Below are 108131 nucleotides of genomic sequence, written 5' to 3'. Positions count from 1 at the left end.
TAGGCACGCCGCCAGCGTTCGTCCTGAGCCAGGATCAAACTCTCCATAAAAGATGGAAGGTTCCTGCCACCCGAAGGCGGTAGGTTTTCCATTTAAAAGTGTTTGTTTAGCTCATTTTGAATCCGACGAGATCGGAGCGAATTTCAAATCGACATGGATTTGAAATTCGTCCCCAATGTATCTCATTTATTTCTCACTCGTTGTTCAGTTTTCAAAGATCAAACTTTTCATTTCGTTGCCGTTTTCATTCTCAGCAGCAACTCTTATATCTTATCACTCTATCAGCTATTTGGCAAGCACTTTTTTTCGAAAAAAGTTTTTGAGGTTTATCTTCTTCATTAAACTTTCCTTATTAGAAGAAGCTTTCAAACGCTGCCAATCCTGCTTGTCGCAATCAGTTGCTTCAAGCGGCTGGAATAAGAATATATCATGATTCCAGGCCGCTTGACAACCCACATAATTTTCCAAATGAAGCGCCGCAGCCAGACCCTGAGTCATCCCAAGCAGCGTCAATGCAATGCTCCTACTGGATAGAGGAACCGAAGTTACGCCGATCACCATGCTGGTCGGAAATACCATCGCCGCTCCCAAACTTTGCAGCGCTCTGGAGAGGATAAACGAAAGGCTGTCTTGAGACAGACCACATAAGAAAGAACCGACGCAAATAAGCCAAGACCGAGCAGATAAACTTTATTACACCCGAAAATTTCGGCCAGCCTGCCGAGCGGGATCGAACATACGGCAAACAGAATCGTGTAAATATTAAGGGCCCAGGAAATGCTCTCCAGCGAAATCCCCATATCCGTCTGAATGACCGGAATCGTGATGTTCATGATGGTGGTGTCCAGCATGGTCATGGAAATACCGATACACATGAGTCCGACGATTTCTAAGGAACCGTTATTGTTCTGAATTGTTGTCATCTGAACCGCCCTTTTGAACAAAACGCGTGGCACGGAGCACTTTGATCTGGGCTTCATAATTGGCAATGCCCAAGTCGTAAGAAAGCTGCTGTGCTTCTGATAGATGCTTTTTCCAATACTCGTAATCGTGTTGAAGCTGTTCGATCATGGCCTCTTTGCGGGTTATCTCTTCTTCAATCCAAGCCTCAAGCTGTTCGTCCGGAACATGCTCACCAAAATAAGCCTCATCAAAAAATCCGACTGGAGCGTATCCGGCTGGACCTCCGATTCCAGATAGGCCTGAAATTCCTTGGCACCGCTCGGCGTAATCGATACAGAGGCAAACGCGAATTAAGATGATCTCGTTATTTGCCGTGCCTTAACTCTTGATTTCTTCATACATTGGCAAAAACAGGAGGTGTGCCGGAAATGGTTGAACAGGCTTATTACAACTGCCTCAGAAATAAAAATAAAAAGGTCAGAATTTTGACGGTCGACGGTAAGGAATACCGAGGGACGATCGTGGATGTGGACCGGCAAAACGTTTATTTGCGGCCCGAACGCGGACAAGTGAACACTTCAGCCTTTTACCCGTACGGTTTCGGCAATGATATTTTGACCTTAAGTTTATTTACGCTGCTGGCAATCGCCTTGATTTAAAAAGAAATAGAAGCGCGAGACCGCAGTAAATCCCATGTCCCGCCATGGGCCGGCATTTGCTCCTCTGCGGAAAAAGCCCCCGGCTGTTGCCGGGGGCTCGTTCATTTTTCAAGTTTGGTTTAATTGGGTTTTGATTGTGATTTCGATTTTATGAAGTTTCTGAAGCGGCCTGTCTGGCAGTTAGAACCTGATCAATAAGTGCATTCACCTTATCTCCCCAGATCTGATAGCCGTCCCCGTTGATATGAATGCCGTCAATAGAATAATTCGAAAGCAGGTAACCGTTCGGAGCCAGGATCTTATTCAAGTCGATGTACGGAATGCTGTGCGCACCCGCGTAGCTCTTCAGATAACCGTTTAGTTTCTGGACCCTTTGGTTAACCGCCTTATAATTTTTGACCTCTTTGCCTACATACAGCGTTAAGGTAATAGCGGGAGATATCTCCTCCTCCTCCAGCCGGTTTAAAATGCGGGTATAGTTATTAAATGCTTCCTCGGGCGTCACCCCGCCGGTGTTCAAATCATTAATGCCCGCCATGATGAACACCATATACGGCGTCAAATCCGTCACATAATCCAGCCGGTTCAGCATGCCTGACGTAAAATCCCCGCCGATCCCGCGATTGGCAACGTTCCGGCCCAGCAGTTCGTTCCACTGGACATTAAACGTGATCGAATCCCCCAGCATGACGATATCCGCATGTTTCACTTTGTAGTGGGATTGATTGGCCACCTGCATAACATAAGTTTTGTTTTTCATGTAGACCGGAACCTCGGAGGTTGCTCCGATCACCGGGATGGAGACCAGGGCAGCCAAAACGATAAAGAAAACGAGTTTGCGGCTCAGCTTTTTCATATAATCCTCTTCATCCTTTTCCCCGAATATGGTTAGTAATTATATTTTCGGCCGAAGTTCTAAAATTATGTAGACCAAGCCAGTGAGCAAATTTAGGCAGGGAAAAGAAAAAGCGCCCTGTGCATGGATCAGCATGCGCAGGGCGCTTTTTAGCAAATATTCAATGACTGACTATCAAGGAGCCGGGGTGACGGTAAAAGCTTCCCAGGCTCCGCCGACGCTGTCCCGGCTGGCAATAAGCACCGGCGTCGCGGCATTCAGATCGCAGGTCACAAATTTATTGTTGGCTACGGCCTGGAAGGAAACCGTGCCGTCCGCGTTTGTCGTTTTGCGGAATTTCTCCCAGGCAGCGATGCCCTGTGCCCTTGCGACCAGTTTTCCGTTCTGGTTCAGATCCGCGGTTACGTATTTGTTATTCGCCATGGACAGGAAAGAAACGGTCCCGTCCGCATTCGTGATCATAATGAATTTCTCCCACGCATCCACCGCATCGCGGTTGGCGACGAGCGGATCGCTGCCGTAGTTTTCGGCCGACACGAATTTGCCGTTGGCTACCGCTTTGATGCTGGATGGCGCGCTCAGCACGGCGTAGGCTTTTACGATATTTTGGAGAGAGGTATTTTTCTGATGGAAGCTGGTTGCAAACTTGGCCAGCTTGCTTTTGATGGTGTCCACGCTGTCGCTGTTGATATTCGGGAACGGGTTGCCATTGTTGTTGTACAGGCCCCAGTTGCCGCCGCTCGTAATTTTATAAGTCCAGTTCGTCCAGGAGACGTTCAGCGCGTCAAGACCGGACAGGTATTTTTCCCATAAGTCGTTGAACTCGAACAAAGTGAACTCTCCGGCAAATACCGGGACATTCCAGCTCTGCTGGTGGGAAGCGATGTCCGCAAACCATTGGTTGATGCTGTTGCTCTGACTGTTGTAATCGGAACTGTTCCAATCATAGTTATGCAGCTCATAAACAGTGTTGGTCCAGCCGAAAGTGGAAGGAGACGCAATGTTGTTCCAGTAGCCGAAGGCTTCAACGACGATGATATGATCTTGATCGATGGCCCGAACGGCTTTATACAATCTGTCGTACATTTGGCTGATCGAAAGACTGGAATTGTTGCTTACCGGCTCGTTAAGCAGATCGTAACCGGCGATCACCGGGTTGCCTTTGTAATGGTTCGCCAGCCGCTGCCAGATTTTAACCGTCCAATCCTGATAAGTCGGGTTGCTCCACAATTCGTTGGCGCCTTCGCGGCCCCCGCTCTGCCAGCCGTTCATGTTTCCCGGCACGCCATGCAGGTCCAGCATGACATAGATGCCGCGCGCTCCCGCCTCGGATACCAGCCAATCCAATTTCCGGAAAGAAACGTCGTCTGATTTCATGGAGCCGTCCCGGTTCATCAGGTTTTCCCAATAAATCGGAACGCGCACCAGGTTTAAGCCCAGGTTTTTAATATTGTCCAGATCGCTTGCCTGAATCCATGTATCCTGGTAGGCGGCAAAAATGCTGTCGGTTGCGGCTGCGCCGAACCGGTTAAGCAGCGTGGAACGGACCGTCCATTCATCCGTGCCGCCGAGCGGCGACATCCAGTTTTCGCCCAGGAGCCAGCCGCCCAGATTGGTGCCGTGAAGGCTGACCACGCTACCTCCTCCGTAATTATTTTTAATGAGTGTACCGCTTGTCTTCAAAAAGTCGCTTGCTCCGATCGCTGCCGCTTCGGCTTTAGGCTGGTTGCCAAACTGCACTAAGCCGAAAATCAAGGTAAAGGCGAAGATGAACGAAAAGGCTTTTTTGATTTTCAAGACCAGTTCCTCCTTAAAATGAAATAAAAACCTCAAATAATAAAGCGCTTTCATTTACGATAAGATTATAGTTATTTTATGGCAAAAATGTCAATGGAATTTCGGAAGTCAGGCATGAAAAAAGCACGCATTTCTGCGCACTTTATATTTTTTATAGGATATTCAATTTGAAAATGCTACTAAGGGGTACGGGTACGATTACGCTTCAATTCAACCAGCGCCTCCACGTTCCGGGTCGTAATGGACGCCACTCCCAGGTCGGCATAAAACTCCATGAGCGGCGTTTCGTTTACCGTCCAGGCGTAAACGGGCAGCCCCAAGGCTTCCGCTTTTCCCATCAGCATAGGAGTAACGAATTCATGATAAAGGTTAATCCCGAAGCAGGAGGTTTCCAGGGCGTCCTGGCAGGTTTGAATGACCGCCTGTTCGTGCGACAGCGCCATAAAAAGTTTGGCATTCGCATTCAGCAGTTTTTTAAGCTGCGGATGGCGCTGCTGGGCAAGCCTGGCCCGATCCGCTTCGCATCCGGATAAAAAAACCTGATCCAGCAGATCCATCCGCTCCACCAGTTCGGCGGCTGCGTCAATCGCTTGATCGGTTTTCAAATCGAGATTGGCCGTTTTACCGGTCATTTTAATGATCTCCAGCATGTCCTCCAGCGGACGGAGGGTGATAATCCCCTTTTTCCCCGCGTGATCCGCCACGACCTCCAGCTCTCGAAGCTCGGCAAAATTCATTTGGGAAATGCGGATCTCCCCGCCGCCCGCCGTGTTCCAAAGATCGTCATGCGCCAAAACGGCTACGCCGTCTTTCGTTACCCGGACATCCTCTTCAATTACATCTGCGCCAAGTTCAATGCCTCTGCGCACGGATTCAAGCGTGTTGTCCAAGGTCTCCATACAGCCGGTGTGGGCCGTGATTAAAGGAAATGCAAGTTTGGCGGCATTTACTTCCATTCCGGATCCCTCCTTTTTTAATCAATTATTAGTCAAAATAAACGGCATTCGTAAACGCGATCAAGGTTCTGACGCCGCGGATGATGCCCCATAGCTCGGCGCGCAGCCACAATAAACCTTCAGTAGGAATCTCAGCCGTCAACTGCGGTTTGTCCCTCAGCAGCTGTCCTTCGAACAATACGCCTGAACTGCTCTCCAGCTTCAGCACATAAATTTGCTCCGGCAGTTCCCAAAGCCCGCTTCTAACCGAAAAATCGGCTGTGACCAGCACTTGGGCAAAGGAAGGCTGGAAACCGGAGAGCTGAACTCCGGAAACTTGCTCCTGATCAATGATTTGTCCGTTCTCGGTACGACCGGGTACGACGTCGCCTATTACGTAAGTTTTTCCTTCCCGGCTGATTTCAAGATCAAGCCGCGGTCCCAGCGTTACGGAGGCTCTTCCCGACGACAAGGCGCGGATCGCCCGGTCTCTCAGGGGAGCATCGCTGTCTTCCAGACGCAGGTAGGTAACGGACAACGGGTCGTCCGTAGGCTCCTGATGATGCCAGTCCCGGCCGGAAGTGGCGGCCAAACGATGCCCTTCGTTCAGTTTATCCGTCCAGAACCGGTAGGCTCTGGCGTTGTTATTTTTAAGCGGTGCAAAAGTCGTCGACCAGACTTCGATATAATCGATATCGTTCCAGTCGCTGACCTCGAATTCCCAATAACAGCCCGTGCACATCGGACTTCCCGGACGAAAAGGATGCGCCATGCCGGCAATCCCGCCTTGGGCATGAACCTTGGCGAGTCCTGCATGAAGGTCTCCCGGACCCACCGGCCGCCAATCGACGTACCGGTCAAGCCCGATCGTCACCATATGCCCAAAAAACGTCGTCCACTCCATCCCCGGAATAATGGAAATCCCGGTTTCCCGTTCGACTTCCTCTTTGCCCGCGAGCCCCGTCATGGTGTTGTGATCCGTCAGGGCAATGCAGTCAAAACCAAGCGATTTGGCGCCTGCGGCAAGCTCCTGCAAGGATTGTTTTCCGTCGCTGTGAAACGTATGCGTATGCAGCTCGCAAGCCAGCCAGTTCATCGGGCAACCTCCTCTTCCTGCCAAATTTGCAGCGAATAGGCACACCATTCGGTGATGATGGCATGCAAACTTAAAGTCACTTCCCACATTCCCTGCCTTAACTCTCCACGTTCCAGCCCCGGCGACGCCTCATCCCGGCTTAAAAACAAATGCTGCTCCGGATCATGGCGGTGAGCGGCCCCGCGGTGCCCATCAGGCGCGTCCACGGAAACGGTGATCAGGTTTTTGAGCGGCAGATACGATTCCCAGCGGGCTTTCGCCTGCTCCTGAAGCTCCTCTTCCACGTATTTCCCTAAACTTTCCTCAATCAAAGCTTTGGCTGTCTCCGGGTCCTCCAGATTTTTGGGGCTATAGGCAAAATCCAGATGCAGCTTTCCCCCCGGACGGGGAAGGAAAAAGCGGTAAGCGATATGCGATTTGCTGCAGCACGGAGCCGCTTTGCCCTGCACGTCCATCAATAAAGTTCTCATGACTGGCGCATCCCTTCTTCCTTGATCATCGACCGGATGTAGAAATAACCGATAAACGAACAAAGCAGGAAGGTGAAAAAGGCCATGGCCGCCGCAAGCTGGCGGTCCTGAAAGACGCCGAAGACCTGCTCCATCGAAACCCCGAGCATTTGCGGCGCATTGGGTCCTACCAGGAAAGGGGCCGTAAACGAGCCGATGACGCCCATGAATACAAAGGTTACGGCTACAAGCAGCGTTTTGTAGGTCAGCGGGATAATCAGCTTGAAAAAGATCCGCAGTTTGCCTGCCCCTACGTCTTTTGCGCTTTCGATCACGGCATCGGGAACTCCGGACAGCGCGGAGCCTAGCAGCATTGTCGTAAACGGAATGTTGAACCACAAATTGGCGATAATGATGCCTTTCATATCAAAAATAATCCGCGGAAAACTTTCGTCCCCCATATGGTACAAAATGCGGGCGGCCCAGCCGTGATTGCCCAGCAGCTGAATCATGCCGTAGGTAGCGATCACCGCCGGGATAAAAATCGGGATCATGTACATGCTGCGGATCCAGCGTACGGCCAAACCGTCATTAAATCTCATGTAGACGGCGAGCGCGTAACTGATCAGCAGGACAAGCACCGAAGAAAGAATCGTCACTTCCAGCGTAAAAATAATGTTGGAACGCATCAGCTTGTCGGTAAACAAATACCGGTAATTCGAAAAATCATATCCGCCGTCTTTATTCGTCAGGCTTTCTTTCAGGGAACCAAGGATAGGCAATACGACGATAAACACCAATATTAGAAAGGAAGGGAGCACCAGGGCTAACCCCAGCATCCCCCTTTTGACTTGTTTACTCATTGGGCCGCAACTTCACTTTGCCATCTTTTGTTGATCTCCGTGCCCAGATCGCCAAGGCTGAAAGTCCGGAAACCGTCGGCTACGCCATTAAAGGAATCCTGAATGTCTTGAGACATGCTGGAAAGCTTGATGCCCGGGAAGCCATGCATTTTGTTAACTACTACTTCTTGAGCTTCCGGTGACAAAACGAAGTCCAGGAATTTGTAGACGGCGTCTTTCTTGGCGGACTCTTTAGGGACCATCAGGTAAGTCGGGCCACCGTTAAAGCCAGGCGTAACCTGCTGCATTTTTGTGCTTGCAGGCAGCTGCCCTTTGTCGAGCTGATCGAGCACCATATCGGACCAAGCCGGGATCAGGTCCACTTCGCCGCTGGCGAGCAGGTCAAGCGTGCCCTGATTTTTCTTTGGATAGATGCCTTTGCCGTAAACATATTTGCCGAGGTCTTTCAAAAGCTCAAACCCTTGCGTCCATTGGCTTTCAATGCTTGGATCGGAATTGTGGATCGCGTCCTCCGGCAGGAATTTATAGATGGCCGTCGTTACAAAAGCGCTGCCCGCTCCGCCTGTAGAAGGATCGTTATAAGCGAATTTCTCCGGATTGCTGCGGATCCAGTCATACAGCTCGTCCAATGTTTTTGGCGGATTTTTGACCTTGTCGCTGTTATAAGCCAGGATAACCGCGGAAGAACGATACGGGATAGCCAGATTGGAAACGTCCTGCAGCGTTTGCTGGTCGACATTGTTCAGGTTAGCGATTTGATCGGCGCCGAGGGTATCCCACAGATCGTCTTTTTGGCCTTTAGTTACGTCATCAATCCCGCTTTCATACAGGTCAACATCGCCGGAACCTTTGCCTGCCTGCTTGGCGGCCAAAATTTTATCGTAGGTAGGCTGGGCCGCCGTTCCTGAAGCGACGTAAACGGGTTTTACTTTAATGTCCGGATTTTTCTCTTCAAACATCGGAATCAGCGTTTTCCACAGATCGTCTACGTTTTGCGAGCCGGTATAATAGAAGGTAAAGTCGGAAGACGGGGCTGCCGATGTTCCGGCATTGGCGCTTGCGCTGCCAGCCGGGGCCGATTCGGCCGTTTTATTGTCGCCGCAGCCCGCAAGCAGGGAACTGGCCAGTACCAGACTCGACAGCAGCGTAAAAGCGGTTTTCTTTTTGAACATAAATAAATACCTCCTCATAATTGGGAAAAATAAATTTGAAATTGAGATGAGAACTGCATTTAAGCTTCGGGATAAGCCAGAATTTTGGAATACTTAACGGAAACCTCCTGGCCGGGAAGCAGCTCTTTGACGTCGTCGCGCGCCAGAAACGCCCGGATTGTACCCTGTTCCCGGACATCAACGGAAACCTCGGCATAATGTCCAAGCACCATAATCTGTTTGATGATCCCTCTAAGCCCAAGCCCGTTATCATCCGAAGCCTCCAGCACCACATCCTCCGGCCGGATAGCAACGGTCACTGGACCTGAAAGCGAATGAGGATTGGGAAAACTTAATGTACCTGCCGTAATTGCGCCTCCGGCGACCACCCCCTTAACAAAGTTCATTTTCCCTATAAATTGAGCCACGTAAAGCGACTTGGGAACATCGTAAATTTCCTGCGGCGTAGCGATTTGCTCGATATGGCCATGGTTCATGACCACGATCCGGTCGGAAATGGACAAGGCCTCTTCCTGGTCGTGGGTGACAAAAACCATCGTCAGCCCCAGCTCGGCCTGAATCTCGCGGAGCTCCTCTCGCATTTCGTGGCGGAGTTTGGCATCCAATGCGGAGAAAGGCTCATCGAGCAGCAGCACGGACGGCTTGAGCAGGAGCGACCGCGCGACGGCAATCCGCTGCTGCTGACCGCCGGACAGCTGGGCCGGGTATTTATTCCCCGCTCCCGGCAGACGAACCAGCTCCAGCACCTCGGAGATCGCTTTATCACGTTCCGCTTTTTTGACCTTGCGGATTTTCAGGCCGAAAGCAAGGTTGTCATAAACCGTCATGTGGGGCCAAAGGTTATAACCTTGGAAAACCATGGACGTAGGACGTTTTTCCGGCGGAGCGGTCAGCACGCTTTTGCCCTCGATCAAAATGTCGCCGGAGTCCGGATCCAGAAACCCGCCGATGCTGCGCAGCACCGTTGTTTTTCCGCAGCCGGAGGGACCAAGCAGCGTAATCATCTCGCCTTTGGCCACATCCAGCGAAATATCGGACACCCCGTCGCCGGTTTTATAACGTTTCGTCAATTTCTGTATCGATAGTTGAGCCTGCATAATGACCTCCCAATTTATTGAATAAAATGGCACGCGTTAACCCTTCCTAAGGTCTTACTTGATTTGGAATCCGCTGGATAATACATCCGCGCTTACGAATTTTTGCGCGGCAAACAGCAGGATAATGGTCGGAGCGGTCAGGATAATCGAAAATACAGCGCCCGCGTAAGCCGGGTAATCGGTAATAATGCCGTACATGACGACGGGCATCGTTCTAAAATTTGGTACGCCGACCAGATAGGTCCCCTGCGCTTCATCCAGAGAGTTCAGGAAAGTGAAAATCGAAGCGACGATAATGCCCGGCATGGCCATCGGAAGCGTAATGCTGCGAAACACGCGGAACGGTCCGGCTCCGACATCCCTCGCCGATTCCTCTTGGGCGGTATGCACGTTCCGGAAGGAAGAGGTCGGAATCCAGGTCATAAACATCAGGACGTTAATGATATGAATCAGCACCACGCCAGCCAGCGTGTTCATCAGCCCGACCTTGTAGAACAGCACGGCGATCGAAACGTAAAGCCCCATTTTCGGGAACGCGTGCGTCAGCAAAAACGAAAACAGGAAAAATCTGCTGAGCGGAAACCGGATCCTCGCAAACGCGTAAGCGGCCGGGATACATAAAACGATAGACAGAGCGGTTACGATGGCAGCAATGCCGAAGGATAGGCCAATCGACTTGGCGATTCCATCCTGTGAAAGCACGAAACTCCACCATTTGAGGGACCATTCCCTCGGAAGCATGTCCGGATAATTCCATTTGCCCGTAAACGCCAGAATCGCCAGGTTTAATAACGGACCCATGAAGAAAATGACGAATACGACCAACAGCAGAAACTCGATGATTTTTTTGGGCCCTACCGCTTTCAAATACCACCTCATTAAAAAAGCTCTCCTTTCGTTATAAGCTGTTTTCTATGTGGAAGACCGGATCACCAGCTTCGGCGCAAGTTCAACGGCCGTTTCTCTTATCGGTTCCTGCCGAATCAGCCTGTCCAGCATCAAGCAGGCGAGCCGCCCCATTTTTTCGGTGTCGACTTTAACCGTGGTCAAGGATGGCGTTAAGAGGGAAGCCGCATCGATATCGTCGAAGCCCATGACGGCCACCTGCCCGGGAACCTGAACGGAGCGTTCCATCAAAAACTTCATGGCGCCAAGCGCTATCATGTCGTTGGTGCCGAATACGGCCGTGTAATTCCCTCTCTGAAAATGCTCCCAGTTCTCCTCCATTTTGCGGTAGCCTTCCTCAAAGGTAGACGCTTCAGGATAAGCGACCGAGGCTTCCGAACACTCCAGGTGCCGCTCGCTCAGGTAAGTCCTGAAACCGTCGAGCCGCAAATGATGGCTTCGGTGAGACTGCGGGCCGGCAAGCATAAAGATTCGTCTGTGGCCCAAGCCGGTCAAATGCCGGGCGGCTTCCCGCCCTCCGTCCTGGTCCCGGTTGACGATATGAATGACGCCGGGGACGTCGGTGGAGCCGTTGACCATAATGTAAGGCACGCCGAACTTGCCGATGTGGTCGATGACGTTTTGTTCCAGCCGGCTGATCAGAATAAGTCCATCCACTCTTTTCTCCAGCATAAAATCCGCGGATCTTAGCGACATTTCCTGATCGGTCGTCACAAAAATCGAATAATTCATCTGCGCCGAAGCGGCCAGGATGGCATCTAGTATTTTCCCGTAAAAGGGATGGGACACCACCGGATAATGACTCCGGTAAATGAGAATCCCGATGTTGTTCGTCCGCTGCGAAACCATGGCGCGCGCTACCGCGTTTGGTTTGTACTGCAGCTCCTGAATCACTTTCAGGACTTTGTCCCTGGCTTCCTGGCTCGTATAGCCGCGTCCCGATATCACTCTCGAAACCGTAGATTTTGATACGCCCGACAAGTGGGCGATTTCCTTAATGTTGCTCACACACCTAACCTCTCTTTCTTATGAGACCGTTCCCACGTGAGACCGTTCCCACATCAAACAGAATACCTTTCGAATGTAAGTTTCGTATTAATCCGGTTAAGCAAAAATGTAAATAATCGTTCGACTGAATTCGAGGGTTTACGAAGTTTTTTTCGTTTAGACAGAGAAATAGCCGCGGAAAACGCTGTTATGTTAAGCGCGTGTTAACACTGTTTCCTTCATGTAAATCACAAGCGGATTCGCGGCAGTGTGTTTTTAAGGAATGAGTTGCGGATACCCTCTATATAAAAGAGCTGCGGGCAGGCTCGGCTTTACGGTTATGAAGTTCTTTCATTTCGTCCATACTACTTCTACAAAGTTTCTTTTTTTGCCGACAAAGGAGGTTGTTTGGACATGAGCCCGCAGAACACCCCGGTACCGCACAACTCTGTGCCTATCACATTCGATCAAAGCTGGTACGAGAATTTGCAGAGCCGTCTCGACAAAGGAGGGCCATGGGACGATTACAGACTCTTGCGTCTTTCGCTGCAGGCGGAGCAAGCCGGCCTTGTCACCCATTTCGAAGAATTGCAATGCCTCAAACATCTTTCGGCCGTGCAGCCGATGCCGCATCAGGTCGACACGGCGCAGAAGGTTCTGTTCGAAATGCGCGGACGGGCCATTTTGGCGGATGAAGTCGGTCTGGGGAAAACGATTGAAGCCGGTCTTATTTTGAAAGAATATTTAATCCGCGGGCTGGTCCGCAAAGTGCTGATCCTGGTCCCCGCTTCCCTTGTGCTGCAGTGGGTCCGGGAGCTTAACCAAAAATTCGGCATCCCGGCGATTGCCCAAAAGAAAGAACATTCCTGGCAGTCCGACATCGTCGTTGCTTCCATGGACACGGCCAAACGGGATCCGCACAAGGATATTTTGCATGGGAGCGTTTATGATCTGGTCATCGTGGACGAGGCTCATAAGCTGAAGAACAAAAAAACGACCAATTACCAGTTCATGCAGGGGCTCCGGAAAAAATACTGCCTGCTGCTGACCGCTACGCCCGTCCAGAACAATCTGGACGAGCTGTTTAATCTCATCACGCTGCTGAAGCCGGGACAGCTGGGCAAACAAAATGAATTTGCGGCCAACTTTGTGGTCGATAAAAGAAAGCCGAAAAACGAAGACGCCCTGCGCGGCGAGTTGTCCAAGGTCATGATCCGCAATCGCCGCAGCGACGGCCAGCTGGATTTCACCAAACGGATCGTCCGCAACGTGCCCCTGGAGCTGTCCGCCGAGGAAAAAGCCTTGTACGACGGCGTCACCACTTTTGTCAAAGAGCAATACACGGCGGCCGGGGGCGATTTAAACAGCCTGTTTTCGCTGATCACGCTGCAGCGGGAGGTGTGCAGCAGCCGGGATGCGGTGTTTGTCACCCTGGTCAACCTGTCGAAAAAGCTGGCTCCCGATTCGCCGCTGCGCGATAAAATCTGGGAGCTTGTCCATACGATCAAAGCCATCAAAGCGAACACCAAAGCCGAAAAAACCTTTGAGCTGATTCAAAGCATCGATCCCGGCGAGAAGGTCATTATTTTTACCGAATACCGGGCGACCCAGGAATCGCTGCTGAAATATTTCCGCGACCGCGGCATGATCGCCGTTCCTTACAGCGGAAACATGAACCGGGGCAAAAAAGACTGGATGATGGACCTCTTCCGCGGCCGCGCCCAGGTCATGATCGCGACCGAAGCCGGCGGCGAAGGCATCAACCTGCAGTTCTGCCATCACATGATCAATTTCGATCTGCCGTGGAACCCGATGCGGGTGGAGCAGCGGATCGGGCGGGTTCACCGCCTGGGGCAAAAAAACGACGTAAAAATCTACAATTTATCTACGCGGGGGACGATCGAGGAGCATATCCTGAATCTGCTGCATGAGAAAATCAACATGTTTGAGATGGTTATCGGAGGGCTGGACGTCATCCTGGAGCGGCTTGAGAAGCAGGGTTCCCTGGAGAAAAGCCTTTATAAAATTATGCTGGAAGCGGATAGCGACGAGCAGATTAAACAAGGCGTGGAGTCCTTGGCCTCCTCCATGATCGCCATCAAACAAGAGCTGGAGGCGGATGAAGATGAAAACCGCGCCATATCGCCGGTGCAGGAAATGCTTGGAGGTTCTTAAACCATGACCATGACAGCCCATCAGATCCGCGACTATGTCCGGGCTTATTTGGACGCGACGGAATGCGAAATCCGCGAGGAATCGCCGCATCACGTAACGGTAAAGTTATCCCCGCAGGCGGACCGGGAGCTGACGAACCGGCCTTATTACTGGGCCTATGTCGACCGCTGCCAAATTGAACCCGAAACGATGTCCTATACGTTTGTGTTTGACTCCGATCGATACGATACGGCTTACCCGGCAGCGGCTCCTGAAGTCGATTCGGTCATGAGCCGCCATTTTGGCGCGGTCCGGCCGCTGCCGATCCTGGGGCCGGGGCGGATCCAGCGGGAGGATTTGTCCTTTGGCAGCCCGCGGCTCCAGCAGCTGTTTGAAGCAGCGAAACGCGGGGGGAGTTTTGTTTACGTATTTGAGGATCCAGGGCATCTGCAGCGGCGGACTCTGCTCCCTGCCGCCTATGAACCGTGGCTGGGCGTTTGCTTTAAAGCCGAGTTCGCCTGCGACATGAAACGTGAAGAGCTGCATTATTACGGCATATCACTGACCTCAGGGATAATCGATACCCGGTTTGGCGAAAGAGTGTCCCGCATTCCGCTCCTGAACCGTATCCCGGAAAATATCAGCATTGTGCCTACCTCCCTGTCGCTCAAAGAAGGCAAAAATCTGCTGGAGGAAATGCTGCAAAACTATTTGACGGAGCTCGACGATAGCTGGGCCGTCCAGGCCCGCGCAAGGCTGGAGGAAGAGCTGGCGATTCTTGACGGTTACTACAGTCACCTGCTGGAGGATGAAAACGAAGAAACCCGTTTAGGCGCCAAGCAGCAGTATGAAGCAAGACGCGAGGAAATTTGCTGGCAGTTTGAACCCCGGATCCAGATTTCCGCCATAAACTGCGGCGTCTTTCACCTTCGTTCCGGCCCTGTGCCGAGAACCTGACTTCTGTCGCTAAAAGACTGCAAAAATAGAAGCTGCTTCGCAAAACGGTCCCCGACAGGGAACAACACTCTTTTTCGGACAGCCTGTCTACAATTAAAGAAAACCTAATAAAATACAAGTCTCACCATTCCCGTAAAGCGCAGGTGATGAATGATGATCAAAGGTTTCGCCTTATCGAAAACGATATCGTTCCTTCTGTTAGGGGCCGTCCTTCTGGCCCCCGCCGCTTTGGAACAAGCGGCTCTCCCCGAAGCGTCGGCCGCCGAACCTTCAGCCGTATTTTTTATGGAGGAAACAGGCGGTGTACAGCAGGCCGCTCCCAAAGAGGTTCAGCTCTTTGCCCGCGAAGCCGTCGAAAGTTTTGCCGGACAGGAAGCGTTTAAGGCATGGATTGGAAGCACAGCGGCTATTCATCCGCTGGGTCCTGGCACCCACGGCTGGCTGGTCAGCCTGATCTCCCCGGACCGGACGCCGGTCGGTTATCTGATCATTGCCGCAAAACCCGAAGGCGGACTCGCGCTGGTTGAATACGGGACAGGCCCCGACCCTTTATATAATCCGGCACGGCTGCCCGTTGGCAGCAGCGTCAAATTAGAGCCGCTTTACGGCGGCCCTACCCTTACCCAATGGAAAATTTCAAATCAAGAGGGACTGACTCAAACCGTTTATTATGAGGCCGCAGGCGGCGAACCGCTTCCCGATACCGATGCCGACTGGTCCAAACGGGAGTCCCTCCTCCCCTTTCAAGGATTAAATGAAGCGGTTGGAACAAGTACCGCCGATCCAGGCGGCGTACAATCAGCACAGCTGCCCGTTCCGCAAAAACCGGTTCAAAACACGGCATTATTCCAGCCGAACGATAATCTGCTGTGGCTGACCGGCAAAACGGTCAAACTTTCAGCGGCACAATTTCAAAATACGGCTGTCCAGCCCGGCAAATGGGTCTTTTTCTCCTCAGGAGCTTCCCGCACTTATGCGCAATCCCTCCCCGTTTCCGGTTACCAGCTGTGGGTGAAACCAACCGCCAGCCTTAAAGAGGCCGGTCAGCCGGTTGTTTATTTAATCAGCCGGACCGAAAACCGGACACGCTACATTTTATTTGACGCCTTGGCCGGAGCAGGAGAATTTAAAGCCTGGACAGGGCGGTAAACGGCCAAGACTAGAAAAGCGATACTCCGAATCCCATACTTTTTCCCCTAAAAAAAGAGCTGCTCTCCGCTCAGGTTTCCCTGATGCGAAAAGCAGCTCTGCCGCGTTTATATCCTTTTTCAGCGGGTACGCCGTTTTCTCTTAAACAGATTCTGTCCCCACATTGACAAGGAAGCGGGAACCATGCCGAACCACTTGCTGCTCCAAGGTTCTTTGACCTGCCTGCGCTGTTCCTTCCGGATTTCCTTCGGCGTCTCCACGTAATGGACAACTCTTTCCGTAATATAGCGGACCAGTTCGTCGCCCTTAGCCATTTTGGCTTCCTCCTGACTAGCTTAGATTTCAGAGTTTTTGCTCTGATCGTTTCCGTCCCTGCCCTTATTTCTAGTGTGTTCAAACAGGAGCCGTTTTAACCCGGTTCATGCATAAGCCGGCAGCGGATTGTTTACTCTATAGGCAAATCCATCCTTTCAAAAGAGGTGCGGTATGCATACAGGTAACAAAAACAAGTTTATCCTGGTGATCTCGGCGCTTTCCATCTGCTTCGGGCTCTTCGCTCTGCCCGTACAGGCAGATGAAAAAACGGACGACAAACCGGCGCATCACGCTTTTCCAAAGCCGGTCATCCTCATAGATGCGGGGCATGGAGGCATCGACGGAGGAACCTCGCACGGGGATCTTCTGGAGAAAAATATCAACCTGGAGATCGCTCAGCGTCTCTATTTGCTGCTTCGTAGTGAGGGATACAGAGCCATTTTGAACCGAAACGGCGATTATGCGCTGAGCGATGAAAACCGCTGGCACGGCAGCCGTTCCCGGCATATGCGGGACTTGACGCAAAGAGAACGGATCAGCGAAGATGTCAAAACCTCAATCGTGGTCAGCCTGCATGTAAACTGGTCCAAAAACGCAACAAGAAAAGGCCCTATCGTCCTCCATCAGGATGAAGGACGCAGCGCCTTGCTTGCTGCCTGCATTCAGGAAACCTTAAACGACTTGTACCACAGCCATTGGAAATCTGAGCTCGGCAAACCTTTTTATTTGCTGAACCATACCGAAGTGCCGGCGGTCATTGTGGAGACCGGTTTTATCAGCAATGAAGAAGACCGTAATTTCCTTCGTTCATCCCGGGGACAAACGCAAGTCGCTCAGGCTCTTGTAGCGGGAATCGCCCGGTATTTTCTTGAATCATAGCAAGGGAGAGGTTAGGCATTCCTCAGGGGATCAAACCCGGCAGGCCGATTCCTCCGCCGCATTGCTCGCGGACAAGCTGGCTTAAGGTCACATATTCAACATCCGCCGGCATTTGTTTAATGGAGCTGCGGATGACGCCTGCCGTTTTGGTTCCGGGAACGCCCACATGGCCGATAATAATGCAGCTATCATGGTCTTTCATCCACTCCAGCACCTTATGCATCTGCCCGGCAATATGTCGCTGGTTGTATTGGTCGTCCAGAAAAAACTGGTTGCCGATATCCGGCATCCCTTTCTCCTTGCATAGTTTGCCGACGACGGTTTTATAATTCGTCCGGCTGTCCAGGAAAAACAAGCCACGTTCCCGGCATACGTCCAAAACGATGGACATAATTCGCGGATCCGCGGTTATTTTAGAGCCCATATGGTTATTGATGCCCACTGCGTAAGGCACATTGTCGATCGCCTGCTCCACCTTTTTTCGGACCTCGTCATCGCTTAAAGAACTCATGATGGCTCCCGGCCCCAACCACTCCGGCTTGCCGTGATTAGGCTCCATCGGCAGATGCACCAGCACGTCGAATCCGCGTTCATGGGCCATCCGCGCATCCCGCTCCGTTGTACGCAAAAAGGGCATAACCGCAACCGTCAGCTTGATCGGCATCTCCATGATCTCCTTAGTCCCTTCCATGTCATTGCCGAGATCGTCGATGACGATAGCCAATTGTTTGGCACCGGCTGCAGACAGAGGCACAGACGGCGCAGGCTGCGAAGAAACCGGCGGCAGCAGGACCGTTTGCTCCAGTTTCACGCCGCCTGCTGAGGCCTGCCCCGGCGGAATCAGCAAAAGGAATGCCGTTACCAGAACAACTGCCCGGATAACGGCCTGTTTTATGGAAATGTTATCGTTTTTGCCCATCCTGATCTTCCTCCAATCGTACTTCATGGTAAGTACATTGTTTGAGGATCAGGGTGTTATTAGTACAGGAAATTGAAGCCTTAACGCACAAGACCAGCCATTTTTAATCGATCAGCTTGTGTTGATACCATTTGTTTCCGGCAAAACGCCGGTAGAAAATCACGCCGCGGATGCCCCATTCCAGCTCCATGGCCAGCCAAACCCCCAGGATGCCGAGCGGCGAATGCACGCCCAGGATATACCCGAGCACCACCCTGAACAGCCACATCGACAGCATGGAGACCATGGACGTATATTTGGAATCGCCCGCCGCGCGCAGCGCGGAAGGGGTGATGAAACTAATCGACCACAAAGGAATCTGAAGGATGGTGTTCACCAGCATCACGATGAAAATATCCCTTATGATTTCCTTAGGCGGATGGAACATCGAAACTAGCGGGTTAAACAAGGACATCACAATGATACCGGTAATGACAAACGACAAGGAGGACAGCCACAGGAAAGATTTCGTGAACTTTCTGGCATCGTCGATATTTTTGCTGCCTATACACTGTCCGACCACGGTGATGACCGTCAGGGACAGCGCATTAGCGGGAATTTGCACCACGTTTGCCAAGGTAGCGGAAATCGCGTTAGTGGCAATCGCGTTGGTGCCCAGGCCAACGATAAAGATTTGAGTCAGAATTTTTCCCCCGTTAAAAAACATCTGCTCAGCTGCAAACGGCAGGCCGATAAACATGATTTTCTTGAACATCGCCCAATTGACCTTGACCATGTCTTTGATTTTGAGCTGCAGATTTGTATCCACCCTAACCAGATAAAGAATGGCGCAGGCAGCAGCCAAATAACGGGAGACATTAAGGGCAACGGACAAACCCATAACTCCCATATTCAGAAAATTAATAAATACGATATTCAAAACTACATAAGACAAATTCATGATAAGCGACAAAAAAAGGGACGCACGGCTCCGGCCAATCCCCCGCAATGCTCCGCAAACCGCCTCCACAATCCCGATCCCGAGATAGGAAACGCTGCTGCCGATCAGATAAACGCGGGCATTGTCAAAGACGTCAGACGCAGCGGAACCAAACAATATATTAAGCGCCGGCATATGGAATACGCCAAGCAGCAGACCGATCCCGATCGACAGCACGGACACGGAGGAAATGGTGCCGGCCGTTGATTTGGAGACCATCTCCAAATTGCCGCTGCCCTTATATTGGGCGACGACCACCGTACCGCCGGTAGCTACGGCCACAAACACGCTGATCAGGAAAATGTTCAGGGAATCCACCATGTTGACCGCGCTGACTGCGGCAACCCCCGATGAACTGATCATCGCCGTGTTGATTAAATTGAGCCCGACGATAAAAGCCTGATCGACAAGCAGCGGAATAAACAAAGCGATCATCTGCGGATAACTGATCGAGTTGCCGGAGAAATATTTCGTTAGCAAAGCGGCGGGTTTCATTTTGACAAGAGCCTGGGACATGAGATCACATCTTTTACTAGTTAGATTTGCCGAAGGCACCTCCGGCACAACTCCCGACCTTTTCATTCAGGTTACATTATGCTCCTATACCGCAGGCTGGTCAATACAAAACGGCACAACCCCGGCGGTAAACACTTTCGGGGTTGTGCCGTTTTCAATTAACGAAGCAAAGATACAAGCGTGGGACTAGTCGCGTGTTATGTAGAGAGAACCGTCGCTATCCCTTTCCACATGCGCCTGCAGCCCTTCGGCAAGCGTGCGCAGCGGGGCGTACGCTCTGCCGTACTTATCGATAAATACGGGCTGAGGCATTTTGACGGCCGCTCCATGCACTACGGCGTAAGAAGAGCCTGGCGTAAAGATCAGCTGGCCGCCGCTCAGATCGTCCGTCACGATGATTTTACCGTTTTGGCTCTTAACGGAAGCATCCAGATATTCGGCCAAATAACGGAGCGGGATCATCGTTGTATTTTGCTTGATCACCACGTCGTCGTACTCCGGATCAACCGGAATATATTTTTGCGTGATGCCCAAATCATTTTTGAAAATGCCGTAAATATCGGACTGCGGATCCAGGTTTCGGAGGATCGTTCCCGGGGTCAGCGTCTGATCCGTTACGTTAAGAGCATTATCCGTGTCAAGCAGATCGGCTTTCACCGGCCCGTTGACATTCCATTGTTCGCTTTCCAGTTTGAGACTGAAGCTCGAAACCGGCAGTTCTTCGCCCGTGTCGGGCAAAGCTATCGCAAATTCGAGCGCCTGCTTGCGCAGCTTGTAGCTGTCGTCCACGTAAATATCCGCCGTGAGCTTAGTGTCTTTGCTGAACACCGCGGAGGCTTCAGGCGTTTCCTCAAATGCCTGCTTAACCGCATCATCGTAACTAAGCAGGACAAGATCCAGCGCCTTTTGAATTTGGGTGTAGGTTTCGGTAACCACGCCTTCTTTATCGTCCAGGGAAACATCGGGCAGTCCCATTTGAAGGTCCTGGAGATTCGTAAATCCTTGTTCTTTCAGCGCTGGCAGCAAGCTGTCGTAAACTCCGCCTAACACGGCTTTTAATCCTTCATGATCATCGGAGATGGCCTGAAGGAACGTTTTCAGCAGCCCGGTCAGTTCGTCCCCGGAAATTTCGGCATGGAGTTTGGTCAGGTTAAGCTGTTCTCCATGAACCGTTTCGTTCACTTTGGAAGCATTAATCACCTCAGGGTTGGGGAGATGTTTAATGATAAAGGATTGAATTTCCTTGCCGAGAGCCCGGGATTTCTCCGGATCCAGCCCGCTTATGCCGCCGGCGGTCAGCTCTTCCGTCAGAGGCAGGTAAAAAGCTTCCTTGGCTCCCTCCACCTTCACGGCCACGCCCTCTTTGTTCAAAGAGAGCTGAAACGGCAGCTTCAGCTTGCTGCTGGTCAGGAGACCGTTAGCCGACAGAGTTGTGCTGTCTTCCATTTTAATGTCATCCAGCTGGAACGAAAACGAATTGATAAGATCGATAATCTCTTGATCTTCTGCGGTTGCGGCCGCACTTGGCTCAGCGTGAACGGACAGGCTCAAGCTGGACTCGGCCGACTTCACGTCCGCATTTCCCAGCAGCGCTTTGTCCACGTCCAGTCCGCCTACCGGCTGACACCCGGCCAACACCAGCAGCAGGGCCGCCGCGGGGAGCAGCCATTTCAAACTGCGTTTCCATCTCTTCATCAGTGCTATCCCTCCTAAGTTCAATAAGCACCTTATTATCGCATCCCTATCAAACTTTGTAAATTATTCCTCTCATACCAAATTTATTTTGCGGAAAGCGCCTGGCATAATAGGGAGGTATAAGCAGCAGCCCCGTTGGGCTTAAGATGGACGCCGTCTTTTTCAAAATAAGAGGTTTGGCCTTCGCTGGCCTGATACCAGTCCACAAGTTGAATCCGGTCATCTGCATCCGCGATTTTTTCGAGCGATTGGTTGACGTCGGACTCCCAGGGTCTCGGCACGCGCGTATTGACCAGATAAATACGTTTGGCGTCCTTCAGCTCCGCAAGAACCTTCTGCATTTGTTTTTGAGAAAAAGCCCCGTTGGTGCCGAGTTCTATAATTACCGTATCTCGTAATTTTCCTTCCTGCTTCAGCTCCTGCAAAACGGCCGGGGCATCCCCCATCTGACGGCCGATTTTCCCGTCAATGACGGCATCGGGATAAACCTCCTGCAAATCGTCATGGATATCCAGCATCACGGAATCCCCGATGGCTGTCATGTTTTTGCCCGTGCCGGAGGGTTTCCCCTTCGGAGGTTCTGCCGGATCACCCGTCTGCTTCGGGGGCGGCGAAGGAACCGGCTGGCCGGAAGCGCCTCCGTGCGGCTGGCCGGGGACACCCGAATGCTGATGCCCGGTGGCCCCGGCAGACTGCTGCCCGGGTGCATTTGACGGCGGTATCCCAGGTTCCCCCTGCTGAGCGGCTCCCTTGCTCCCTGCACTCTGCTGCCCGGGTTGACCAGCTCCATCCCCCTGATGGCCGCCTGATGCTCCGGACTGATTCTGGAAAACGGGCATTACCCCGGTTGAAGAACCAGCCTCTTCCGCTGCTCCTGTTCCTGTTAAACCGAAAGTGAAGGAGGGTACGTACAGATGAACGAAGCTGAAGAGAATCCCTAAGCCAATGATGGCAGCTGAGGCAGCCGGCACCCGCTTCCCTTTCCCGGAAGGCGAAAAAACGGCGGACATGGCTGCCAGCCAGCCCCGGAACCCGTATTTGCGGATCGGGTTCTCAATAAAACGGTAAGACGCAGCAGCCAGCAAACAGGTCGCCAGCAGCTGTAAAACCATTCTAAGCCCATGGCTTCCGCCGGTATCCGCCTGCGGAGTTGTCATCGTAATGACCGGATAATGCCAGAGATATAAGCCATAAGCCCGTTTTCCCGCCCATACCAGAGGTCTGGCGGAAAACCAGGCCGCAATCCGGCTTCCCGGATGGGCCAAAACGGCAATTAAAACAGCGGTTACAAACGCGATGCCGAACAAACCGCCTCTGTATAAAAAGCTATCGTATTCATCCAGGTTATAAGTCCAGTAAGCGAGCAGCACCAGGCTTATCATTCCGGCGGAGTCCAGCAGCATGCCGGCCAGCCTGGATACCTTCTTCTTCAGTTTTCCGCTGGGCCAGACCAGCGCCAGCGCGGCACCCATCAGCAGGGCAAAACCACGGGTATCCGTCCCGTAATAAACGCGGCTTGGATCGATTCCCGGCATGTACAGCAGAGCCATCAGCAGGGCCGAGCCGGCTGCCAGCCCCACTGTCCAACCGGCAAGCCAAATCCGTTTGCGAACCCACTTGAATCCCGCCGCCAGCAGAAACGGCCATAAAAGATAAAACTGCTCTTCCACCGCCAGCGACCATAAATGCCCTAGCGGAGAAGGCGGGCCAAAGGACTCGAAATAGGAAACCTTGTGAAAAATAAACCACCAGTTGCTTATGTAGAAAAGAGCCGCAGGCACATCGCCGCGAAGCGTGGATCCTTCGGACATCCCTCCGAACCAGGACGCAATCGCAACGGCTGACATGACCGTCAGCAGCCCTGGCAAAAGCCGCCTCCCACGGCGTATCCAAAATTCTTTTAATTGTAAAGGGAAGCTGCCATGACCACGGTCGCCACCGCCAACACTGTCTGCAAAGCGGCCGTTCGCCAGAATATCCGTAATCAAATAACCCGACAAGGTGAAAAATACCGCCACCCCAAGAAATCCCCCGGGAAGCCACTCTTGCCGAAGATGATAAAAAATGACGGCCAAAACAGCCAGTGCCCTTAGTCCGTCAAGTCCTGCCATATACCGCCGAGGCTGCGGTACGAAACGATCGGAGCCTCCATCCTGCGCTTTTAACTCTTCTGTCCTTTTCAATGCCCTCGATCCTTTCTCCACTTCATACCGTTAGCCCGATATCCTGTATGTAAAATATGCTGTGAATTCATTATATAAAAGCTTCCAGCTCCATCGATTTCAATAAAGTTAAAAAGGAATGACAAGATTTTTATTAAGAAGGACAAAGATAAAGGGCTACCGATTTCGACTTTGAAGAAACTGTCATATTTATGTTAATTCTTCCACGGCGAATGATATGCTTAAAATTTAAAATTAAAACAAGCCGGCTCACGCCGGCTTGTTCGTTTCTCTATTCCAAATCAGCCGTAAGCCTGCTGATCTTTCCCTCCGTAAGCTCAAAACGGTAAAGGCCACCGATTTCCTTTCCTGCGAAATCCCCTCTGAACAGGACCTTCATGTCAACGACGCCATCCTCGGCCGTGTAATCCACAATTTCAGTACCCATCTCCTCTTCAGCTCATCCAGCCATTCGTTAAATGGAAAAAGGGTATGGATCGTATAAGAACCGTCTTTGTTGACGGTGATGGCCTCATCGGGAAATTCGTCGTATACCCGGTAAGCGCCGCGCGCTGAAACCCGCAGGGTTGCGGGAATCATCTCGCTTCCGATTTGCTCTTCCGCCTGGTCGATCACCGGGACCGGAGGTCTCGGCTCAAAGGCTTGCTCCTTAACCTCGATGTCCCGCATGCGGCTGATCTTAAACAGGCGGTCGCCTTCGGATGTTAAGCAATAGCTGGATAAATACCAGGCATTTGCTTTAAAAATAAGCTGGACAGCTTGTCCAGCAGACTCCCGGTTTCGGACAAAGGCGCAAGCTTTAAGGTTTGCAGCCCCATCAGAATTTCGTTTTGTTCTTCGGCGGACAGCAGCGAAGCGTTAAAAGAATAGCCCTCCAGCAGGGAAATGCCCCCGCCTTTTCCTTTACTACTGTATACGGGAATCCCGGCGGCGCTTAAAAGGTCAATATCCCGGTATATCGTTCTCGTCGATACTTAAAAACGTTTGGCCAGTTCACCTGCGGTGACCGTCCATGCAGCCTCCCCAGCTCTCCCGGCCTGCCGGATGCCCTCGAACCCGTCTCGTGGCGGAACCCGGCCGCTATCCTCATCTTTTCGTTAGGTCGGCTGAACCGTAGGTCTGACGATCATTTCATTGATGCTGGTCTCTTCCGGTTCGTTGATGGCAAAAACAATCACTCTGGCTATGCTGTCCGGCGAAATCGCGACATGGCTCATTTGGTCCACCCAGCCTTTTACTTCCTCGCTCGTAATGGAATCGTTTAATTCTGTAGCTATGAGTCCGAGGGAGATAACCGTCGTGCGGAGGCCGGAGGCCGGGGATTCCTCCTGACGCAGCCCTACAGTAATCGCTCTGACCGCAAATTTGGTGCCGCAGTACACGGCAGCTGTCGGGTCCACCCGGTAGCCGGAAACGGAAGACAGGTTTACGATATGACCGGACTTTTGTTCCCTCATGATTGGCAGCACAGCGGCAATACCGTACAATACGCCTTTCAGGTTTACGTCGATCATATGGTCCCATTCGTCCACTCTAAGGCCGCTCAGCGGTGACAGCGGCATGATTCCCGCATTGTTGACCAGGACGTCCACACGTCCGAAGCTGCTTATCGCTAGCTGCGCAAGTTTATGCAGGTCTTCTGCTGAAGCAACGTTAACTTTCTGATAAACGGCCGTTCCGCCGCCGCGCCGAATTTCCTCCGCCAGCTCCTCCAGACGTTCCTCGCGTCTGGCCCCCAGCACCCCTTGGCTCCGTGACGGGCCAGCCTTATGGCGGTTGCTTTTCCTATGCCGCTTGAAGCTCCCGTGATGATGACCACTTTGTTCTGCACCTTTTCCATCGTAATCCTAACCTCTCCCTGCTCCTGATTTATCTTGCGCAGTTAAAGTAACACCCTTAATAGGACAACAGCTTGTCATATTTAATTTTTGATCTGCAAAAAAAAGAAAACTCCCAAAGCGGCAAAAGGCCGCTCGGGAGCTCGATTCCTTCCATGATCAGGAAGGATTATTCGTTATTTTGCATCCATTGAAAATGGAAGCTGCCCGGCTGGTCCACCCGTTCAAACGTGTGGGCGCCGAAATAATCACGCTGCGCCTGCAGCAGGTTGGCCGGCAGCTTTTCCGTCCGGTAGCTGTCAAAGTAAGCCAAAGCCGACGAGAAAGCCGGAACCGGAATGCCCCGGGTTACCGCAGTCGCTATCACTTTGCGCCATGCGCCCTGGTATTTCTCGATCACGCCGCCAAAATATTCGTCCAGGAACAGGTTGTTCAGCGCCGGGTCGCGGTCGTAGGCGTCTTTGATGTTTTGCAGGAAGCGGGCGCGGATGATGCAGCCGCCGCGGAAAATCATCGCGATATTGCCATAATTCAAATGCCAGCCGAAATGCTCGGAGGCAGCTTTCATTTGGGCGAAACCTTGCGCGTAAGATGCGATTTTGCTCGCATAAAGCGCCTGGCGCACGGCTTCGATAAACTCGGCGCGGTCTCCTTCATAGGCCTGCTCTGCCGGTCCGTTCAGCTTTTTGCTGGCCGCGACGCGTTCCTCTTTCATCACCGAGATAAACCGGGAGAAAACGGACTCCGTAATAATGGAGAGCGGAACGCCGAGATCCAAGGCGCTTTCGCTGGTCCATTTGCCGGTTCCTTTTTGGCCGGCGGAATCCAGGATCACGTCAACCATCGGTTTGCCGGTGGCCGGGTCTTTTTTCGAGAAAATATCAGCCGTAATCTCAATGAGATAGCTGTCCAGTTCGCCGTTGTTCCATTCGCTGAAAATATGATGCAGTTCGTCCATGCTGACGTTCAGCACATCCCTCAAGAGATGGTAGGCTTCGCCGATCAGCTGCATGTCGCCGTATTCGATGCCGTTATGCACCATTTTCACATAATGTCCGGCACCGCCTTCCCCGATATAAGTCGAACAAGGATCGCCGTTGACTTTAGCGGAGATAGCCGTCAGGATCGGCTCCACCAGCTCATAGGCGTCACGCTGCCCGCCCGGCATGATCGCAGGGCCTTTAAGCGCGCCTTCTTCACCGCCGGATACGCCGGCCCCGATGAAACGGATGCCCTTGGCTTCCAGCTCTTGGTTTCTGCGCTGCGTATCCGGAAAATGGGCATTGCCCCCGTCAATCAAAATGTCGCCTTTGCTCAAAAATGGAACCAGCTGATTGATGGTATCATCCGTCGGCGCTCCCGCCTTGACCATGATCAGGATTTTGCGGGGAGTCTCCAGGGACTGCACAAATTCTTCGATGCTGTAGGTGCCCACGAAATTTTTGCCGGGCGCTTCGGCCAGCAGTTCTTTGGTTTTCTCAGGGGAACGGTTAAATAACGCTACAGAAAATCCTTTGCTTTCAATGTTCAGGGCCAAATTTTTGCCCATAACGGCCAAGCCGGCCACGCCAATTTGTTGTTTGCTCACTTTTCCTATCCTCCAATTTTGATCTCTTTATTGATTATCCTGTTGCTGAACTGCTCTTTATTGGTTTACGCTTTGCGCGTATTCCCGCTCTTCCTTAACGTTCTTTGGCAGCTGCTCGGGTTCTTCGTCCAGCCACCAGTGGTTGCCGTCTTCAGCCAACAGCTCGTCGGCCATCAGCGGGCCGTAGGAACCGGCTGCATACGTATGCAGCGGAATCAGGTTTTCCTCGAAAGCCTCCAGGACAGGCTGCACCCATTTCCAGGACAGCTCCACCTCTTCCCAATGCGCAAAATAGGTGGAATCCCCGTTCATCGCGTCGTGGATCAGATTTTCGTAAGCTTCCGGAAGACCGGTTTGGCTTGGCTGAAGCTCTACCTGCACCGGCTGGATTTCCCCTTTGTGCGCAAGGTCCATCATATTGAGCTGCAGGGTGATGCGCTCTTTGGGTCCCAGCTCGAGAATCAGCAGGTTGGCTGCGGCTTTGTCATTGCGTTCGCTTGCAGGCTGGGCCAGTGGTTCCTTAAACTCGATAACGATCCGGGTCGCTTTCTCTTTCATCCGTTTGCCTGTGCGAATATAGAAAGGAACGCCGCGCCAGAAGAAATCATTGATCAAAAGCCGCACGGCCACAAAGGTTTCATTGGTTGAACCGGCCGGAATATTCGGTTCGGCTTTATAGCCTGGAACCGGGAGGCCTTGAAGGCTTCCGGCAGCGTATTGCCCCCTGACTACGTTGTCGCTGACGTCCTGCTTGCGAAGCGGCTCGAGAGCTTCCATGACCAGCTTTTTCTTCAAGCTGACCTGATCAGGCGTGCTTTTTCCGGCCAGTTGGGTAGCGGTCATCATCATCAGCTGCAGCAAATGGTTCTGGAACATATCCCTCAAGGCGCCTACGTGGTCGTAATACCCCGCTCTTTCCTCAACGCCGACGGTTTCGCTGGCCGTAATCTGCACATTCGAAATGTATTGTTTCTTCAGTAACCCCTGGATGGCCGGATTGGACTGCCAGAGCGTTTCAAGGCCCTGCACCATCGGTTTGCCCAGGTAATGATCGATTCGGTAGATTTCCTCTTCCGTGAAAAAGCGGCTTAGATATTCGTTCAGCTCTCTGGCCGACTGCAGGTCGTGGCCGAAAGGTTTTTCGATCACCAGCCGTTTCCAGCCGGCAGCGGAGCCAAGGCCGCTCTGATGAATGTTGGCTGCGATGGTCTGGAAAAACTCCGGACCCACCGACAGGTAGAACAACCGGTTTGGCGCCGCGTTTAACGCCTGCTCCCGTTCTTCAACCACAGACAGCAGCTTTGCATAATCTTCCGTACGGTCTATGTTCAAAACGCTGTATCGGAACGACCGCAAAAAAGACTGCAGGCCGTCGTTGTCCTTTACGTCGCGTCTGGAGAATTCGCGCAGGGATTGCTCGACATTTTTCCGGAACGACAGATCGTTCAGCTCTCTTCTTCCGAGGCCTACCAGGGAAAAAGAACGCGGCAGCTTATGATCCAAATATAAATTATACAAAGCGGGATAAATTTTTCTTTTGGCCAAATCGCCGGTGGCCCCAAATAAAACGATGGTTACAGGCTCCATGTTCCTTCTCCTTTCAAGTTCCAAGCAGAGCTGGCTTGACACTCTCCATGATGACGGTATATTGAATGATGAGCTTGGAGTTCGTCAGACCGGATTCCTCCATGCGGCTCTGGTTTCTTGTTTGTAGCTCCACTATAATACTTTTAGATGCCATATAAGTAATTAATATATTTCACAGGAGATATAGATCGTGTCTATGACCAATAACTATGAGTTGTACAAGGTTTTTTATTGGGCCGCCAAGACGGGCAGTTTGACACAGGCTGCAAAAGCGCTGTTTCTGACCCAGCCAAGCGTCAGCCATGCCATTAAACAGCTGGAGGACAGCTTCGGCATCTCCCTGTTTCACCGGAACGCCAAAGGGGTGGTCCTGACGCAGGAAGGCGCCATGCTGTACTCATATATCGAGCAGTCCCAGATCCTTATTTCGCTGGCGGAAGAGAAAATGGCCGCCCTGAAAAACCTGGAGAGCGGAGAACTGCGGATCGGCGGCAGCGATTCCTTGTTTAAGCATTACCTGCTGCCTTATCTGGAAAAATTCCACCGCATGTATCCCAACGTCAGACTGCATTTGAATCACGGAACCACGCCTGAAATCATTTCCGTGCTGAAAGAAGGCAAAATCGATTTCGGCGTCGTGCGGATGCCTATTGTGGATCCGCAGCTGGAAGTGAAGGAAAGCTTTGAGCTTAACGACTGTTTTGTAGCCGGGGAGCAATACGCGGAGCTGAAGGGTAAAAAATTGAGCATTGATGAGCTGCTGCAGCATCCGATCATTTTATTTTCCCGGAACAGCCGGGTCCGCATGGCCATTACGGAACTGTTCGAGCGGTACGGCTACAGCATCAGGCCGGAGATCGAGGTCGGCAGCGTCGATTTGCTTATTGAATTTGCGCGCAGGGGGCTGGGCATCTCTTATGTCACCCGGGAATTTATCGCTAAAGAGCTTGCCGAAGGTTCCTTGTTTGAAGTCAAGCTTGACGTGGAGATGCCTCCTTCCCAGGTCGGGATCATGATCAAGCAAAGCCTGCCGCTCTCCAATGCCGCTTCCCGGTTTATCGAATTGATCTCTTAACCGATGCGAAGTGCAGCAGTAGTAAAAATTACCGAGTTCCATGCCAAAAAACACCTTCAGGCAGACCGCCACCGCTTGCCGCATGGCGTCCTTTCCCGAAGGTGTTTTTTAATGGTCTCGAAGACAAGTGAAGAAAGGTCTCCCTAACGGGAGGGTGAAACGATCCGAAGCAGATCCCGCAGCATCTGACGAAGCTCGTCCGAGCTTCTCGCCACCGTTTTAAATCCGCGTAATGCCCCTGTCATCAAATGGGCCGCCCGCAGCGGCGGAATGCCCGGCTCCGTCCATCGCTCTTCGAGCTGGCCGGCCAGCAGAACGGCCAATTTATGATAACTCTCGTCCAGCGCTTCTCTCGCAAATTGGTAGGAACTGTCCGTTATTTCCTTATATTCCTCGGAATGCAGCGAGGCGTCGAAGTTTCGGACCGACCACACCTCAAAAGCAAACATCATTTTATCCTCTGCCGTTTCCAGAGGCGGCAGCCCTTTCTCGATTTCCTCGATAAGAATGTCTCCATGATAAACAATAGCCGCGTTAAAAATGTCTTCCTTTCTCTTAAAATACAAATAAAGCCCCGCACGGGAAATGCCGGCAGCTTCCGCTATATCGTTCATGGATACCCGTTTGTACCCGTATTTGAAAAATACCTCTAATGCAGTTCCAACAATATTCCGTTTCTTGTTATCATCCATACCTCCATTATTGTACACTTTACAAAAAATGTCCACTTGTATATGATAGACATATAGACAAATGAACTAATATCGTCTAATTGTATAATCCATTCCAAAAAGGAGACATAAAACAATGAAAACTGAACAGAAACCCCTGCAAACCGGTTTTGGGCCTGAAACGACCGCCCAGGAAGTGATCGAGGGACAGAATCTCCGCGGCAAGGTAGCTATTGTCACAGGAGGTCACGGCGGGATTGGACTGGAAACGACTCGCGCGCTTGCATCGGCCGGAGCCACCGTCATTGTCGGGGCTCGTGATATTAAGAAAGCACAGGAAACCCTTGCTCCGCTGAACCAGGTAGAAGTCGTCCGTCTCGATCTTGCCGATCCCTCCTCTATCGATGAATTTGCGGCTGTATTTCAGCAGTCGAATCGTTCCCTTGATCTACTGATTCTCAACGCAGGGGTAGCTTTTCCTCCGGCAATCCGGGACGAGCGAGGCTTTGATTCCCATTTTGCCATCAATTATCTGGGCCATTTCCAGCTGACGGCTCGTCTCTGGGATTCGCTTAAACGCTCGGGCAATGCCCGCGTCATTGCGCTTTCTTCGATCGGTCATCTCACCGGTCCGCTCGATCTGGAGGATCTTCATTTCAACAAGAAGCCTTACGATAAAGCCGTTTCCTACGGGGCGTCAAAAACGGCCTGCTCGCTCTTCGCCGTCGAGCTGGACAGACTTGGCCAGGCGCATGGCATCCGCGCTTTCTCGCTTCATCCCGGCGCTATTTTGAGCGGTCTTGCCCGCTATATGAGCGATGAGGAGCTGGCCGCGGCTGGCGCCAAACGGAATGAAGACGGCACTTATTCGTCTTCCGGAGGATTTAAAACGCCCCAGCAAGGTGCGGCCACAACCGTCTGGTGTGCGGTCAGCCCGCTGCTGGACGGCAAAGGCGGCGTCTATTGCGAGGACTGCGACATTGCGGAGCTGCTGCCGGATGAAAGTCCGCTGCAGAAGGGTGTCCGCCCGTGGGCCGTGGACCCGGCGGCGGCCCGGAAGCTGCGGAGCATCAGCGAGGAGCTCCTTCACCTTCCTGAAGGAACGTTTAGCTGATTGCCCCCTTCGGATTTTTTACATTTTCGAAAGAACCGTCCCTTCATAAACTCGTGAACAAAGGTATGCGACGCAGACAAGATCAATAAGTATAATAAAAGCAGGAAATAGACAAGACGATTAAGCCGAAGGGACGGTTCCACATGAAAACTTCTGAGCTGTTAGGTTATTCTTCCCATGAACGTCTGCTTTTGATCAATGCGGACGATTTCGGAATGTGCCAGGCGACCAACGCCGGAATTCTAAGTCTGGTACGCAGCGGCATGCCGGTTTCGACCAGCCTCATGGTGAACTGCCCGTGGGCGTTTGACGCCTCCAGGCATGGAAGGCAGTTCCCCCATATCGATGCAGGCGTTCATTTAACCCTGACCAGCGAGTGGGAAACCTACAAGTGGGGGCCGGTTATCGATCCATCCAAATCCGCCTCCTTACGCACCAAAGACGGATATTTCCCCGCTGACTGCAAAACCTTTGAGGAACAAGCGGAGCCGGATGAAGTGCAGGCCGAGATTAATGCCCAGATCGAAAAAGCTATGGCATGGGGCATCGATCCTACCCATTTGGATAACCATATGGGAAGTCTGTTCGGGCTTGCGGACGGACGGAATTTTATCCAAATTCTGATAGAGGCCGCGGCGAAATACGCGCTCCCGCTCCGTTTGCCCAGGTTTGCGGCCGCGTCGCTTGCAGATCCCGCTTTAGCCGAGCTGGCTGCGGCCAGCATCCAATTTGCCGATAATAACAGCGTTTTGATGCCTGATTACTTCCTCGATTGGCCTTACTCGCCGGAGACGGCCTCCTATTCGGAAGCCAAAAGCAGACTGTTCGCGGCTTTTGAAAAAATGCCTTCCGGCATTTCCGAGCTGATCATGCATCCTTCCGCCGTAAATGATGAACTGAAGGCCATTACGCCCCATTGGCGCTGGCGAGGTATCGAAATGGGGCTGCTGACAGACCCGGAAACGTGGGATAAAATCGGCCGCGAAGGAATCCGGGTCATCAGATGGTCCGACCTGCGTGCGGCCCAGCGAAATCGGGTTTAGGCTGCTGCTGGACACCCGCTGATCTTGTTTGCCGTACAAAAGGTGCTGCCCCTCTTTCGTAATGGCGGCATAAAGCAGGTTTAAGGACAACGAAACCTAAGCATCGAATAAAAACACGAATAGCGAAATGACTAAAAAAGCCAGTTCCCGAGCGGGAACTGGCTTTTTTTCGGCTGCATAGGCCCAAGTCTTCAATTAAAGATTCGGGCAGCCTTTTTTATCATTTCTTCGGAAATTTTCTGCTGCCTTAAAACGTCTCGATTTCGTGGACCTTGCGCTTGCGCCAGGCCAGCTCATAGATAACAGGCACGACGATAAGCGTCAACAGCGTGGAAGTGAACAAACCGCCGATGACCGTAATCGCCAGTCCGCCGGAAATCAGGCTGGTTGTCGAGCCGGAGAGCGCCAGCGGGAGCAGGGCCAGCATCGTGGCAAACGCCGTCATCAAAATCGGACGCAGCCGCGTTTTGGAAGCTTCAACGATCGCTTCCGTTATCGGCAAGCCAGCCTTCCGGTTATTCTCAACCCTGTCGAGCAATACGACCGCATTGGTTACCACAATGCCGACCAGCATCAGCATCCCGATCATCGCGCTCATGGACAAGGATTGCCCTGAAATCAGAAGAGCGCTCAAGGAACCGACAGGGATGAAGATCAGGGAACACAAGATGATGAGCGGTGTTACGATTCCGCCAAACGTTGCTGTCATGACGAAGAACACAAGCCCAACGGCCGCAGCCATCGCAATGCCGATGCTGGTGAAGCCATCCCCGATCATCTGAAGACCTCCGCCAAACTTCAATTCCACGCCGCTTGGCAGCGTCAGGCTGTTGACGTCCTCTTCGACCTTTTTGGTTACTGCCTGTACCGCTTTATCATCCTTAATTGTGCCGCTGACTTCAGCATACATATTGCCATCGTCATGATTGACCTGAATAAAAGCATTCTGCTCGGACACTTCGGCGATATCGCCCAGCTTCTTCACCCCGCCGGCTGTCGGAACCGGAATGCTCTCGAGCTCGGCTTTCGAAGTAATTTGCTGCTGGTAGGACAAGGTGATTTCCCGATTCTCGCTGTCAATCGTATAAGCTCCGGCGTCAACAGGCCGCAGCTGTTCGCCCACCAGCTGCATCACCATCGACGGATTGACGTTTAAGTCAATTCCCTGCTGATTAAGCGTTACCACCCACTTCGGCGTCACCTCATTCATATTGTTGGTGATATCCTTCAAGTCGCCGTTTTGTTTCATCAGCTCCTCCACCTGCTTAGCGGCCTCAGCCAATTGGTCCGGATGGTTGGAGTAAAGGCTTATTTCAACGTTGTTGCCGGACGGCGCACCGGACTGCTCGGCGGCTTTGACCGAAATCGATGTTCCCGGAACCTCTGCTGCAGCCAGCGCAGGAATTTCGGTGTTCATTCGGTCCAGCATTTGATCCATATGGGTGCCCTTAGCAAACCGGACCGTCGCTACCGCTTTATTACTGCTTGCGCCTCCAAGCATAAGTCCGCCGGAGCCGCCGCCGACGGTGATTTCGTAGCTTTCGGCGCCCGGCAGCTCCTTCAGATAACTTTCCACTTTGCTCCCGACCTGATCGGTTTGGTCCAGCTTGCTTTTCGCCGGCAAGGTAATCTCGACGGAAGCAGACGGCGAACTCTCCGCAGGCAGGAACGTAACGCCGAGTAAAGGAATCAAACAGAGCGAACCGGCGAGCAAAAGCGCGGACAAGCTTAGCACCAGTCCCTTTCGTTTCAGGGCGCCTCGGATCGTCCGCTCGAAGAAGCCGGTCATCCGTCCGCCTTCCTTATGCGGCTTCACACGGGTGAAGAACTTGCCGCCCATGATTGGGATAAGCATAGTAGCTACGAACAGGGAGGTCAGAATCGAAATGACCACCGCAAGCGAGAAAGGACGGAAGAACTCGCCGATGACGCCGGTAACGAAAGCTAGCGGCGCAAATACGACCACCATCGCAATCGTCGAAGAAGCAACGGGTCCGATAACTTCCCGGGTTGCTTTGAAGGCTAGTTCCTTGCCCCGCATAGCAGAGCCCTTTTCCTGCTTCCAGCGGTAAATGTTTTCGATGACGACAATGCTATCATCCACAATACGTCCAACCGATACGGCAATTCCGCCCAGCGTCATAATATTGAGCGTATAACCCATCTGGTTTAATAGAGCGATCGTAGCGAAGATCGAAATAGGCAGCGAAACGATTGAAATCAAAGTAGCCCGGATATTGCGCAGGAAAACAAAAATCGTGATCACGCAAAACAGCGTGCCGAATAATCCTTCCCGGATCAGGCCGGATACCGATTCCTTGATCTCTTCCCCTTGGTCGGAGACGACATGTACGTTAAACTCGCCTTGATCTTCGTAATCCGCCAGCAGCGATTTGACCGCGTCGGAGACATCCGCCGTATTGGCGTCCTGCGTTTTCACGACCTGCAGCAGGTAACTCGGTTCCCCGTTGAACCGGGTCTGCTCCTCCTGAACGGAAACCGGCTTGATCTCCGCGATGTCCGATAATACGGTACTGCTCATACCCGCTTCGCCTTCGCCCGGAGCTCCCGCCGCTATCTTCAAATTTTTAATTTGGTCCAGCGTGCTCAGCTTGCCGCTCAGGCGGATCGGAATGGTCGTTTCGTCCGCAGTCACCGTACCGAGCGGCAGAGCATAGTCGAGCGACTGCAGTGAGCTGCGGACCGCTCCGAGCGTGATGCCTCGTTGTGCGGCTTTAGCTTTGTCGACGATAATATCAAGCTGCTCGGAAGACGTCCCCTTCAAATCCACGGAGCTGACGCCGGCCAGCTTCTGAATTTGCGGGACAATATCGCTGCTGAGCTGATCGGCCAGTTCCCGGGCATCTTTTTTGTCCGAGAAAATGGCCGCTTGATAAATCGGCTGCGCTCCCACCGACAGCCGTTGTACGTTCACGCTGGCCCCTTCCGGCAGCTTGGTTTTCCCGACGGCCGCCTCTACCTCGCTGGACAACTTGTCCATATTGGAGCCAAACGGAAATTGAATGATGATGCTGGCCGCGTTCTCAGCCGAGGTACTGGTGAGCGAATCGTAATTTTCCAGTCCCTTCAAACTGTCCTCTACCGGCTTCGTCACTTCCGATTCCATCTCTTCCGTCGATGCGCCCGGCTGCGTCACCTGCACAAACAAAGCAGGGAGCTCCAGATCCGGAAACGTCTGCTGTTTGATCTGTGTAGCTGAGTACAAGCCATACCCCAATACGAGCATGCATAAAATGACAACAGCGGTGCTGTTCTTCAGACTGATCCTCGTTAACCCATTCAAAAAAATCTCTCCTCTCTTATCTGGAGAGCATCATATCACGCTAATTTGTACGCACTGTGTACGGGAAACAAAAAGTTCTATTCTTCCGGAATGAGCGGAAGAGTGACCGTCACGACTGTTCCTGCGCCAAGCCGGCTGGCCACCTGAATATCGCCCCGGTGCAGGTCAACAATACGTTTCACAATAGAAAGGCCAATCCCGTTGCCGCCCGCGGACCGGTCCCTGGATTTATCCACTTTATAGAACGGTTTAAAAACCTGCTCCAGCTCTTCCTCCGGAATGCCTGGGCCGTTGTCGGAAATGGTTACCTGTACATTCCGTTCATCTCTTTGGACGGAAATACGGATACTGCCGCCCTCCGGCGTAAATTTGATTGCATTGCTGATCAGGTTGATCCAAAGCTGGTTTAACCGATCTTTGTCCCCGTTAAAGGTCACCTGTTCTGCCTCCAGCTCCATGTCCAACTGTTTGGATACCCATTGAGGCTCAGAGGTCACAAGCACATGACGGATCTGCTCGTCCAGCCGGAAGGCGTCAAGGTTTAGCTGCAAATGTTCGTATTCAAGCGATGCCAATTGGAGCAAATCCTCGCTGAGCCGGGACAGCCGGTTGCTTTCCTCTTCAATGATGCCAAGCAGGCGCAGACGGGCGGTTTCATCCATCTTTTTATGGATAAGAGCATGGGTAAAACCTTTGATCGACGTAAGCGGAGACTGGATCTCATGGGAAACGTCGGAAACGAACTGCCGGCGGATCGCTTCCAGCGTTCCCAGCTCATGCGCCATCTGGTTGAAGCTGCGCGTCAGCTGCCCGATCTCGTCCTTGCGCTTGCTGCCCAGCCGGATGCTGAAGTCGCCCTTCGCCATTTTGCGGGTCGCCCGGGTCAACAGCTGCAGCGGACGAACGATGTAGCGGGCGGCAAGCAGAATCAGCAGGCTGCCGAACAGCAGCACAAGCAGAAATCCGGTTTTCAGATAGTCGCCGACGGAGCCCAGCAGGTTGTGAATCTCGGGCGCAACGAACAGCGCATATCGCTCGCCGTCAATCTGAAAGGGCAGGCCTACCGCAATCGGCTGGTCACGCTCCACTCCGCGGTAAATGCTTCCGCCGAGCACCGACTGCAGCTGCTCGGAGCCCAGGTGCAGCTGATTCGCCAGATGCGGGTCGCCGCCGTGCAGCAGCCTGCCGTCCTGGCCGAATAGCAGGATGCTCAGGCTCGGGAGCGCCGTCAACCCTTTCATCAGGGTATCCCGATTGTCGGGAGGCGAGGCTTCGTAGGACTGAATGACCTTTTTGCCGCTGTCGACCAGATTTTGCACAATGACGTTCTTAATATGATCACCGTATAGGCTGGTTGCGAGGAAAAAGGAAGGAATCAAGCTGAGAATAACCGCTCCAAGAAACACTGCGATAACACGGACATAAAGCGATTTAGTCACGGTAAACCTCCAGCCGGTACCCGAGCCCGCGTAAGGTCACGATTTTGAAATCCTGCTCATAAGCCCCGAAACGTTCTCTCAGCCGTTTAATGTGCGTATCCACCGTTCGTTCATCTCCTTCATACTCATATCCCCAGATTTGCTGGATCAGCTCCTCCCGGGTATGAAGTTTCCCCGGATAACTGGCCAGCGCCGCAAGCAGTTCGAATTCCTTCAAAGGAATCGATTCGCTATGCCCGGTATCCTTGTATCGGATCTGGTAACTCGTCTTGTCAAGAGTAACTCCCCCAAGCCTGATCGTCTCGGAGATCGAGATCCGGTACCGTTTGAGCAGCGCCTTCACGCGCATGACCAACTCAAGCGGTTCAAACGGCTTTACCAAATAATCGTCTGTCCCGAGTTGAAAACCTCTGATCCGGTCCATCGGCTCGCCTTTGGCCGTTATCATCAGCACCGGCTTGTCCCCTGACTCCCGAAGCCTGCGGCACAGCTCCCAGCCGTCCATCTTAGGCATCATAACGTCAAGCACAACCAGGTCAACCGGATGTTGGTTATAATATTCCCATGCCGCAGCCCCATTGGCCTGCTCGATGACCTCCATCCCTTCATCTTCCAAGTACAAGCGAACCAGCTCGCGTATATGTCGTTCATCGTCCACGACCAAAACGGTTGCCAACACTATCCCCTCCCCTGCAGTTTCCCTGTATCTCATCCATTATCTGTTCCGATTATACCCCACTCATTTGAACACAATGTGAACTTGCCGCGGCAAGCAGCCCGAAAAAACAAAAAAACGGCATGGCTGCCGTTTGAAAGTGAATGCCGCAAGGTTCCCGCGGAACCAAACCTGTAAGGCTATCTATTGCCCATGCCTACGCCCTGCCCTTTCCGGTTTGCCGCCGTACAGCTGGTCAAGCAGAAACGTAAATAAAAACATTCCCCAGATGGAGATCGACGAACAAATCCATATCCAGCCTTCTTTGTAAAGGATCAACCCCCGCTCCGCCGCTATCCAATGCCCCATATAGAGAAGCGCGATTCCAAAAAGTTTTCCTTTCCAGCTCAGGTTCGAGAAATATAAGAAAAGGATGGAAACACCAAGAAACAGCATATAAGCTGCGGATAAAACAACAAGACTGCGCTCCGGATCCGGCAGCACATGCTCATTAAGCAGTCGGACGCCGGTTAACCTAAACACCCAGACGATCAAATGTTCATGCAGCGTAATTAAACCTAAAAAGATGAACAAACACCGCATCCATTCCCTTAAGTGCATCCTGCCCGCGGCATAGACCCGTTTGGCAAGCCAGAAGAACAGGAGAAGTCCTGCCACCGTCATCCAGGTTTGGTACCAGTTCTGGCGGTAGACGCCCAGCGTGAGAAATCCTTCTTCAATCGCTCCGTAAGCCGCAGCAAAAAGCAAGCTCCAGCCCCACTTCAGGTTAAAGACCGCCAGCAGCAGCGCCGAGGCGGACACCGAAAATTGGGAGAACAAGTTCCCAGCGATATTATCGTCCGGAGGGGAGTCCGGGAAGATCATCGGGAAATATGCATAGGCCTTAAAATACGATAAAATAATCATCTCGAAGCAGAAAGTCATGCCGCTCAACGTCAGATATAAGGCTAACGTCCGTTTCCAGTCTTCGGCTTTCTTAAAAATCATCGCCAGCTCGAGGAGAGTCGTCAGACCAAGTAAAATAAACCAGCTCGTATGTTTCCAAAACAAAAGATCCATCCCATTAGGTTCCTTCCTTGAACAAATAATATCAGGTTAACCTAGAGTGGAAAAATTATACAATCTTATTTCTGCCGGTATCCCGTTTGCAGGTTGGAAGACCCCTCTTTAAATAAACGAAGACGGCATTTGAGGGGAGCCTTACCTCAAATGCCGTCTTTTTATCTATAATGAACAGCTTCGAATTTTAATTTACAATGCTTTTCCCTTGCGCCCTTTTTATTTCACACCCTTGCGGCGGTTCGAAATGTCGAGCCATACGGCGAAGACAAGAATCGAACCTTTTACCACGTACTGCCAGAACGATTCCATCCCCATCAGGGACATCCCGTTATCCAGCGAAGTCATGACCAAAGCGCCGATCAACGCGCCGATGACGGTGCCCGCGCCGCCCATCAATGAAGTTCCGCCGATTACGCAAGCGGCGATCGCATCCATTTCGGCCATGTTCCCGGCCGTAATCGTCGCGGACGCGAGACGGGAAGTCAGGACGATCGATGCGATGGAGGCCAGCAGGCCGCTGAGCATAAAGATCATCATCGTTTTGAACCGGATATTGATGCCGGACAAACGGGCCGCTTCAGGATTGCCGCCCAAAGCATAAATATGTCGCCCGAACGTGGTTTTGGTGGACAGAAAGAAAAAGATGACCGCAAGCACGATCACAAAAATGATCGGGAAAGGAATTCCTTTATAAGCGTTCATCACCAGCACGAACGTAATCACCAGCAGGGACAATACGACAACTTTGATAATGTCGACGCTAATTGGGGACACTTCAAAGCCGTATTTTTGCCGAGAACGGCGTTTCCGGAAGGTGGACCATAAAATAAACGCCACGGCAATCAAGCCGATAACGATGCCAAAGCCGGAGGCAAAATACGCGTTGCCCAGCATTTCGATGAAGGAATCCGATACCGGAATCGTCGTGGATTTGGTGACCCCCATCAAAATGCCGCGGAAGACAAGCATGCCGCCCAGGGTGACGATAAAAGCCGGAATCATTTTATACGCAACAAGCCAGCCTTGGACAAGCCCAAGCACCAGGCCGGCTGCCAATGTCGCAAGAATAACGAGGTACGCCGGCAGCTCCAGCCAGTTGCTGAAAATCGCGGCGATCCCGCCCGTTAAACCCACGATGGAACCGACCGAAAGGTCGATATGCCCCGCCACGATGACGAGCACCATCCCGATAGCCAAAATGGAAGTCACGGACATTTGCGTAAACAGGTTGGACAAGTTGCGTGAAGTCAAAAACGTAGGATCCAGAATGCCGAAAAGCGCCCAAATCAGGATCAGCGCCCCGACCATCGTATAAGCGCGCACGTCCATTTTCCCGAACAGGCTGTTCCAGAGCGACGTTTTGGCTGCCGGGACATTTTGCTGCGTTTGAAGATCCTTTTGAAGCATCATGTTTATTTCCCTCCCGTTGCGGCTTGCATAATATTTTCTTGCGTCGCTTCCCGCCAATCGAATTCGCGAACGAATTCCCCTTCGCTCATCACCAGAATCCGGTCGCTCATGCCAAGCACCTCGGGCAGCTCGGAAGAAATCATAATAATGGCGACCCCTTGCGCCACCAGCCGGTTCATCAAATGATAGATTTCGTATTTCGCCCCGACATCGATGCCGCGGGTCGGTTCATCCATGATCAGGATTTTAGGGTCGGACATCAGCCATTTGCCGATGACCACCTTTTGCTGATTCCCCCCGGAAAGCGTACCGACCAGCGTTTCCAGCGATGCGGTTTTCGTTTTCAAATCCTGCACGTACTGAAGACCCCATTTAATTTCCTCATTAACGTTGATAACGCCCATTTTGGACACCTTGCCCATAGTCGCCAGCGTAGTGTTGGTTTTGACGTCCATACCCATCACCAGCCCTTGACGTTTGCGGTCCTCGCTGACCAGCGCAATCCCCGACTTGATGGCGTCCGCCACCGAACGGATTTTGGCCGGTTTGCCGTTAATCCGAACTTCGCCGCTCGAACGTCCCGGATAGGCCCCGAACAGACTGCTGACAAGCTCGGTTCGTCCCGCGCCCATAAGTCCTGCTATTCCGAGGATTTCGCCTTTGCGAAGTTCGAAGTTCACATCCTTGATGACTTTTTGACCGCGTTTTTCCGGATGCCACACGTTATAATTCCGCACTTCCAGCACCGTTTCCGCAGGAGTATGCTCTACCCTTGGGTAACGCTCCGTTAGTTCCCTTCCAACCATAAGCGATACGACCTGGTCGTCGTTTGTTTCCTGCCGGTCGAGCGTTTTCACCGTGTGACCGTCGCGGAGAACCGTAATGGAATCCGCTAACGCAAAAACCTCCGGCATTTTATGCGAGATGTACACGCAGGACACCTCTTCACGGCGGAGCTGGTTCAAAATATCCATCAAAATAGCGACTTCACTTTCCGTAAGCGCGGCCGTCGGTTCGTCCAGAATAAGGATTTTCGTATGCTTGGACAGCGCTTTGGCGATTTCGACCAGCTGCTGCTGTCCGATCCCCAGACTGCCGATTTTCGTATCCGGAGAAAGGTTCAGCCCAACTCTTTTCAGCCAGATTGAAGCGTTATGGTAGAGTTCATCCCATTGGATAACCCCATGTTTAGTAGGCTCGGAGCCCAGGAAAATATTTTCGCCGACCGTCATTTCCTTGACGAGCGCCAGCTCCTGGTGGATGATGGCGATCCCGGCTTTTTCGGCGTCGGTAATATTGTGAAACTGCTTTTTTTCCCCGCCGATGACGATGTCGCCGCTGTAGGTCCCCGCCGGATAAAGTCCGCTAAGCACCTTCATCAGCGTAGATTTGCCGGCTCCGTTTTCGCCGCACAGAGCGTGGATTTCGCCTTTCTTCACTTTGAAGTTCACGTGGTCAAGAGCTTTAACGCCGGGAAATTCTTTAGTGATGTTAACCATTTCTAACACATGCATAGGCTTAGCTCCCCTTCCGGCCCGGTAATTCGGCAGGGCGCGTACCCGCCATCCTCCTCAAAACCGTCAAGGTTTATGGAGGAATCGCAAAGGACCCGCGCCCGCACCGTTGTTACGCTAGTTTATTCTTTTGGCCATTGGTCCTTCGGAACGTTTTTATAAACCTCTTCCAGCTTGTGGAAGCCGTCTTTGATAACCACATCCAGATTGTCTTTGTTCACTGCAATCGGGTCCAGCAGCACGGAAGGAACATCGATTTTTCCGTTGTTTACCGATTTGTCCGCTTTCACCTCTTCGCCTTTTGCCGCGGATACAGCCATTTCGGCTGCGGTTGTTGCGATCAGGTTGATCGGTTTGTAAACGGTCATCAGCTGTTTGCCTTCGGCGATCCGCTGCACGCCCGCCAGGTCGGCGTCTTGTCCGGATACCGGAATTTTGCCGTCCATGCCTTGTGCGGTCAACGCTTGGACTACGCCGCCTGCGGTGCCGTCGTTTGCGGCCACTACGCCTTGAATGTCGTTTTTATTGGCCGTAAGCGCATTTTCCATGTTTTTCAGCGCTTCTTCCGGCTTCCAGTCCTTGGAGAACTGGTCATAGACGATTTTAATGTCGCCTTTATCTGCAAGCGGCTTGAGCACATTCATCGCGCCTTCTTTGAACATATGCGCGTTGTTGTCCGTGTCGGCCCCGCCGATGTAGACGATATTGCCTTTCGGTGCGGCCTCGGTAACGGCCTGGGCTTGAAGCTCGCCAACCCGGACGTTGTCGAAGGAGATGTAATAGTCCACGTCCGCATTGTTGATCAGACGGTCATACGCGATGACCTTGATGCCTTCCTTGTGCGCTTTCTCCACGATCGGCGCGGTAGCTTCGGCGTTGTGGGCCACGACGACCAGCACGTCTACGCCTTGGGAGATCAGCTGTTCTGCCTGGCTCATTTGCACCGCGTCGTCGCCGTTAGCGGCTAGCACCTTGACTTCTCCGCCCAGCTCCTGGACTTTTGCCGAAAAAAGGTCGCGGTCTTTCTGCCAGCGTTCCTCTTTCAAAGTGTCCAGCGACAAACCGATGACGATTTTATCGTCTTTCGCATTCCCGCCGTTCCCGCTGCTCGCTGAGTTTTTACTGTTTCCGTCCGAGACAACGCCACACGCCGCCAGGGTGGTTGCGAGCAAAATAGACGCCAAGCTTAACCGTAAAGTAGACCCGAAATTTCTCACTGTTCCTTCGCCCCTTTTCCAAATCTTAGAATTGATTGCGCTTTCACATTGAAGATCTTAGCACCGGCAGCAGGATAAGGGGGCGGTAAATGCCTGCACTTCTTTGCTCTCCACCTTCAATTGTTTGGCTCTGAATGAAATGAATATTCCATTACTGGTTTTCACTGGATTTTTTAGCGCTCCAGCACAAAAAAGTCCTTGTTAACTTAACAAGGACTTGGCGCCAGCCTGCTGGCGGTATTCGCTTGGAGTAATCCCCGTCGCCTTTTTAAAAACACGGCTGAAATAGTTTGGATCGTTGTACCCGACCTCGTAGCAAATTTCCTTCAGGCTAAGATTCTGCTCCGCGATCAGCTTCTTCGCTTCATCGATGCGCAGCCGGGTCACATAATCGATAAAAGTTTCGCCTGTCTGCAGCTTAAACAGCTTGCTGAAATAATAGGGGCTTAAATTCACGTATTCAGCGCTGCTTTCCATCGAAATATCCTCTTTGTATTTCTCGCCGATATAGAGCAGCGCCCGCTGCAGCACGCTGGAGCGGCTTTGCTCCTTCTCTTCTTTCATGCCGTCAACCAGGTTGCTCAGCCAGACAAGCGCACCGCTGTGAAGCGTTTCGGCATCCTCTGCCTCCCCAAGGGAAGAGATCAGCTCGGCGCCATCCCCGTAGAGCGCTCCTCGGCTCAAGAACAGGAGCAGGCCCAACACTTCTCCGCGCAGTCTCTGAAACGACCGGGGTTCGCTTTGCGCCAGCCGCTCGAACAGCAAGCTGAAACGCTCCGTCGTTTCCTGCTTGTCATGCCGCAGCAAAGCATCCAGCAGCTTCTTCTCGTCGTCCAGCGAAATGATTTTCTGGCCCGAGCTTTGCGCAATATCGTCGTAATGCCGGACGCTGACGATGTCGCTGTCATCCGCACAGACGCGCACCGCCTCCCGGTAGGAACGGGTCATGCCGTCCCATCCTTCGCGGATCGATCCGATGCCGACGGAGAGCGGGACCTGAAACCGCTCCTCGATGAACCCGCGAATTTTCTCTCCCCATTCCAGGGAAACGACGCGCTGCGAATAACCGGGTTTGCCGGGAGGAAACGGAATGAAAAGCGCCATCTGGTAGCCGACCACCGGGCTGACCAGGCAGGACAAATTCGGTTTGGCCATCTGCTTGACGGCCTCATAAATCTCTTTTTTGACGAGCTGGAACGTTTCCAGCTCTTTTTTGGAGCGGCGGGAGAAGGAAAGCGCCATCGCGTATCCTTTTTCCCACTGCAGATTCAGCAGTCCGGCCAATTGCTCCAGCTCCACTTCCTGAACGCATTCCAGCATCAGCATGAGCGACAGCTCGTTTTCGGCCAGTGGCATCAGGTGGGACAATTTCTCCCGCAGGGCCAACTCGTCGTTCCGTGCCCGTTTCTCTTCTTCCGACTCCGCAATCAGCATAGCCAGCGTGTGCTGGACTTCCGCCAGACTCGCCGGCTTCAACAGGTATCCGCGCACGCCCAGCGCCAGACCTTCCTTCGCGTATGAAAAATAGTCATGTGCCGTAATAATGACAATTTTGGTGGACGGATACCTGGACATAATTTCGCGGACGGCCTCAAGACCTTGAATGCCCGGCATTTTGATATCCATAAAAATGAAGTCCGGCCGTTCCTCTTCGGCAATCTCGATCGCCCGCCGGCCGTTTTCGGCATGCAGGAACGTAAACGTGTCAGGCATCATGTGCCGGATCATGAGCTCAAGGCCCTCCCTTTCCAGCGCTTCATCGTCCGCAACCAGCAGCTTGTACATGCTTATTCCCCCTTCTCTTTTTGGCCTACGGAGCCGTGGTCACAAGCGGCAGCCTGAACAAAACCGCCGTTCCTTCGCCCTCCGTGCTCTCGATTTCGATTTGCTCCTTCCCGTCGAAAAATAAATGCAGTCTTTTGAACACGTTATGTGTTCCAAGTCCGGTTGATTTACGTTTGATATCGCCTATGCGCGGCGCGTCCTCCCGAATGGATTTCAGCAGCATTTCCGCCGTTTCCCGGCTCATGCCCACGCCATTGTCCCTGATTTCGATTTGCACCGCATCCCCGCTGCAGCCGATGCTGAGTTTCAGCCTTGCGCCCTCCTCCATTTGCTCAATTCCATGCACAAAGGCGTTTTCGAGAATCGGCTGCAGCGTCAGGCAGGGGATCAAACCGCCGAGCGCCTGCTCGTCAATGTCCATCATAAATTCGATCCGGTCGCGGAACCTCGCTTTCTGGATCTTCATGTATTCGGTGACATGCTCCACCTCTTCGCGAAGCGGCACCGCCTGGTTAAGCTTCTGCAGATTGTACCTGAGAAGCCGGGAGACGGATACGGTCAGGTCGCTCGTTTTTGAAGCGCCTTCTATGTAGGCGAGCCTGGAAATGGAATTCAGCGTATTAAACAAAAAGTGAGGATTAATTTGACTTTGCAGCGCTTTCAATTCCAGTTCTTTAACAAGCCGGTCCTTCTCCAGACTTTGAATGTTTTCCGCCATCAGACTTTGAATATTGTCGATCATTCCGTTAAAGGCCCGGCACAGGATGCTGATTTCGTCGTTTTTATCGCTTTCCGGCGCTTTCGTATCCATACGCCCCTTGGAGATTTGTTTGGCCGTCGAAACCAGGCGGCGAATGGGTCCAATAATGCTGCTCGACAGCCACATGGCCAGCATAATGCTGAGCGCCGCTACATTAATCACCATCAGAATGCCGTATCTGTTTAATTTCTCGGTCGTAAACATCATTTCCTGGTAAATCGGTTTGTACTGCTCCAGCTCGATGTCCACCAGCTCCTGGGCTTCCTCCCGGATGAAACGCTCCGACTTCTCCGCTTCAATATATTCCCCGGCTATGGTGTTGTAGTCCTGATATTCGATCTGGTCGATCATCCCCTTGGCCTGCTCCAGAAAGGTATCGATGATGTTGCGGTAGTTCACGAGCGGCAGATCGCTGCTGCCGATCGTTTCCAGGCCGTCCAGCTCCTTACGGAGCCGCTTCACCGCATCCAGATGCTGCACAACGCCCGGCAGGCTGTCCGCGTCCATCTGCATAATATAGAGGTTCAGGGATTGCATCGTAAACCCGACCTCGTTGGATACTTCCTTATACATCAAGATCCGGTTCATCATCAGGTGATAGCTTTCCTGCACATTTTTACCGCTTTCAAAGAGAAAGAAAGAAACCGAGCTCATAAGAAGCACCATCAGCGGAATAAAAATAAACAGCTTTTTGCGGATCGTCACAGGCTTCCTCCTTCCTGCGCGTTGCTTTTGTTAAGCACTTTGACCTCGGTAAAATAGTCGGATTGCAGCTGTTTTCCCTCAAAATGCTCATGCAGCAGCTGAACTGCCATTTGGCCCATCAAAAAAGGCTGCTGCGCCACGCTCGCTTCAATCTGGCCGCGGCTGATCGCATCCAGCGTCTCCTTCTGGTTATCGAAGCCGATGATTTTGACCGAATCCCGCTTGAGGCTTTGCGTCGCCTGCAGAACTCCCATCGCGTCCGTTGCACTCGTACCGACCATAATGGTAATGTCGGGATGCCGTATCAGCATGTTGGCCGCCTGCTGAATCGCCTGCATATGCGAAATGTTCGAGCTCCGCACCTCAACCACTTCAAGCCCCTTGTAATCGGCGACTACCTTCTTTAACCCGTTCAGCCGCTGCAGCTGGCTTTCAGCCTGATCGCTGCCGATGATGACGCCGATTTTCCCTGCGCCGCCGGTCGTTTCTACGATCAGCCGGCCAAGGCGTTCACCCGCAGCTTCATTGTCCGTGCCCACGTAAGCCAGCCGTTTGCTGCCCGGAGCATCCGTATCAATGGTGATCACCGGTATGCCTCGTCTGACGGCTTTATCGATGACCGGTGTAAAATTCTCCTCATTCAAGCCTTGGACAATAATCGCATCTACCCTGGCGGCGATCGCCTTTTCCAGCAGGCTGAGCTGTTCTTCCATATTGTTGCGGATCGCCCCGGCAAATTCGATGTCCATGCCGAGCTGTCGTGCGGCTTGATCCGCCCCTTTCTCCACCCTGACCCAATACGGATTATAGCGCTCCTGTTCGATCAGGACGATATGATAACGGTGCTCCCCGGTCCCGGGACGTCCCTCCAATTTTTTGACGATACTGCCCATTTTGCTGGAATGATGAGCAAAGCTGATAAACAAATAGGTCAATAAAACCAATAAAACCGCTGCGCCGGCGAGCCACTTTTTGTCCATGCTCCTTCACCTCATTCCTTATCCTACTCCACACCTGAAAACGGTTGCAACAAAAGAATTGGATGTTCCTGGCAGATACTGAAGCGGCAGGCTTGCGTTCTCTCTCTTTTTCTCTTTAAAAAATAGGCAACCTTCTTCAAAATGAAAGAAAGTCGCCTATTAGAGATTACTGCTTACTCTTTTATTTGGTGATGCAGCGGTCCTCGAATGTCTCCACCGGTTTTCACCCCTGCGTGCATTTGCCGAAGCACGTTATGCAATCCTTTCCTTTATTTGTAAGCGAATACTCAACGTCACCCACATGGAGCTGAAACTTACACATTAAAGGAATTAAGCAGAAAAAGTGTTCCAAAGGTGATTTTTACGCCTCAACGGGCTTGCGCTGGGCGCAAAACTTGCTCCACCCCAGAGCGGCAAAATAAAACAGCGTCTCAAGCGACGTTATGAAAAAGCTGACCGGGGCGTTAGTATAATAGCTTAGGATCAGTCCCCCCCATACTCCCAGCACGCCAAATAAAACGGAATACAAGGCCATTTGCCCGACCGATTGGGTCAAGTACCGCGCCGTCGCTGCCGGCGCAGTCATCAAGGTAAACACGAGCAGCGCACCTACGATCAGAATCGCTTCCGAAACGGCGACAGCCAGCAGCAGCAAAAAGCCGATGGAAATCAGGCGAACCGGCAGTCTGGCTGCCTCGGCGCCAACCGGATCAAAGGAATCGAATTTGAGCGGCTTGTAGATTAGAAATAAAATGGCGATAACCGCCGCAGACAAATAAACGATGTCCAGCACATTTTGCCGGCTGATTCCCACCACGCTGCCAAATAAAAGCGAATACATCGCGGTCGCTTTTTTCGTGGACAAGGAGATAAACAACAGGCCAAGCCCGAGAAAAAAGCTAAGGATAACGCTGATCGTTACCTCGCGGCGAAAAATTTTAACCCCAAAGCTGCCGATGGCCAGAGCGCTGACCGTAGAAAACAGCAGCAGCCCGCCGAACGGGTTCCAGCCGACCAGCACGGCAAAGGCAGCGCCGGAGAAGCCGATGTGCGAAAAGGAATGTGCGATAAAAGACAAGTTGCGGGCGATGACGAAAACACCGATTAACCCCGACATGATGGCGACGATCGTTCCCGCTACAAACGCGTGCTGCATAAAATCGTAATGTAACAAAATCTCACTCCTGACTAGCTGCCCGCCCCGGTAATAAATAGCTTGCCGTCCAGCCGGACGACATTTACCGCGCTGCCATACAATTGGCCCAACACGGCGGGCTGCATCACTTCTTCTACCGTACCCATCGCATAATGCTCAGGGGTTAAATATAAAATACGGTCCGCATAACGGTTGACTAAATTCACATCATGACTGATAAACAAAACGCTGATGTTGCGCGTGCGGCAGACGGTATGGACCAGCTCCGCCATCGCTTCCTGCGCTCCGGGGTCCAAATTGGATGTAGGCTCGTCAAGCAGCAGAATTTGCGGGTTGCGTACCAAGGCCTGAGCCAGAAAAACGCGCTGCCGCTCCCCGCCGGACAGCAAACCGATGGGTTTGCGGGCCAGATGCAGAGCCCCCGTCAGCTCCAGGACATCCTGAACCGCAGCTTTCTCCGCATTGTTCATCCAAGGACGAAAAGAGTGCGGCAGACCAAGGGAAACGAAGTCCCAGGCCCACATCGGCAGGTCGGGATCGATTTGTCTGGATTGCGGCACGTAGCCGATTGCAGATTTTCCAACCCGAACATCCCTATGCAGCACTACCTTGCCTTTTTGCGGTTTAATCATCTGCAGCAGCACGCGGAACAACGTTGTTTTGCCGGCTCCGTTTGGCCCTAAAATACCGACGAATTCCCCCGGCTTGACCTGAAAAGAGATATCCTTTAATAGGGTTCTTCCTCCCATATACACGGTGACCCCTTGAACATCCAGCACGGACAAAGCCGCAGCCGTGCTGTTTTCAGCCGGATGCTCCGCCAACACGGAGACGGTTGCGTTCATGTTGATCCCCTTCCTTTCCTATAAAACCGGAAAAACGCCAGCCCGGTTGAAAGGATGGAGTTTTCCGGTTGAAGTATGTTCGATTCAGCTTGAAGTATGTTCCGTTCAGCTTTACTGCAAAGCAGCTTTGATTTGGTCCAATTGATCGGTCATCCATTGCACGTAATTTTTCCCCGATGGGAGCGTTTCGGTGACTTCAATGACCGGAATGCCGTTGTCTTTAGCCAGATTCACAATATTTTGCACGGTTTGGCTTGTGGCTTGAATGTTATTCACAAACAATTTAATCTTCTTGCCTTTGATATCGTCCTGGAGCTTGGCCACGTCGGTTGGTGCCGGGTCCGTTTCCTCTTCGGCGGCCATTTCGAATTTATCGTCCGTAATTTGCAGATTCAAAGCTTCCGCCATATAATCAAACACCGGCTCGGACACTGCCACCGGCACCGGAGAGGATTGTTTTAAGGCTTGAACCTCTTCCGTAAAAGGAGCCAGCGTCTGTTTGTAGGCATCAGCCTGCTTGGTGAAGTCATCCTGATGGGCCGGATCAATCTTGCCGAGCTGCTCGGCCAAATAATCCGCATATTTGGTCATCGTCTCGGGATTGTACCAGACATGCTCGTTATCTCCTTCTTGATGTCCCATAATGTCGCTTCCCACACGAATCACCGTCTTATTGGGCGCGTCGCCGGAAGCGTCAATCAGCTTCTGTGCCCATTCATCATAGCCAATTCCGTTAAAAATCACGACCTTGGCGCCATCAATTGCCTTTGAGGCCTCCGGAGTAGGCTCGTAATCGTGGGGATCGGCGTCAGGGTTTGTCAACAAAGAAGTGACCTGTACATAGCTGCCGCCAACCGCCTCGGCTACCTCTCCGTAAAAGTTCTCGGCGGCAACAATAGCGATTTGGCCATTCTGTCCGCTCCCGGCGTTATTGCTCGAAGCACTGTTGCTCGCCGCATTGTTGCTTGCAGTATTGCTGTTTGCTCCTGAATTATTCCCGCCTCCACAGGCGCTTAACAAAGAAATCAGAAGAAAAACGGATATAAATAGCGAAAATCTTGCTCCCTTGGACTTTAATACTTGAACTTGCATAATTACACTCCTTTTTCAATTAATCGTAATTATTACTATTAACAAAGATGTTGTCATTATAGGACAGCACCGGACAGGTGTCAACCTTCATTTTGACCGATTCCTCGTTATGCACTCCTCTTCCCTTTTCCCCAGAATATGAAAAAAGCCCCTGAATCCCCGCAATGGAGAATTCAAGAGCTTGTTCAATGCTAAATATAATGCGGTCGAGAGGACTCGAACCTCCACGGGGGTTAGCCCACACGGACCTGAACCGTGCGCGTCTGCCAATTCCGCCACGACCGCAAATTTGTAATGTCCTGTAGCAGCGACAAGGAATAATATATCACACTTTGGGCAACAGTGCAAGGCTTTTCTGGAACAAAAAACAAGCCTTTTCCGCTAGGTCAGCAGCGTAAGGCTTGTCCCTGTTCCAACTTATGCGAAGAATTTGAAGTTTTATTCGTTAACGCCTTCGCCCGCGTTCACTTCTTCTCTCGGCTCCTCAAACGGCCGGTAGCTATAGTTCCGGTCCAGTTTTACGATCTTACGGTTGCGCTTGCGGATCATCACATGCGTGGCATCCCAGGCCACTACGATGCCGTTAACATCGTTGGTCTCCAGCGCGTCCCGGACGACACGAATGCGTTCCCCGGACAGCCGATAGGCATTTAGCTGCTCGTCTCTGATCATCTTTTCCCCCCTCCCTCTGCAAAAAAAGACCTAAATGGAAAAGCCATTTAGGTCTTTGTATGAAATTCGTTCATGGCTCTGCCTATAACGACAATTTCTTATTTTTGATCAGCTTGCGCATGTTCTTTGCTGTCGTTCTTCTCAAACCAGAAGTCGAGCACCTTCGCAGACATGACCCGCTGTTCGATATACCCTACTTGCTGCGGCGTGAATTGCTCTTTCCAAGGGAAGGACAATTCCTCGCACAGGCCGGCAATCGTCAAAAGCTCCGACCAGCTTACGTAACGTTTGTACCAGAAAAATTGAGGATGTTCTAGCATATAGGGATAAAGATCATCGAATTCGGTATGTTTGCAATCCAACGCTCTTTCGAACGTAACTTTGGCGGCTTGTAGCTTTTCAATAAAAAACTCGGTATTTGGCTCTTTCCCCATTGTTGTTGCCTCCCCTCTCTAGCTAATCTTTATTATATCGGAAAAAGCCTGCCCTGCAAAGGATGAAGCAAAAATTGGTCTCCGGCCTATCTTCAGGCCAGGACCCTGGCTCCCCGGACAGCTTATTCCGAAAATCGGACGCTGCCGCCCTCCAAAGAGGCGATTTTAGCCAGCGATTCCACTCGTATGCCCTGCTCGCGCAACGCTTTAGCGCCCTGCTGGAAGCATTTTTCCACTACGATTCCGACACCCGCGAGACTGGCTCCCGAACGTTCGATAATTTTGATCAGCCCTTTGGCCGCATCGCCGTTGGCAATAATATCGTCAATGAACAGCACGTGATCCTCGGCTTTAAGAAATTTCCGCGAAAGCACGAGATCCGTCACAATTCCTTTTGTAAAGGAAGGCACGCGCTCCACATAAGAGTCCGGATCCGCCAGCAGCGTTTTCTTCCGGCGCGCAAACACCAGCGGGACTCCCAGCTCAAAGGCGGTGGCAAAAGCAACGGCGATGCCGGAGGATTCCACGGTAACCACCCGGGTAATGCCCTCTTCTTTAAAAATAGCGGCAAAAGCTTTGCCCATTTCCATCGTCAGCCGGGGATCGACCTGTTCGTTCAAAATGGCGTCCAGCAGCAAAACCTGATCCGAAACGACTACGCCCTGCTCCATAATTTTTTGTTTCAACAGTTCCATTCGTTGTTCCTCCTACTTCTTTGCCGATGCTTTTCTGTAAAATACCATAATGCCAGGCCGCCAGCAACCTATAATTTCCGGCTTTTTCAGCTTCCGTTCCGGTTCCCGCCAAATCTCTTCCAGATCGTGTGAAGAATCCAGGCAACCAGCAAAAAAGCGACGACTGCAAGCGTAATCCGCCAGACGTGCACGTGGATAAAAAAGGCGACCCGGCGCCAGTGCCTGCCGAAGGCATGGCCGATATACAAAAACGTGGTGCACCAGACGGCCGCCCCCACTCCCGCAAAGATCAAATAAACCTTCAGACTCAAACGATAAACGCCGGCCAGATAAGACGTCACCTGCCGCAAACCCGGCACGAAATAGCCGAACAGGACGCTCCAGCTTCCGTATTTGGAAAACCATTTTTCGGTGGCTTCCAGCCTTTTGGGCGTAATCATGATCCATTTTCCGTATTTATCCAGCAGCGGTTTGCCGATTCCCCGCCCCACTCCGTAGCTCATCAGCATGCCGGTCATGCTGCCCAGAAACGTAACCGCCAAGGCCGGCAGGAAACGAAAATGTCCTACAGCCGTCAACCCGCCGAACGTAACTACCAGCGTCTCATCCGGTACCGGAATTCCCATAAACCCCAGGGCGAGCAGCCCAAACATCGCCAGATACCCGTACTGGGCTATATAGGACATTACAACGCTCAATGGTTACCCCCCGCTTTCTTTATGTAGAGCCTCTGTCATTTTAATCCCTTTATTAGACGGATTGCAAAAAAGGACGGGCCGGAGTCATGTCCGGGCCTGCTTGATCATAACTTGTACTAAACCTGAAAAACCTGTGCCAGGAAACGGCCAGCCCTGTTCGAGGAGGAACGATCCCATGAGGAACGCCGCCAAAGTTTTGCAAATCGCCTTTACTTATATCGGCACGATCGTCGGTGCAGGTTTCGCAACCGGCCGGGAAATCCTGCAGTTTTTCACCCAATACGGCAAATGGGGAGTGATCACCATCCTGCTTGCCACCATCCTGTTCGTTTGGCTGGGAACAAAAATGATGCTGCTCGCCCATGACATCGGCGCCAGATCCTATGAAGACCTGAACCAGAAATTGTTCGGCCGACGGATCGGCTGGTGGATCAGCCTTTTTACGCTAATCGTCCTGATCGGCGTCAACAGCGTGATGCTGGCCGGGGCCGGCTCCGTTTTTATGGAGCATTTAGGCCTCTCCTATCAGCTTGGCTTGTGGATAACCCTGATCGGCACCTATCTCCTGCTTAACAAAGGCATGAACGCTATTCTGCAGCTGAATTCCATCGTTGTCCCGCTCATGATCACTTTATCGATCGTCATTATCGGCGCCACGGTCGGAACTCCCGGCGCCCAGCGTTTCTTAAGTCTCGAAACGGACAGCAGCCTGCTGCACACCTGGGCTTCTCCTTTTATTTACAGCGCTTTTAACCTGTCCATGGCCCAGGCGGTGCTGGTGCCGATCGGCAGCCAGATCCAAAACCGCAAGGTGCTGGTCTGGGGAGGAATTATCGGCGGGGTCGGCATCGGTTTTATGCTGATGGCCGGACATTTTGCGCTGTCCGCCCATATGCCCGGCATCGTTCAGTTCGAAATCCCGATGGGCAGCATCGCGGTCCAGCTTGGCACGGCTGTCCAGCTCATTTATGTGCTGCTTATTTTTCTGGAGATCTTCAGCACGTTTGTGGCCGATATTTACGGGGTATCCCTGCAAATCCGCAACATGTGGAACATTCCGGAGCGCTGGCTGTCGCTGGTCATCCTGTGCATTTGTTACCTGACAAGCCAAATCGGCTTCAGTTCGCTGCTTTCCGTTTTGTACCCGCTGTTCGGCGTGTTAAGTCTCGTTTGGGCCGGCATGCTGGTCCTGTACCGCAGCCCCCGTCCTTCCGAGTGAAGCCTTGTTGATTGGATCCATGTTCATTTCCCCGCATCCAAAAACAACGGCAGCCAGGTCCGACGCTTGCGGTCTGACCTGGCTGTCCGGTATCTTTTCTTTTTCCTTTTCTTCATCTCGTCCATTATCTCTCTTTTTCTCTTGCCCCGCCCGGTTCAGTGCTGCTGGAAGTCCAGGTACATCTTCTTCAGCTCATGAACGGCCCTGTTCAGCGAATATTTCGATTTTGCCTTCTCCGAGGCGGCACGGGCCAGCGTATAACGGTAATCCGGATCATTGATCAGGAGCTCCAGCGCCCGGGCCAGGGAAGACGCATCCTCCGGCGGCACCAGCAGCCCGTTTACTCCGTTTTCGATCTGCTCCGGAATTCCCCCGACTTCGCTGCCTACCAAAGCCAGACAGCATAACGCCGCTTCCGCGAATACCGATCCGAAGGCCTCCGCCCTTGACGGAAGGACAAAAATATCAAAAAACGGCATAAATTCCTCCGGATGCAGCGTATAGCCGTAAAAAATCGTTTCATCGTAAATGCCAAGCGATTGGGCCATGCCTTCAAGCTCCGTCCGGCTTGGACCGTCGCCTATAATATGCAGCACAAACGGAAGCCCTTTTTGTTTCAGCTCGGCACAGGCGCGGAGCAAAATATCGACCCCTTTCGCCGGTACAAGACGGCAGACGGTCACGAGCTGGGCAACATTATTTTCGTGGGACACCGGTTTAAAGCGCTTTTCATCGTATCCGTTCGGAATGACGGCAATGTCCTCTGGCCGGTCGACGTAAGGAGCCAAATAACTGCGGAAGGCGTTCGAGACGGTCAAAAGCCGGTCCGTCCGGTGCTCCAGCTCGCGGTATATGGACACCAAAAATTTCTGCTCCGGTCCGTTCTCCTGAATACGCCCGTTCAGAAGAAGCTCCCGTTCATAACTGGAGTGTACGGTCTGGATGACCGGCACGTCCGGGAATACGTCTTTCATCGCCATGCCGACGATCGGGTGATGGGCGTGAATCACGTCATAACGTTTATCGATCCGCAGTTTGGTCCACCAAACGTAATCGAGATAGGTCTGCACATATTTCTGCACAATCGGACTCGAAGCGTATTCGGTCCAGTCAAAGGTTTGGAAAACAACGTCGCCGCTGCCTTTCATGCGCACGCGTTTAGGGATGGAGAACAGATCCATTTCCCATCTCGGAGGCGTGAACCGCTCCTGGAGATAAGGGATCATCGAAGAGACGCCACCCGGTTGCTCCGGGGGAAAAAATAAGGCTTGCAGCAGCTTCAAGGGATAGTCCCCCTTTCACGTACGTAATTTGTTGGTCGGTCAGGCTCAAAGCTTTGAACCTCTGCTTCCTTCATTATGCCATGCCGGGAAGCAGACGTCATTCCCCCTTTTGAGAACGGGCGGCGTTATGTTAAACTGCTGAGAGATCAACGTGTAGTTGAAAGCGAAGTTTTTAAGCGAAAGGATTTGTTGTTTCATGCCCTCTTTATCACTCCCCTCCGCCTACAAGGAGCAGATGATCAAAATGCTTGGCGCAGACGAAGCAGAGCCGTTTCTAGACAGCTATGCCGGGGAACGCCTGTATGGCCTGCGCTTGAACTCCCTTAAAGTTGCCGAGGGCTCCCCCGTCATGATAACGCTTAACTCCATGTTCGGCCTGCAGCCCGTTCCCTGGTGTCCGGAAGGTTTTTATTACAAGGACGACAAGCGGCCCGGCAAACATCCCTACCATACCGCCGGTCTCTATTATATTCAGGAGCCTTCCGCAATGTCCGCAGTAGAGCTGCTGAGCCCCCGGCCGGGCGAAACCGTTCTTGATCTGGCCGCTGCGCCGGGAGGAAAGTCCACGCAGATCGCGGCTAAAATGCAGGGGCAAGGCCTGCTGGTCTCCAACGAAATCCATCCGGCAAGGGCCAAAATTTTGGCCGAAAACATCGAGCGGATGGGCGTCCGGAATGCGCTGGTGACCAATGCGGCCCCGGACGAGCTGTCCCGCCGGTTTCCGCTGGCATTCGACCGGATCATGCTGGATGCGCCATGCTCGGGAGAAGGCATGTTCCGCAAGGATGAGCGGGCGGTCGAAGAATGGTCCCCCGAAGCGGTGGAGCTCTGCGCGGCACGTCAGCGGGATATTTTGCACGAGGCCGTCAGCATGCTGAAGCCGGGCGGAACGATGGCGTATTCCACCTGTACGTTTAACCGCGCCGAAAATGAAGAGAACATGAGCTGGCTGGTGGCCGAATATCCGTTTATGGAGCTGTTGGAGGAAAAAAGAATTTGGCCTCACCGGCAGGCCGGCGAAGGCCATTATGTCGCGCTTCTCCGCCGCCGTCCGGATGGGAATCCGGATGTTGGGTCCGGAAGCAAAAGCGGCGGTACCGCCGCAGGGAGGGCTTACCTGGCAAGCAAAGCAGCGAAACCGGCTCGCGGCTCCCGGTCTAGAGGCCTTTCTTCGAAAGGCAGCGAAGAAATCCAGGCCAAACAGACCTGCCTGGCCTGGATCAAGGAGCACACCAGCGGATTCCCGGTAGATTCGGACAGTCTGGTTGCTTTCGGCGAAGCGCTCTATTTGCTGCCCCAGGGCAAAGATCTGCAGCTTACGCCGGAATTTCTGACGGGTTTAAAAGTTCCGCGGGCCGGCTTAAAGCTTGGCGTCTCCCGCAAAGGAAGATTTGAGCCCGACCATGCGCTGGCCTTGGCCCTGACCCGGGAACAGGCCGTCCGGTCCGTGGACCTGGAGGCTGGTTCGCCGGAAACGGCCGCTTACCTGCGCGGAGAAACGCTGTCGGCAGATTCCTCCCTTCAGGGCTGGACGCTTGTTACCGTTGACGGATACCCGCTTGGGTTCGGCAAATGCAGCGGCGGCCAGCTCAAAAACCATTTTCCAAAAGGGCTGAGACAAACCGGCCTTGCGGGCAAATAAAAATAATGACCAAATTCCGGGCTTGCGCCCTGTCTCTTCACCCATTTATTCATACAATATCCCATACCGCAGCAACCAGGCGGAATCACCTAAGAGGAGGAATTAACCATGGGTGCTTTATATGGAGGAGCTTGGACTTCAACGGGCGCAATTTTGGTATTGTTCATTTTGCTGGTCATTATTTCGAGAACTTTTCTGATTTAATTAAGGGTTCCGAAACCACTCTTTCCGATAACTAAAAAAGCAAAGAGACCGATCGCCGGATCGGATTCTCTTTGCTTTTTGTCTTTGATGCCCCGTTGATCGCTGGAAGCAGGGCTCCTTTATCTGACCGCCTGATTTAGGCAGTATTTCTCCAGAGCGGCTTTGACGCCCTCCTCGTTGTTGCTCAGCGTCACTTCCTGCGCAGCGGCTTTGACATCCAGAGGGGAATTGTCCATCGCGATGCCAAGTCCGGCAAAAGTAAGCATGGAAACATCGTTATAGTAATTGCCGATCGCCATTACGTTTTCGCGGGCTATGCCGCGTGCTTCGGCCAGCTGCTGCAGCGCCGCTCCCTTCGAGGAAGACATATGCATCAGGTCCACAAAATAATCCCCGCTGCGCAGCATGTTAAACGGCTGGTCCCACAGGCTCCAATCCGCCTCCACTTGATCCATCGCTTCTTTGGTTCCCGCAGCGGTGACTTTCACGACAGGTTCCGTAAAATCAGCCAAGGACGGGATCGTTTTGGGCGTAATCAAAAATTTCCGGTACATCTCGAGCACATCCTGGCCAAGCTGATCTGCGCCCGGAACATACAATTCGAAGGTAGTGTTCACGTCAAAATGAACCCCGTTCTCCCGGCAATAATCCAAATAAGGCTGCAGCCCCATCAGATCCAGCGGAAACTCATGAATAACGGTATGCGAATTCCCTTTAATCCCCACGGTAGCGGCTCCGTTATGGGTAATAATGGAACCTTCAAGACCAAGGGTCTGCATAAAAGGGATGGTGCTTTGCGGCGCCCGTCCCGTGCAAAGCACAATTTCAGCGCCTTCCGCCGCAACGGCCCGGATGACCTCCGCCGTACCGGGCGTCAGTTCGTGCTCATCCGTCAGCAGCGTCCCGTCTACGTCAAGCGCGATCAGTTGGTATTTCATCTCTTCACTCCTCATTCTGGTTTGTTGCCTCTTTATGAGCTGCCGCCTCTTTGGGCATCATCTCTTTATTTTGATGAATATGCTGCAGCTGCTGCAGTTCTTCTTCCGTTAATTCGCGGAAATCCCCCTTCGGGAGCTCCGGATCAAGCATCAGCGTTCCCATGCTTACCCTTTTCAAATAGTGGACTTTGGACCCGACCGCTTCAAACATCCGTTTGACCTGATGGAATTTCCCTTCCACGATCGTCAAAGAAATTCGGCTGAATTTGAGGCCATTTTCCTCGTATCGCCCCAGAACTGTCAAATCCGCCGGTTTGGTCAGATAACCGTCATCCAGCTCCACGCCCGCTGCAAAACGTTTTTGGTGGCTGTCGCCGATTTCCCCGGCCACGTTTGCTTCGTAGGTTTTCGGCACATGCTTGCGGGGAGACAGCAGCTCGTGGGAAAGCGCGCCGTCATTCGTCAGCAGCAGCAGCCCTTCCGTATCCTTGTCCAGCCTTCCCACCGGAAACGGGGCGAATGCCCGGTATTCGTCCGGCAGCAGGTCAATTACCGTTTTATCGCGGTTATCTTCGGTCGCCGATACGACGCCTGCAGGTTTGTGCAGCATGAGATAAATATATTCCCGGTAAAATACCGCCTCCCCGTCCACTTCGATCCGATTCTGGTCCGGATTCACCTGAAGGCCGCTGTCTTTGACTTTGATGCCGTCAACGGTGATTCGCCCTTGTTTGACCATCTTTTTGATCTCCGCCCGGGAGGCTACGCCTATATGGCCAAGTATTTTATCCAGTCTTAACGTTTTTTTGCCTTTTTCCATCTTAAGTCCACCTCCAGCCTGCGGGATATTCGTTTTTGAGCATCCCGTCCTGCCATTTCGCCCAGCCGAGGGAATAACCGTCAACCGCAACGAGCGCGTATCCTTTCGGCTGGCTTCCGTTTTGGCGGATCAGCCGGTCCTCCGAAAGCTGCAGCGTTTCCCCCTTAAGGTATTTGACCGCTTCTCCCGAGCTTGCGGATAGCTGGACGCTGCGAAGGCTTTCTTCCGGTTTTAATGCCGACGCCAAAGGTTGTCCGGGCACAAAACGCCCGTTTTTGACCGTGCCTACGTACCAGCCGGGTCTGACCGTTTTTAAACCGTCCAGCCGTCCCGGCTCAAGCGGAGATAAATACAGGTTGCTCCCGAAAAAGACGGGATAGGCCGGACCCGTTGCCGTTTCCGCCAGATGGTCCTCGGCAAACTGCCGCCAGGCGGCAAGCAGCTCGCCGGGGTTTTGTACGGCCTGCGACCGTGCCGTCTCCAGCCGTCTGCCGCCTGCTTTCCCTTTGCCTTTTTCTTTATCCGGCTTGCCCGGTTTGGGTTTGGAAGATTTGAGCGATGGGCCTGGGATGCCCTCCGTTCGGCCGTCAGGCTCCCGGATGGCCCGAAGCCAGGTTCCTTCAGCCCGGTCGGTCTCCGCTTCCGGGTTCCCTTTATGGCGCAGCACCGCCACGAAATGGCCTTCGCCATTCACGCGGTGCGGCCAAAGACGGCCGGTCTCGGCGGTTTGGGCAGCGGCTTCCGCCCTGTAAGCGTCCTGCGTGCCTTCCTTCCGGTACGGCGGCAGCAGCCAATCGGGGCGGCCTTCGGCCAATCCCCATGCCTTCGGCAGCGGTACAAGCTCAAAATCCGGATGCCGCGTCAGAAATTCGGCCATTTGGGCTTCGTCTTCTTCCGGCGCAAAGGTGCACGTCGAATAAACGATAGTCCCGCCCGGGGCCAGCATGCCTGCAGCCGACTTCAAAATGTCCCTCTGCATGACCGAGCAAACTTCAACGGAATGTTTCTCCCATTGACGGGCCATGTCTTCGTCCTTGCGGAACATGCCTTCGCCCGAACAAGGCGCATCTATCAAAATCTTGTTAAAATAACCGGGAAACGCCTGAAGAATGCGTTCCGGCGTTTCGTTCAGCACAACGGCGTTTTTGATGCCGTACAGCTCCATGTTTTTGGCCAGCGCTTTGGTCCGCAGCTCGCTGATGTCATTGGTGACCAGCACGCCTTCGCCCTGCAGCCTGGCCGCGATTTGCGTCGATTTGCCGCCGGGTGCGGCGCACAGATCAAGCACGCGGTCTCCGGGCTGGACATCCAGCGCTTCAGCCGGCGCCATGGCGCTGGGCTCCTGGATATAATACAAGCCGGCGTGGTAATAAGGATGTTTGCCGGGCTTTTGCCCTTCTTCGGTATAATAGCCGGTTGCGCACCAGGGCACCGGCTTAAGCTCAAACGGAGACAAGGCCAGAAAGGCCTCCGGGCTGATTTTTAACGTGTTGATCCGGATTCCCGCAAACCGGGGATGGTCATAAGAAGCCACAAAATCCGGGTATTCATCCCCCAGCAGCAACTGCATTCGCTCCAGAAAGAGGGGAGGCAGCGTAATGCTCATACGGACACCCTTTCAAATATTGAAGTAACCCTACAAGTAGAAATAAACCCCACAAGGAAAAAATGCCGCACCCGGAGAGTACTCTCTAGGTACGGTCTTTTCCGCGCTGCTCATGTTTGGGGCCCCTCTGCCGCTTTAGCTGCAGCGGCACATTGGGCCTAATATGGGATAAAGCCAAATCCACCGCCTGAGCCAGCTGCGGATCCTTGATTTCAATGGTCAGATCATAATAGTCAAACGGCTGGTCCTCATAGCGTGATAACCGCTCCACATAACGTTCAACCTCTTCGCGCAGACTGCCGAGGTTTATGCCTAGGCTGTCCGGAGGATAAGCCGCCAGTTTGGCGGCGGCGGAACACATCATTTTCAGACTCCCGGGCACATTGCCGTCCCGGATGTGAAACAGCCCGACCGCCACTTGAAGCAACCCCTTGTATAAGGGATCGCTGCCTTTAGCAAGCCAAAGCTCTTCCATCACTTCATGGCATTCAAAGTAATCCCGATCCCGGTTGAAATAGATCAGATAAGCAACGTACAACTTATCATACGTCATGTTCCGACTCCGGATCGATATCTTTTTTCGCCTGCTTGATGATGCCTTTCACTTCGTCAAGCAAACTTTTCATCGCCGCCAGGTCGCGCTGCTCCCATATTTCATTGAACCGGCGCTGGGCCTCGATAGCTTCGCTCACTTTGTGATAGAAATAGAGCTGGTGTATAAACTTCAGCGTATCGGAGACCAGATTGGCATCGTCTTCGAACGTACGCTGGGCCGTTAATATCTCTTCGCGGATGCTCGACATTTCGTTGTCGAGCACGAAAGCGGCCTCCCCCGCCTTTTTCAGCCGCAGCCGCATGTCGGCGGGAAGGCTGTCCCTGTATTTATAATTCAAGGAATGTTCGATCGTCGCCCAGAAGTTCATGGCCAGCGTGCGGATTTGAATTTCGGCCAAAACCGGTTTTTGGCCGAATGCCGTCTGAACCGGATATTCCACGATCATATGAAAGCTGCGATAGCCGCTTTCCTTAAAATTGGTAATATAATCTTTTTCGTAAAGAACCTTTAAATCCTTGCGGTTCCTAATATATTGGGCAACACGCCGGATATCCTCCACGAACTGGCACATGATCCGAATGCCCGCGATATCTTCAATCCCGGTTTCCAGATCCTCCATCGCCACGTTCAAACGTTTCGCTTTATCCAGAATGCTGGAAATCTTCTTGACCCTTCCGGTCACGAATTCGATCGGCGCATATTCTTCACGTTTCTTAAGCTCCGAACGCATCGTTTTTAATTTGACCTTTAGTTCCTCCACAGTCTGCTCATAGGGAAGGAGAAAGGTCCCCCAATCTCTACCGTCCATGTCTGTTCCTCCTGTCAATACCGCCTGTTAACGGTGGTCGGCTCCCACCGCTTCGGAAATATGATTGAATCCGTCCCGCAGCATGAGCTCTTTCAAGCCGCGGTGAAGCCTGCGGTTAATCTCCGGGCCCTCGTAAATCAGGGCCGTATAAATTTCGATCAGGCTGGCGCCCGCACGGATTTTGCGGTAAGCGTCCTCGCTGCTGAAAATGCCTCCCGAGCCGATAATTGGAAGTTTCCCGCCCGTCTGCCGATAGATCCGGCTCACGATTTCCGTGGATCTCTCCTGAAGCGGTTTGCCGCTCAGCCCGCCTGTCTCTCTGGCATGCGGATGCTGAAGCCCTTCGCGGGAAATCGTCGTATTCGTAGCGATAATGCCGGATACACCGCTCGCCGCAATGGTTTCGGCCATATATTCGAGCTCTTCGTCCGTAACATCCGGCGCTATTTTAACCAATACCGCTTTGGATGAACCGCTGCGGTCGTTCTGAATTTTCATTTCGCCCGTGACCTGCTTCAGCAGTTCGGCAAGCTCGCTGCCATGCTGCAAATTACGAAGATCGGGCGTATTCGGCGAGCTGATGTTCACGACAAAGAAATCTGCCGCCGGATATAAGGCCTGAATACATTTCTGATAATCAGTATACGCTTCTTCGTTAGGTGTTGATTTATTTTTACCAATATTTACGGCAATGGGTATGGGACGATTCTTTAACGCCGCCAGTTTATCCGCCATCACTTCGGCTCCGTAATTATTGAATCCCATTCGGTTGATCAGCGCTTCGTCGGGAGGCAGCCGGAACAGGCGGGGCTGATCGTTGCCCGGTTGACCTTTGGGCGTGACGGTGCCGACCTCCATGAAACCAAACCCGATCGAAGAGAAGCCCTCTACGGCTTCCGCGTTTTTATCCAGTCCGGCGGCAAGTCCTACCGGAGACGGGAAATGAAGGCCGAACAGATCGACCGCAAGCTCCGGGGTTTCTTGAACGCCGAATAAAGATTTCAGTAATGCGATTCCCCCCGGCATGGCGGACGTTTTATGTAATCCACCGATCACCAGATGGTGGGCTTTCTCCGGATCCAGCCGAAAAAAAACCGGTTTTCCAAAATTGCGATACAGCACGACTCTTCACTCCGTTCTCTCTGACCCTACACACACTCCTGCGCACAGGTGTTTCCCTCATTTCCAGTTTAGCGGTTTCGGCCGAAAAAGGAAAGTTATTGCTTTTAATTCCCCGGATCGCCTTATCCTCTCATGGAAAAATACGATGAAAGCCATTACAATAGAGTTGTCGTTCCCGCGGCTCTTCTTCCGAAGCAGCCTACATTAATGGAAGGAAGTGCTTCATATGTCCACAAAAAGAAAACCTCCATCCCTTCATCAGAAGAAGGAAGAGGTCAATAGAAAAGGGCTGATCTGGCTCGGCTCCATTCTTGCGGCCATTATCGTCTTTTTTGCGGTTATTCTTATTCTAGTAAACTCTTGATCCCCTGATTATCCTAACCAATGATAGGTTTTATGGGGATTGGTCTGATCCTGGCGGTCCGGAAAAACAAACCTTTTGGACGAACCCGGCTGCAAATCGGGCAAAATCCCCTTTCCAATCGTGACTCTCGTGCCCTTGGGCACCAGATCAAACAGCTCCTCCACATCGGCTTTGGCCATGCGCACGCAGCCCTGCGATACGTCCTGACCGACACTGTCCGGTTCGTTTGTGCCGTGAATGGCATAATTGCCGTCCGACAAAGCCATGCCCCGGCTGCCAAATTCCCCGTTGTCATGTCCATTAGGGTTTATGACCTTTTCGGTAATCCGGAATGTCCCCTCGGGCGTGCGGTCCCCCCCAAGTCCTACCTTATAAACCCGAAGCACGATCTTGCCGCTCACCAAAGCCAGCAGATGTTTATCTTTATCGATCTTGATTTCAAGAGGCTGCTGAAAAAAAGGCTCCCCCGGCGCCGCTGCGGCCTGCTTCGCCATACTGCCCGCTGGTTCAGGGTTTGTCTCGGCTTGCTTCACTTGCTCCAGCGCGGTTTTAAACGCATTTCCCAGCTCCGGCGTATCGCCGGCAATCCAGTTGTTCGGATAAGGCTGGTTCAACTCTTCCGGCTTATCAGGATAACGCCCGTTAGCTTCCTTGAATTGGAGCATCGCCGAGGACAGCAGCGCAAGCAATTCCTGGTCCGCCGTCCAGTCCGCCGCCTGCTGCTTCAGCCGCTTAAATGCCGGCTCGTCCGGGGGCTGGCACCCGCAGGAAGCGGGATTAAGCGCCTGAATGAACGTTTTTCCGGCTGCGGCATCCCGAACGGCGCTATATTCCAGCGGCATGTCCCGTTTCCATAACAACCATCCGTCCTGGCTTTTCATGCCGAGAACGGCGAACTGCTCGCCTCTTCGATCTCCCTGATCCAGCAGCGAAGCCAGCGCCTGTGCTCTTTCCTTTGCCGTCCCGGCCGCTGCTGCCGTAAATAAAGGGCCATCAGGCAGCATTTGCCCCGTGGCTGTGCCCGTTCCGGCAACGGGCACAGCCACCGCAACAGCCGGCTCTTGTTCGCCTGCGGCTTGTCCCTCGGCGGATGTCCCGCCCGATGGGCCCCCGGTCCAAAGCGGCGACAACAAAACGAGCAGAAGCAGCATAAACGCCGCTAATCCCCTCCGCCAGCGCGTCCGGTTTCTCGCTTTTCTTTTTGAAGCTTCCAGCAGCTCCGCCGCATATTCCTTCCACACTTCGTCCGGCGTTTTGCTGGATTCAAACGCTTCGTAAATATCCCCTGCTTGTATGTAACAATAATTCGCTTTGCCTTCCTGGCCGTTCTGCTCATATTCTTTGCCCAGCAAATACCAGGCCATGCGATTATCCGGATGCATCCGAACATAATCTTTCAAATATGCCGAATTGTTCATCGCGACCTCCGTCCGTTATGTATCCCATCCCAGCTGCAGAAACCGGACAAGTCCGGTTCTCTACTTTTATTATCGGCCGCCGGACCAAAAATCGATATGCAACAAAAGCCCCACTCGCGGAAAGCTCCCCACAAAAAAACACCCCCCGCCAGCGCGAGAGATGTTTTTCAGCAGGTATTCTGCATACACGGAAGCCCGATTAACCTTCTTTATTAAAAGGTTCGTCCGCAATTTTAATGGAATCCGTAGGGCAGCCGTCGCAAGCGTCCTGAAGATCGTCGTACAGCCCTTCTTCAATTTCGGTAACGCCGCGGTTTGCGTCGCTTTGGTAAATCACTTCCGCCAAACCTTCATCATCGTAATCAAAAATGTCCGGTGCCGTGGCGCCGCATGCGCCGCAAGCGATACAGGTGTCTTTATCGACCCAACTATATTTTGCCATTTCGTCTGCCTCCCGTTAAAAAAACAATACAAGACCAAGTGCGGTCTAGCACTCCACTCAAATATAATATAAATAATTGACAATTTCAATGGAATTACCCGTTTGTACCAGAAAGCGCTATCCTTTAGTCCTGTTCTTCATTTCTCAAAAAATCCGTTTGCAAAGAAGTGCCCCGAATCTTGTGGTTCCGGATTAAAGTCGACGGATCATCCCCCAGCATGCCGGCCGTCAGCACCGCGCTTTCGCCGAATTTGTCCCTCAGCTCATCCATCACTTTGGTCAGCTGTTCCTTCTTGGGCTGCTGCTCATAGCTGAACAAATCAAGCTGCATGGCCGACTCTTCCTTCGGAACCAGGTTCTGCAGCGTAATCCCGAGCAGACGGACCGGTTTGCCTTCTTTCCAATGTTTGCGGTACAGCTTACAGGCCTCATGATACACTTCTTCCGCCGTTTCCGTTACGCTCGGCAAGGTCTGGGATCTGGTGATCGTCTTCATGTCCGGCGTACGGATCGTAATTTGCACGGTTTGAGCCATCAAACCTTGTCTGCGCATCCGTCTGGACACCTGGTCCGCCAAATTCAGCATCACCCGCTCAACCTCCTTCATTTCCGTAATATCATAAGGAAGAGTGGTGGTATGCCCGACCGATTTGTTTTTATCCTTCTCCTCGCGGACCGGAGTAGGGTCGATGCCGCTGGCCGCCTGCTTCATCCAGGCCCCCATCACGCCGAAATGCTCCTGCAGCTTCCTTTCGTCCGCTGCCGCGAGTTGGCCGATCGTGTAAATTTGCAGCTTCTTCAATTTATCTGCCGTCCGTCCCCCGATCCCGAACAGCTGGGAGCATGGTTTATCCCACAGCAGCTTCGGGACGTCGCGAATGCGGAGCACCGTAATGCCGTTCGGTTTCTTCATGTCGGACGCCATTTTGGCAAGCAGCTTATTGGGGGCAACCCCCACAGAACAGGGAAGTCCCAGTTCGTCCCGGATGCGCTGCTGCAGCTCCTCGGCGATTTGCAGCGGCGTGCCGAACTGCCTGGAGCCTGTAATATCCATATAACACTCGTCGATGGAAGCCGTCTGCAGCAGGGGGGTATAAGAATAAGCTATGCTTTGGAATGCCCGGGAGTACCTCCGGTACAGATGAAAGTCCGGTTGTAGTACAATTAAATCGGGACATAATTTTAAGGCCTGGCTGACCAGCATGCCTGTTTTGACGCCCAGCTTTCTTGCTACATACGAACAGGTAACGATAATCCCTTTGCGCTGCTCTACGCTTCCGGCGACAGCCGTAGCCCGGCCGGCATATTTTTCGGGCTCTTCAGCCTCATGAACCGAACAGTAAAAGGCGTTCATATCCACATGAAGGATTACCCTGCCTTTAGAGGGATAATATTCATCTATAGGGTTCACGCCAATTCCTCCTAACCGGACGCAAAACAAATTATACAAAATGTTCAAACCATGATACAGTAAAGCAATAAAGTGTTTTCGGAACCATTATTATTTTATAATAATTATACCAAACTACCGACTTTTTGTTCATCCATTCCTAAAGGGGGACTCTTCATGTCTAAGGCTCTTTCTATCTTCGATACTACTCTTCGCGACGGCACCCAGGGGGAAGGCATCAGCCTCTCGGCCGACGACAAGCTGAAAATCGCCAAAAAACTCGACCAACTCGGCGTTCATTATATTGAAGGCGGCATTCCGGGCAGCAACAACAAGGACATTGAGTTTTTTCGCCGTGTCCAGGAACTGGGCCTGCAGGCCAAAATCACCGCTTTCGGCAGCACGCGCCGCAAGAACAGCGAAGCCCATCTGGACGCCAACTTAAACCGGATCATTGAATCCGGAGTACAAGCAGCTACCCTGGTCGGAAAATCATGGGATTTTCACGTGCATACCGCCCTCCAGACTACGCTCGAGGAGAATCTCGCCATGATCGCGGATTCCATTGCATTCCTGAAACAGAAAGGGCTTGAAGTCATTTTTGATGCCGAGCATTTTTTTGACGGGTACAAACATAACCGCGAATACGCGGTCGCCGTGTTGAAAAAAGCCGCTGCCGCTGGGGCCGATTGGCTGGTCATGTGCGACACGAACGGAGGAAGCATGCCCGGCGAGGTTCATTCTATCGTGACGGATATCCGCGGCCAGCTCGGCAGCTCCCTCCTTGGCATTCATACGCATAACGACTGCGAGCTGGCCGTTGCCAACGCGCTCAGCGCTGTGCAGGCAGGGGCGACGCAAGTTCAGGGCACTATCAACGGATACGGCGAACGCTGCGGCAATGCCAATCTTTGCTCCGTCATTCCGAATTTGCAGCTGAAGCTCGGGTATGACGTGCTTTCCCCGGAACAAATCGGCCAGTTAACCAACACAGCCCGTTATGTCAGCGAAATCGCCAACGTTCATTTGCCTAACAACCAGCCGTATGTCGGTACTTCGGCGTTTGCCCACAAAGGCGGCATTCACGTTTCGGCCATTTTGCGCGATTCCAAAACCTATGAGCATATTCAGCCGGAACTGGTCGGCAACAAGCAGCGGGTGCTCGTCTCGGAGCTGGCGGGACAAAGCAACGTCGTGTCCAAAGCAAAAGAAATGGGCATCGATTTCGATCCGGCCAACGAGCAAACCAAAGAGGTCATTCAGCACATTAAAGATCTTGAGCACCAAGGTTATTCCTTTGAGGGGGCCGACGCTTCCCTGGAAATGCTGCTTCGAAGCGCCAATGGCGATATTGAAGAGAAATTCGTATTTGAGTCCTTTAAAATGCTGGTGGAAAAAACAGCCGGAAAATCCGTCGTATCCGAGGCTTTCGTCAAGCTGAACGTTAGCGGGACCAGCGTCTATACCGCTGCCGAAGGCAACGGTCCGGTCAACGCCCTGGACAACGCGCTCCGCAAAGCGCTCGTCACCTATTTCCCGAGTCTCAAAGAAATGCATCTCTCCGACTATAAAGTCCGGGTTCTGGACGAAAAAGACGCAACAGCCGCCAAAGTCCGCGTGCTTATTGAATCCAGAGACATGTCCAGCAGCTGGAACACCGTCGGCGTTTCGGAAAACGTCATCGAAGCCAGCTGGGAAGCGCTTGTCGACAGTATCCGGTATGCTCTGATCGGAGAAACGTTCAACGAACCCGAGCAAGCGAGTCAGGAGCAAAGCCACGGACTGGTAAACCACTAATTTTCTATACGTTAAAAAACAAACCCGGAGATGCTTCCTGAAGGAAGTTATGCTCCGGGTTTAATTTTTTTAAAACATTTGTCTTCCTTCTGAAGGGGATTCCTTTATTTGGCTTCAATCACCTTGCGGACCTTGGCCTCCAAATCTGCCGGCGGCAGCAATCCGATCACAATGTCCCGGACAATCCCGTTCCGGTCAATCAGCACCTGTGTCGGGAAAGCTTGTCCCCGGTAGTCGGAATAAACCTTTTCCTTACGGTCCATCAGAATCGGAAAATGAACGCCAAACTCCTCGACAAAGGATCGGACCTTCGATTCGTTGTCATAGGCCGTGACATTGATGCCGTAAACATCCATCTCGCCTTTGTATCTTTGAGCCAGCTGCTCCAGATCAGGAGCCTCCAGCCGGCAGGGCTCGCACCAGGAAGCCCAAAAATTCAGCAGCAGCGCTTTGTCCCTTTTTCCCCCGACCCGATAGGTTTGCCCGTTCAGCCCTTCCAGTACAAAAGCAGGCGCCTTCTTTCCGATCTGTACCCCGGGACTGGAGGCAAAGGCCTCCGCTGTTTGCACGCCGCCCATGTTTCCCGTTAATGGGGGACTCCACAAATAGGCCACACTAGATATCAGAAGGATCGCCAACCCTTTAGAAAATACTTTTAGCCCCAATGCTTTAGACTTCATGCCATCGTTCCTTTACGGTAAAATAACAAAGAGTTTAAAACTATTGTTGCCCAACCGGATCAGAAACATTACATCGGCAATGGAACATGGCAGAATATGATTTTGAGAGGATAACGGAAAATGATCTACAAAAGCTTTGAAGAGGAACCCGCATTAAGGGTCGATATAGATGAACAGGTAATGAACGCCGTGGTTCGGCACCTGGAGGCATGTTTTCCTTTAGAGGGATGCGGCATTTTATTCGGAGAGGTCATGGAGCCGCAAGAGAAATCATCATCAGGGGAAACTTCATTAGCGGAAAATCAATTGCCGGGCAATCGCGGAAATACCTGGCGTGTTACCGAATTCCGCGCGGCGGCCAACGTGGCGCCGATGCCTGAAAAAGCTTTTTCCTTAGATCCAGAAGTCTGGATTCCCGGCTGCTTATCTCCCCGGCTGATAGGAATTGTTCACAGTCACCCGGTTTCCGGTCCCGAACCTTCGCTTGAGGATCTTAAGCAGCTTCAAAGCTTTGGAGAACGGATTAAGGCCTACCTGATTGTTTCTACGGCTCCAACCCTCAATTCTCCAACTGCTGGGGCCGCTGCCTCCGCTTCCTTTTCCGGGCATAAAAACACCCCCAATCACTCGCTTTACGGGGTTGAATTAGGGGAGGACCAAACCTATAAATTAAACAAACTGTACCAGCTATAACTCGGTACGTTGAAAACGCTAAAAAACAAGTGATAGATCAAAGTTTTTAGGAATGGCTTAAGAAAACATAAAGGTCGCCCAGCGTAAAGACGCCCCTCTCCCTTAACTGATCGATCAAAGCCGTCCACAGATTGGCCGTCATTTTGGCGTCTTCCAGCGCGTGATGCCGGCGGGTAATCGGAATGCCGTACCAATTCAGCCAATCATCCAGGCCGACTCGATGGCTGTCCGAATGCAACCGCTGGGCGATCATCATCGTATCCAAAACCCGGTGGCTGAGATGAATCTTAGAGGTTTTCCAAAGCGCCATATCCAAAAAAGCCTTATCATGACCGCTGCAGTGCGCAATCAACACCCGATCATCTACAAAACTCATAAATCCGTGCAAAGCTTCGACGAGCGGCGGAGCATCATCGCTCATTTCCTGGGTAATACCCGTCAATTCAACGATTTCCTTCGGAACCGGTTTTGAGGTTTTGGCAATGACATGGTGAACTTCCTCCTGCTGAACCTTAACGCCCTCTACCTTAACGGCACCAAACGACAGGATTTCATCCCCTTGCTTGGGATGAAACCCTGTCGTTTCCAGGTCAAATACAGCGGTCTTCAATTCTTTGAGCTGAACATGGAGCGTTTCGGGTCTGCGGAGACCCTTATTCAGCGATCTTAGAAAAGCAATCTGCTGAGCGCTTTCGGTGCCGAATTTTGATGCGATTGCGGAGGGCAAAGTTCTATTTTTAATGGCATTCCATAAACCGTGGTTTCGTTCCGCCTCTTTCATGGAAGCCTCCTTTCCGCAAAACGATGCTGTCTTTGAAGCATCCGGTACAGCTGACGGACCGTATATAAACTTTCCCTCAGCTCTCGGGATACATCCTTCTGCTTAAGCGTTTCTTTCGTTAAATAAGAATCTCCCTGCAAAACCCCGTCTTCCGTATGATTGTTGGTCAGCGACCTGAATTTCAGCGATTTGGCAAAAGCCCTGCGCAGCGCATCCAGCCAAGGCCTTGGAAAGGCCTCCAGCTCGTGAAGCTTTGAAATCCGCTCCCAGGTAGAAGTTTCGTTGATTCCATAATATAAAGCTATGCAGCGAATGCCATTGACCAAAGGAATGTACAAGCCGTATTTGACGTCAAACTCGCCGGCATGCTCGCCAAACCTTTCGGTAATCACCTGTCCCAGAATGTTTATGGCGGCTTTATGCCTGACGGTATTTCCAAGCAGCGCTGCCTCAAGCTCTTCATCCCGTCCCATCAGCTGCATAAAATCGTTGCGCCATTCATCCGCAAGCTCCTGATCGCCGGCAATATAACGCAGGTCGGAGGCTATCGTTAAATATCGCACATCTTCCCAGCGGAGCTCTTCCCGCCAAGAAGCCAGCTGACGATGCCATTCGCTCAAACTTAATCTCCACATCGGGTTGGAAACCATCACTTTGCCTTTGCACGGCGGGTACCCGACTTCTTCCAGCAGTTCCGCCAATGCCAGACCGAACCGTTCAAAATAAAGCTGCGCTTCGGCTCCGCCGCCATCGGCATAAATCAAGCCGTTATCCTGATCGCTCCAGGGAGTTTGCTCTTTACGGCCCCCGCTTCCAAAAAGAACAAAAGCGAAGGGGACGGGAGGATCTCCCGCACCTGCCTCCGCCAAATTCCGTTCACAGATGCCGATGGTTTTGGCCATCACCTCATCCTGCAGACGGTTGACCCATTCGTTCCACTCTTCAACAGGTGCGGAAGAGAACAGCTGAAGCAGCTTGTTCTCCTCCGTCCATCGCGCCAAACGAAGTTCTTTGGAAGTCTCCGCAGATTGAATACTCGAAAAATTAACAGGGTTTAAAGCAGATTCTTTCATACGGAACACTTCCTCTCTCTAATCAAACTGATATTACCCGATCAGAATGAGATTATTTGCTGATATCTCTGCCGGAATTGTTCAGCAAACCCATTTGCTCCGGATAACCGTAAGTTCCGTGTTCGCTGATATCCAGACCCATTGTTTCTTCTTCTTCCGTCACACGAAGGCCGGAAACGCCTTTCATGATCCCCAGAATAATGAAGGAAAGCACAAGTACGAATACGAACGTTCCAATCATGCCAAGCGCTTGAACGCCGAGCTGATGGAAGCCACCGCCATAGAACAAGCCGGCTTGCCCTACGCCAACCGTTTCAGCAAGGTCGCCTGTTGCAAAGAAACCAGTGGACAAGGCTCCCCACATACCTGCGATACCGTGTACGGAGAATGCGTAAACGGGATCATCCAGCCCTGCTTTTTCAAACCATTGAGCTGTAAAGAACGTCAACACGCCGGCTACAACCCCGATTACGATCGCCGCCCATGGTTCAACGAATGCGCAAGAACCGGTAATCGCTACGAGGGCTGCAAGTACGCCGTTCAGCATGCTTGGGATGTCGGCTTTGCCAAACACCGCCCAGGAGACCAGCAGCGCGGCAACGCCGCCTGCGGCAGCAGCCAGGTTAGTCGTCAAGGCTACATATCCAAAAAATCCGTCGTTCATCGCGGAAAGTCCGCTGCCCGGGTTAAAACCGAACCAGCCCACCCACAAAATGATTACGCCAAGAACGGAGAGCACTTGGTTATGCCCCGGAATGCTGTTTGGTTTGCCGTCTTTATTATATTTGCCAAGGCGCGGTTTCAGCAGGAAGGTCGCAGCCAGCGCCGCAGTCGCACCCGTCAAGTGAACTACCGCGGAACCCGCATAGTCCTGCATGCCCATTTCAGCCAGCCAACCTCCGCCCCATACCCAGTGAGCAATGATTGGATATATAATGATCATAAACAAAAGTCCGAAGATAATATATACGCTTAGCTTGGCGCGTTCCGCCATACCGCCGCAGGCGATGGCCAAGGATACCGCAGCAAATGAAAATTGAAACAGAAACATGATTACCATCGGCACTCCGGCCGCAGACAATGCATCAAAAGAAGGAGTGTCCGCGTTTCCTCCGAAGAAGAAACCTTCGTAACCAAAAAATCCGTTCCCGTTGCCGAAGCCGAAGCCAAAACCAAGAGCCCAGAATGCAATGACGGCAATCCCCACTGTCAGGACCGTTTTCCCCGCCACGTGACCGGCGTTTTTCATTCGTACGGAACCTGCCTCAAGAAGCGCGAAGCCGGCCTGCATGAAAAATACGAGCACAAAAGCCAGAAACACAAACAAGGAATTCAAACCGATTTGCACAGCTGGTGCAGTCACGTCGTCTGCTGCAAACGCGGAGACCGGAACTGCAAATAGTGAACCGAAAGTCAGCAAGCTTAACAACCACTTCTTCCTCATATAACCCTCTCCTTAATGTCATGTTTCTTTACATGTTTATTATGTTAAAGCGATTATAATCAATAACCCGCCAACTTGACAACAACATTTTTTTATTTTCCTGAAAAAAACCTTTGTTTTTTCAATTAACTAACATTTCATGTTAGGTATTGAGGATGACATTCTTATTTCAGCTTCAATACCGAAATTGTAGCTTGACCGGATAGATCAACATAGATGCAGCCGTTGAAAGCTGTTATAAATACATATCAACCGCGCGAAAGTTCTGAGGGCTGGGAGCAGCGCTATATAGGGGCGATTAAGCAGGGGCAAAGCATAACGTTTGACTGTATACTTTAATATCCTGTATTATAACTTTGTGTAAATAAATATATATTATTAGAACGGTTAGGACAGGGAGTGATACCATTGGGACTATAAAATTGTACCGGATCGGGGAACTGGCCAAAGCCGCGGGCGTCAGCGAAAGAACTATCGATTATTATACAAAACTCGGATTGATTTCTCCGGAAACAAGAACGCACAAAAACTATCGTCTATACAGTCTTGAAACCTTAAACCGCCTTGAACGTATTAATCAGTGGAAACAGGAAAAATATACGCTGGAGGAGATTCGGGCCAGACTCGATGAATTAACGGGAATCAGCGAAGAGCAGGTATCGGAAAAGCTGACCTCGCTTGAGCTTCACCTGCAGCAGCTGGAACGGGAAGTCAAGGAGCTTGAGCCCTTGATTTCGCAGATGAAGCCGGGGCAGGCCAGCAAGGTTTATACGCATATCATGCCTTCCAGCCTGGCTTGTATTGAAGCTCTCCGTTTATTGATGAATCATGGACCTTTCACTTGATCAGCACATTTCATTTTACGGAGGTATGACAAATGTATTTTGACGGTATGTACATTCTGATCATCATTGCGTTCATCTTCTCCCTCTGGGCCCAATTCAGGGTAAAGGGAACGTTTAACAAATACACCCAGGTTCCCAATTACAGCGGCATGACGGGCCAGGAAGCCGCCCGCCGCATGCTGGACGCCAACGGGCTTTACGATGTGCCGATCGAGCCTGTACGCGGCAGCCTGACCGACCATTATGATCCGATCCATCGCGTTGTGCGCTTGTCGGAGCCCGTATATTACGAACGTTCTATCTCAGCCGTTTCGGTAGCTTGCCACGAGGTGGGCCATGCGATCCAGCATAAGGTTCATTACCCGATGCTGGTGCTGAGACACCGCATTTTCCCGGTCGTGAATTTTGCTTCCGGCGTTGCGCCTTTCCTGCTGATTGCCGGTATTTTGTTCAATGCCTTCAACTTGCTGGGCCTTGGTATCATCTTTTTCTCCGTAGCGGTTGCTTTCCAGGTCATTACGCTGCCGGTAGAGTTTAATGCCAGCAACAGAGCCCGCAAAATCATGCTGGAACAGGGTTATGTCACGCACAGCGAATCCAAAAGCGTCGGAAAAGTGTTGAATGCAGCCGCATTAACTTATGTGGCCGCCGCCCTGATCTCCGTACTCGAGCTGCTCCGCTACATCCTGATGTTTACAAACAGCAACCGCGACTAACGGTTGGGTGTAATAAATAAAAATTCCCGCAGGCCAACGCCTTGCGGGAATTTTTATTTTTCAGGATTGAATGGCCCTAACATTTAACATTAAAATGCTCCAGCAAAAAAGTTCTGAAGGACTGGGCTACAAGCGGAAGTTTGTCATCCGAACGATAAATAAGGCCAATTGTACGCGTAACTTTGGGCGAAGAGATCTTCACCCTTGCCGGACTCAGATTCCCAGTATGAAAAGCAGCCATCTCCGGAAGAAGGCTGACTCCCATTCCGGCCGCCACCAACCCCCGTATCGTATCCGTTTCTTCGCCTTCGAATGCAATTTTCGGCGTAAAACCGGCCTCCAGGCAGGCATGGAGCACAATCGGACGAAGCGAATAACCTTTGCTGAACAAAATAAACTTGTCATCTTTTAGCTGCTGAAGCATGATTTCCTGTTCTCCGGCAAGCGGATGACCGGGAGGCAGGATTGCAAACAATTCTTCCGTAAGCACCACATCGCCAGCCACCTGTTCATGATGATCCGGAAAAGGCGAAATAAAAGCCAAATCTACCTCGGATTCCGTCACATCCCTGATCAAGCTGGTGTACATCCCTTGTTTGAACCGGAATTTGACGTTTGGATAAAGTTTCTTGAATTCCGCAATAATGATCGGCAGCATATGCACGCCTAGACTGTGCGGGAACCCCAGACGGATTTCCCCCTGCTCAGGGTCCAAAAACTCATGTACCTCCGCAACGGCCCGGTCCAGATCTTTAAGAACGGATTCGATTCGGCTGCAAAAAAGCTGTCCGACAGCCGTCAGCTGGAGATTCCGCCCCTTCTGTTTGAAAAGCTCCACGCCGAGCTCCTTCTCCAGCTGATGAATCTGCCTGCTCACCGCGGATTGGGCGACATGAAGCTCCTCCGCTGCCTGCGTGACATGCTCCTTGCCCGCAACCTTTACAAAATACTGCAATTGTCTAAGTTCCACTTGGTTGTTCGCTCCATTTCGAATTGCTATGCCTTGCCTTTGTGTGAAGAACTAGGTTTTGTTACGCTTGGAAATCCGGATCAAAAGACCGTAGGCAAAAAATCCTCCGATCAGCCCGCCCAAATGGGCCATCCAGTTTGTGCTCGTCATGGCAAAGGAAAAGATGATGCCTACCATCAACAGCGCATAAAGGGTTTTTCTTGAGCCCTCATCCATAATGTGACGCTGCAATAGGGCAATGTATAAAAACGCCCCATAGACGCCATAGATTGCGCCTGAGGCGCCTACAGACAACGTATACTCCATCGCATGCCGGTACAAGGCCATGCTTAACGCATTTCCCAGCACCCCGCTGATCAGATAAACCAACGCATAACGCCACCAGCCCAGCAAACGTTCAAGCGGAGGCGCAAACACCAGGATGGCGAAACAGTTAAACAGAAGATGCGAGAAGCTTAAATGAAGAAAAATAGCGGTCACGTACCTCCACCAGTCCTGGCTGTATGGCAGTTCGGAAGCGACGGCTCCAAACCGGAACAGCGTTTCCGTGTTGCCGGCTCCGCCGTTAACTAACAGGACGCAGTACATGACCAGATTAATCACCAGAATAATCGAGGTAACCGGATAAAATTTCAGATAACTTCTCCAGTTCTCATAACGAATAAATATCATGCTTTACCTTCCTTTAATCAAGACTGTTCTCATTTTATTGGACAAGCGCTTTTCAAAACGATTATAATGGATTTTGGCATGAAATACCAACGAAAGACCTTGGCGTTCCAGCTTTTGATGGTGTTTCGCAAACCGATCCCAAAGGAGGAAAATGAAATGGCACAAGAACGTACAAATGCTGCTACTTTTAAAGGCAATCCTATCACCCTTGTAGGTCCTGAGCTCAAAGTCGGCGACAAGGCCCCGGATTTCACGCTCAGCAAAAGTCTGGTCGAAGAAGTTTCCTTGAAGGATTTTGACGGAAAAATCAAGCTGATCAGCGTCGTTCCTTCTCTGGATACCGGTGTTTGCGACGCGCAGACCCGCCGTTTTAACCAGGAAGGCCATGATCTCGGCGATCAGGTAGCCGTGCTGACCGTCAGCGTCGATCTTCCATTTGCGCAAGCCCGCTGGTGCGGTGCGGCCGGCATTGACCGCGTCGTTACTTTATCCGACTACAAGTTTAAATCCTTTGGCGAAGCTTACGGCGTATTGATCAAAGAATTCCAGCTTGATCACCGTTCCATCTTTGTTCTCGATGCCGACAATACCATCCGCTATGTCGAATATTTGAGCGAAATGTCCGAACATCCGGACTATGACAAAGCGATTGCCGCTGTCAAAGAACTTCTGTAAGACACAGCCTATCCGCGGGCGATCGTCCCGCAAGAACAATAAAAGCGAGCGCCGGCATTCGGTCTCGCTTTTATTAGTTTAATTATGCCGTTGTTTTGTATCTGCTCAGCTTCTTATCTAATATGCTGAACAACCCCTGAATATTCCGGTAGTTAGCGCCCAAATCCCCTAAAGAACCCCGGGTAGCCGAATAAATATCGACCGCGCTGCGCGTAGGTCCAGTTCCGACCAAGGAAACCGTAATATCCATGATCCGGCCGAAAGCCGTTCTTTTCTCCAGCAAAATCTCCCCGACCGAAGGCACCTCGTGAACAACCTTGTAACCGGGTACTTTCTTCAGCGTGGAGCTTACTTCATCCCATAATTTATCTTTTGAAAGTTGATAATATCGTGTTTTCAGCTCAGGCACCTTTGCGCGGTCGCTCGTCCCTTCAACGCTGCGGAACAATCCGGTTAACGTTCTTTTTAACGACAAACCTGTTTCCTCCTCCGTCAGTCCGACAAATGAATTATTTTCCTGTTCCTGCCTATTGTATCATCCGCAAAAATAAAAAGCACCTAATCTGCCTTACGGCGGATTGGCGCTATAATGAACGGTTGGAGTCCCGCATATGCCGTCCGGTTACAGTGTCCGTGAACCTGCTCAGCAGGTGGGTGACCGCAGCCAAGTTTATGAATTCCCCTAATCATATAGATAGGGCATTTCAGCCGCTTGGACATGTAAGTCTCCCGAGACATTGTCATTGGTTCAAAACAACAAATAACCGCAACGCACATCGCAGGATGTATATTCATTATAGTGCCAGCCCCGGCAAAAGTAAACCAACCGACCGGGGTCCCCCGCTTGAAAAATTCTCCAAATCCATCTTGGATTAAATAGACTTAGGGTTCTTATCCGGATCTTCCGGCGATTCGCTATCCTTCACTTTCTCTTCAGCCTCAGGACCCGATGTCGGTTCTTCGCTTTCAGGCCCCATCTCTAAGGTTTCCTCAGCTTTTTTGGCCTCTGCAGCTTCGTTCATTTTGGCAATCTGCGCCTGCATTTTAGTGTATGTGGCAAAGAAGTTCAGGAAAGCCAGCCAAGCCAGAAGCGAGGCCGTCCCGAAAATGATCAGCCAAGTAAACTTGGCGGTCAGGAACAGCAGCACCGCAGCTCCCGCAAGCGTTGAGAAAGAGCGGAAAGGACGAATGATCGTCAAAAGCACCGCATTTTTCAGCATGGTCGTCGTCTTCAAATGGTAGTGGGCCACCATCGAGAAAAAGTTAAACAACGAAACCATCAGAATAATCAGCAGGACCAGCATAATAATGCCAACGATCTGTAGGTTCTGCATTCTCATCATGTAAACTCTGTAATCGACAATCATCACTACAAAAAGCAGGGTATAAAAAATGCCGCCAACCATGCTTTGCTTGTAATTCTCTTTGTATCCTCTAAAAAAAGTACGGGTAACGCTGACATCCGCCTCTCCCATCACCCATTTGCGCACGACCGTGAACAACGCCGCAGTGGCCGGAAATAATGTAAACGGTGCCAAGATTGCCATGGCGTATACGGATGTGACGTCATTTTCCAGACCGTGCACGATCATCAAATATTTGGTCAGCAGGAAAAATAAAAACGGCGAAGAACATACCAGCCACAGCAGGTTGCTGCCTGCGATCCTCATAATCCATTCCGTAATGCGGTATAAACCGCCCATAACCCCTCTAAATTCCAAGTAAGTCCTCCCCCTCGTCCTTCGTCAACTGTCTCTACTTTAACTATACCTTATTCGGGTATAGCAATCCAGTTTAACACGCGGTAAATTAGCTGCCCCGTTTAAAATTTTGGCTATTCTCACAAAAAAGCCAGCCGAACTATAACGGCGTTCCTTAAGGTCGTCCAAAAAGAGTCCCAAAAGGGTTTCACCGCAAATAAAAAACAAGGCAATGCCCTCCGGCACTGCCTTGTTCGTATCGCCGTTTCAGCCTGAGACAGCTGAGATTAATTGTTCTCTTCGCTGCGGTTGTATGGACGGCGTTCGCCGCTCGGACGAGGTTTACGGTCGTAAGAAGACGAACGATTGTGATCGCGGTTGCCGCCTTCTTTGTTGCCGTATCCGCCCTTGCCGCTGCCGAAGCCGCGTCCGCCTTCACGGTTATCGCGTCTGTATGAGCCGCTGTTGCCGCTGCGGTTGCCGTAGCCGGATGGTTTACGTCCGCTGGATCTGATATCCGGTTTGCGGCGTTTTACGCGAATCGGTTCTTCAGGAGTCAACTCGATATGGGCGCTTTCGTTTTTGTCGCCGCCGGTTACGAGTTTGATCGCTGCTGCAAGCAGGTTCACGGAATCGTATTGCTCCAGAAGCTGAATCGCAATACCCTTGTATTCGTTCAGCTCTCCGCTCTCCACGATATCGATCAAACGTTCAGCCGTAATCCGCTGTTTGCCTTCAATCGCTTCCGCAATGCTTGGCAAAGGTTTGCGCGGAATGCGGTGACGCGTTACACGTTCAATGAAATGCAGATGATCAATCTCACGTGGCGTAACGAAGGAATAAGCAGCTCCCTCTTTACCCGCACGGCCTGTACGGCCGATACGGTGCACGTAGCTTTCCGGATCCTGCGGCAGGTCAAAGTTAACGACATGCGTTACGCCGGAAACGTCGAGACCGCGGGCCGCAACGTCTGTAGCTACCAGCACGTCGATGCTGCCGTCACGGAATTTGCGCATTACGGTGTCGCGCTGGTTCTGGGACAAATCGCCATGAAGGCCGTCTGCAGAGTAACCGCGTTTCTGCAGGGCTTCAGCTAGCTCGTCAACCCGGCGTTTCGTACGGCCGAAGACGATGGCCAGTTCAGGAGATTCCATATCCAGCAATCGGGACAAAGCATCAAATTTCTGGCGTTCGTTCACTTCAATGTAAGCTTGATCGATCAAAGGAGCGCTGACTTGTTTAGGAATAACGGAAACATGCTCGGGATTTTTCAAAAATTGCTGTGCCAGCTTCTGGATATTAGGAGGCATTGTAGCAGAGAATAACATTGTTTGGCGCTCATCTGGAACCATTTTCAGGATCGCCTGAATGTCTTCCATGAAACCCATGTCCAACATTTCATCCGCTTCATCCAAGATAACGGTTTGCACGTCGTCCAGCTTGATGGTTTTGCGGTTAATATGGTCCAGCAAACGGCCTGGCGTACCGATAATAATTTGCGGTTTCTTCTTCAGAGCGCGGATCTGACGGGAGATATCCTGCCCGCCGTAAATCGGCAAGGAACGGATTCCTTTAAAACGGGACAATTTGCCGATCTCTTCGGCTACCTGGATTGCAAGCTCGCGCGTAGGTGCCATAATCAAAGCAACGATGCGTTCCTCTTCCCTTGGAATTTTGTTGATCAAAGGAAGACCAAATGCTGCCGTCTTGCCTGTACCCGTTTGTGCCTGACCGATCAAATCTCTGCCTTCCATAGCGAACGGAATGGATTTGGCTTGAATGGGCGTCGCTTCTTCAAAACCCAATTCGGTAATGGCTTGAAGTACCTTTGGCTCAAGGCCGAATTCTGTAAATGTGCTCAATAGGTTCAAACTCCTTCTATATGGTGGACAACTCCACAATCTTGACGTTATTCTTAAGTAGCGGTAAACGTTTATAGACTGTCCCAACAATCCTAAAAATTTTCACGTACAAACCAATTTCAACGCAGGACGATCTTAAACATATCTAAACGGCACGGTTTCATATGAAACATGTGCTTCCGGTCATTTATTGCGTAGATGGAAATCACTACCTACTCAAGAATATCTTTAATAGTATATCACAAAACATTCACAAAACACCAGTTGCTCTAAAAAGGTAATTTTATTTGATGAGGTGAAAGGTTTGCTTAAAGAAATAAGAAACGGTTTAGTAGTCATTATCGGCGCCGCATTGATTGCAGCCGGATTCAATTTATTCCTCGTTCCGCATCAGCTGCTGAGCGGCGGGGTATCCGGACTGTCCATGCTGGTCAATTACATAACGCCGATTAATTTGAGCTTGTTATATTTCGCTTTTAATATCCCGCTTCTTATAGCGGGCCTCTTTCTGCTCGGCAGACGGTTTATCCTGCTCAGCATTTTGTCCGTTGTTTGCGTTACGTGGTTTCTGACCCTTATTCCGAATAAAGGCCTGGCCTCCGACAATATTCTTGCCGCCGTATTCGGAGGCGTGCTGGTCGGCTTGGGCAGCGGCATTTCCTTCCGGGTGGGCGGATCCTCCGGCGGGTTTGACATTCTCGGTTCCATTGTTACCCGTTACCGCGATTTCCCGATCGGGAACGTTCTTGTTGGGCTGAATGCCCTGGTCATCCTGGCCATGGGTTACATCAACCAGAATTGGAACCTGGTTTTGGCTTCCATCCTGTCGCTTTACATTACGGGCAAAGTGCTTGATTTTATCCACGTGGGCCATATCAAAATTACGGTCTACATCATCACCAACGAATCCCAGCGGATGCTGGATAGATTATTGACCCATCCCCGCGGCGTGACGCTGATCAAAACGGAGGGCGCTTTTTCACACAAAGAAAAAGATATGCTGATGACAGTCACTACCATGTATGAACTTGCCGAACTTCGTGAAATAATAAAGTCAACAGACCCTGCGGCTTTCGTAAATATTGTGGAAACAGTGGGCGTCATGGGCTCGTTCCGCCGAAGATGACGAACGTGCTGCTCCCGCAAGACAGGTGGATGACCCCCTGATTTTATTCTTGAAGTATGTTACAATGAACGTGCGCCGGTTCTTCACCTTTTTATGAGTTGTGCTTTGTTCTGTCCCTTATTTCACAGACTTTGCTTTTCCGATGATCTTGAATGATTCTGTTTGTTATTAAACGAATGATTCCAAGGGAGAAGGAGTGGTTGTTGTGGAAATGGAAACGGTCAAACTGGAACAAATCGTCATAAAGTGGTTTCCCGACATGCTGCCGTTCTTCAATCAGAAGGAACTTGACTCCATGATTATGCTGAGGGACGGTTTTAAAATGCTGGAACAAGAAGATGCAATGGAGATTATGCAGTACAGCATTTGCGAACATCAAAATTCAAGTCTGCTTCACTAAGAGCTTTAAGTTTAGAGGCCGCTTCCGTACGGGGGCGGCTTTTTAATCGTTATTCGGCCTGCTTTGTTGGGTCCATCCGACCGAAGTATTCCGCTTCAGGGGGAGCTGGCCTCTTTCCCCTGTTCAAATCGGATTAAATCCTCTACAATAAAATTCACATGCCATGTTAACCTTTTACGGATCGGAGCTTCGGAAAGTCTTATGAAACCTACAACGACGCTAAAACAAAAAAACGGGTTGTTTCTTCGGATTCTGATCCCCATTCTGGTAACCCAGGTCACGATGTCTCTGATGACTTTCTTTGATACGATGATGTCCGGACACGCAAGCCCGGCCGATTTGGCGGGTGCAGCCGTCGGCTCTAGCCTGTGGCTTCCCGTCCAGACCGGATTAAGCGGTATTTTGATGGCCATGACTCCGGTAATCTCCCACTTGATCGGCGAAGGCAGCCGGGAAAAGGTCGCCTATCAAGTCATGCAGGGCCTGATGCTCGCCGTCGTCATCGGGCTGGTGGTGATCGGCGCCGGCGCGCTGCTGATCTCCCCTATTTTGAACGGAATGGGCCTAGCTCCCAAGGTTCACCATGTCGCTTTTTACTTTTTGACGGCTATGGGTACCGGAGTTTTGCCGCTGTTCGGTTATGTCGTGCTCAGGTCGTGTATGGACGCCATGGGCCAAACCCGGATTTCCATGCTGGTCACCCTGGTTTCCCTGCCGATTAATGTGGCGGCCAACTATGTGCTGATCTTCGGGAAATTGGGTTTTCCCAAAATGGGCGGCATCGGTTCCGGCATAGCTTCGGCTTTCACTTATTGGTGTATCTTTTTATTGGCTTTGCTCATCGTCCGGCAAACTCCGGTATTCCGGGAATACAACCTGCTTAGAAGCTGGCACCGGATTTCTTTGGCCAAATGGAAAGAACAGCTCAAAATCGGGGTGCCGATCGGTTTTGCGATCTTTTTCGAAACAGCCGTCTTTGCTGCGGTAACCCTGCTCATGAGCCGGTTTGACACGATTACGATCGCGGCCCACCAATCGGCCATGAACTTCGCCTCAACCCTTTATATGATTCCTTTAAGCATCTGTTCGGCGCTGACGATCCTGGTCGGTTACGAAACCGGCGCTTCCCGGCTGAAGGACGCTAAACTGTACGGCCGGATCGGCGTTACGACCGCCGCTTTGCTTTCGCTTGTCACTGCTGCTGTGCTGATGCTGATCCGGCAGCGTGTGGCCGAGCTTTATTCCAATGACTCTGCCGTGATCGCCATGGCCAAGCATTTTCTGATCTATGCGATCTTTTTTCAGATTTCCGACGCGATCGCCACTCCGGTTCAAGGGGTTCTGCGGGGATACAAGGACGTCAATTCGGCGTTTTGGATTACCCTGCTGTCCTATTGGGCCGTCGCGCTGCCGCTCGGATTTGTTCTGGCTGCCTATACCCAGCTGGGCCCTTACGGCTACTGGGTCGGGTTAATAACAGGCCTCGCCATTGCCGCGGCAGCGCTGCTGCTGCGTTTAGGCAAGGTGGAGCGAAAAATGCTGCAGGTTCTGCCTGAAAAATAACAAAAAAGCCGCAGCCGGGACTAACGCCCGGATTGCGGCTTTTGCTTTATTTATTGGGACAGACGCTGCGCCAATTCATAAAGCTCCGTGTTAAATTCTTTTTTCGTATGAACGACTTTCTCGATTTCGGTAGCCACCAGCTGACCGTTGATCACGCCGCAGGCCTTGTTGGAATCTCCTTCGATCAGCTTGCGGACGGCAAAGTCGCCGAGGCGGCTGGCCAGGTTGCGGTCAAACGGCGTCGGAGATCCCCCGCGCTGGATATGCCCAAGAACCGTTACGCGGGGATCGATGCTCGGATAACGCTCTTTAAGCGCGTCCGCTACGTCTTCGCCGCGTCCTACGCCTTCTGCCACGATCACGATGCTGTGTCTCTTCCCGTGCTCGAAGTTTTGCTTCATCCGGTCAGCAACCTCGTTCAGATCGTAAGGAACCTCGGGAATCAGGATCGTTTCCGCTCCGGAAGCAAGACCCGCATGCAAAGCAATATCGCCGCAGTGACGGCCCATAACCTCAACAACGGAGGAGCGTTCATGTGAGGACATCGTGTCCCGCAATTTATTGATGGCGTCTACAACGACATTCACGGCCGTATCAAAACCGATCGTATAATCGGTAAAAGAAATATCGTTGTCGATGGTGCCCGGAAGGCCCATCGTTTTAATGCCGAGCGCGCTCAGTTTGGCAGCCCCTTGGTAGGACCCGTCGCCGCCGACGACGACAAGACCGTCAATACCGCGTTCCCGCAGGATAGCAGCCCCCTTCTGCTGTCCTTCCAGCGTTTTAAATTCAAGGCAGCGTGCGGATTGGAGAATTGTTCCCCCGCGTTGAATGATGTCGCCGACGCTGCGGATATCCATGGAGAAAATATCGTTGTTCAGCAGGCCCTGATAACCGCGCTGTACCCCATATACCTCAATTCCGTAATAAATAGCGCTGCGGACAACGGCGCGGACCGCCGCGTTCATCCCCTGGGAATCGCCACCACTCGTTAAAATTGCAATTTTTTTTACTGCTGACATTTCGTTTTCCTCCTCAAATGAAATAAACCTAATCTTCCGTCCGCCATGCCCGGGGGGCGAGCTGTTATGCGTTCGAAAGAAATGCTTCCCGCTGCAGCAAATCTCAAGCTTAATGCGGAAGCCGGAAAGCTAGAGAAACTTTCGGATCCACCTGCTGTTGGCGAAAAAGAACAGCCTGGTAAGCGGGCTTCTTCGCATCAGCCTCCGGGATGCTTCCTTGATGTCGGCGTGCTCGCCCACTTTCGGATCGGAAAGATAAAGCGCCAGCAGCCCTTCTATTATCATCCGGTGAAAGGAAGAAACCGGAAGAACCTTAATATCCTGTCTGGCCGATGCCGCGATCATCTCAATCCGGTTCAGCGTTTCGCTGTCGCTATCGTAATAACTGCAAAAGTTCAAATCCCCGCCCAGTTGATCCTCCGCTTGGTCGATCAAATAATCGAGCATAATATGAAGGCCGCAAACATGCGGAAAATACGCCTTGTGAACCGTTGCCGCCGTCCCATCGTTCAGCTTGGGATCGCAGGCCGCCAGAAACAGCATAAACATGCCCAGCGTTGAGCCGGTAGCCGCCGCAAATTCATTCCAATGCAGATGGGGCGCCCGTTCCCGGTGTTTCTGTCTCCAGGCCAGCAGCGCGGGTTCGCGCAATTCCGGTTTGATATGTTTGTATACTTGCAAATCAATATATAAACCAACCAGATCTACAAGATAAGGCTGTGCAGCCGCATATCCCGGCAGCTTCCGGATGCATGTCCTGCATTGATCGACCAGCCCGTTCAGATAACCCCCGTCTTCCTTTTCGGTGCGGAGCGCATAATAATCCGCCTTCTCCCGGTCTGGAACAACGGCATCTAGCATGGACTGGTGAATCAGGCGAAAGTCGTCGGCATCCATGGACGTGCTGCGGTCGCAAAGGTTGTCCAGGTAATCGCTGATCGTCTGGAAAGCTACAATCAGCGGAATCAGCACATGCCTCTGCGGCAGATTGGCCGCTGCATATACGCTGCCGCCCTGGCAATGGAATTCTTTGGTCTGGATACTGGCCAAAGCCTGTCTGCGCAGTTCTGGATCGGGAATTATAGAAGCATGCTGTCTGATGCGGTTCAACTCCGTCTTGACGGTTGGCAATATGAATTTGTACACCCGGCTCATCAGACGGAGCGGATTCCCGGGCACCCGATGGCGGCTATCGTTGAGTTCTATCAATGGCTTGCCTCCACAACGTTGTCGAATACCGTAACAAAACAATCCTAATTATAATATGCCCCATAAATTTCTACAAATTAACTATATCACAAATGAATCTTATTGGAGGGGACGTCCTCCGACACCCTGTACCAAATATGAAGGTCGTTAATTATGCTGGCCAGCTCGGCTATCTCCCGGTTGATTTCGCAGGAGGATTCAAAGCTGTCCTCCATCCCCAGATCATGCAGCTTTTGTTCGATCACTCGCTCCAGTTCAAATACCCGCGAGGGAATTCTCCCTCTGATTTCTTCCCATTTGGCTACGATCTCGGCTTGCTCGTTATACGCGTAATCCTCAAACGGCTGATTGAAATCAGGCAGCCTGATTCCCAGCCTTTCGTCCCAAACAAACTCATAGGTTCCCATGCTTCGCTCCCGCCCCCATAGGTCGTGATATCTACCATTATACAAGAGACGTGAGCGATTTGCCTGTTAAAAAGGTGAAAATCCCCCGACAAAACGGGACTTTCTCCTGAAGGCCGCGCTATTGCGCTACGGGCCCAAGAAAACTTATGTATGTCCAGCCGAAAAGGATCTCTATAAGTTCCAGTAACGGCAAAAAAGGCACAGCTCCAAGGAGCTGTGCCTTATCATGTGCCGAAACCTAAACTTTATAAGTTATCCGCTAACCGCGGAGGCTTTCTTATAATTTGATTACGTTAGCGGCTTGAGGGCCACGGTTGCCTTCAGTAATTTCGAATTCAACTTCTTGACCTTCGTCCAAAGTTTTGAATCCGTCGCCTTGGATAGCCGAGAAGTGTACGAATACGTCTTCGCCACCTTCAACTTGAATGAAGCCGTAGCCTTTTTCTGCGTTGAACCATTTAACTGTACCTTTCAAGTGAACAACCTCCTAAAAATATCGTCATCGTGGACGAATAACTGTATTATACTCCATCCCCCAGCATAATGCAATGAACGATTTAAAGCGCTTGCTTGGCGGCTTGAGGAGCGGATCAAAACAAGCGAAAAGCCGCATTCTCCCTTGATTTATTTGCTTTCCGGCAGGCGCTGGGGTATGATTTTCACTAAAGATTTCCTTAAGAAAATCCTTATTCTAGGATCAAAGAAATGGAGAACCCGCAAGATGATCAAAAAGCATGAGATTTATAAAAAAGACAAATGGAACATGATGACGGTCGAGGTTCAGGGCAAAACGCTGATCCTGCGCGAAATTTCCGACCAATGGGGCGAGGAAAGCCATACGTTTCTAAGCCGTCCCGCCATGATGAACTGGGTGGAGCAGCGTTTTCCCAAAGCGGACTTCGAAGGCCGCGAACAGGAATGGGAAGACCTTATGAAGGCTTTTCAGGAAGTCTGAAACGGCAAAACCTAATATAAGCTGAAGGAGCAAGAATAAATCGCTATGAAATCCTCCGATATTACCGTTTTTGTGATTGCGGCATTTGCGATGGCGCTGGTTGTGCTGCTGAGTAAAAACAACATCCCCGCCAAACTCAAGCGCGGCCTCGCGCTTTTTTCCGTCATCATGGTGGTCATTGCTTTCATCCTCATCATCTACAGTTTTTTTCCCTGAAATCCGCGGTTTTAACGGAAGCCCCAAATAATCGTCTCCAAAGGGGAGCATACTAGAAGCCAAAAATGAAAGTAGGCTCTGGTCATGAATAAAGCGAAAGCCGTTCCCCTTCTGCTTGCCTGCTGTCTGTTGACGACGGCGGCAGTTCCTGCGGAGGCGGGCTCCGCTAAAAAAGCCGTCAGCGAGGACAGGTCTTCATATATTCTTTCAAGGAGGGCACCAAACGTGAGTACATTGCCTAAACGTTCAGAAGTAGCAGCAGAGAATACCTGGAATTTGACGGATATTTTCCCCGACCAGAAGGCTTGGGACCAATCTTATGAAGAATTGAAGAACGATTTGAAAAAAGTGGCTGAATTCGAGGGCAAGCTGGACAGCGCCCCGCAGATCAAAGCGATCTTCGAGCTTGAAGACCGTCTCGGCCTGGCGACGGAGCGGCTTTATGTGTATGCCAATCTGCACCACGACGAGGACACCGCCGACCCTACATATCAGGCGCTGCTGGAGAAAGCGAAAAAGCTGAGCGTAGAGGTCAGCGAAGCTCTTTCTTTCGTCACGCCGGAAATTTTATCGCTGCCTGAAGCGGAGCTCGACAAGCTGATCGACAGCAAAGAGCTTGAAGCGTACCGTTTTACCCTGACTGAAATCAAACGCGAAAAAGCCCATGTGCTTTCCAAAGCCGAAGAAGCGCTGATGGCCCAGGTCGGCAATTTGTCCCAGGCTCCGCAAAATATTTTTGGCATGCTCAACAACGCGGACATGAAATTCCCGAAAATTAAAAACGAGGAAGGCAAAGAAGTCGAACTGACGCACGGCAGCTATATTCAGTTCCTGGAAAGCCCGGACCGCGAAGTCCGCCGCAATGCGTTTAAAGCCGTGTATGAAACCTATGCCAAGCAAAAAAATACGCTTGCGGCCACTCTCAGCGCCAACGTCAAGAAAAACATGTTTTATGCAAAAGCCCGCAAATACCCTTCCGTCCGGGAAATGTACCTGTATGGCGACAATATTCCGAAGGACGTTTATGACAACCTGATCGGCACGATCCATGAAAGCCTTCCGCTTCTGCACCGTTACATGAAGCTGCGCAAAAAGCTGCTGGGTGTCGACGAGCTGCATATGTACGACCTGTTTGCGCCGCTGGTGGAAGAATACAAATGGGATATTCCTTACGAAGAAGCGAAAAAGCTTTGCCTCGAAGGGCTTAAACCGCTTGGCGACAACTATGTTCAAAAGCTGCAGGACGGTTTCAGCAACCGCTGGATTGACGTTTATGAAAATGAAGGCAAGCGGACCGGCGCTTACAGCTGGGGGGCATACGGCACACACCCTTATGTGCTGCTCAACCATAACGACAACCTGAACAGCATGTTTACGCTCGCCCACGAAATGGGCCATGCACTGCATTCGTATTTCTCGGACGAAGCGCTGCCTTACCGCGATGCGCAGTATACGATTTTCCTGGCCGAGGTGGCTTCCACTACCAACGAAGCGCTGCTGATGGATTATTTGCTGAAGCATGCGGACAATCCGAAGCAGAAGCTGTACCTGCTCACTTATTACGCAGATCAGTTCCGGACTACTGTTTTCCGTCAAACGATGTTTGCCGAATTCGAGAAAATCGTTCACGAACGCGCAGAGGCCGGCGTGGCGATGACGCCGCAAGAGCTGTCCGCCATTTATTACGACCTGAACAAAAAATATCACGGCGAAGATATGGTCGTGGATAAAGACATTGAAATGGAATGGGCGCGTATTCCCCATTTCTACACAAGCTTTTACGTGTACAAATACGCTACCGGATTCTCCGCGGCCACCAGTTTCTCGAAGCAGATCCTCAATGAAGGACAGCCTGCGGTCGACCGCTACCTCGGTTTCCTGAAGAGCGGCGGCAGCGATTATTCCATCAACATCCTGAAAAAAGCCGGCGTAGACATGTCCACGCCGCAGCCGGTGCGCGATGCCATGAGCGTATTTGAAGACGTGATTTCGCAAATGGAGCAGCTGACCAAATAAAAGCTCGCCGGGAGCCTTAAGTAAATAAATCCCTTGCCCGTCAGGGTAAGGGATTTTATACTTTTTAAAAGAGGCTGTAAACCGCATGAAAGAGCGGTTATCCGCAGTCAAAGGAGGTTTGTTTGTGAAAATTCAATGGTCTTTGATTCTGGCGCTTATTTTCGCCCTGATCACCGCTGTTTTTGCGGTCATTAACGTTGAACAGGTTGAGGTCAATTTATTATTTGGTTCCGTGAAGCTGCCTTTGATCCTGCTTATTTTGGGATCGGTGCTGCTTGGCGGGATTATCGTCGGAGCGTTCGGAATTTACCGCGGCTACCGCCAGCAGCGCCAGATCAAGCAGCTTAACGCCAAGCTGGCGCATATTCAAGAAGCGACCGGCTATGAGGCGGACCAGACACCGGCTGAGCCGTCCCCATCCCCTGCGCTTGATTCCGCGGAAAGCGGTCAGCCGAACCCGGCTTTGCTTGACGGTTCTAACTCCAAAGACGAAATTAAGTAACTTATACATAGGAGGAAATTCCAGATGAACATCAATGAGTCCTACGTCATCTCCCTGCTGAAACAGCTGCTGGATACCCCAAGTCCAAGCGGTTATACCCATCACATCATCGAATTGATCAAACAGGAAGCGGACAAGCTGGACATCCCGTTTGAACGCAATGCCAAAGGCGGGGCCATCCTTCGTCTGAAGGGAGACAATAGCGAGAATCCGCTTTGCCTCAGCGCCCATGTCGATACGTTAGGCGCCATCGTCCGTTCGGTCACGTCCCGCGGCACGTTGGCGATCTCTTCCGTGGGCGGTTTCATGATGCAAAGCATCGAAAATGAATACTGCCAGATCCATACGCGGGACGGCAAGGTTTATTCCGGCACGATCCTGAGCACCCATCCTTCCGTCCATGTATACGGCGATGCCCGCGAGTTTCCGCGTGTGGAGAAAAACATGGAGGTCCGCATCGATGAGCTGGTGGACAATAAAGACGACGTGCTGAAGCTTGGCATCAGCAACGGCGATTTTATTTCTTTTGATTCCCGTGCCGTCGTGACGGACAGCGGGTTCGTGAAATCCCGCCATATCGATGACAAGGCGAGTGTGGCTGCCCTTTTTGGCCTGCTGGAAGCGGCCTCCCAAGGCGGCTGGAAACCTAAACGGGATATCGTGATGCTCATCTCCAATTACGAAGAGGTGGGCCATGGAGCCGCTTATATTCCTTCCGGCATCGAAGAGATGATTGCCGTGGATATGGGCTGCATGGGCGATGACCTGTCCTGCAAAGAAACGGACGTGTCCATCTGCGCCAAAGATTCAAGCGGTCCTTATGATTACCAGATGACCAGCAAACTCATTGAACTGGCGAAACGGGAAAACATCCCTTACGCGGTCGATATTTATCCGCAATACGGTTCAGATGCTTCAGCCGCGCTTCGGGCTGGCCACAACATCCGTGCCGCCTTGATCGGCCCGGGCGTTCATGCCTCGCACGCCATGGAGCGGACGACCAAGCAGGCCGTCATCAATACGGCCCGGCTGCTCGGCGCTTACATTAACGCCTGATTTCAGCTGAAACGGGATCGTCTTACCTGCCCCTTGCGCATCCGTTGCCGTTCGGCTATACTGTTAAAAATCATCATATTCCGATCCTGCCCGTGAAGAGCATCCAACTCGGAGGCGTTTTCGTCAAGGGGGCACCCGCTGCTCCCCTAAGTTAACCGGCACCGCCCGTTACCGCGGAACCAAGAGGATCCTGCCGTTTTGCCGGCAGGGTCAAGTTGGGTGGCACCGCGAGTCCAAAGCGCCCTCGTCCCAAAAGACGAGGGCGCTTTTTGTATTTTTACAGGACAAAGGAGCTGGTATTACATGCTGGACATGAAGTGGATTCGGGAGCATGCGGACGAAGTACAGCAAACCGCAGACCGCAAAGGGATTTCGCTGTCGGTCAAGGAACTGCTGGAACGTGATGAAAAAAGAAGAGCCGAACTGGCGGAGCTGGAACGGCTCAGACAAAAAAGGAACCGTCTTACGGAAGAGATCCGGACAGCGATGCAGCTTGACGGGCACGCAAAGTCCGATTCATTAAGGGAGGAAATGGCGGAGAACAAGCGGCGGCTTCAGGAGGCGGAGATAGCGTTTAACCGGGCAGATTCCGAATATAAAAGCCTGCTGCTGCTTGTTCCGAATATCGTTTCGGAAGATACGCCGGACGGAGCCTCGGATGCGGACAATGTGAAGGTGAGAAGCTGGGGCAGGCCGCCGGAGTTCGGGTTCGAACCCCGCGATCACGTGGAGCTTGGCCGGATGCTCGATATTCTGGACATTCAGCGCGGGGTGAAGGTTGCCGGGAGCCGCAATTATTACCTGAAGGGCGACGGCTTCCGTCTCCAGCGGGCCGTGCAGCAGCTTGCCCTGGACGTGCTGGAGCGCAAAGGCTTTGATTTCCTCGAGGTACCTTTGATGGTGGGGCGGGAAGCCATGGTCCATACGGGCTTTTTCCCGCTGGGCGAAGACCAGACCTACCCGATTGCCGGGGAGGAGCGCTGGCTAGTCGGCACTTCGGAGGTTCCTCTGATCGGGTATTTCAGCGGGGACCTAGTGGACTTGAGCCAAGGACCGGTCAAAGCCGCCTCGGCTTCGGTCTGCTTCCGCAGCGAAGTCGGCTCGGCGGGCCGCGATACCAGCGGATTGTACCGGGTGCATCAGTTTTCCAAGGTAGAGCAGGTTGTACTTTGCCGCAATGATCAGGCGCTGTCGGAAATCCTGCTGCAGGAGATTACGGCCAACGCCGAAGAAATCCTTCAGCTGCTTGAGCTTCCTTACCAGGTCATGGCCGTATGCACTGGCGACATGTCGCAAAAGACCTACAAGCAATACGATATTGAAACGTGGATGCCAAGCCGGGGCAGCTACGGCGAAACCCATTCGTCGTCCAACCTGCACGACTTTCAAGCCCGGCGTTCCAACATCCGCTACCGCGAGGAGGACGGCAGTCTTCAATTCTGCCATACGCTGAACAACACGGCCGTAGCAACGCCCCGCATTCTCATTCCCCTGCTTGAGAATCATCAGCGCGAAGACGGGTCGATTTATATTCCGCCCGCGCTGCGGCCTTATATGGGCGGGCGGGAGGTTTTGAATCCGAGCCGGCATCCCTAGACGGAGAGATAACGGCTGATTGGTGCAAAAAAACTAAAAAGAGCTAAAAACTACGGCAGCCCATTTTCGGGCTGCCGTAGTTTTTTTAGTTAAACCTTATTCATCAATTGCAAGTTGGGCGACTTGTTACCCCCGCTGCCCTTCAATCCGCTCCGCGAGCTCGTTCAAATACGTCCAGCGCTCCATGAGGCGCTCAAGCTCGGCTTCGGCCGCCTGCTGCTGCTTCATCAGCTCCTGCAGCAGGGCTGCATCGCTGACCGCTTGTTCCATCTCGGAGGTTATGCGCTCAAGCTCCTGCTCGGCCGCTTCGACAAGCTCGTCGATGGCCTCAAATTCGCGCTGCTCGTTATAGCTGAACTTCAGCTTTTCGCTGCGCTGGGACGAGCCATCCCGCACGCCGCCACCGCTGCCAACACCGCCGCTTCCGGAGGAAGCGCCGCCCTTTGAAGCGGAGGCCGTTTGAGCAGCGCCCGCCCCGGCATTCCCGGCTGCTGCGGATCCGCCTTCGCCGCCGCCCGTGCGTTCGGCGTATTCGCTGTAATTGCCGACATGAACGGCAATCCGGCCGCCGCCTTCGAAGGCCATGATTTTATCGACCGTGCGGTCCAGGAAAAAGCGGTCATGCGATACCGTAAACACGGCTCCCGGAAATTCATCCAGATAAGCCTCCAGCACGCTTAACGTTTGAATGTCCAGATCATTTGTCGGTTCGTCCAGCAGCAGGACATTCGGCGCGCCCATCAGCACGCGCAGCAGGTACAGTCGACGTTTCTCTCCGCCTGAAAGTTTGCCGATCGGCGTCCACTGCAGCGCGGACGGGAACAGGAATCGTTCCAGCATCTGTGAAGCCGTGATGCGCGATCCGTCGGCCGTCGTTACCACTTCCGCTTCTTCTTTGATGTATTCGATCACGCGCTGCTCGGCTTTCATCTCCTGTTGCTCCTGCGTGTAGTAACCGAGCTTGACCGTCTGCCCCAGCTCAATGTAACCTTTGCCCGGCTGCAGCCTGCCGGCGATCAGATTCAGCAGCGTCGATTTGCCGCTGCCGTTGGGGCCGACGATGCCGACCCGGTCCTGCGGCACCGCGGTGTAGGTCAAATCGCCGATCAGCGTGCGGCCTTCCACCTCATAATGCAGCTCCGAAATCTCCAGGATCTTGCGGCCCAGGCGGGAGGAAGCTACCGACATGTCGAGCGAAGCCGCCTTCTGGCCGGGCGCCTGCTCGGCCAGCTTCTCAAAGCGGTCGATCCGCGCTTTTTGTTTGGTGGATCGGGCTTTGGCCCCCCTGCGGATCCAGGCCAGCTCATTGCGCAGCAGGTTCTGCCTTTTTTGCTCGGCCGACGCCTCGCGTTCCTCCCGGTCCGCCTTCAGCTCTAGAAACCGGCTGTAATTGGCCTCATAGCGGTACAGCTTGCCCTGATCCAGCTCCAGCATGACGTCGCAGACCCGGTCAAGGAAATAACGGTCGTGCGTAATCATCAGCAAAGCGCCGCGGCGTTTCTGCAGGTATTGCTCCAGCCATGCTACGGACTCGTTGTCGATATGGTTGGTAGGCTCGTCCAGAATGAGCAGCTCGGACGGCTGAATAAGCGCCGTTGCCATCGCCACCCGCTTGCGCTGTCCGCCGGACAGCTCGCCCATTTTCCGGTGAAAATCGTGAATGCCCAGCTTGGATAAAACGCTTTTCGCTTCGCTCTCCAGCTGCCAAGCCTGAAGGCGGTCCATCGTTTGGCCGAGACGGACGAGCTTCTCCTGCAAAACCTCGTTGTCCCCGCCCTGTTCCAGCTCTCTCAATGTCTCCATATATTCGTAAACGCAGCGCAGCTCTTCACCTTCCCCGCGGAAGACCTGCTGGAGCACCGTCATTTCCGGATCGAAGTCGGGATTCTGAGCCAGGTAGCGGATTCTTACGTCGTTATTGACGGCAACCTTTCCTGCATCCGGACTGTCCAGCCCGGCGATCACTTTCAAAAAAGTCGACTTGCCCGTGCCGTTAACGCCGACAAGCCCGATTTTATCCTGATCCTCCATGCCAAACGAGGCGCCTTCAAATAAAACCTTTTCTCCGTAACTTTTGGCTAGCCCTTCGGCCGTTAATATGTTCATCTGTTCTCCTTGCCTTCCCGCTTTGCTGTTTATTCCGCTCTGGAATAAACGGTGTGCAAAATTTACGTTCAACGCCAGAAGAGTCCAGGAGCAAACAAGGTTCCTCAAAAACTCTGGCAGTCAAGACTGTTATGCTTACCCTTCTTTATACTTAAAAAAGCCGGGCCGGGTCAAGTACCTAACCCCAAGCCCAGCCCTAAAGCAACCAGTCCTCCTACGGCGGAGCTGATCAAATTGACCGCATCATTGGTCATCCAGGACCAGCCGCGGTGCAGTTCCGTATCGTGCCCGCAATGACGCTCTACTTCCACGACCTGTCCGCAAACGGGACAGCGGTACATCTTCTGGACCGTTGCTCCCAGCACGGAATCGGCCATGGCCCCGGCAAAACCGCCAATACCGCCTGACAGCAGCAGTCCCGGCAGCGAAAGCGCCCACGTCCCTGTGTCTGAAAAACCTCCGCCGAGCTGCAGGAGCAGCCAGGCGGACAGCCCAATGCACAAGCCTCCGGCCAATGCCGCGGCATTGCCCATAAGCGACACGCCGCCGGAAGTGCCTTTCGGCACCACCCGGCCTGTCAGGACCGAACGCGGAGATTTGCGGCTGAGGCCGCCAAGCTCCGTCGCCCAGGTATCGGACGTTACCGTCGCCATGACGCCGACAAAAACATAAACCCACGACAAACTAGGAGCAATTACATAGCCGAGACAGATCAGCATGCCCAGTCCACCGTTGGCGAACACCTGACCGGCATCGCGCGTTCCGGTTTTGGCATACGATTTCTCCAGTTCGCTTTTCCGGTCCTTCTTCCATTTGGACAGCACGGTTGACGTAATAAAAAAGACGAGCAAAATCCCAAACCAGAAGGCGCTGCCTGCACCGTAATAGATCGTCCCCATGATCACGGCGGCAATCAGGCCGGACAGCGACAGGGAACGTTTTATGTAAGCAAGGCCCGCTACCACCGCCGCTCCCGCAAAGCCGATCAGCCAGTGAAGCACGCTCTAGCTCTCCTTGCTGCCGATGATGCAGGAGCCGAGAACTTGGCCGTCCCAGGCCAGTTCCAGCTTGTCGCCTGCAGCTACAGGGCCAACGCCTTCCGGCGTACCCGTGAAGATCAGGTCGCCTTCGCCAAGGCCGTAATGCTCGGCGATATAATCTACGATGACCTGCAGCGAAAAAATCATGTTTTTGACGTTGCCGCGCTGGGCTTCTTCGCCGTTTAGCAGCAATGTGAAATCCTTGCTTTCCAGCTCCTCTTTGTCCGGCAGGGCAAAATAGGACGTCACCGGCGCGGAATGCAAAAAACCTTTGGCCGCCGTCCACGGCTGGCCTTTCTTTTTCAAAATGGATTGCACGTCCCGCAGCGTAAAATCAATGCCCAGCGCCGCTACGTCGACCAGATCCTGGACAGCCATGCCTTTCTCATAAGGGCGTCCGATACGGATGACAAGCTCCGTTTCATAATGGATTTCTCCTTGATCCGCGGGAAACGGCAGCTCTCTGCCGTCCGCTTTGACTACCGCATGGCTCGGTTTCAGAAAAATCATAGGTTCGGTAGGCACGTCGTTGCCCAGTTCCTCTGCGTGAAGCTTATAATTTCTCCCGACACAATACACATTTTGGACCATTACGATCTGCCTCCCAGTCTCCACCATTTTCTTGTTGGTTTGATTGCCGCAGGTTCAATAAAAGTTTCCCGGAATACACCCGGCTTGTTGGTGCAGATCAGGATGTTCCGGTCCAGCGCAGCCAGCCTGAGCATCGACTGGGGCCGGTCCACCGTCCAGGCCATAATCCGGACCTCTTTCCTTAAGGCTTCTGCAACCAGCCTGTCGTCAATTTTCCGATGCGCCATGGACAGGAAATTGCAGCCCAAATCCTTCAGCCTCCGAAAAAGCTCCGGCGTGCGCCGGTCCGCAATCAGCCCGGTTTGGATTCCGGGATCCTCGAATTTCACTTTGCCAAGCGCACTGACATCAAAGGACGTCATGACGACATCCTCCTGCATTTGCCGGCTCCTTACGGCTTGAACCATTTTTTTCTCCAGGCCGGGATACATCCCTTCCTGGGTTTTTATTTCGAGATTGAGCTTCAATCTTCCTTTAACGGCGTCCAAAAGCTCATCCAGGGTCATGATTTTCTCACCCGCATAAAAAGAGGACTTCCAGCTTCCGGCATCCAGCTTCTTCAGCTGCGCCAGCGTCTTCTCACGGACAAGCCCGCGTCCATTGGTCGTCCGGTTCACCGAAAAATCATGGATAATGACCGGAATGCCATCCTTGGACATCTGCACGTCCACTTCCATCCAGGTTACGCAGGGCTCTTCCATGGCCATGCGTACCGCAGCCATCGTATTCTCAGGCGCTACACCAGAGTAGCCCCGGTGGGCGGCACAATATCGGTTCATCTCCGTTCGCTCCCTTCCGCAGGGACGGCGACTTTATTTTTTTCTCTCCAAGATAACGTCACCTATCACCTTGTTGGCTTATTACAGCCCCGGTTATGTCCTAACCGGTCCTTACCTTGCTGAAACATTCCCTGCCTTGTCAACGGTTACCCCAGGGGAAAGGGATTGAATCTCCTGCAGCAGTTTGGCCCCGTCTTCGGCCTGCATTGGCACCGGCTGGGCCAGCTCTGCTGTGTAAGGAATCAGCTTCATGCCGCAGCTGCCAGATTTGCTGCAGCGGGCTTCGAACACGGCGGTCTCCCATGTTTTTTCGTTAGTCGACCGGGTAAAGATAAAATTGCCTGTGCTGTAGGCAATCCATTTTCCTTTATACTGCTCCAGCCCTTGGAGCACGTGAGGATGCCCGCCGATGACCAGATCGGCGCCCGCATCGATCAAGCCGTGGGCCAGAGCCGTTTGCGTGTCGTCAAACTGCTGTACCCGCTCCTTGCCCCAATGCGTAATGACAAGGACAAGATCGGCTTTTTGTCGCGCTGCTTTGATGGCCGCATAGGCCATGGTCGGGTCATAAACCCCGGCGATGCCGGGTTTGCTTGCGCCGGCCGCCCAGTCGGCTTTCGGCAGCACGCGGCTGAAGCCGAACAAGGCGATTTTGATCCCCTTGCGCTCAAAATATTGGGGAGCATAAGCCTGATCGGCATTAACGCCGGCTCCAACCGAGACGATGCCTGCATTTTTCAAATGATCAAGCGTATCGAGAAGTCCTTCCTCCCCTTGATCCAGCGTGTGGTTGTTCGCCAGGTTCACGGCATCCACTCCTGCTGCCGCCATCGCTTCCAGCGCTTTCGGCGAAGACTTAAATACATACTGCTTATCCGAAGCGCCTACGCCCCCATAGGTAACAGGCGTTTCCAGATTGAGGACGGTCAGATCGTCCTGCTTAAACAAGCCGCTCACATACTGAAACGGAAAATCATAGCCGGTGTTCTCCAGCTTTGCTTCCACTTTGCCGGAAAACAAGGTGTCCCCGCCGAAGTGAAGGACCAAATCGTCGGGAGAACCGGCAGACGTATTATTCGCAGGCTGGCCTTGCTCCGAATTCTGGGATGCCGGGTTTGTTCCCGCCGCTACGGATGAATCCCCGCCGGAAGGATCAGGATTGGCACTGCCGTCCTGGGATCCGCTGTTCGAGGGACGACCGGAAGCTCCAGCCGGATTGGAACCCGTTCCGTCCGAAGGGGACGGCTGATCCGATGAACTCCGGCCTACACCTGATCCTGATCCCGTTTCCGTTCCACGGTCCGCCACAGCACCGGATTCCGCCGTTCCTGCGCTGTTCCCGGCATCTGATGCCGCCGGGCCCGAACCCGCCGTGGTTGAGTCACTAGAGCTGTAATAAATATAGAGGCCTACCAAACAAACGGCGACAATCAGCATCAGGTTGACGATCGTCCAAACCTTCGTTTGCCGCTGCTGTTTCTGCTTTTTTTTCTGTTTGTATTTTGCTGATCTAGGTGGGTACATGGTTCACTCCTCAATCCCGGTATAAGGTCTCCCTTAGAAATCCATTTAGAAATTCATTTCATGCTGTCCTTAACAAGACGAAAAACAGCATCAAATGGTTTCCTACACCAAATTGATTTTATTATACCAGCCGGCAAAGAACAAATAGAACCCCCGCCGCCGCAAAGGGTTCTATTTACTCAGTTCTTAAGTCGTGTGCAGTTTATTTCCGGCCCGCCATCTCTTCGGCCAGTTCTTTGGCCTGCTTGATGCAATCCGGAAGGCCGACGCCTTTAAAGGCCGCTCCTGTTGCATAAACGCCCGGCAGCTTGCTCCGCAGCTCATTTTGGAACCGCTCAATATTGTCCAAATGGCCTACAGGGTACTGGGGCATCGATTTAGGCAGGCGCGTAATTTCCACAAACAGCGGATTAGCCGTCAGGCCCATCAATTCCTTCAAATCTTTGCGCACCAGTTCCGTCAGCGCTTCATCCGGCAAAAATACGTTTTCTTCTTCGCCCGAACGCCCCACATAACAGCGAAGGAGCACTTTATCGTCCGGACTTGTGTGCAGCCACTTCGTGGATGTCCAAGTGCAGGCGGTAATGTTCCGGTTCTCCTTGCGGGGAACAAGGAACCCGGAGCCGTCGAACGCTTCGCCAAACTCCGCTTTGTCGAAGGCAAGCACTACATTGGCCACCGAAACGTAGTTAATGGCTTCAAGCGCAGACGTATCCACATGGCCGCGCAGAAATTCCGCTGCGGCAAAGGCCGGCGAGGTGACGACCAGTTCATCGGCCAGCAGTTTTTCTCCGCCGGCAAGCGTCACCTCATATTCCCCAGCCCCTGAGTGGATAAACGAAACTGCTTCGCTCTCCGTCCGCAGCTCTACATCGTTCAAATCATGGATCAGACCATGAATCAAGCTTTGCAGACCCTGCCGGAAAGTCAAAAATGCGCTGCGTTTCGTTCCGGTATGGGTTTCCATCGGCTTGCGGCCCGTCATCATTCCCCGAATCAGACTGCCGTAATTCTTCTCGACCTCCGCAAATTGCGGGAAAGTGGCCTGCAGGCTCAGATGCCGGGTTTCCCCGGCATAAATGCCCGCCAGCAGCGGTTCGGTCACGTTCTCCAAAACTTCCGTTCCCAGTCTTCGCTCAATGAAATTCCCGAGGGACTCGTCCCCCGGCTCCTTGCGGGACGGGATCAGAAAGTCCATCAGCGCGCGAAGTTTGGCCGGGCCGGAAATCAGGCCGGTCTTTAAAAACGGCTTGAGCTCCGTCGGAATCCCCAGCACCAGCCCTCCCGGCATCGGATGCAGCCGGTCGCGGCTGACGATGTAGGTTTTCTTGGACTGCGGATTCTGCTGCACGAGTTCATGCTCCAGCTCAAGCTCTTTGGCCAGATCAATCATGGCCGTTTTGCGGGCGAGGAAGGAGTCCGGGCCTTTTTCGATAACAAACCCGTCGCGGTGCAGCGATTCAATTTTCCCGCCCAGCACCTTGCTTTTTTCCAAAATCGTAATCTGCGGACGCTGCCCCTTCTCCCGGTAAAATTTGCGGATATAAAACGCGGCGCTTAGGCCGGTCAGTCCTCCGCCGACAATGACAACCCTGCTCGAAGAAGACTCGCTCATCCCCAATCATCCCTTTTCCAAAACGTCTATTATGGATTCCCATAGAGCCTGAATATAAAGCGGATCGCTGTTCAGCATGTCAATGCGCTCCAGGCGCATGTCGAGTTCTTTAGCCACCGCTTTGGCTTCGATATCCAGGTCGTAAAGGACCTCCAGATGATCGGACACGAATCCGACGGGCGCCACCAAAACGTCTTCCACCTGTTCGGTGCTAAGCGACTTGATCGTATCGAGAATGTCCGGACCAAGCCAAGGATCAGCCGTGCGGCCCGCACTCTGCCAGGTGAACTGCCACTGCTTGATGTCCAGCTTGTCCGCAACCGCTTTGGAGGTTTCGAGCAGCTGATCCTGATAAGGATCGCCCATCTCCAAAATTTTGGCCGGCAGGCTGTGGGCGCTGAACAGAACGCGGACCTGATCGCGCTTCGCTCCTGCCTCCTCGAATAAATCCAGCTTCGCAGAAACCTTCCGGCTGATCGCTTCGATCAGCGAAGGATTCAGATGATATTCCTTCACGAACTTCATGGCGATGCCGTGTTCTTCCGCTTTAACCTGGGCGCGTTTGATGTAACCGCCTACGCTCATAACGGAATAATGGGGCGCCAGCACGATGCCTACGGCTTCTTTAATGCCGTCTTTGGCCATCTGTTCCACGCCGTCTTCAATGAATGGAGCGGCATGCTTCAAGCCTTGATAGCAGACAAACTCGGCATCCACGCGGCCTTCCTTCGTCAGCTTGTTCAGCGCCTGCTGCAGGGTTTCCGCCTGGTGGTCCGTGTTCGCTCTCAACGGAAATACGCCGCCTACGATCGCCTCGTAACGGTCTGTCAGTTCCTTGAGCTGCTCCTCCGTCGGACGGTTGCCTCTTCTGATATGGGTATAATAAGCCTCGATCTGATCCATGCCGGCCGGCGTCCCGTAGGACATCACCAGCACGCCTATTTTTTTGGACATGCGGATAACCACCTTTGCTTGTATATTAAGTAGTTTAAATTTCTAGTTATTGTTCTTAACGGGTTTGCTTCGGCGGATGGCCTCGGCGGAGTATTCATGCACGAACTGCGTTAATTCCTGAAGTTTCTCCAGCGAAGCTTCCGGGAACAAGCCGTGGCCCAGGTTAAACACATATCCCGGCTCCTGGATGCCTTCATCGATGATAGCCGCAGCATGCCGCTTGATAACCTCCATTGGCGCCGTCAGCACGTACGGATCCAGATTGCCCTGCACGCCGTGTTTTCCGCCGAGCCGTCTGCGGCCCTCGGCAATGGAAACGCGCCAATCCAGGCCGATGACATCCGCCTGAAGTCCGGACAGCGTCGGAAGCAGCTCGCCTGAGCTCACGCCAGGAAAATAAATTTTCGGCACATTCAAATCCTGAAGTTCGGCAAAAATACGGGTAACCGTCGGCAGCACAAACCGTTCAAAGTCTTTAGGCGCAAGCGCGCCGACCCAGCTGTCGAACAGCTGGAACGCTTGTCCGCCATGCGCCACGTGGGCGCGCAAATAAGCGATAATCATATCGCCCAGCTTATCCATCAATTTCTGCCAAAGCTCCGGCTCGCCGTACATCATGCTTTTGGTGCGGATATAACTTTTCGAAGGGCGGCCTTCGATCAGATAGCTGGCAATCGTAAAGGGAGCCCCGGCAAACGTAATCAGCGGGACGTCGAGCTCCCGGTTCAAAATTTCAATCGTTTTTAAAATATGGGACAAATCGCCTTCCACGTCGATCGGCTTCAGCCGGTCGATGTCGGCCGCGGTGCGGATCGGGTTGTCGATCACGGGCCCGATATTTTTGACGATATCGAAATCAACGCCGATCGAAGCGACCGGGTTCATGATATCCGAATATAAAATAGCCGCGTCCACGCCAAGCTTGCGGACAGGCATCATAGTGACTTCGGCCGCCAGCTCAGGCTGCATGCAAATTTCCAGCAGACTGTAGTTTTCCTTGATTTTACGATATTCAGGGTCGTATCTCCCCGCCTGGCGCATGTACCAAACCGGGAGTTGATCCACGTCCCGTTTTTGGCAGGCGCGGATAAAACGATCATTATAGGTCATAAGAACTGCCTCCATCATAAAAGAATCCCTAAATTACATTATGCCCTTTTCAAAAGTAAGTAACAACCATCACAACCCGGCAAGCCTTGACAAAACTCCGAACCTTCCGGCTCTAAAGCTCTATTCAGTTTATGTTATACTGAAAGAATTGCAATGTCCGGCCGCTTGGCTCTTTGCTGCTCGAATCGACATACGGAAAGGAAGTGAGCCCTTTGAAAACTTGGAAAATCAACCTCATGGTGTTATGGGCCGGCGCTTTTCTGGTCAATGCGGGCATGACGATGATCACCCCGTTCCTGTCCCTCTATTTATCCCAAAACCTACATGTGCACGGGGAAAAAGCGCTCGGCTTCTGGGCCGGACTGATCTTTGCCGCAAACTTTGCGACGTCTTTCCTATTCCAGCCGCTATGGGGCAAACTGGCCGATAAGTACGGCCGGAAAATCATGCTGCTCCGCTCCGGCTTCGGCATGGCATTCGTTATTACGCTGATGGGATTTGCGACCGCTCCCTGGCAGCTTCTCGTATTGCGACTGCTGAACGGCACCATATCCGGATTTAATCCGGCTGCCGTGTCGCTCATCTCCAGCACAACGCCCAAGAAAAACATCGGCTTCGCCATGGGCATCATCCAGTCCGGCACTGTGGCCGGCACCATTCTCGGACCGCTGCTGGGAGGGCTGATGGCCAATTACGTCGGCTTCCGGCCCATTTTCTACATAACGGGTGCGCTGCTGTTCTCCGCTTCGCTGCTGGCCCTTTTCCTCGTCCGGGAAAAATTCGACCGTCAGGAGGCCGCGAAACGGGACGAAGTCTCCGTGCTGGCCGGCTTTAGGGAGCTTGGCAAAACGCCGCAGCTTCCGGCTCTGTTCGCCGTCACGTTCCTGCTGCAGTTTGCGATGATCAGCCCGATGTCCATATTGCCCTTATATGTGGAAAAACTTCACGGCTCCGCGGTTAATCTCCCCTTCTGGGCAGGGTTTGTCAGCGCGGTGACCGGCTTGTCCAACATGATCTCCTCTCCGATCCTCGGCAAATATTCCGATAAGGTCGGGGCCCATAAAATATTAACGGTGGCGCTGATCGGCGCCTCGCTTACGCTGATTCCGCAGGCCTTTGTGGGTTCGGTCTGGCAGCTCGCCTCCGTCCGTTTCCTGATGGGCATTTGCATGGGCGGCCTGCTGCCGAGCGTAAACGCCCTGATCCGCATGTACACCCCTGACGGTATGGAGAGCCGGGCCTTCGGCTTCAACAGCAGCACGCTTGCGCTCGGCAACATGATGGGGGCCATGATCGGCGGTTTCCTGTCCGGGTTTATCGGCATCGAGGGATTGTTCGTCATTTCCGGCATTTTGCTGCTGCTGAACACCCTGTGGGTCCGGACCAAGCTGTACAAACGCCCGGAAAAAGCGGCCTCGTTCCGCTGATCCCCGCATATGCGGCCCAGCCCTTTTCCTTGCACGAACCGCAAAAAAGTCCGCCTGGAGTGAATGGCTCGCTCCAAGGGCGGACTTTTTTTGGCTTTTAGCGGCTGAGAAGGCATCTCCTGCCTCAACCTGTTTTCCGTTGCCAATCCTATTTAACGATCGCAATCGCCAGGCCGTCATAAGCCGGCAGGAAAGTGCTCATCAAACGAGGGTCGTTTGCAATCTGCTCGTTGAACCTGCGCATGATCTGGACGGACGGCCCGTTTTTCTCCGGGTTCAGGGTACGTCCGCGAAGCAGCGTATTATCGCCGATGATAACGGCGCCGGGATGGGCAAGCCCGATCGCTTTTTCCAGATAGTTCACGTAGTTGCCCTTGTCGGCATCGATAAAAAACAAATCGAACCGGTCGCCGCGCCGCTCCAGCTCTTCCAAGCTGTCCAGGGCTTCGCCGATCCTGTATTCGGCCACGCCTGCGAAACCCGCCGCCTCCATATTCCGACTCGCCAGCCCGGCGTTGACGTCGCTGATTTCCAGAGAAACCAGCCGGCCTCCGGCGCTTGCGAACCCTCGGGCCAGGCAGATGCCGCTGTATCCGCCAAGGGCGCCGATCTCGAGCACCGCTTTGGCCCCGGACATGCGGACTAGCATCGTCAGCAAGCGGCCGTAACCGGCCGCGACCGATACGTCCTGAATGCCCGCTTCCGCCAGCGAACGTTTGACGTTGACCAGCACCTCATCTTCTTGGTAAAGCTCCTCGCTGTATTGTTCAGGCGTAATCACCGTATCCTCCTTATCTAAAAGCAAAATTCCCAATACATTTTCGGTTTGTATCTTCAGTCACATTCCCATATACTAGATTGTATGGTTTTTGGACGATCCCTACAAGTATAAACGGAGTTGAAAACATTCATGGCATCCAAACTGGAATTAATTGCCACCGCCCCGATGGGCCTGGAGGCCGTTGTGGCCCGCGAGCTGAAAGAGCTGGGCTACAGCGATGTTAAAGTTGAAAACGGCCGGGTCACGTTCCCCGGCGATTTGATCGATATTTGCCGCTGCAACCTTTGGCTGCGCACCTCGGACCGCGTGCTGATCAAAATGGGCGAATTCGAAGCCCACACCTTCGATGAGCTGTTCGAAGGCACCAAAGCGCTGGAGTGGCAGCATTTTATCCCTGCAAACGGCGAATTCCCTGTCGAAGGACGTTCGCACAAGTCGCAGCTGAGCAGCGTGCCTGCCTGCCAGGGCATCGTCAAAAAGGCGATCGTCGAGAAGCTGAAGGGCACCTACCATACGGAATGGTTTCCGGAAAACGGCCCGCGTTACGTCATTGAAGTCATTCTGCTGAACGATGTGGCGATTTTGACCCTCGATACGACCGGAGCCGGTCTGCACAAGCGGGGATACCGCAAGCAGGCAACCGAAGCGCCCCTTAAGGAAACGCTGGCTGCGGCGCTGATCCAGCTGAGCCGCTGGAATCCTTCGCGGCCTTTCTACGACCCTTGCTGCGGTTCGGGCACCCTGCCCATCGAAGCGGCCATGATCGGCTGGAATGTAGCGCCGGGTTTGCGCCGCTCCTTCAACTCGGAGAACTGGCCGGTCATTCCGGAGGAGCTGTGGGAGCAGGCCCGCGAGGAGGCCTTTGACGCCGTGGACGACTCCATTCCGCTTGAAATATCCGGCGGCGATATTGACCCGGAAGCGATTGAAATCGCCAAAGCGGCAGCCAAAAGCGCAGGTTTCGCAAAGGAAATCAAATTCCATGTCGCCCCGGCCGCGCGGATGACCAAAACCGGCGAATACGGCTGTCTGATCACCAACCCGCCGTACGGAGAACGGATCGGGGACGAAAAGGAAATCCGCAGGCTGATTTCCCAGCTCGGGCGGCTGTCCGCGGAAATGCCGACCTGGTCCTTTTTTGCGATCAGCCCGACTCCAACCTTTGAAAAAGATTTCGGCCGTCCGGCGGACAAACGCCGCAAGCTGTTTAACGGGCGCATCGAATGCCAGTATTATCAATACCTGGGCCCGCTCCCGCCGCGGAACAGGGATTAACCGGCATACTGTCTGTCACGGGGATTGGAACATATGCAAAAGTCCGTATACAGGGGTGAGGGGTACTCGCTGCCGGAACGGACGTCTAATACATCAATCCCCAACCCTGCCCCACGCTTGTGGGGTTATTTTGTATTAGAAAGGAGCTGCTTCTTCGGCATGTATGAATATGTAAACGTTTCACGGACGAACAGGCTGCCGCAGATTATCCGAAAATACGGTACCTACCTCGTCTTCCTGCTCGTGATGGTGCTTAAGCTGTGGTACCTGCACAGTCACCTCCATGCGCGGTATATCGATATGAACAAGCTGGATTTCGTCATCGCCACCGGTTCTTTGATGCTCGTCTCCTTCTGGACGCTCTGGCTGTCTCTTCGGGCCGAAGCCGTCGCCCTGCTCATCCTGGATCTGCTGCTGACCGCCCTCATCTATTCGGATCTTGTTTATTACCGCTATTTCCAGGATTTTATCACCGTGCCTGTCCTGCTTCAGGCCGGACAGGTAGGGGAGCTTGGCGACAGCATTAAATCCCTGCTGCATGGCTCGGACCTGCGGTTTGCGGCAGACTTTCTTCTGCTGCTGGCCGGCGGTCTGGCCTATTTCATCTATAAAATCCCGCGCCGCCGCCGTCTCGGAACATTTCTACGTCCGGCATCCACCGGATGGGCTTCCGCAAGCCCTTACGTCTCATCGGCGCGCACATGGCGCAGATCATCAAGACGGCGGGGAATGAAGTTTTTGCTTCTCCGCCTTTCAGGCGGCTTGGCCGCCCTCGTGCTCGGCCTCGGACTAGCCGTGGGGCCGATCAAATATTATACGAGCACCTGGGCGGCGGGTCTTTTTTCGGAAAATTACTGGAGCATGTCCCTTTACAACGTAACGGGTCTGCTGGGCTTCCACTTCTATGACATCTACCGTTTTGCCGAAGACCATATTGGGGGAGATCCGCTGACCGTGCAGGAGAAGGAGGATATGAAACAGTGGTTCACGCAAGCCGGTCAAACCCGGGATGTGCGGAACGCCTCCTTCGGCGCTTACCCAGGCAGCAACGTGATCGTGATTCAAACCGAAGCGCTGATGAACTTTATGATCGGGCAAAAAATCGGCGGTCAGGAAATAACGCCCAATCTGAACAAGCTCCGTCAGACAAGCCTTTATTTCTCGAACTATTATCATCAAACGGGGCAGGGCAGAACGTCGGATGCGGATTTTTCGTCGAATGCCTCGCTGCATCCGCTGCCAAGCGGGTCGGTAGCCACCCGTTTTGCCGATCACAAGTTTGACGTCATGCCGCAGATTCTGAAAGACAACGGTTATCACGCGTTCGCTTTCCACGCCTACGACAGCAGCTTCTGGAACCGGCTTACGATGTACGGCAACATGGGGTATGACCGTTTCTTCAGCAAAAAAGATTACCAGATCGACGAACCGCTCGGCTGGTCTCTTGGGGATAAGTCGTTTTTTAGGCAATCGCTAGGCATGCTTGCGAAGGAACAGCAGCCTTTCTATTCTTTTATGATCACGTTATCCAGCCATCATCCCTATTCCCTGCCCGAGGACGTGCAGACGCTGGATGTTGGAGCTTTTAAAGGCACGATCTTCGGCGATTATCTGGAAGCCGTGCACTATGTGGATGGAGCGATCGGCGAGCTGATCGGCCAAATGAAGGCTCAGGGGCTTTGGAACAATACCATTTTGAGCATTTACGGGGATCACGATAATTCCATTGCGGATCAGGCCGACTATGAAAAATTCCTCGGACACAGCCTGACGGAGCTGGACATGCACAAAATCATGAACCAGGTGCCGCTTTTTATTCATCTTCCCGATGACAAAATGGCGGGCACGTACGCGGAAGCCGAAGGCCAGCTCGACCTGGCTCCTTCCCTGCTTCATTTGCTGGGCATTTCCTCGGCCGATCAATACATGATGGGCAACAATATGTTTGACGGCAACCCGAACCATCTTGTCGTGCTGCGCACGGGTGCTTTTACGGACAGCGACGTCCATTATATCCCTTCACCGGACGGCTTGTTTGAGAACGGCACCTGCTACAGCGAAAAAAGCGGCGAAAAGCTCGGAATAGAGCTGTGCAAACCCGGTCATGAGGAAGCGCAAAAGCGGCTGCAAATTTCGGACGAGACGATTACCTATGATCTGATCAGGCAATTTGAACAAAAGAAAGGCACCCCTTGTAAACTGGTACCCATAGACTGGACACTTTGAAAAAAAGGTGTCTGGGCTATGGGTACTTTTTGTATACTGGAAGAGGCAATGGAGGGGATGACATGAGTAAGAAACATTTTAACCAAGCA

General features: G+C 52.4%; 100 protein-coding genes, 1 tRNA gene, 1 other RNA gene and 2 pseudogenes. 29 read left to right on the top strand and 75 right to left on the bottom strand.

Translation table 11 applies throughout. From position 1 onward, the window contains the following. Positions 1-285: 285 nt before the first annotated feature. The 3 genes from AC3ZPD_RS20025 to AC3ZPD_RS20015 are packed head-to-tail and all read right to left on the bottom strand — an operon-like array spanning position 286 to position 1071. Entirely contained in the window at positions 286-513 is a 228-nt protein-coding gene (locus AC3ZPD_RS20025; protein ID WP_490986044.1) for a hypothetical protein, read from the bottom strand. Between the two features lie 41 nt (positions 514-554). Continuing rightward, on the bottom strand, positions 555-923 hold the full coding sequence (locus AC3ZPD_RS20020; RefSeq protein ID WP_490986043.1) for an MFS transporter: 369 nt from the start codon (positions 921-923) through the stop codon (positions 555-557). Next, positions 901-1071, bottom strand: a complete 171-nt coding sequence (locus AC3ZPD_RS20015) for a hypothetical protein (RefSeq protein ID WP_490986042.1) — start codon at positions 1069-1071, stop codon at positions 901-903. Before AC3ZPD_RS20015 ends, AC3ZPD_RS20020 begins: the two co-directional genes overlap by 23 nt. A 260-nt stretch (positions 1072-1331) precedes the next feature. Here AC3ZPD_RS20015 and AC3ZPD_RS20010 point away from each other — a divergent pair, with 260 nt between their 5' ends. Beyond that, positions 1332-1562: a hypothetical protein gene (locus AC3ZPD_RS20010; protein ID WP_490986041.1), complete on the top strand. Its 231-nt coding sequence runs from the start codon at positions 1332-1334 to the stop codon at positions 1560-1562. Between the two features lie 148 nt (positions 1563-1710). Here AC3ZPD_RS20010 and AC3ZPD_RS20005 read toward each other — a convergent pair whose 3' ends face one another. The 10 genes from AC3ZPD_RS20005 to AC3ZPD_RS19960 all read right to left on the bottom strand — a co-directional run bounded on the left by AC3ZPD_RS20005 (position 1711) and on the right by AC3ZPD_RS19960 (position 11741). Further along, complete coding sequence (locus AC3ZPD_RS20005) at positions 1711-2418, bottom strand: GDSL-type esterase/lipase family protein (RefSeq protein WP_490986040.1); 708 nt, start codon at positions 2416-2418, stop codon at positions 1711-1713. 174 nt (positions 2419-2592) lie between these two features. Further along, complete coding sequence (locus AC3ZPD_RS20000) at positions 2593-4215, bottom strand: cellulase family glycosylhydrolase (protein ID WP_490986039.1); 1623 nt, start codon at positions 4213-4215, stop codon at positions 2593-2595. A gap of 179 nt (positions 4216-4394) precedes the next feature. Further along, positions 4395-5171 carry a glycerophosphodiester phosphodiesterase gene (locus AC3ZPD_RS19995; RefSeq protein ID WP_490986038.1) on the bottom strand — a complete coding sequence of 259 codons (777 nt, stop codon included), beginning with the start codon at positions 5169-5171 and terminating at the stop codon, positions 4395-4397. A 28-nt stretch (positions 5172-5199) separates the two neighbouring features. Next, the gene (locus AC3ZPD_RS19990; protein WP_490986037.1) at positions 5200-6246 is read right to left on the bottom strand and encodes a CehA/McbA family metallohydrolase; all 1047 of its coding nucleotides are present in this window, start codon (positions 6244-6246) and stop codon (positions 5200-5202) included. Next, positions 6243-6716 (bottom strand): hypothetical protein, encoded by a 474-nt coding sequence (locus AC3ZPD_RS19985; RefSeq protein WP_490986036.1) that lies wholly within the window; start codon positions 6714-6716, stop codon positions 6243-6245. Before AC3ZPD_RS19985 ends, AC3ZPD_RS19990 begins: the two co-directional genes overlap by 4 nt. Further along, positions 6713-7558, bottom strand: coding sequence for an ABC transporter permease (locus AC3ZPD_RS19980; RefSeq protein ID WP_490986035.1), 846 nt, complete (start codon positions 7556-7558; stop codon positions 6713-6715). The genes AC3ZPD_RS19985 and AC3ZPD_RS19980 overlap by 4 nt, the downstream gene beginning before the upstream one ends. Further along, entirely contained in the window at positions 7555-8730 is a 1176-nt protein-coding gene (locus AC3ZPD_RS19975; RefSeq protein ID WP_490986034.1) for an extracellular solute-binding protein, read from the bottom strand. Before AC3ZPD_RS19975 ends, AC3ZPD_RS19980 begins: the two co-directional genes overlap by 4 nt. A gap of 59 nt (positions 8731-8789) precedes the next feature. Next, positions 8790-9827 (bottom strand): ABC transporter ATP-binding protein, encoded by a 1038-nt coding sequence (locus tag AC3ZPD_RS19970; protein WP_490986033.1) that lies wholly within the window; start codon positions 9825-9827, stop codon positions 8790-8792. Between the two features lie 54 nt (positions 9828-9881). Then, on the bottom strand, positions 9882-10706 hold the full coding sequence (locus AC3ZPD_RS19965; protein ID WP_490986032.1) for an ABC transporter permease: 825 nt from the start codon (positions 10704-10706) through the stop codon (positions 9882-9884). Between the two features lie 33 nt (positions 10707-10739). Further along, positions 10740-11741 carry a LacI family DNA-binding transcriptional regulator gene (locus AC3ZPD_RS19960; protein WP_490986031.1) on the bottom strand — a complete coding sequence of 334 codons (1002 nt, stop codon included), beginning with the start codon at positions 11739-11741 and terminating at the stop codon, positions 10740-10742. A gap of 393 nt (positions 11742-12134) precedes the next feature. Here AC3ZPD_RS19960 and AC3ZPD_RS19955 point away from each other — a divergent pair, with 393 nt between their 5' ends. From AC3ZPD_RS19955 to AC3ZPD_RS19945, 3 genes are all read left to right on the top strand, one after another. Beyond that, positions 12135-13895 (top strand): DEAD/DEAH box helicase, encoded by a 1761-nt coding sequence (locus AC3ZPD_RS19955; protein ID WP_490986030.1) that lies wholly within the window; start codon positions 12135-12137, stop codon positions 13893-13895. Between the two features lie 3 nt (positions 13896-13898). Continuing rightward, on the top strand, positions 13899-14831 hold the full coding sequence (locus tag AC3ZPD_RS19950; RefSeq protein ID WP_490986029.1) for a YqhG family protein: 933 nt from the start codon (positions 13899-13901) through the stop codon (positions 14829-14831). Between the two features lie 150 nt (positions 14832-14981). Beyond that, complete coding sequence (locus AC3ZPD_RS19945) at positions 14982-15980, top strand: hypothetical protein (protein WP_490986028.1); 999 nt, start codon at positions 14982-14984, stop codon at positions 15978-15980. A gap of 119 nt (positions 15981-16099) precedes the next feature. On the opposite strand, the gene AC3ZPD_RS19940 is transcribed toward AC3ZPD_RS19945, so the two are convergent. After that, entirely contained in the window at positions 16100-16294 is a 195-nt protein-coding gene (locus AC3ZPD_RS19940; RefSeq protein WP_490986027.1) for a YqzE family protein, read from the bottom strand. A 172-nt stretch (positions 16295-16466) separates the two neighbouring features. Here AC3ZPD_RS19940 and AC3ZPD_RS19935 point away from each other — a divergent pair, with 172 nt between their 5' ends. Then, entirely contained in the window at positions 16467-17174 is a 708-nt protein-coding gene (locus AC3ZPD_RS19935; RefSeq protein ID WP_490986026.1) for an N-acetylmuramoyl-L-alanine amidase family protein, read from the top strand. Positions 17175-17196: 22 nt separating this feature from the next. Here the strand turns inward: AC3ZPD_RS19935 and AC3ZPD_RS19930 are convergent, their stop codons facing one another. The 9 genes and pseudogenes from AC3ZPD_RS19930 to zwf all read right to left on the bottom strand — a co-directional run bounded on the left by AC3ZPD_RS19930 (position 17197) and on the right by zwf (position 28479). Continuing rightward, positions 17197-18093: a divergent polysaccharide deacetylase family protein gene (locus AC3ZPD_RS19930; protein WP_490986025.1), complete on the bottom strand. Its 897-nt coding sequence runs from the start codon at positions 18091-18093 to the stop codon at positions 17197-17199. Positions 18094-18196: 103 nt separating this feature from the next. Beyond that, the gene (locus AC3ZPD_RS19925) at positions 18197-19588 is read right to left on the bottom strand and encodes an MATE family efflux transporter (protein WP_490986024.1); all 1392 of its coding nucleotides are present in this window, start codon (positions 19586-19588) and stop codon (positions 18197-18199) included. 186 nt (positions 19589-19774) lie between these two features. Beyond that, positions 19775-21283 carry a copper amine oxidase N-terminal domain-containing protein gene (locus AC3ZPD_RS19920; RefSeq protein WP_490986023.1) on the bottom strand — a complete coding sequence of 503 codons (1509 nt, stop codon included), beginning with the start codon at positions 21281-21283 and terminating at the stop codon, positions 19775-19777. Positions 21284-21366: 83 nt separating this feature from the next. After that, entirely contained in the window at positions 21367-23466 is a 2100-nt protein-coding gene (locus AC3ZPD_RS19915) for an acyltransferase family protein (protein WP_490986022.1), read from the bottom strand. A gap of 375 nt (positions 23467-23841) precedes the next feature. Further along, positions 23842-24135, bottom strand: a complete 294-nt coding sequence (locus tag AC3ZPD_RS19910; protein WP_490986021.1) for a hypothetical protein — start codon at positions 24133-24135, stop codon at positions 23842-23844. A gap of 30 nt (positions 24136-24165) precedes the next feature. Beyond that, a pseudogene (locus tag AC3ZPD_RS19905) lies at positions 24166-24213 on the bottom strand (hypothetical protein); the annotation flags it as partial. A gap of 350 nt (positions 24214-24563) precedes the next feature. Next, positions 24564-25306, bottom strand: a pseudogene (locus AC3ZPD_RS19900) (SDR family oxidoreductase). Positions 25307-25473: 167 nt separating this feature from the next. Then, a complete protein-coding gene (gene gnd, locus AC3ZPD_RS19895; protein WP_490986020.1) occupies positions 25474-26892 on the bottom strand; it encodes an NADP-dependent phosphogluconate dehydrogenase in 1419 nt (472 codons plus the stop codon). 57 nt (positions 26893-26949) lie between these two features. Further along, positions 26950-28479 carry a glucose-6-phosphate dehydrogenase gene (gene zwf, locus AC3ZPD_RS19890; RefSeq protein WP_490986019.1) on the bottom strand — a complete coding sequence of 510 codons (1530 nt, stop codon included), beginning with the start codon at positions 28477-28479 and terminating at the stop codon, positions 26950-26952. 196 nt (positions 28480-28675) lie between these two features. Between zwf and AC3ZPD_RS19885 the strand changes: the two genes are divergently transcribed. Next, a complete protein-coding gene (locus tag AC3ZPD_RS19885) occupies positions 28676-29554 on the top strand; it encodes a LysR family transcriptional regulator (protein WP_490986047.1) in 879 nt (292 codons plus the stop codon). 143 nt (positions 29555-29697) lie between these two features. On the opposite strand, the gene AC3ZPD_RS19880 is transcribed toward AC3ZPD_RS19885, so the two are convergent. After that, positions 29698-30246 carry a TetR/AcrR family transcriptional regulator gene (locus AC3ZPD_RS19880; RefSeq protein ID WP_490986018.1) on the bottom strand — a complete coding sequence of 183 codons (549 nt, stop codon included), beginning with the start codon at positions 30244-30246 and terminating at the stop codon, positions 29698-29700. 115 nt (positions 30247-30361) lie between these two features. Between AC3ZPD_RS19880 and AC3ZPD_RS19875 the strand changes: the two genes are divergently transcribed. Together AC3ZPD_RS19875 and AC3ZPD_RS19870 are read left to right on the top strand one after the other, a co-directional pair. Next, entirely contained in the window at positions 30362-31339 is a 978-nt protein-coding gene (locus tag AC3ZPD_RS19875; RefSeq protein WP_490986017.1) for an SDR family NAD(P)-dependent oxidoreductase, read from the top strand. Between the two features lie 143 nt (positions 31340-31482). After that, entirely contained in the window at positions 31483-32382 is a 900-nt protein-coding gene (locus AC3ZPD_RS19870; RefSeq protein ID WP_490986016.1) for a polysaccharide deacetylase family protein, read from the top strand. 247 nt (positions 32383-32629) lie between these two features. Here AC3ZPD_RS19870 and AC3ZPD_RS19865 read toward each other — a convergent pair whose 3' ends face one another. From AC3ZPD_RS19865 to AC3ZPD_RS19780, 18 genes are all read right to left on the bottom strand, one after another. Further along, positions 32630-35686, bottom strand: a complete 3057-nt coding sequence (locus AC3ZPD_RS19865; RefSeq protein ID WP_490986015.1) for an efflux RND transporter permease subunit — start codon at positions 35684-35686, stop codon at positions 32630-32632. 77 nt (positions 35687-35763) lie between these two features. After that, on the bottom strand, positions 35764-37125 hold the full coding sequence (locus AC3ZPD_RS19860; protein WP_490986014.1) for a sensor histidine kinase: 1362 nt from the start codon (positions 37123-37125) through the stop codon (positions 35764-35766). Then, a complete protein-coding gene (locus tag AC3ZPD_RS19855) occupies positions 37118-37801 on the bottom strand; it encodes a response regulator transcription factor (protein WP_490986013.1) in 684 nt (227 codons plus the stop codon). The genes AC3ZPD_RS19860 and AC3ZPD_RS19855 overlap by 8 nt, the downstream gene beginning before the upstream one ends. A 183-nt stretch (positions 37802-37984) precedes the next feature. Further along, complete coding sequence (locus tag AC3ZPD_RS19850) at positions 37985-38860, bottom strand: hypothetical protein (protein WP_490986012.1); 876 nt, start codon at positions 38858-38860, stop codon at positions 37985-37987. A gap of 219 nt (positions 38861-39079) precedes the next feature. After that, positions 39080-40273: a sugar ABC transporter permease gene (locus tag AC3ZPD_RS19845; RefSeq protein WP_490986011.1), complete on the bottom strand. Its 1194-nt coding sequence runs from the start codon at positions 40271-40273 to the stop codon at positions 39080-39082. A gap of 2 nt (positions 40274-40275) precedes the next feature. Then, complete coding sequence (locus tag AC3ZPD_RS19840; protein WP_490986010.1) at positions 40276-41787, bottom strand: xylose ABC transporter ATP-binding protein; 1512 nt, start codon at positions 41785-41787, stop codon at positions 40276-40278. A 122-nt stretch (positions 41788-41909) separates the two neighbouring features. Continuing rightward, positions 41910-43004 (bottom strand): D-xylose ABC transporter substrate-binding protein, encoded by a 1095-nt coding sequence (gene xylF, locus AC3ZPD_RS19835; RefSeq protein WP_490986009.1) that lies wholly within the window; start codon positions 43002-43004, stop codon positions 41910-41912. A gap of 201 nt (positions 43005-43205) precedes the next feature. Next, positions 43206-44789: a helix-turn-helix domain-containing protein gene (locus tag AC3ZPD_RS19830; protein ID WP_490986008.1), complete on the bottom strand. Its 1584-nt coding sequence runs from the start codon at positions 44787-44789 to the stop codon at positions 43206-43208. A gap of 25 nt (positions 44790-44814) precedes the next feature. Further along, the gene (locus AC3ZPD_RS19825; protein ID WP_490986007.1) at positions 44815-46254 is read right to left on the bottom strand and encodes a sensor histidine kinase; all 1440 of its coding nucleotides are present in this window, start codon (positions 46252-46254) and stop codon (positions 44815-44817) included. Continuing rightward, entirely contained in the window at positions 46251-47234 is a 984-nt protein-coding gene (locus AC3ZPD_RS19820) for a sugar-binding protein (protein ID WP_490986006.1), read from the bottom strand. The genes AC3ZPD_RS19825 and AC3ZPD_RS19820 overlap by 4 nt, the downstream gene beginning before the upstream one ends. Before the next feature lie 361 nt (positions 47235-47595). Further along, positions 47596-48408, bottom strand: coding sequence for a metal ABC transporter permease (locus AC3ZPD_RS19815; protein ID WP_490986005.1), 813 nt, complete (start codon positions 48406-48408; stop codon positions 47596-47598). A gap of 14 nt (positions 48409-48422) precedes the next feature. After that, positions 48423-49235, bottom strand: coding sequence for a metal ABC transporter ATP-binding protein (locus AC3ZPD_RS19810; protein ID WP_490986004.1), 813 nt, complete (start codon positions 49233-49235; stop codon positions 48423-48425). 111 nt (positions 49236-49346) lie between these two features. Further along, positions 49347-50327: a metal ABC transporter solute-binding protein, Zn/Mn family gene (locus AC3ZPD_RS19805; protein WP_490986003.1), complete on the bottom strand. Its 981-nt coding sequence runs from the start codon at positions 50325-50327 to the stop codon at positions 49347-49349. Between the two features lie 201 nt (positions 50328-50528). Beyond that, positions 50529-50612 (bottom strand) — tRNA-Leu (locus tag AC3ZPD_RS19800). A gap of 153 nt (positions 50613-50765) precedes the next feature. Next, the gene (locus AC3ZPD_RS19795) at positions 50766-50999 is read right to left on the bottom strand and encodes a hypothetical protein (RefSeq protein WP_490986002.1); all 234 of its coding nucleotides are present in this window, start codon (positions 50997-50999) and stop codon (positions 50766-50768) included. A gap of 98 nt (positions 51000-51097) precedes the next feature. Further along, complete coding sequence (locus AC3ZPD_RS19790; RefSeq protein ID WP_490986001.1) at positions 51098-51433, bottom strand: hypothetical protein; 336 nt, start codon at positions 51431-51433, stop codon at positions 51098-51100. A 122-nt stretch (positions 51434-51555) separates the two neighbouring features. Beyond that, entirely contained in the window at positions 51556-52128 is a 573-nt protein-coding gene (locus AC3ZPD_RS19785) for a xanthine phosphoribosyltransferase (RefSeq protein ID WP_490986000.1), read from the bottom strand. An 86-nt stretch (positions 52129-52214) separates the two neighbouring features. After that, the gene (locus tag AC3ZPD_RS19780) at positions 52215-52826 is read right to left on the bottom strand and encodes a DedA family protein (protein WP_490985999.1); all 612 of its coding nucleotides are present in this window, start codon (positions 52824-52826) and stop codon (positions 52215-52217) included. A 175-nt stretch (positions 52827-53001) separates the two neighbouring features. Here AC3ZPD_RS19780 and AC3ZPD_RS19775 point away from each other — a divergent pair, with 175 nt between their 5' ends. Continuing rightward, on the top strand, positions 53002-54045 hold the full coding sequence (locus AC3ZPD_RS19775; protein ID WP_490985998.1) for a YkvI family membrane protein: 1044 nt from the start codon (positions 53002-53004) through the stop codon (positions 54043-54045). A gap of 155 nt (positions 54046-54200) precedes the next feature. Here the strand turns inward: AC3ZPD_RS19775 and AC3ZPD_RS19770 are convergent, their stop codons facing one another. Beyond that, the gene (locus tag AC3ZPD_RS19770; protein ID WP_490985997.1) at positions 54201-55328 is read right to left on the bottom strand and encodes a glycosyltransferase family 4 protein; all 1128 of its coding nucleotides are present in this window, start codon (positions 55326-55328) and stop codon (positions 54201-54203) included. Positions 55329-55524: 196 nt separating this feature from the next. On the opposite strand from AC3ZPD_RS19770, the gene AC3ZPD_RS19765 reads away from it, so the two are divergent. Both AC3ZPD_RS19765 and AC3ZPD_RS19760 read left to right on the top strand, forming a co-directional pair. Beyond that, positions 55525-56970 (top strand): RsmF rRNA methyltransferase first C-terminal domain-containing protein, encoded by a 1446-nt coding sequence (locus AC3ZPD_RS19765; protein ID WP_490985996.1) that lies wholly within the window; start codon positions 55525-55527, stop codon positions 56968-56970. Positions 56971-57078: 108 nt separating this feature from the next. Continuing rightward, a complete protein-coding gene (locus tag AC3ZPD_RS19760; protein WP_490985995.1) occupies positions 57079-57174 on the top strand; it encodes a YjcZ family sporulation protein in 96 nt (31 codons plus the stop codon). Between the two features lie 119 nt (positions 57175-57293). Here the strand turns inward: AC3ZPD_RS19760 and AC3ZPD_RS19755 are convergent, their stop codons facing one another. The 6 genes from AC3ZPD_RS19755 to AC3ZPD_RS19730 form a co-directional block, all read right to left on the bottom strand. Beyond that, positions 57294-58112 (bottom strand): Cof-type HAD-IIB family hydrolase, encoded by an 819-nt coding sequence (locus AC3ZPD_RS19755; protein ID WP_490985994.1) that lies wholly within the window; start codon positions 58110-58112, stop codon positions 57294-57296. 4 nt (positions 58113-58116) lie between these two features. Beyond that, the gene (locus AC3ZPD_RS19750) at positions 58117-58932 is read right to left on the bottom strand and encodes a pseudouridine synthase (protein WP_490985993.1); all 816 of its coding nucleotides are present in this window, start codon (positions 58930-58932) and stop codon (positions 58117-58119) included. A 1-nt stretch (position 58933) separates the two neighbouring features. After that, on the bottom strand, positions 58934-60538 hold the full coding sequence (locus AC3ZPD_RS19745) for an RsmB/NOP family class I SAM-dependent RNA methyltransferase (protein WP_490985992.1): 1605 nt from the start codon (positions 60536-60538) through the stop codon (positions 58934-58936). Between the two features lie 85 nt (positions 60539-60623). Beyond that, positions 60624-61091, bottom strand: a complete 468-nt coding sequence (locus AC3ZPD_RS19740) for a DUF309 domain-containing protein (protein WP_490985991.1) — start codon at positions 61089-61091, stop codon at positions 60624-60626. Further along, a complete protein-coding gene (gene yjbM, locus AC3ZPD_RS19735; RefSeq protein WP_490985990.1) occupies positions 61081-61902 on the bottom strand; it encodes a GTP diphosphokinase in 822 nt (273 codons plus the stop codon). The genes AC3ZPD_RS19740 and yjbM overlap by 11 nt, the downstream gene beginning before the upstream one ends. Positions 61903-61929: 27 nt before the next feature. Further along, positions 61930-63024 (bottom strand): quinone-dependent dihydroorotate dehydrogenase, encoded by a 1095-nt coding sequence (locus tag AC3ZPD_RS19730; RefSeq protein ID WP_490985989.1) that lies wholly within the window; start codon positions 63022-63024, stop codon positions 61930-61932. 226 nt (positions 63025-63250) lie between these two features. On the opposite strand from AC3ZPD_RS19730, the gene AC3ZPD_RS19725 reads away from it, so the two are divergent. Continuing rightward, positions 63251-63388: a hypothetical protein gene (locus tag AC3ZPD_RS19725; RefSeq protein WP_490985988.1), complete on the top strand. Its 138-nt coding sequence runs from the start codon at positions 63251-63253 to the stop codon at positions 63386-63388. An 8-nt stretch (positions 63389-63396) separates the two neighbouring features. Here AC3ZPD_RS19725 and AC3ZPD_RS19720 read toward each other — a convergent pair whose 3' ends face one another. The 3 genes from AC3ZPD_RS19720 to AC3ZPD_RS19710 form a co-directional block, all read right to left on the bottom strand. Then, the gene (locus AC3ZPD_RS19720) at positions 63397-64806 is read right to left on the bottom strand and encodes a L,D-transpeptidase (RefSeq protein WP_490985987.1); all 1410 of its coding nucleotides are present in this window, start codon (positions 64804-64806) and stop codon (positions 63397-63399) included. 199 nt (positions 64807-65005) lie between these two features. Then, positions 65006-65248 carry a ferredoxin gene (locus AC3ZPD_RS19715; RefSeq protein ID WP_094095987.1) on the bottom strand — a complete coding sequence of 81 codons (243 nt, stop codon included), beginning with the start codon at positions 65246-65248 and terminating at the stop codon, positions 65006-65008. Positions 65249-65372: 124 nt separating this feature from the next. Further along, complete coding sequence (locus AC3ZPD_RS19710; protein ID WP_490985986.1) at positions 65373-66659, bottom strand: DNA polymerase IV; 1287 nt, start codon at positions 66657-66659, stop codon at positions 65373-65375. A gap of 156 nt (positions 66660-66815) precedes the next feature. Between AC3ZPD_RS19710 and cimA the strand changes: the two genes are divergently transcribed. Further along, positions 66816-68435 (top strand): citramalate synthase, encoded by a 1620-nt coding sequence (gene cimA / locus AC3ZPD_RS19705; RefSeq protein ID WP_490985985.1) that lies wholly within the window; start codon positions 66816-66818, stop codon positions 68433-68435. 104 nt (positions 68436-68539) lie between these two features. Here cimA and AC3ZPD_RS19700 read toward each other — a convergent pair whose 3' ends face one another. Continuing rightward, entirely contained in the window at positions 68540-69115 is a 576-nt protein-coding gene (locus AC3ZPD_RS19700; protein ID WP_490985984.1) for a TlpA family protein disulfide reductase, read from the bottom strand. Between the two features lie 120 nt (positions 69116-69235). On the opposite strand from AC3ZPD_RS19700, the gene AC3ZPD_RS19695 reads away from it, so the two are divergent. Beyond that, positions 69236-69808, top strand: coding sequence for a M67 family metallopeptidase (locus tag AC3ZPD_RS19695; protein WP_490985983.1), 573 nt, complete (start codon positions 69236-69238; stop codon positions 69806-69808). 46 nt (positions 69809-69854) lie between these two features. On the opposite strand, the gene AC3ZPD_RS19690 is transcribed toward AC3ZPD_RS19695, so the two are convergent. Genes AC3ZPD_RS19690 through AC3ZPD_RS19680 form a run of 3 tightly spaced genes read right to left on the bottom strand, consistent with a single transcriptional unit; the run spans position 69855 to position 73106 of the window. Next, positions 69855-70589, bottom strand: a complete 735-nt coding sequence (locus AC3ZPD_RS19690; RefSeq protein WP_490985982.1) for an exonuclease domain-containing protein — start codon at positions 70587-70589, stop codon at positions 69855-69857. Continuing rightward, positions 70586-71662, bottom strand: coding sequence for a DUF294 nucleotidyltransferase-like domain-containing protein (locus AC3ZPD_RS19685; protein WP_490985981.1), 1077 nt, complete (start codon positions 71660-71662; stop codon positions 70586-70588). Before AC3ZPD_RS19685 ends, AC3ZPD_RS19690 begins: the two co-directional genes overlap by 4 nt. Positions 71663-71714: 52 nt before the next feature. Beyond that, a complete protein-coding gene (locus tag AC3ZPD_RS19680; protein ID WP_490985980.1) occupies positions 71715-73106 on the bottom strand; it encodes an ammonium transporter in 1392 nt (463 codons plus the stop codon). A gap of 416 nt (positions 73107-73522) precedes the next feature. On the opposite strand from AC3ZPD_RS19680, the gene AC3ZPD_RS19675 reads away from it, so the two are divergent. Both AC3ZPD_RS19675 and AC3ZPD_RS19670 read left to right on the top strand, forming a co-directional pair. Next, positions 73523-73951: a MerR family transcriptional regulator gene (locus AC3ZPD_RS19675; protein WP_490986046.1), complete on the top strand. Its 429-nt coding sequence runs from the start codon at positions 73523-73525 to the stop codon at positions 73949-73951. 32 nt (positions 73952-73983) lie between these two features. Then, entirely contained in the window at positions 73984-74667 is a 684-nt protein-coding gene (locus AC3ZPD_RS19670) for a zinc metallopeptidase (RefSeq protein ID WP_490985979.1), read from the top strand. Positions 74668-74743: 76 nt separating this feature from the next. On the opposite strand, the gene gltC is transcribed toward AC3ZPD_RS19670, so the two are convergent. Both gltC and AC3ZPD_RS19660 read right to left on the bottom strand, forming a co-directional pair. Next, complete coding sequence (gene gltC / locus AC3ZPD_RS19665; protein ID WP_490985978.1) at positions 74744-75637, bottom strand: glutamate biosynthesis transcriptional regulator GltC; 894 nt, start codon at positions 75635-75637, stop codon at positions 74744-74746. A 51-nt stretch (positions 75638-75688) separates the two neighbouring features. Next, positions 75689-76309 (bottom strand): rhomboid family intramembrane serine protease, encoded by a 621-nt coding sequence (locus tag AC3ZPD_RS19660; protein WP_490985977.1) that lies wholly within the window; start codon positions 76307-76309, stop codon positions 75689-75691. Positions 76310-76465: 156 nt separating this feature from the next. Between AC3ZPD_RS19660 and tpx the strand changes: the two genes are divergently transcribed. Continuing rightward, on the top strand, positions 76466-76984 hold the full coding sequence (gene tpx / locus AC3ZPD_RS19655) for a thiol peroxidase (RefSeq protein WP_490985976.1): 519 nt from the start codon (positions 76466-76468) through the stop codon (positions 76982-76984). 82 nt (positions 76985-77066) lie between these two features. On the opposite strand, the gene AC3ZPD_RS19650 is transcribed toward tpx, so the two are convergent. The 4 genes from AC3ZPD_RS19650 to cshA all read right to left on the bottom strand — a co-directional run bounded on the left by AC3ZPD_RS19650 (position 77067) and on the right by cshA (position 80546). Then, positions 77067-77459 carry a DUF1499 domain-containing protein gene (locus AC3ZPD_RS19650; protein WP_490985975.1) on the bottom strand — a complete coding sequence of 131 codons (393 nt, stop codon included), beginning with the start codon at positions 77457-77459 and terminating at the stop codon, positions 77067-77069. Between the two features lie 123 nt (positions 77460-77582). Then, positions 77583-77772: non-coding RNA, 6S RNA (gene ssrS, locus AC3ZPD_RS19645), on the bottom strand. Positions 77773-77856: 84 nt separating this feature from the next. Further along, a complete protein-coding gene (locus tag AC3ZPD_RS19640; RefSeq protein ID WP_490985974.1) occupies positions 77857-78705 on the bottom strand; it encodes a YesL family protein in 849 nt (282 codons plus the stop codon). Positions 78706-78971: 266 nt separating this feature from the next. Next, positions 78972-80546, bottom strand: a complete 1575-nt coding sequence (gene cshA, locus AC3ZPD_RS19635) for a degradosome RNA helicase CshA (RefSeq protein ID WP_490985973.1) — start codon at positions 80544-80546, stop codon at positions 78972-78974. 304 nt (positions 80547-80850) lie between these two features. On the opposite strand from cshA, the gene AC3ZPD_RS19630 reads away from it, so the two are divergent. The 3 genes from AC3ZPD_RS19630 (at position 80851) to AC3ZPD_RS19620 (ending at position 83635) form a co-directional block, all read left to right on the top strand. After that, positions 80851-81672 carry a YitT family protein gene (locus AC3ZPD_RS19630; protein WP_490985972.1) on the top strand — a complete coding sequence of 274 codons (822 nt, stop codon included), beginning with the start codon at positions 80851-80853 and terminating at the stop codon, positions 81670-81672. Between the two features lie 205 nt (positions 81673-81877). Then, positions 81878-82072 carry a hypothetical protein gene (locus AC3ZPD_RS19625; protein ID WP_490985971.1) on the top strand — a complete coding sequence of 65 codons (195 nt, stop codon included), beginning with the start codon at positions 81878-81880 and terminating at the stop codon, positions 82070-82072. A 201-nt stretch (positions 82073-82273) separates the two neighbouring features. Further along, entirely contained in the window at positions 82274-83635 is a 1362-nt protein-coding gene (locus AC3ZPD_RS19620) for an MATE family efflux transporter (protein ID WP_490985970.1), read from the top strand. A 50-nt stretch (positions 83636-83685) separates the two neighbouring features. Here the strand turns inward: AC3ZPD_RS19620 and pfkA are convergent, their stop codons facing one another. The 4 genes from pfkA to AC3ZPD_RS19600 all read right to left on the bottom strand — a co-directional run bounded on the left by pfkA (position 83686) and on the right by AC3ZPD_RS19600 (position 86748). After that, positions 83686-84657, bottom strand: coding sequence for a 6-phosphofructokinase (gene pfkA, locus AC3ZPD_RS19615; RefSeq protein WP_490985969.1), 972 nt, complete (start codon positions 84655-84657; stop codon positions 83686-83688). A gap of 129 nt (positions 84658-84786) precedes the next feature. Further along, positions 84787-85866 (bottom strand): tetraprenyl-beta-curcumene synthase family protein, encoded by a 1080-nt coding sequence (locus AC3ZPD_RS19610; protein WP_490985968.1) that lies wholly within the window; start codon positions 85864-85866, stop codon positions 84787-84789. 86 nt (positions 85867-85952) lie between these two features. Then, positions 85953-86273, bottom strand: a complete 321-nt coding sequence (locus AC3ZPD_RS19605; protein ID WP_490985967.1) for a hypothetical protein — start codon at positions 86271-86273, stop codon at positions 85953-85955. Between the two features lie 277 nt (positions 86274-86550). Next, positions 86551-86748 (bottom strand): cold shock domain-containing protein, encoded by a 198-nt coding sequence (locus tag AC3ZPD_RS19600; RefSeq protein WP_068694440.1) that lies wholly within the window; start codon positions 86746-86748, stop codon positions 86551-86553. Positions 86749-86994: 246 nt separating this feature from the next. Here AC3ZPD_RS19600 and AC3ZPD_RS19595 point away from each other — a divergent pair, with 246 nt between their 5' ends. From AC3ZPD_RS19595 to serS, 6 genes are all read left to right on the top strand, one after another. After that, complete coding sequence (locus tag AC3ZPD_RS19595) at positions 86995-87228, top strand: hypothetical protein (RefSeq protein ID WP_490985966.1); 234 nt, start codon at positions 86995-86997, stop codon at positions 87226-87228. A gap of 45 nt (positions 87229-87273) precedes the next feature. Then, complete coding sequence (locus AC3ZPD_RS19590) at positions 87274-87444, top strand: hypothetical protein (RefSeq protein WP_490985965.1); 171 nt, start codon at positions 87274-87276, stop codon at positions 87442-87444. Positions 87445-87669: 225 nt separating this feature from the next. After that, complete coding sequence (gene pepF / locus AC3ZPD_RS19585; RefSeq protein ID WP_490985964.1) at positions 87670-89460, top strand: oligoendopeptidase F; 1791 nt, start codon at positions 87670-87672, stop codon at positions 89458-89460. A 124-nt stretch (positions 89461-89584) separates the two neighbouring features. Continuing rightward, on the top strand, positions 89585-89962 hold the full coding sequence (locus AC3ZPD_RS19580; protein WP_490985963.1) for a LapA family protein: 378 nt from the start codon (positions 89585-89587) through the stop codon (positions 89960-89962). A 24-nt stretch (positions 89963-89986) separates the two neighbouring features. Continuing rightward, the gene (locus AC3ZPD_RS19575) at positions 89987-91018 is read left to right on the top strand and encodes a M42 family metallopeptidase (RefSeq protein ID WP_490985962.1); all 1032 of its coding nucleotides are present in this window, start codon (positions 89987-89989) and stop codon (positions 91016-91018) included. 303 nt (positions 91019-91321) lie between these two features. Further along, positions 91322-92614, top strand: a complete 1293-nt coding sequence (serS, locus tag AC3ZPD_RS19570; RefSeq protein WP_490985961.1) for a serine--tRNA ligase — start codon at positions 91322-91324, stop codon at positions 92612-92614. A gap of 126 nt (positions 92615-92740) precedes the next feature. Here the strand turns inward: serS and AC3ZPD_RS19565 are convergent, their stop codons facing one another. From AC3ZPD_RS19565 to hemE, 8 genes are all read right to left on the bottom strand, one after another. Then, entirely contained in the window at positions 92741-94720 is a 1980-nt protein-coding gene (locus tag AC3ZPD_RS19565) for an ABC-F family ATP-binding cassette domain-containing protein (RefSeq protein ID WP_490985960.1), read from the bottom strand. A gap of 170 nt (positions 94721-94890) precedes the next feature. Next, on the bottom strand, positions 94891-95721 hold the full coding sequence (locus AC3ZPD_RS19560; protein ID WP_490985959.1) for a DUF92 domain-containing protein: 831 nt from the start codon (positions 95719-95721) through the stop codon (positions 94891-94893). 3 nt (positions 95722-95724) lie between these two features. Continuing rightward, positions 95725-96351, bottom strand: coding sequence for a fumarylacetoacetate hydrolase family protein (locus AC3ZPD_RS19555; protein WP_490985958.1), 627 nt, complete (start codon positions 96349-96351; stop codon positions 95725-95727). Then, positions 96351-97130, bottom strand: a complete 780-nt coding sequence (locus AC3ZPD_RS19550; protein WP_490985957.1) for a glycerophosphodiester phosphodiesterase — start codon at positions 97128-97130, stop codon at positions 96351-96353. The genes AC3ZPD_RS19555 and AC3ZPD_RS19550 overlap by 1 nt, the downstream gene beginning before the upstream one ends. A gap of 111 nt (positions 97131-97241) precedes the next feature. Continuing rightward, positions 97242-98654 (bottom strand): CapA family protein, encoded by a 1413-nt coding sequence (locus AC3ZPD_RS19545; protein ID WP_490985956.1) that lies wholly within the window; start codon positions 98652-98654, stop codon positions 97242-97244. Positions 98655-98856: 202 nt separating this feature from the next. Beyond that, positions 98857-100269 carry a protoporphyrinogen oxidase gene (gene hemG, locus AC3ZPD_RS19540; protein WP_490985955.1) on the bottom strand — a complete coding sequence of 471 codons (1413 nt, stop codon included), beginning with the start codon at positions 100267-100269 and terminating at the stop codon, positions 98857-98859. A gap of 6 nt (positions 100270-100275) precedes the next feature. Continuing rightward, positions 100276-101223, bottom strand: coding sequence for a ferrochelatase (hemH, locus tag AC3ZPD_RS19535; protein ID WP_490985954.1), 948 nt, complete (start codon positions 101221-101223; stop codon positions 100276-100278). A gap of 42 nt (positions 101224-101265) precedes the next feature. After that, entirely contained in the window at positions 101266-102333 is a 1068-nt protein-coding gene (hemE, locus tag AC3ZPD_RS19530; protein ID WP_490985953.1) for a uroporphyrinogen decarboxylase, read from the bottom strand. 236 nt (positions 102334-102569) lie between these two features. Between hemE and AC3ZPD_RS19525 the strand changes: the two genes are divergently transcribed. Then, on the top strand, positions 102570-103760 hold the full coding sequence (locus AC3ZPD_RS19525; RefSeq protein ID WP_490986045.1) for an MFS transporter: 1191 nt from the start codon (positions 102570-102572) through the stop codon (positions 103758-103760). Positions 103761-103908: 148 nt separating this feature from the next. Here AC3ZPD_RS19525 and AC3ZPD_RS19520 read toward each other — a convergent pair whose 3' ends face one another. Then, entirely contained in the window at positions 103909-104541 is a 633-nt protein-coding gene (locus tag AC3ZPD_RS19520; protein WP_490985952.1) for an O-methyltransferase, read from the bottom strand. Positions 104542-104670: 129 nt separating this feature from the next. Here AC3ZPD_RS19520 and AC3ZPD_RS19515 point away from each other — a divergent pair, with 129 nt between their 5' ends. Then, on the top strand, positions 104671-105816 hold the full coding sequence (locus AC3ZPD_RS19515; protein WP_490985951.1) for a THUMP domain-containing class I SAM-dependent RNA methyltransferase: 1146 nt from the start codon (positions 104671-104673) through the stop codon (positions 105814-105816). 159 nt (positions 105817-105975) lie between these two features. After that, positions 105976-108042 carry an LTA synthase family protein gene (locus AC3ZPD_RS19510; protein WP_490985950.1) on the top strand — a complete coding sequence of 689 codons (2067 nt, stop codon included), beginning with the start codon at positions 105976-105978 and terminating at the stop codon, positions 108040-108042. Positions 108043-108131: the final 89 nt, after the last annotated feature.

Source organism: Paenibacillus mobilis (genome assembly GCF_058267595.1).
The sequence above is the reverse complement of the archived record's forward strand: the minus strand, read 5'-3'. Positions and strand labels throughout refer to the sequence as shown.

Bases quoted from the DNA above. Each gene is read 5' to 3' on its own strand.
- AC3ZPD_RS20020 (WP_490986043.1), bottom strand. From the start codon at position 923: ATGACAACAATTCAGAACAATAACGGTTCCTTAGAAATCGTCGGACTC.
- AC3ZPD_RS20015 (WP_490986042.1), bottom strand. From the start codon at position 1,071: ATGATCGAACAGCTTCAACACGATTACGAGTATTGGAAAAAGCATCTA.
- AC3ZPD_RS20010 (WP_490986041.1), top strand. From the start codon at position 1,332: ATGGTTGAACAGGCTTATTACAACTGCCTCAGAAATAAAAATAAAAAG.
- AC3ZPD_RS20005 (WP_490986040.1), bottom strand. From the start codon at position 2,418: ATGAAAAAGCTGAGCCGCAAACTCGTTTTCTTTATCGTTTTGGCTGCC.
- AC3ZPD_RS19995 (WP_490986038.1), bottom strand. From the start codon at position 5,171: ATGGAAGTAAATGCCGCCAAACTTGCATTTCCTTTAATCACGGCCCAC.
- AC3ZPD_RS19990 (WP_490986037.1), bottom strand. From the start codon at position 6,246: ATGAACTGGCTGGCTTGCGAGCTGCATACGCATACGTTTCACAGCGAC.
- AC3ZPD_RS19985 (WP_490986036.1), bottom strand. From the start codon at position 6,716: ATGAGAACTTTATTGATGGACGTGCAGGGCAAAGCGGCTCCGTGCTGC.
- AC3ZPD_RS19980 (WP_490986035.1), bottom strand. From the start codon at position 7,558: ATGAGTAAACAAGTCAAAAGGGGGATGCTGGGGTTAGCCCTGGTGCTC.
- AC3ZPD_RS19975 (WP_490986034.1), bottom strand. From the start codon at position 8,730: ATGTTCAAAAAGAAAACCGCTTTTACGCTGCTGTCGAGTCTGGTACTG.
- AC3ZPD_RS19970 (WP_490986033.1), bottom strand. From the start codon at position 9,827: ATGCAGGCTCAACTATCGATACAGAAATTGACGAAACGTTATAAAACC.
- AC3ZPD_RS19965 (WP_490986032.1), bottom strand. From the start codon at position 10,706: ATGAGGTGGTATTTGAAAGCGGTAGGGCCCAAAAAAATCATCGAGTTT.
- AC3ZPD_RS19955 (WP_490986030.1), top strand. From the start codon at position 12,135: ATGAGCCCGCAGAACACCCCGGTACCGCACAACTCTGTGCCTATCACA.
- AC3ZPD_RS19950 (WP_490986029.1), top strand. From the start codon at position 13,899: ATGACCATGACAGCCCATCAGATCCGCGACTATGTCCGGGCTTATTTG.
- AC3ZPD_RS19945 (WP_490986028.1), top strand. From the start codon at position 14,982: ATGATGATCAAAGGTTTCGCCTTATCGAAAACGATATCGTTCCTTCTG.
- AC3ZPD_RS19940 (WP_490986027.1), bottom strand. From the start codon at position 16,294: ATGGCTAAGGGCGACGAACTGGTCCGCTATATTACGGAAAGAGTTGTC.
- AC3ZPD_RS19935 (WP_490986026.1), top strand. From the start codon at position 16,467: ATGCATACAGGTAACAAAAACAAGTTTATCCTGGTGATCTCGGCGCTT.
- AC3ZPD_RS19930 (WP_490986025.1), bottom strand. From the start codon at position 18,093: ATGGGCAAAAACGATAACATTTCCATAAAACAGGCCGTTATCCGGGCA.
- AC3ZPD_RS19925 (WP_490986024.1), bottom strand. From the start codon at position 19,588: ATGTCCCAGGCTCTTGTCAAAATGAAACCCGCCGCTTTGCTAACGAAA.
- AC3ZPD_RS19920 (WP_490986023.1), bottom strand. From the start codon at position 21,283: ATGAAGAGATGGAAACGCAGTTTGAAATGGCTGCTCCCCGCGGCGGCC.
- AC3ZPD_RS19910 (WP_490986021.1), bottom strand. From the start codon at position 24,135: ATGCGGGACATCGAGGTTAAGGAGCAAGCCTTTGAGCCGAGACCTCCG.
- zwf (WP_490986019.1), bottom strand. From the start codon at position 28,479: ATGGAGCCTGTAACCATCGTTTTATTTGGGGCCACCGGCGATTTGGCC.
- AC3ZPD_RS19885 (WP_490986047.1), top strand. From the start codon at position 28,676: ATGACCAATAACTATGAGTTGTACAAGGTTTTTTATTGGGCCGCCAAG.
- AC3ZPD_RS19880 (WP_490986018.1), bottom strand. From the start codon at position 30,246: ATGGATGATAACAAGAAACGGAATATTGTTGGAACTGCATTAGAGGTA.
- AC3ZPD_RS19875 (WP_490986017.1), top strand. From the start codon at position 30,362: ATGAAAACTGAACAGAAACCCCTGCAAACCGGTTTTGGGCCTGAAACG.
- AC3ZPD_RS19870 (WP_490986016.1), top strand. From the start codon at position 31,483: ATGAAAACTTCTGAGCTGTTAGGTTATTCTTCCCATGAACGTCTGCTT.
- AC3ZPD_RS19850 (WP_490986012.1), bottom strand. From the start codon at position 38,860: ATGGATCTTTTGTTTTGGAAACATACGAGCTGGTTTATTTTACTTGGT.
- AC3ZPD_RS19845 (WP_490986011.1), bottom strand. From the start codon at position 40,273: ATGATGCTTCAAAAGGATCTTCAAACGCAGCAAAATGTCCCGGCAGCC.
- AC3ZPD_RS19840 (WP_490986010.1), bottom strand. From the start codon at position 41,787: ATGCATGTGTTAGAAATGGTTAACATCACTAAAGAATTTCCCGGCGTT.
- AC3ZPD_RS19830 (WP_490986008.1), bottom strand. From the start codon at position 44,789: ATGTACAAGCTGCTGGTTGCGGACGATGAAGCGCTGGAAAGGGAGGGC.
- AC3ZPD_RS19820 (WP_490986006.1), bottom strand. From the start codon at position 47,234: ATGGACAAAAAGTGGCTCGCCGGCGCAGCGGTTTTATTGGTTTTATTG.
- AC3ZPD_RS19810 (WP_490986004.1), bottom strand. From the start codon at position 49,235: ATGAACGCAACCGTCTCCGTGTTGGCGGAGCATCCGGCTGAAAACAGC.
- AC3ZPD_RS19805 (WP_490986003.1), bottom strand. From the start codon at position 50,327: ATGCAAGTTCAAGTATTAAAGTCCAAGGGAGCAAGATTTTCGCTATTT.
- AC3ZPD_RS19795 (WP_490986002.1), bottom strand. From the start codon at position 50,999: ATGATCAGAGACGAGCAGCTAAATGCCTATCGGCTGTCCGGGGAACGC.
- AC3ZPD_RS19790 (WP_490986001.1), bottom strand. From the start codon at position 51,433: ATGGGGAAAGAGCCAAATACCGAGTTTTTTATTGAAAAGCTACAAGCC.
- AC3ZPD_RS19785 (WP_490986000.1), bottom strand. From the start codon at position 52,128: ATGGAACTGTTGAAACAAAAAATTATGGAGCAGGGCGTAGTCGTTTCG.
- AC3ZPD_RS19775 (WP_490985998.1), top strand. From the start codon at position 53,002: ATGAGGAACGCCGCCAAAGTTTTGCAAATCGCCTTTACTTATATCGGC.
- AC3ZPD_RS19765 (WP_490985996.1), top strand. From the start codon at position 55,525: ATGCCCTCTTTATCACTCCCCTCCGCCTACAAGGAGCAGATGATCAAA.
- AC3ZPD_RS19760 (WP_490985995.1), top strand. From the start codon at position 57,079: ATGGGTGCTTTATATGGAGGAGCTTGGACTTCAACGGGCGCAATTTTG.
- AC3ZPD_RS19755 (WP_490985994.1), bottom strand. From the start codon at position 58,112: ATGAAATACCAACTGATCGCGCTTGACGTAGACGGGACGCTGCTGACG.
- AC3ZPD_RS19750 (WP_490985993.1), bottom strand. From the start codon at position 58,932: ATGGAAAAAGGCAAAAAAACGTTAAGACTGGATAAAATACTTGGCCAT.
- AC3ZPD_RS19745 (WP_490985992.1), bottom strand. From the start codon at position 60,538: ATGAGCATTACGCTGCCTCCCCTCTTTCTGGAGCGAATGCAGTTGCTG.
- AC3ZPD_RS19740 (WP_490985991.1), bottom strand. From the start codon at position 61,091: ATGACGTATGATAAGTTGTACGTTGCTTATCTGATCTATTTCAACCGG.
- yjbM (WP_490985990.1), bottom strand. From the start codon at position 61,902: ATGGACGGTAGAGATTGGGGGACCTTTCTCCTTCCCTATGAGCAGACT.
- AC3ZPD_RS19725 (WP_490985988.1), top strand. From the start codon at position 63,251: ATGTCCACAAAAAGAAAACCTCCATCCCTTCATCAGAAGAAGGAAGAG.
- AC3ZPD_RS19720 (WP_490985987.1), bottom strand. From the start codon at position 64,806: ATGAACAATTCGGCATATTTGAAAGATTATGTTCGGATGCATCCGGAT.
- AC3ZPD_RS19715 (WP_094095987.1), bottom strand. From the start codon at position 65,248: ATGGCAAAATATAGTTGGGTCGATAAAGACACCTGTATCGCTTGCGGC.
- cimA (WP_490985985.1), top strand. From the start codon at position 66,816: ATGTCTAAGGCTCTTTCTATCTTCGATACTACTCTTCGCGACGGCACC.
- AC3ZPD_RS19700 (WP_490985984.1), bottom strand. From the start codon at position 69,115: ATGAAGTCTAAAGCATTGGGGCTAAAAGTATTTTCTAAAGGGTTGGCG.
- AC3ZPD_RS19695 (WP_490985983.1), top strand. From the start codon at position 69,236: ATGATCTACAAAAGCTTTGAAGAGGAACCCGCATTAAGGGTCGATATA.
- AC3ZPD_RS19690 (WP_490985982.1), bottom strand. From the start codon at position 70,589: ATGAAAGAGGCGGAACGAAACCACGGTTTATGGAATGCCATTAAAAAT.
- AC3ZPD_RS19685 (WP_490985981.1), bottom strand. From the start codon at position 71,662: ATGAAAGAATCTGCTTTAAACCCTGTTAATTTTTCGAGTATTCAATCT.
- AC3ZPD_RS19680 (WP_490985980.1), bottom strand. From the start codon at position 73,106: ATGAGGAAGAAGTGGTTGTTAAGCTTGCTGACTTTCGGTTCACTATTT.
- AC3ZPD_RS19670 (WP_490985979.1), top strand. From the start codon at position 73,984: ATGTATTTTGACGGTATGTACATTCTGATCATCATTGCGTTCATCTTC.
- AC3ZPD_RS19660 (WP_490985977.1), bottom strand. From the start codon at position 76,309: ATGATATTTATTCGTTATGAGAACTGGAGAAGTTATCTGAAATTTTAT.
- tpx (WP_490985976.1), top strand. From the start codon at position 76,466: ATGGCACAAGAACGTACAAATGCTGCTACTTTTAAAGGCAATCCTATC.
- AC3ZPD_RS19620 (WP_490985970.1), top strand. From the start codon at position 82,274: ATGAAACCTACAACGACGCTAAAACAAAAAAACGGGTTGTTTCTTCGG.
- pfkA (WP_490985969.1), bottom strand. From the start codon at position 84,657: ATGTCAGCAGTAAAAAAAATTGCAATTTTAACGAGTGGTGGCGATTCC.
- AC3ZPD_RS19605 (WP_490985967.1), bottom strand. From the start codon at position 86,273: ATGGGAACCTATGAGTTTGTTTGGGACGAAAGGCTGGGAATCAGGCTG.
- AC3ZPD_RS19595 (WP_490985966.1), top strand. From the start codon at position 86,995: ATGATCAAAAAGCATGAGATTTATAAAAAAGACAAATGGAACATGATG.
- AC3ZPD_RS19590 (WP_490985965.1), top strand. From the start codon at position 87,274: ATGAAATCCTCCGATATTACCGTTTTTGTGATTGCGGCATTTGCGATG.
- AC3ZPD_RS19575 (WP_490985962.1), top strand. From the start codon at position 89,987: ATGAACATCAATGAGTCCTACGTCATCTCCCTGCTGAAACAGCTGCTG.
- serS (WP_490985961.1), top strand. From the start codon at position 91,322: ATGCTGGACATGAAGTGGATTCGGGAGCATGCGGACGAAGTACAGCAA.
- AC3ZPD_RS19565 (WP_490985960.1), bottom strand. From the start codon at position 94,720: ATGAACATATTAACGGCCGAAGGGCTAGCCAAAAGTTACGGAGAAAAG.
- AC3ZPD_RS19555 (WP_490985958.1), bottom strand. From the start codon at position 96,351: ATGGTCCAAAATGTGTATTGTGTCGGGAGAAATTATAAGCTTCACGCA.
- AC3ZPD_RS19550 (WP_490985957.1), bottom strand. From the start codon at position 97,130: ATGAACCGATATTGTGCCGCCCACCGGGGCTACTCTGGTGTAGCGCCT.
- AC3ZPD_RS19545 (WP_490985956.1), bottom strand. From the start codon at position 98,654: ATGTACCCACCTAGATCAGCAAAATACAAACAGAAAAAAAAGCAGAAA.
- hemG (WP_490985955.1), bottom strand. From the start codon at position 100,269: ATGAGCGAGTCTTCTTCGAGCAGGGTTGTCATTGTCGGCGGAGGACTG.
- hemH (WP_490985954.1), bottom strand. From the start codon at position 101,223: ATGTCCAAAAAAATAGGCGTGCTGGTGATGTCCTACGGGACGCCGGCC.
- hemE (WP_490985953.1), bottom strand. From the start codon at position 102,333: ATGACCTATAATGATCGTTTTATCCGCGCCTGCCAAAAACGGGACGTG.
- AC3ZPD_RS19525 (WP_490986045.1), top strand. From the start codon at position 102,570: ATGGTGTTATGGGCCGGCGCTTTTCTGGTCAATGCGGGCATGACGATG.
- AC3ZPD_RS19515 (WP_490985951.1), top strand. From the start codon at position 104,671: ATGGCATCCAAACTGGAATTAATTGCCACCGCCCCGATGGGCCTGGAG.
- AC3ZPD_RS19510 (WP_490985950.1), top strand. From the start codon at position 105,976: ATGTATGAATATGTAAACGTTTCACGGACGAACAGGCTGCCGCAGATT.